The sequence below is a fragment of the Lewinella sp. W8 genome (assembly GCF_004375085.3).
Classification (GTDB): domain Bacteria; phylum Bacteroidota; class Bacteroidia; order Chitinophagales; family Saprospiraceae; genus Neolewinella.
In genome coordinates, this window is record NZ_SNAQ03000025.1 from 1 (window position 1) to 88,436 (window position 88,436).

Below are 88,436 nucleotides of genomic sequence, written 5' to 3' on the forward strand. Positions count from 1 at the left end.
CCTTCAACGTACTACCCGACACCGAGTCACCCGTACTCGAAGAGCCCGCGCCCATCGCCGACATCGACTGCGATGATCCCCTGCCCACTCAGGAAACCCTGACGGCAACCGACGACTGCAGCTCCGTCACCGTGACGCCCTCCGTAGATCCCTACCAGGTTGACGTCTGTAACGGATACAGCATCACCTACCGCTGGGTAGCCCGCGATGCCTGCGGCAACCAGGACGTGGAAACGGTGACCTTCAACGTACTACCCGACACCGAGTCACCCGTACTCGAAGAGCCCGCGCCCATCGCCGACATCGACTGCGATGATCCCCTGCCCACTCAGGAAACCCTGACGGCAACCGACGACTGCAGCTCCGTAACCGTGACGCCTTCCGTAGACCCCTACCAGGTTGACGTCTGTAACGGATACAGCATCACCTACCGCTGGGTGGCCCGCGATGCCTGCGGCAACGAGGACGTGGAAACGGCAACCTTCAACGTACGCCCCGACACCCAGTCGCCCGTACTCGAAGAGCCCGCACCCATCGCCGACATCGACTGCAACGATCCCCTGCCCACGCAGGAAACCCTGACGGCAACCGACGACTGCAGCTCCGTAACCGTGACGCCCTCCGTAGACCCCTACCAGGTCGACGTCTGTAACGGATACAGCATCACCTACCGCTGGGTAGCCCGCGATGCCTGCGGCAACGAGGACGTGGAAACGGCAACCTTCAATGTACGCCCCGACACCGAGTCCCCCGTGCTCGAAGAGCCCGGTGACCTTGCCGACATCAACTGTGACGATCCCTTCCCCACCCAGGAAACCCTGACGGCAACCGATGACTGCAGCCAGGTGACCGTGACGCCCACCATCGATGACTATACCGTAGACATCTGTAACGGCTATACCGTCACTTATCGCTGGACGGCCGTGGATGCCTGCGGCAACGAGGACGTGGAAACGACCTCCTTCAATGTCCTGCCCGATACCGAAGCCCCAGTAATCACTCCGTTGTTCAGTACGCCTGCTCCCGGAGGAACTATGGTAGTTGAGTGTAATAACGCGGATCCGAACTGGAACCCCTTCACCATGGGCGTAGAGGACGTGCTCGTTGAGGACGATTGCTCCAACGTGGAGGTAACCTTTGAGGACGTGCTGATTGAAGAAGGTAACTGCGGCGACTGTGATTTCCTCAGCCTGTGGTCTTGCACCTGGACGGCGACGGATGATTGCGGCAATGAGAGCAGCCTCACGATCTTCATGAAGATCGTCGACACGACCCCACCGGTTCCCGACCCCAACTTCCCCACGGAACTTACCGCGGAATGTAACAACATTCCTCCCGCAGTAACTCCGGACGCCTTTGATGCCTGTAGTTCCGTAACGACCACCATGACCGAAAGTATCGTTGGCGACCCCGCCACCGGTGCCTACGACATCGTACGGACCTACACCTTCACGGATGCCAGTGGAAAGTCGTCCACGCTCGAGCAGGTGGTTCACGTAGTGGACAACACCGCACCACGGGTATTCCCCTACGGCCCGATGCTGCAGGGAATGACGGATGGAGACCGGATGCAACTCAACTGTGGAGAGCTGAATCAACTCTTCGGGGAAATCAATGACGTCAGAGTCATTGACAATTGTGATCCTCAGCCTACCGTAACGGTCAGCAGTCGGGAAGGGAACTTCCTGGACTGTGAATTCGAAGGGTATTCCTACCTCATGACGGTTACCTACACGGCCGTAGATGCTCAGGGCAACGTATCGACCACCGAGCTATTCTTCGAAATGATCGACGACACCCCACCCGAACTCCGGGGCGTGCCGGAAGATGCCTGTGTGGACGTACTACCGGAGGCCCCGCAGGTCTTCGCGGTGGATGCCTGCAGCTCTCCCATTGTAACGATGGAAGAATCTGACCCAGCACCCTGTGGTGACGGTGGTATGGTAGTCATCCGGACCTGGACGGCCACCGACCGTTGTGGCAATGCCGCCAGCGAGAGCCAGGAAATCATCATTTCCCCTCCCGGCACCGCTTCCATCGCCGTGTTTGACCTGGATGGTAACAGCGTTGCCTCCGGAGGAGTAATCACGATGGAATCGGACTGCAAACGCGCCGACTTCGACGTGGAGGAATTCCTGCTGGCCAACATCGATGACTCCGGTAGTTGTGGATTAACGGATCTCGCCGTGGAAGTAATGGAAGCTACCGAAGGCGACTGCCTCACTGACGGTTACCTCCTTAAAGCGAACGTCAGCATTACGGCCACCGACATTTGCGGCAACCCCGTGAACTACGAAGGTATCGTCGAGGTTGTCGACCGTACGGGACCAAGCTTCGGTAACCTGGAGGCCACCGACATGCTCTGCGGAGGAATGCTGGAAATGCCCGCGCCCTACGATCTCTGTAGTGGAGTGGATACCCTCTTTGGAGAGTGGATTGACGACCCCCGGGTAAGTTGTGAAGACGAAGTGTCTACCTACACCTACCTGTGGACGGCCGTCGATGGCTGCGGCAACGTTAGTACCGCCGAGCAGGAAGTTACCATCCGCGACTTCGTGGGACCAGTGTTCAACAACCTCCCGGACGATGAATGCGCCGATGAGGTAGTACCCGGTGAGGTGACCGCCTTTGACGAGTGTAACGGAGTGGAGGTCGCGGCCGTGCTTTCGGTGAGCACCACCACCCTCGCCGGCTGTGGGGAGTTAGTCACTTACACCTGGACGGCAACCGATGCCTGTGGAAACACCAGCACCGCCCAACGCTACCAGCAGCGGGATGACGTGGTCGCCCCCACCGTGGTCGCTACCCACCCCCGTCTCGACAAGACCGAAAGTGGCGACGAAGTTACCCTTGACTGCCCCTGGAGACTGGACGAAAACGGATTCCCCGACTTCGGTGATGAAGCCGTTGCGGCAACGGACAACTGTCCGGCTGACGTAGACATTAGTCTCAACGTGAGCAAGCTATCCGACATCGACTGTGGCCCGGATTACCTCGGCCGCTACCAGTACGACTGGACGGCAACCGACCCCTGCGGCAACAGCAGCACCTACACGCTGTTCATCACCTTCGTAGACCGGGTTGCTCCCTACTTCTACGATACGCCACCCGCGATGATCACCTTCTACTGCGACGACGAAATGCCCGAGCTGGTTAAACCGGGAATTTCCGATAACTGTGGTGAAGTAGCGGTTGATTTTGTCCGTAGCCGCCGGAACACCGCCGATGGCTTCCTGGAAATCCGTCGCTGGATGGCCACTGATGCCTGTGGTAATTTCAACACCTTCGAACAGATGGTACGCTACGTTGACCGTGAGATCACCGCCGAGTTTGACCTAGCGGGCGATGAGCTTTACTGCGGCACTTCCGGCAACGCCCTGACGGTGATTCCCGACGGTGGCCAGGCACCCTACACCTACGCCTGGAGCATGGTCGACTGCGATGGCTTCATCACCAGCGGAGCCGACGAAGCGACGGTGATCTTCACCGGGGGATACAAGACCCAGAACTTCGAGGTTGTCGTTACCGATGCCAATGGATGCCAGGAAGTATTCACGATTTCCATCGGCTGCACGAAGCTCACCGACGAGGGCCCCGGAACCATTGAAGACACCAACACCGGATTTAGGCTAAATGGCCCCGACAACGGACTCAATGCCTACCCGAACCCCACTACGGGTGCCGTCCAACTCTCTCTTCCCTCCTGGGAAAGCGAGCGCGTTGACGTTTCGGTACTTGATCCGTTCGGACGGGAGGTGATGTCCCGCGAAGTGGAATACTGGCCCGCCGGACCGGTGGACCTCGACCTGAGCAAGTTACCCCAAAGTACATACGTAATACGGGTACGTAGCGCTTCCGGATTGACGGAAGCACGGCAGGTAGTGTTACTACGGCCGTAGATTTTTGATCGCCTTTATGATGGGCCCGTCTCCTGCTTGGAGGCGGGCCTTTTTTCTGCCCATAAGTTATCCGGCTAGAGGGCCATTTCGCGGGCACGGAGTGCAGGTGCCACGCTTTTCGGTACAGCAAAGGGCCTGGTTGCGAAATTTTTACCAAGTACCCTAAAGGATATATGAACTATTCACACTTAACAGTGCCCAGTATTCGTTTTCTTTGTCACACCCATTATCTGACCTCGTTTATCCCTCTCTAAGTAAGTCTAAACGAGACACTTATTCCACCACTAACCCATGAACGAATTTCAGCAACGCCTCCTGGCGCAGGCTGGTCACGTTGGGGACCAGTTGTTTCGGCATCAGCTGCTGCTGCTATCCGAGCAACAGACCACCGGCGAAGACGCCAGGTCCGATGCCCTGAACATCCTGTGGAGCCTCGTAAAGATGCGAGACCTAGTCCCCTTCCCCCCCGAATCCTCCCTCGACCTTACGCCACTCGATAAACTCCGAACGGAACTTGAGGAAGAAGACTGTGACGTGCTGCAGTGCCTCGCGGACTTTAACAACTGGATCGGGGCCGTCGATCCGGCCCTCACGGCCGGAGAAAATGACCGCCCGGAAAATGTCGAGACTTCCATCCTGAACGGGAGAATGCGGGAAAACCTGAACGGTCTCCGGGCGGCTACGGACAGCACCCGCACCCGCTTACTGGTTTCGGGGGAAAACTTCGACCGGTCCGCTTTCACCGCCGCCAGGAATGCCCTCACCTTCACCAGCGCGGTGTACGATGAAAAACTCCGGCTCGACCTCGTCCAGGCCAGGAATGAAGAATGTCGGCAGGTGGAAGCACACATCGAAGACATCAAGAACGCATCCGGAGCCAACTTCCCTTCCCGGATACAGGCGGCCGCCACTTATTTAGAGAAACGCGTGGTGCTCCCGGTTTGAGCACTCTTTTGCCTTAACAACACGGTATGAAAAAGCTTACACTATTCTGCGCCTTTGTTCTGATGGCCACCCTCGTTGCGGGGCAAAACGTCAGCTACGATATTCAGCGCATTCTTCAACTCACTCCCGAAGCCCGCAAAACCGGCAGCGTCATCAACAACCCCGCGCTGGACTCCATCGTCCTGACGCTGGCCTACTACGGCGGGATGCCCGACGTCAACGAGGTCAATCGCCTCCTGGAGGGAGCGGCCCTGCTGGAACACTACCAGGGGAACCAGGCCATCCGGGAGTACCTGATCAACGAAAAAATTGACGTCCTCCTCGAAGCCTACCTTCCCCCGGACACCCTGAGACTAGCTGCAGAAGCCGCCGCCTCTCCCCGTGGCAGCTTCCTGAAGGAATTGTCGGGTGCCGATCTGTTTTCCCGGCAGGGAAAGGTTGACCTGGGCAAAATCCGCAAAACCTTTGCCGAAGGATCCACCGCCAACTTCAGCCTGGAAGCCGCCGCGGCGGCGGCCAATGACCAGCCCGCGGCCCTTTCTTCCAGCAACCTGGTCGGCAACGCCATTGCGGGGCTTTCCGACTGGATCAGCCGACGGGCACAGGAAGAACTCACCTACAGCTTCCTCACCAAGCTCCGGGAGGACATCAACCGTAATGACCTCCAGTACCTCTTCCCCAATACTTCCAATTTTCTGCCCCAGCTGGACTTACTAAACTACAAAGCCATCCTACCCAGCATCCGCAAGGCCTTCGTGGAAGACCTCAACGCCGTTGCTTACAACCTCGGCAATTTTTTGGACGCTAAGAATGCGGCCACCTTCCGCGATCCAGCCATCTACAATGTCTTTCTGCTCTACCGCATTCTCGACCTTGAAATGCGGGACGTCCCCCCCCAGGACATTCTGGCCTTCACCTACGGAGAACTGGACAAAACCCGAATTGACACCCGCAGGAAAATCGACCTTCGCCTGGGGCAGGCCGACACCACGGCGGCCACCTACCAGGGCATCAAAATGGCCTTTGATGACTATACGGCAGCCATCGAGAACCTGAACGAACAGTTCGCTCTAGCCAATAATCAGTTGAGCAGCCAGTTGTTCAATCCCCTCATGACGCGCATCGACACGGGCATGGCCAGCCAGCCGGAGTTACAAACGGAGTATTTTCGGCGCGCCGGGGACCTCTTTCTCCCCCTCGATACGCGGCAATTACCCCTAAAGGATAATTACTGGGAAACCGGCAGCAATCCGCCCGCCACCGGCATCATTGCCTCCTGGCTGCGCGGACAGGAAGCTTACGAATATTATGAGGCCTACCCCAGCGTGGCGCGCTTCGACCAGCTATTTGGCCCCAACGCCACCCAACTCCGGCCGGAAGAACTGCGGGCCGCCGGCCTGACCGCCGTACGGGAAATTATTGCCAGTCGTCAAAAACTCAACGCCTACCGGGAACAGCTGCGGTCCCTGCTCGACGCCCGCCAGGGCCTGATGGACCTCAACAAGGAGGTGACCCAGCAACGGCGGGCTGACGAGCTCAAACGACAAAGCGCGGATACCGCAAAGGCCCGCCTTCTGGCGGACATCGAAGCCGAGATCGCCTACCAGCCCTACCCCGCCCTGCGGATGCTCCGCAACCTGACCGAAGAGGTTCTGCCCGGGCAAAAAAACGCCAAAAGCCAGCTAGCCGCCATCCGGACGCGCCTCGCCGACTGGGTGGAGGAACGGGGAGACAAGTCCTCTCCCTTCGCCAAAAGCAGTAGGGTGCCGGAGGCCGCCATGGCCAGCCTTCCTCCCCTGCAACCCGCCATCGAAACGGCTTCGGTCGCCTACGACCGCCTCTTCAGTGCCATGGAAGCCTACAGCTCCAGTCAGGCCGACACCCTCATCCGGGCGTACAAAAACCTGAGTAATTTCGAGACCCTCTTCGGGCTGGCCCAACAGGCCTTCTTCCTCCTCTCCGACGACGAAGGCAGCGAAGGGCTCTTCCTGAAAAACAACAAGCTGGCCGTCTTCCTGACGACGCCCGAAGCCCAACAGCTCATGGGGGGTATCGGACAGGAACGCCTCCAACGGGTTTCCTCCTTCGGCGACCTCGACGCCCGGGGCATTACGGATTTTCTCCTCGACTTTGGTCTACAACTCGATCAGCTCTCCGATCCGTATGCCTTCCCCGATCTGGCCGGACTTCCCGAAGCCGCCCAGCGTCGGATTCTGGCGGTAGACTTCATCAGCCAAACGGTTTCCAGCCTCCTCAACGCCAAAATTTTCACCGACCCCAACCGGGCGCGGCTGATTGATCGTTTCCCCGCCTTTGCCGACGTACCGGTAGTGAGTCAGGAAATCAATGAACTCTTCCGACTCAGTCAGACCGGCGAATACCGCTACGCCGTAGACAACCTCCTCAACCTGATGAAGGTCTTCAACGTTGCGCCGACGGCCAGCCAGAAGCAGCAACGGCTCACCGAGAAGCGGGATGAGTTGCGGCGGCTATTGCTGGACTACGAGTTTGAGGGTGACCGCGAACTGCGGGCCATCGCACTGGGACGTCCCTCCGCCGACGACCTTCCCCTCCTGGGCGATCGGCGGGACGAGGAAACCCTCCGGAAATACAGCACCGAGCTCCGGATGTCCGTAGACCCCTACGCCAAGGAAGAGCTGACGAACAGTATCCGGGACCTGAAGATTCAGCGCATCCGCGAAGAACTCACCCGGGTGGAAAAGCGGTTGTCGAAAATCAATCCCGCCCGCGTGAATGCCTTCCGGGAAAACCTCTTTCGCTACGGCACCTTCATGGCCGACGTGGCGGCAGCCGATTCCCCGGCGGCCTTCGAGGCGGCGCTGAACACCATCGCCCTGCCAGTTGGCAGCTCCCAGATCAAACGCAACCGCCCCAGCAGTCTCGAGCTAGGGGCCTACTTCGGGCTCGCCCTGAGCCGGGAACGGCTCAGCCTTCCCGCGGGCATCAACACCAGCGGGATCGAGGAGGAGGCCTGGGGTGCCGCCCTGTTCGTCCCCGTAGGCTTCACCTACAGCAAACGACTCGGCAACAGCAAGTCCTCGGTGACCTTCTTTGGTTCCCTGCTGGACCTGGGGGCCATCACGGCCTTCCGGCTGGATAAGCAATCCGACGACCCCAACGCCGCTTCGGTGGACCGCTTGCCGGAGTTCCGGCCGGCCAACGTGATTGCTCCCGGCGCTCACCTGATGTACAATTTCCCCAAGTCACCCTTCACCCTGGGCATCGGGATCCAGGACGGCCCCAGTGTGCGGAAATTCACGACCGAAGGCTCCAACAAGGAACGTGACGCCCGGGCCATCCGGGGGATGCTGACCTTCAGCGTGGACGTGCCAATCTTCCGGTTTTTCAACAAGTAGCCCTGGCCGCACGGGGGTGCCCGGCACCCGCGCGCCTGCGCCCTAATCCAGCGCCACAATACCGGGGAAACACCCGCCGAAAGAATTACCGGAAATTAATCTATTCCGGCCAACCCCGTCGTGGTCGAAGCCGTTATCCTGACGAACCTAATAACAATTGTCCCCTTGCACATTCTCGTTCTCAACGCCGGCAGTTCTTCCATTAAAGCAGCCGTCATTCACCCCGTGACCGGGCAGCGCGCCCTGGAAATGCAGGCCGATCGCCTGCTCGACGAGCCCAGGATCACCTTCAGCGACGGGACGGAAATCGAATTGACTAAAACCGGTCACGAACACGCCCTCTCCACGGGTCTGGTGGCCCTGCGGGACAAACTGAACGGCACGGAACTGGTCGCCATCGGTCACCGCGTCGTCCACGGCGGCGACCAGTTTGACCGCCCCGTACGCATTACGGAAGAGGTCATCAGCGCCATCGAATCCCTGGGGGAGCTGGCCCCGCTGCACAACCCCGTTAACCTGTCCGGCATCCGGATCGCCCAGGATTTTTTCCCCGACCTGTTCCACTACGCCGACTTTGACACGGCCTTCCACCAGAGCCTGCCCAGCCGCGCCAAAACCTACGCTCTGCCCAAAGAGCTGGCCAAGAAATACGGTATCCGCCGCTATGGCTTTCACGGGATGAGTCACCACTTCGTGGCCCGCCGGACGGCAGAGTTTCTGAAGCAGGATTACCGCAGCATGCGCATCATCACCTGCCACCTGGGCAACGGATGCAGCGTGGCGGCCGTCGAATACGGCCGGTCCGTGGAAACCAGCATGGGGATGACGCCCCTCGAAGGCCTCGTGATGGGCACCCGGAGCGGAGATATCGACCCCGGTATTATCCCCTTCATCCAGGAAAAAACGGGTAAATCCGCCAGCGAAATCAACGATCTTCTGAACCGCGAAAGCGGCCTGGCCGGACTTTCGGGGGTCGGGAACGACATGCGCACCATCCTCGAGCGCTCCACTCAGGGGGACGCCGACGCCCAGCTCGCCCTACAGGTATTCAGCCACCGGCTGCGCAAATACATCGGTGCCTACGCGGCGGTAATGGGCGGCGTGGACGCCATCGCCTTTACGGGTGGTATCGGGGAAAATTCCGCCATCGTCCGCCACCGGGCCGCCCAGCGGCTCGACTTCCTCGGGGCGATCATCAATGAAGACAAAAACAATACCCTGCGGCTCACCGACGAGGAACCCATCAGGGCCTTCAGTATGGACCACAGTCGGGTAGCCCTGCTGGCCATCCATACCGATGAACAATTGGCCATTGCCCGGGCCGGGGCCAAACTGCTGGAGCAGGCCGATCTGGTCAACACCCAGCCCACCATCCCCATTGCCGTATCCGCCCGCCACATTCACCTGCGGCAGGAGACGGTGGATGTGCTCTTCGGCAAGGGGCACCAACTGACGGTGAAAAAGTGGCTTTCACAGCCCGGGCAGTTCGCCGCCGAAGAAACGGTGACCGTGGTGGGGCCCCGCAACACCATTGAACGGGTACGGGTACTGGGACCGGTGCGGCCCAAGGACCAGCTGGAAATATCCCGTACCGATGAATTCTTCCTCGGTATCGACGCCCCGATTCGGGAATCCGGAAAGGTGGAAAACACCCCGGGTTGTAAGCTTATCGGTCCGGCCGGAGAGTACGATCTGGAAGATGGCGTCATCTGCGCCTGGCGCCACATCCACATGACCCCCGAAGACGCCGAACGCTTCGGCGTGGACGATCGGGACATCGTCGAGGTTGAAGTCGGTAACGGGGATCGGGCCCTCACCTTTGGCAACGTACTGGTACGGGTTTCCCCGAACTACCGCCTGGAGATGCACATCGATACCGACGAGGGCAACGCAGCCGAAATTAGTCCCGGAGACGAAGGCGTACTCTTCGAAACCGGCCAGCGCGGCCAGCTGCGCAAGCGGCGGTTACGGCACGAGGTGTAGACGCTATCGCGCCGGTCGGAACGGTTCCCTTTTTTCGCGCAGCATCCGTGCGTGGAAAGCCTCCGCCAAGGCCTCCAGCTCCGCTACTTTTTGCGGAAACTCCTCGGCCACGTTATACCGCTCTCCCGGATCGCCGTATAGATCGTAAAGCTCGAGCTCCGAATCCCGGTAGGCGTAACTCCCGCGATTTCCGTCGTTGGCCACCCGATCTACGTAGCGGAAATTGTGGGGAAGGTGCAGTTTCCACCGACCGAGGCGCACCGCGTCCAGGTTACCGGAGCGATAGTAATAAAAGGGCGTGACCGCAGGTGCCTGGTTCTCCCGGAGGAGCAGGCTGAGGTCACGGCCGTCGATGGCCCGTTCGGGGAGGGGCGCACCGGTGAGGGCGGCCAGGGTGGGCAGGACGTCCGTCAGCGAAGCTGGGGCGTGGTTAACGCTTCCGGCGGGGATGCCCGTCGGCCAACGGGCCAGGAAGGGAACGCGCATTCCGCCTTCGTAGGTAGTGCCTTTGCCTTCCCGGAAGGGACCGGCCGAGCCGGCGTGGTTGCCGTAGGTGAGCCAGGGGCCGTTGTCGGAGGTGTAAATAATGATGGTGTTTTCGTCCAGCTCCAAGCGATCAAGGGTGGCGAGGAGTTCCCCGACCGAGGCGTCGATCTCTTCGATGACGTCCGCGTAGGTACCGAAGCCACTCCGATCCCGAAATCCATCGGAGGTGAAGAGGGGCACGTGCGGCATGCTGTGGGCGAGGTAGAGGAAGAAACTCGTATCCTGATGCTCCTCCAGGAATTGGATGGCCCGCTGGGTATAGCGGCTGGTGAGTTCCCGCTGATCGGGGTTGAGGGCGACGACTTCATCGCCGTCCAGCAGGGGCAGATCGGGCCAGAGCGGATCATTACCGGGATGCATATCGTTGCTGTATGGCAGGCCGAAGAACTCGTCGAATCCGTGCCGGAGGGGCATCGTTTCGGGGAAATGGCCCAGGTGCCACTTGCCAACCATGCCGGTGGCGTAGCCCGCCTGCTTGAGCATTTCGGGGAGGGTGGTTTCGGTGGCGTTGATGCCGTACTGTTTGTTGGCCGTCCAGTTCGGGCCTTCGGGCCCGATGACGTCGGGGATGCCCACCCGGGGCGGATAGGCTCCCGTCAGGAGCGCCGCCCGGGAGGGAGAACAGGAGGGGAAGGCGTAGAAATTGGTCAGTTTAAGTCCTTCGGCGGCCATGCGATCGAGGTGGGGTGTACGAATCCGGGTGGACCCATAGACGCCCACGTCACCGTAGCCCTGGTCGTCGGCGAAGACGATGATGATGTTGGGCGGACCGACGGGCGTCTCGGCCTCCGCCGGCGGCGGCGGGGTGGAGCAGGACAGCAGGCTGGCCAGCAGGAGGCTGGCCAAAATTTTTGGGACGTGCATAGGAGTGCGTAGAGAGAAACGAAGCAGTAAAGAGGAGGACGCCCCCGGGGAGGGCTCACCATGAATGATCCGTGATTCCCCGAGCACTACACTCCGATGGGCAAGGTATTGCTACGCTCCCGATTACGGATCCCACCCGGACGGCCGCCGGGAAATTCACGGCACCCGCACCTGGTGATTCAAGTATTCCGTTACGCTTCACGCGCCGTCGTAGCTCGGAGCGGAGCTCCTCGGCCGTGTATTTTCCGTACGTGGTTCCACTCGGAGCGGGGCTCCTCGACCGATTTCCCCGCCCGGCGTCCCAGCTCGGAGCGGAGCCCCTCGACCGATTTTTTCCGCACACCTCGCAGCTCGGAGCGGAGCTCCTCGACCGTGTATTTTCCGTACGTGCCTCACTCGGAGCGGGGCTCCTCGACCAGCATCTTTTTCGCATGCTGCCCCGCAAACTGAACGCCCGTGACGACTTCTTCTTCGAGGAGGAATTCGTAGTAGGTTCCTGACTGTTTATTGAAGAAGGTGTGGTCCGATTCGGGGAGGAGGTAGACGGATCCGGTGGAAAAGAAGTCGGAGGAGAACGTCAGCCCGTCATCTTTGACGACTATACTTCCATCACCACCGTCTCCCAGGCGATATTGGCCAGCAAAGCGGGCCAGCGCCTCGGGCGTTTGCGCGGCGAACGTTCTGGTTCTTGGGTTGATGCCGGGCAGATCGTATTCTTCCGCGATGCTCAGGAGCATTTCCCAGATGATGGTGCTGCCCGCATCAGAATTGGACATGACCGCCACGGCGATCGGCATATCTTTCCAGATCATGAGTTCGGCCCGAAAGCCTTCGTCGGCCCCGCCGTGGCCGAAGTAGTCCTCCACCACGTAGGGTCCCAGTCCCATGTCGTTGTCGTCCGGGCGGAGCATTTCCGTGACGGTACCGACCTTCAGGAAGCCATCTTCCTGACTTTGCTGCACTTCCTGAATGGCGTTGGCCCACAGGAGGAGTTCCGACGGGGTTGTCCACAGTCCTGCGGCCGCCATTTCGGGGTAGACGTGCCAGTTGCCCGCCACTACACTGCCGTCCGTATAGTAGCCCGCCGCCGCGCGGGCGTGGTACCGCTGCGGCAGTGGGTTTTCGAAGGTACTTGAGCTCATCCCCAGGGGACTAAGTACCCGATCCTCCATGACCGTAGCGAAGGGCCGCTGCTCAAGATCGGCGACCAGCTGTTGCATGATGGTGTAGCCCCCACCGCTGTATTTGTATCCGGCGCCGGGCTCCCGGAAGACCCTCACCGGATCGGTATTACCCCTGCCGTCCAGGATGTCGGGAACGCTGGGCAGGACCGCCCCCCGCGGGTAGCCCGGGAAGCCGTGGACGGTGAGTCCGGCCGTGTGGGTAAGTAGTCTGCGGGTGGTGACTTTCTCCCGGGTGGTGAATTCGTTGTCGGGCACCCGCCAGCTGCTCAGGTAGTCGTTGACGTTGGCGTCCAGGTCCAGCACACCCCGCTCGAACAGCTGCATCGCGCTGGTGGCCGCCACGGGCTTGCTGATGGAGCCGGCCTGGAATAAGGTCTCGGGGGTAACCGGTCGATTGTCTGTGCTATCCGCCATCCCGTAGCCACGGGCCCATTCCACCTCCCCATTCCGCAACACCGCCACGCTGAGTCCGGGGATGCCCAGCTCTTGCAAACGCTCGTCGACATTGTACTTGGGGACGTCAAATCCGATGATTTGCAGTCGGGGCTGTAGTCCGTTCTCGATGCGGGTGATTTTATCCCGGAGCGCCGGGTCGTCGGCTTCGCCACCCTCAGGTGGCGGGGTGCAGGTGGTGCAGGAAAGACAAAACAGGAGGAAGACCAGGATACGCATGGGGCTGGGTTGGGTACTCAAGGAGGGAAGGCGGAACGGCCTTCCCCGGGAGAGTACTGCGCCTTGCGGGAATGGTTACACGGGATGGAGAGATTTTGGGGAGGGAAGGCTTTCCGGCGGCTGATGCAACCGGCCACTAATTAAATTTTGGGGCTAAAATTTAATTAGCAGGCTCCTTAATTAAGATTTAGGCCGAATTTTTAATTAAGATGGGTGATTGTTAAAGATTTCTCCCATTTTTTTAATTAAGACCCCCGCCTAGTAAAGCCACCTTAACCAAGGCGTACACCCCACACATCCAAAACATGAGTCGCAGATATACAGCTGAATAGGCATACAAAATGAAGTTTTTTATCTCAGTTGCCCCAATAGGCATAAAAATTTAGATTTTTTATACCTATTTTTGATTTAAGTTAAATTTTTATGTCTAATATTGTTTGATGGAGCCCACTTATGATATTCCTTCGTTGCCCTTGACTTACAACTTTGACACGATCCCGGTTTTAAGGGCGCTCAATGCCGCTTCCCGGGCACTCGCAGAGTTAAAAGGAACCGCTAGAACCATTCCAAACGAGCAGGTCCTGATCAATACGCTCACGATCCGAGAGGCCCAGGACAGCTCTGCCGTGGAGAATATCATCACCACCCAGGATGAGCTTTTCCGGGCAGAAATTGACATATCGGAACGCCACTCACCCGCTACCAAGGAAGTACAACGCTATGCCATCGCTCTACGACAAGGATTTAACGACGTAAAAGCTACGGGGCTCATTACCCGCCCGCACATAATCAACATTCAACAGGCGCTGGAACAAAACCGGGCGGGTATTCGCTCTACCCCCGGAACGCAATTAGAAAATAACCGGACCAGAAAAGTAGTCTACATTCCGCCACAACACTGGGATGACATCAACCACCACTTTGACAACTTAATCCGGTACTTGAATGACGATACCCTTTGCCCGCTGGACCCCCTGGTTAAAATGACCATCATACACCACCAATTTGAAAGCATTCACCCATTCTACGACGGCAATGGCAGGACGGGGAGGATCATTAATATTCTATACCTGGTGCAGCAGGGCTTATTGGAGTTACCCATCCTTTACCTCAGCCAGTACATCATAGCCAATAAGGAAGACTACTATCGGCTACTACAGACAGTTCGTGACCAGGGAGACTGGGAGGCCTGGGTAGTATATATGCTTCGTGGCGTGGAAGTCACCGCTAAGCAGAGTATCGCTTTGATTTCAGCCATCCGCTCCACCATGCGGGAAGTGAAACGACAACTGCGGGAGGAACACCCCAAAATTTACAGCCAGGATTTACTGAACAACATTTTTCGCCATCCCTACACCAAAATACAGATCGTAGCCGATGACCTGGATGTTCATCCGCTCACCGCTCGTAAGTACCTCGGCATCCTCACGGAAGCGGGCATCCTCACGGAACATAAACTCGGTCGGGATAAGTATTTCGTCAATGGTCGCCTGATAAATTTACTCGCCACAGGCTAAGGGTGCCAAACTAAGTCCTCAGATGCACGGACCAATTCTCACATGCCACCCCCCCAAAAACCAAAAAAGGCCCTCCGCCGAAGCGAAGGACCTTTTTCTTGGGTAGACCCACTAGGACTCGAACCTAGAATGACAGAACCAAAATCTGCAGTGTTGCCAATTACACCATGGGTCTGTGACCAGCCGGGGAGCTAACTCCCTTAGCGGCCGCAAATATACAACCACCCGGAAATTCCCACAAGCAGTCGGTACTTTTTTTAGTACATTTTGAGATTTTGTCTTTCGGCCAGAAGCAGCCAATCGTCAACGTCTCCCAATGCGATTAACCCCCTTCTATCGGGAAAGGTTGCGGGCCATTGCCCGCAATTGCGGTCTTAGAACAGGGCCAGGTCGATGGCCGCCTCCACGACGTCCATTACCTGGGGCTTGCTGGCGTAGTCGCCCTCGTCGGCGTAGCCGGGGCGGTGCGCCGCCCCCGTCAGCGTTTTGACCGGAGCGTCCAGGTACTGGTAGCCGCCGTGTACCTCCAGAATCTGCTGACTCAGGAAGGCCGAGGTACCACCAGGGGCATCCTCGTCCACGATGAGCAGACGGTTGGTGTTCTTGAGGTGCTGGTTGACGATGCGCTGCTCCAGGTCGAAGGGCAGCAGCGTCTGTACGTCAATGACTTCGGCTTCAATGCCCTGCTCCTCGAGCAGCTCGGCGGCCTCCAGGCAGACCCGCACGCAGGCGCCGTAGGTGAGGATGGTCAGGTCCGTACCCTCGCGGAGGCACTCGGGTACCCCAAGGGGGACGGTGAAGTCGGCGTAGTTCGTGGGTTGCTGCTCGCGCAGGCGGTAGCCGTTGAGGACTTCCACCACCAGAGCCGGATCGTCGCCCTGCAGCAGGGTGTTGTACATGCCGGTGGCCTGGACCATGTTGCGGGGAACGCAGATGTGCATGCCCCGACAGGTGCTCACCAGGCTGGCCAGGTAACTGCCGCTATGCCAGATGCCCTCGAGGCGGTGGCCACGGGTGCGGATGATGGCCGGTGCCGACTGGGTGCCGGCGCTGCGCCAGCGCAGCGTAGCAATGTCGTCGGCCAGGACGGACATGGCGTAAAAGATGTAGTCCAGGTACTGGATCTCGGCGATGGGCCGCATGCCGCGCATGGCCATGCCCATGGCCTGGCCGAGGATGGTCCATTCCCGGATACCGGTGTCGAAGACCCGGTGCTTACCGAATTCCTCCTGAAGACCGGCAAAGCCCTGGTTCACGTCGCCGATCTGGCCGACGTCTTCCCCAAAGGCAAACATGTTCGGATACTGCTTCAGTTTGGCCCGGAAGAAATCCTGCAGGACCTGGTAACCCGGAACGGGTTTAGCGTCCTCATCAATCACGGCGGGAACGGTAGGCACCCGCAGGGGCGATTGCTCGGTGTCGCTGTACAGGTCGCTGCCCACCTGCTCGCTCAAGCGGCGCTGCGCGTCGCGCAGCCACTGGGTGATGGGCTGGGGTAGATTGTCCGCACCGATGGCCAGGCGTAACCGCCGACAAGCGTCCACCACCTCGCTGAGTAGGGGCACTTCCAGTCCCATCAGGTCTTCCCGGCAACGCTCGTAGGCAGCGTTGCTCTGTCCGTTGGTGGGCAGAAGTTTCAGTAGGGCGTCGCGTTCGGCGCTCAGGCGACCAACGAAGGTATCCCAGGCGTTCTTCCGCGATTCCTTTACCGCCTTCTTGGCGGCCTTATCCAGTTCGGCCAGCTGCCCGGCGTCGGCAACTTCCGTGGCGATGAGCCAGTGACGGAACTGCTCCAGGCAATCCCATTCCTTTTCCCAGGTCAGCCGCTCCTTACTCTTGTAGCGCTCGTGGCTGCCGCTGGTACTGTGTCCGTTGGGCTGGGTGAGTTCACTCACGTGCACGAGTGCCGCGCGGTGGGTCTCCCGGGCGCGCTCGGCCACCTTCGGGTAGAGGTCCATGAGGGCGGGATAGTCCCAACCCTTAACCTTATATATATCGATACCGCTGCCGGTACCGTCGACCTTGAGGCCGGCCATGGCCTCACTGATGCTGCCCTTGGTCGTTTGTAGTTCTTTGGGGACGGAGATGCCGTAGCCATCGTCCACCACGGTGACCACCAGGGGAACGTTCATCACGCCGGCGGCATTCATCGTCTCCCAGAATACACCTTCAGAGGTGGAGGCATCACCGATTTCTGACCAGACGATCTCGTCGCCGTCGCGGCTGAAGCCCTCGGAGGGGATGCTGCTGTCGGTCCGGTAAAGTTTGGAGGCCAGGGCGAGGCCGAGGCCGCGCGCCATTTGACCGGCGGTGGGGGAAGTACCGCTGCTGACGTTCAGGCTATCGAGTTGATTGACCCACGCTCCCGTTTCGTCGATGGTGGGGGTGGAGTGGTGCCCGACCATCTGCCGTCCGCGGCTGAAACCGTCGGCGGCGGCGTCGGCGTAGAGTTGGGCGAGGACGTCCTCCACCTTGATGAGGCCGAGGGCCAGCAGGAGGGTGTGGCCCCGATAGTAGTCGGCCCGCCAGTCGCCGCGAGCGATGGCCCGCGCCATGGCCACCTGGTAAAGTTCTTTTCCATCGTCACTGATCCCAAACTTCGCCCGACCGGTAAGTACATCCCGTCGGATGAAGTTGCTCAGCTCGCGGCTGACCCGGCAGATGTAGTAGTCCCGAAGGGCCGGATGGGTATTGACACCAGCCGGTTCCTCAAGCTCAATTAGCGGTAGTTCAGGATCGTTCTGTGACAAGGCTTTTCGTTTTGTCCGTGGCCGAAACCACGGGAATTTGGCGCGGTGGTTAGTCGCTGAAATTTGGTGGGCAAAATGTCAAGATAGGCGGGGATAATACAAAACAGACGGCGCATTCGCCGCACAAAACTTACCACAAAATTAACGCTTTTGTACCATTGAGGGTTGATTTGCCCCCTCACGGCAGCGTAAAATCAACAGGGTGTTACCGGCACTTTGCCGCCGGGCCAACACGCGTTCTTGCTCCTTTTTTTGCGACGAAAGTTTATTCGCCCAAGAGGGGCTTTTTCCAAAATAAAAATTTTTTACCCCGGAGATCCATTTTTTTCTTCTGATCCTCCTTTGGGCGAGGCCGCAGGTGCAAAAAATATCCGTACGGCCAGGTTGGAGATAGGAGGTTTTTTGTCTGGAGGGGAGGGTGATTGGGGGTCGGAACTACCCGCGGAGGCCCTGGTCCGTTCCGAGAACGGACTGCAGACCTCGCTGCGGAAAGGAGGACCCTTCCAGGGCCCCTTCCAATAAACTTGGCGGGCGTGGTCACCTTTCGGCGAAAGGTGACACCAAAATACATTGCACCCGCGCTCCGTCGCCCAAATTAATCTACGACTCCATAAAATCTACCTGGACCATGTCCTCGATCTGGACGCCCAGCAGGGAAGCGGCGCGGTCCAGGTTGATGGCGACCTCCAGCAGTCCGTCGGAATTGAAGCGGCACAGTTTTTCGCCCTCCGGCACGTCGTGGTAGCGGAAGCTGAGGCCGTCGATGGGGTCCATGCGCTTGATGAGCAGCTGGAAGCCGCGGCCGCGGCCCACTTCCTCGAAAAGGTCCCGGCTGATGTTGGTGGTGATGTTAGCGTAGCGGTCGATGAAGACCACCGCTCCCCGGATGTAGTTGGGCCCGATGACCGGCTGGAAGGCCAGCCGCTCGGTGAAGCGGGTTGCCGGCAGGCCGATCTCCTGAAAGGGCTTCCCCTGTGCGATGTGGGCCACCGCCCGGGCGTAGATGGCGGAGAGCGAATCCTTGCGGGTGTAGCCGTCCAGCACGAAGGTATCCCGCGGCATCTGGCCGAAAATCAGGCTGAAGATGCCGTTGTCGGGGCCGATGAAGAAGTGACGATCGTGGCGAATGGCCAGGAAACGTCCGCGGGGCTGATAGAAATCATTGACGCTGATCAGGTGGATCGTCCCCTGGGGGAAGTGAGTCCAGCAACGGTTAAAGATGAAGGCAGCCCGGACGATGTCGTAGGGAGGCACTTCGTGGCTGACGTCGACGAACTGCAGGGCCCGGTGAGCGGCCAGCAGGTGGGCCTTCAACCGGGGAAGGTGGAAGTCCTCACGGCCAAAATCCGTCGTCAGGGTAAGCAGGGAAGTGTTTGGAGTAGCCAAATTGGTGGGTTAGTAAGTTAGACTGTTGGTCGGTGAGTTCGCTGGTCGGTTAGTCGGCTGACGGCAATAATATAGAAGTAAAGATAAGGGGACGAAACTTTCACAGCTTTTCCTTAGTTTTGGAAGACAGTGCCACGTACCACTGAAGGTGCGGGTCCAAAAGTATTCGTTTGAGCGAAATCGTATTATCCATTCAGGGTGTCGACCCCCTGGAACTTCTCGGAGAAAACAACCGCAAACTCAACCTCCTGCGGGAGGCCTACCCAGACGCGACCGTTACGCAGCGGGGTACCAACATCAAAATCAAGGGGGATAAAAAAGATACCCAGCGCCTCAAGCAGCATCTGGAGATGATGATGCGCTTGCTGCAGGACAACCGGGAGCTGAGCAAGCAGACCGTGGAAGACCTACTGGCGGGGGAAAATCCCTTCCAGACGCGACTGGGCAACGGCGCCTCCAACAAGACGATCGTCTACGGCCGAAACGGCAAGCCCATCAAGGCGCGCACGAAGAACCAGGCCGCCATGGTGGAGGCCGCGGCGAAAAACGACATCGTTTTTGCCATTGGTCCGGCGGGTACCGGTAAGACGTATACGGCCGTAGCGCTGGCCGTGCGTGCACTCAAGAACAAGGCCGTCAAGAAGATCATCCTGACCCGCCCGGCCGTTGAGGCGGGAGAGAGCCTGGGTTTCCTGCCCGGCGATCTGCAGGACAAAATCGACCCCTACCTGCGCCCCCTCTACGATGCGCTGGACGACATGATTCCGGCCGATAAGCTCGCCAAATTCCGGGAAGACCGCACCATCGAAATCGCTCCCCTGGCCTACATGCGGGGACGGACGCTGGACAACTGCTTCGTGATTATGGACGAGGCGCAGAATACGACGACCAGCCAGATCAAGATGTTCCTGACCCGCCTGGGCCCCTCGGCCAAGTGCATCATCACCGGTGACCTGAGCCAGGTCGACCTACCCCGCAACCAGGTCTCCGGACTGCGCCGGGCCATCAAGCTGTTGCAGCCGATCAAGGGCATCGGGACCGTCCGCCTGACGGCGGAGGACGTCGTGCGTCACCGCCTGGTGAAGGCCATCATCAAGGCCTACGATGCGGCCGACGAGGCCGAAGGCCGCGGCCGTTTCGGCGACCGGAGCAGCAGCAAGCCCGAGACGAGCACCTTTGAGCGGCTCGGCCCTCCGGGCCGCAGTCGGCGACCGCGGGCGGATGAAGAGAACTTCTTCGAGTAGCCAGGTAACCTTTACTTATCGACCAATTGGGCCATGAAGCCCCAATTCATCGCCTGGGCCCTGCCCAGGTAGAGCGGATTGGCTTGTTGCCAGAGGTCATCCGAGCGTACCCAGAGCACCAACTTATTTTCACCCGCCTTGAGCGGAAGGGTGATGCGGTGCTCACCGGGGCTGATGCGACCGAAGTTTTCGGTGTCCAGTTCGTAGCCGTAGGAAATGATTTGGTCGTTGAGGACGATCATCATAACCTGGCTGAAGTCATAGAGCAGGTCGACTTCTTTGTCTTCTTCTGCCTGGATCATGGTCTTGGCGAAGACAGCCTCTTTGGGATGGTCAAAGTAGCGGGCTAAGTTGACCAGTCCGTCGCGGTCCGCCTTGACGGCCGTCCACGTGTCGTTTTCTTCCGCATTCTTGAGCCGATTATAGTATTGAACTTGCCGCACGATTTGGCCTTCCGTTTGCGGGGAGATCATCCAGTCGGTGAGGTAGCCATCATCCGGGATGGTGGACTTCACCCGAAAAGGGGTGCTTTCCGTGAGCTCAATGTTGGAGTAATACCCGTTGGCAAAGGAGGTCTTCAAAAAAAGTTGGCCGGCATCCGCATAGCCGCCAAGTAATTTTATGGAGAGGTTAGGCTTGACCTGATCGCCTACGAATACCCGCAGGTTATCCTCAAATACTTCCACCTTTATATGTACCCATTCCTCTGGCGATACGTCGGCGGTGACTTCATACATCGGGTAATTGTACAGCTGCCACCCCAGCGCGCCATTAAAAACGGGGGCATACTGAAGGGCTTCTTTACTCCCTCCGGCGAATACCCGCAGGTAGAGGAATTCGTAATTGAACAGGTCTTCCGCCCGGAAACCTATTCCGGGCATCGCTCCTCCGGCGACATCCATTTCGAGGGTGAAATTTTTCGGTGCCCGTTCCTTCAGCAGGACAATTTGATGGGCTTCTAATTTCAAGGCATGTGTTCCTTTATGCGCTGCTACCTGGTGGGGTAATTCATCCCCCGTGCCATTATCGATGCGCTGCCAGTGTGCATCGGTTAGGGGAATGGGCTGTGCGGATAGACAATTGACGGCAAGGAAGAGGAGAACGGCAAGCGTTTTAAGCTGCGAGGACATTTGATGGGTCTTTTGGGTAAATAATTGGTGCGCTTTCCTTCATGGGGCATCACCCCTCCATAAGGAAGCTCCCTCAAGATTGGGGTGTTGCCGCCGACCACTCAAATAATCCGCTGTTCAAGTTGAAGTCAAGTTTGTTCAAGCCTCCTGATGGCCCATTAGGCGGTCCGTTTGGCCGCCCGCATCCGCCGTTTGTTGTCGAGCGTACCGAGGAGGATTTCCCACAGATCTTCGTAGGGGATCCATTCGATGTCGCTGATCTCCCGGTGCTCCAGTTCCGGGGAGTTGATCATTTTCTCCAGGATGGGTTTCCCCAGGCGTTCGGCCGCCACGCGGTTGAAGTTGGCGTCGACGACCTTGAGTATCAAGCGGTAGAAGCAGTTGTTGCGGAATTCCTGCTTCCCCTTCAGGTAGCGTCGGCGGAAGCGGTCAAACCCTTCTACCCGATCGACCACCTTATCGTATTCCCCACGGGCCATCAAAAACATCATCTGCAGGATAAGTACCTGCACGTAGAGTCCGTGCTTGTTTTTCTCGTAATTCGGGATACTGTTCAAAAAGCGATTCAGCCGAAATGGCCGCAGCTTCGGCAGGTCCTCCACCGGTTCCACCTGTCCGGTGGCGACGAGGAGATGGACGAAGGCTTCGAGGATGCGCCAGTATTGAATGAAATGACTGCCAATAGCAGTTTGAATTTTTCCAAAGTCACATTCAGAAAATTCTACAAAGGCGTACTCATAATTTTTAGTTCCTAGTCCAAGTCGGATAGATAACTCAGAAACCTTAATTAAATTAACTTCCGTACTTGATATAGATTCTTTAGCCTCAACAACCTTTTGTATGCCCCTATCGAACTTCCTCTGATACACCTCGCATTCAAGACTAAGTAAATGCAACAACTCTAAATTTACCTTAGTAGTTCCTCTGCACAACTTAATTTGAGCTTCCCCCTTCCTTAATTCATCAATAGCTAGGCTATACTTCCTTTTCCACATCAAGCTATACACCTTCATCAAGTAGAAACATATCTGAATTTTAGGAATTTCTGGGTGCTTTTCTGCTATCTCTAATGACTCCTTAGAGTACATCTCCGCCAATTTTGCCAGCTCTACAACTGGTTGATTATCGTAAAACTGGCACTTTAACTTTTTATACCTATTTACTACTAGCGCTTGATCGAATTGAGCCTGCAGATAGTATTCAGTTAATTCCATATACTTTTCAAACTCCTTTTTATTATAATCCACACTCATGCTTAGTGTTGATAATACGTCAGATAGCTCAAAATTCAAATTTACGATCTCATAGTGTCTAACCTTCTTGAAGGTATAATTGGCAATTTTCTTTCCTAAAAGAAATTCTTTTCTAGAAACAAGGTACATTACGATTCCCAGCAACTTAAACCCATTTTCGTATGCTAAATTATAATTCGAGAACAAAAATTTGGGCTCAGTAGACAAACTGAAAGACTCAACTAATACCTTCCATAGTCGCTCTTTTAAACGTTTATATGCTGGGTAAGTATGATCCTTTTCTTTCCCATACAGAAGGGAGACTATCTCTGCCTCATCATCAACTCGACCCAGCGTTCTTTTTAACAGAATGTATAAGCGTTCCAGCTTAGACGGTAAAGACATCACCCCCTGGTTCTTCTTTATAAGCGACAACACAGTAGCTCCATCAGAAATTTCGATCAATTCCTTAAGTTCTTTCATAGTTTTAATTGCATCTATAGTTTCATCATAAGCTATAAACTATTCTTTGGCAAATTGAAATGCCAAGAATCAGAATATCCAAAATTATCGAGAAAATTTCTCATAGAGCGTCTTACAAGGACATAAGGTGATGGCCCTTGATAAAATACGCATTTTCAAATTATTCAACTAGGCAGTTGAATTAAATAAAGGCACTTTGTGTTGAATTCTCATCAAAATTTTGAGCGAGAATTAGCTTTAAATCAGCTTTAGGAATAGACGAGCTCTTAGCAATAGAATAGCAGAAACAATGGCTTAAGAGGATAAGAAAGTAAAAAAATGAGCTCTATCAAGCAGGTCAACTCCAGGGAAAAATTAAAATCCAGCCTCAGACCTTTCTACCCTTAACCACTGACATTCAATTACTTATGCCGGAACATGCCCTAGGGCGTAAACTTTAACAATCTAATCGAGCTGCAAATTCTGCCTGCGATTCAAGGAGAAACCATCATCAAATTTGCACCAGACAAATACAAATCTCGAAAACTCAAATAAATATAATTCATATGGAACTAATTATCAATTCCCTCACTCCAGATCAAATCATGGCCATCAACGCTGCCTTCGGAACCATCGCTGAATGGGTCGCTGCTGGATGCATCGTCGTCGAAGACGTAGCCATTTAATCACCCCTCCTTTCACCTTAAAATTCAACAGTCATGACCGAAGATATCCTAATCTGAATCCATCCTCTTCATAATTCAAAATCATCAAAAAATAAAACATGGAACTAATTATCAATTCCCTCACTCCAGATCAAATCATGGCCATTAACGCTGCCTTCGGAACCATCGCTGAATGGGTCGCTGCTGGATGCATCGTCGTCGAAGACGTAGCCATTTAATCACCCTCCTTTCACCTTAAAAATTCAACAGTCATGACCGAAGATATCCTAATCTGAATCACCCTTTTCATAATTCAAAATCATCAAAAACTAAAACATGGAACTAATTATCAATTCCCTCACTCCAGATCAAATCATGGCCATCAATGCTGCCTTCGGAACCATCGCTGAATGGGTCGCTGCTGGGTGCATTGTCGTCGAAGACGTAGCCATTTAATCACCCCTCCTTTCACCTTAAAATTCAACAGTCATGACCGAAGATATCCTAATCTGAATCCACCCTTTTATAATTCAAAATCATCAAAAAATAAAACATGGAACTAATTATCAATTCCCTCACTCCAGATCAAATCATGGCCATTAACGCTGCCTTCGGAACCATCGCTGAATGGGTCGCTGCTGGATGCATCGTCGTCGAAGACGTAGCCATTTAATCACCCCTCCTTTCACCTTAAAATTCAACAGTCATGACCGAAGATATCTTAATCTGAATCCACCCTTTTATAATTCAAAATCATCAAAAAATAAAACATGGAAATAATTATCAATTCCCTCACTCCAGATCAAATCATGGCCATTAACGCTGCCTTCGGAACCATCGCTGAATGGGTCGCTGCTGGATGCATCGTCGTCGAAGACGTAGCCATTTAATCACCCCTCCTTTCACCTTAAAATTCAACAGTCATGACCGAAGATATCTTAATCTGAATCCACTCTTTTCATAATTCAAAACCATCAAAAAATAAAACATATGCTTCCTTCCCAAATCAGCCCTTCTTGATGCTTTGGAATTAATCAAAAAAAAACACCCTAATGCATTTAATTCATATTGGCACTACTTATGATCGGCCCTTAGGCTACTGACATTTTCCTATCTTCGACCAAGCTGTCAAGTAGTATTTCCCAAAGTTTTTCGTATGGTATCCACTCTAGTACATTGTGTGATTTTAGTTCATCAGCAGATATCATTTTTTGATAAATTACCGCAGACTTTCTTTTCGTTGCTGTACGATTAAAATTTGCGTTGATTGCAGTTGTCAACAATTTGAAAAAGCAATTATTTCTAAAGTTTTCATCTTTCTTTAAATACCTACTACAATACCTTTCTAGAGATTCAACCCTATCAATTGCTAAACTATATTTCCTCTCGATAATTAAAAACATAGCCTGAATTATCAAAATTTGAATATTCATCCCCCTTTTATTCCTAGCATAAGTAGGCACATTGTTTAGAAATCGATTTAGCCTGAACTTAGGCAACTTAGGATCAGAATTATCAATCGGAATTTTACCCGCAGATATAAGTAAATGCACGTAGGCCTCAATGATTCTCCAGTACTCTATGTGTCGAGGTGTGAATACACGATTCAAAAATTTTCTATCTAGGCTAGTCAATTGTAAATAGGAGTACTTATACTCTCCAGTCAACAAACCTAGCCTAATTGAAAGCTCCAGTAATTTGATACCATTTATTGACTGGGCGGGAATCATTTCCTTAGCTTTAGAAATCTGCTCAAGACCAAGAGAGAAGTCTCCAATTCTCAATGTGCATTCAACGCTATTCAAAGCAAGGAAACCTAGATTATTTCTAGATACTCCATGGCATTTACTAAGCCTCGCACTTCCCCTTTCAGAGGCCGATATTGCTTCAATATATTCACCCCTTAGCATGCAGCCAGTTACTTCAAGATCAGCCAATAGTGATTGTATCAATGATACATTTGGGTACTTCTCTATCATGAAATAGCATTCCATGAAATATTTATTTGCTTGCTGCCCAATTTCATATGGAGAATCTCGATGTGCATAAATACCATTCCTAATTCTCCTCATATATCGCTGAAGCTTAGCCACAGCAAATTCCGCCTCAGTATAATATTCGCACAAAGCATCAAATTCGTTAAACTTTTCTTCGTTATATCCAACTCCTAAATACAAGCTTGACAGTAAATCTGTAACGTCCTTTAGGATTGAAACTATCTCAAATGGTTTAACTTGATTGTAAGTATATCGACCAATTTCCCTAGCAGAAGTGTATGCTCTTTGTGAGATTAATATTCTTGCAATTGCCAATTGTCTATAACCATGCTTGTAAGCATCATTGTATGTGCTAAATTTCGGCATTTCAACCTCATCCAATAATATTGCTTGGACCAATATATGCCTCAATCTCGTCTTCAAGGTCCGGTACGGTCCATAACTTGGGGTGCGGTTATTCCCATACAGCTTCTTTACAATCCCATCATCATCAAGGTCTCCCTTTCGGACGAGGTCATAGAGTTTATGGGTCAGGCTCTCCGTAGCCTTAACCTGACCATTGCCCTTCAGAATTTGGCGGACAGTGGCGCGGGACGGGACACCCGCCAGTTCCTGTAACTGTTTCATAGAGACGAGGGATATGTAGTTTCGAGAATCCTGCTAAAGCTCAAAATCAGACCCCGGGTGCAACCGGGGCTTCGCGCTGTTCACATCACTAAGATATGACCCCAAAATCAGCTAACAAAATCAACTCATTAAAATACTGAATAACAGTACATTATGGCCACAAAATGTTACTAATAAGATCAAAACCAAGCTAACAAAAGCGCGTTGGTTGTCCATGTTTATCCGAAAAACGCACTTATCTTTACACTGAATCTAGGGAAAATGCCCTAAACACGCTTTTGTGGGGTGGTCCCCATGCGACACCACCCACTTGAAAATTTTGTGTTGTTCATAGCATTTTTAGCCGTGCCATGGCCGTTGATTTACTCTGAGGGATAATATAGTATAGAATCAAAATCGGCCATGGCACCTTTTTCCCTCTCCATCACCAACTTATTCTTACTCTCCTCCCCGATTGTCCGCCAGCCCCCTGGAGGACAGCCGCTCTTCCAGCCATTGCGGCCAGGTATAGTAGCTCGTGATCCTGCCACGGTTGGTTACCCCCACCCAGTACGGTAAATACGGATGGCAATTCATCCGCAAACAGGTTTTGGCCACCGACCGGTACACCGGTAGCCTGATGTCATTCTCTTCCACAAACTCCCGTAAGGATGCTATGGTATTGTTGTGGTTGATCAGGGCAACATCCAGCTTATCCTGCTCCTCTGCGGGAAGCTGGCGATAGAGGCTGTCCAGGCGAAGAATATCTTTCCCTCCCGTTGGGCCAAAGCCCCAAAAGTACAGCGCCAACCCCTTACCCTTTGCCCGTTTAACGGTGGTCGGTTCTCCGTCCAGTCCCAGCACGGGCACCTGCTTGTAGTAAACGTCCAACTCCGCCGTCACCGGAACGTCGCGCGGAGAAGCGATGGGCTCAATCACCAGTTCCCGACGCGACTCATCCACCGACTTCAACACGTAATGCTTCCTCCCCACCCGGAAGACGGTTTTGCGGGAAATCGGTCCCAGATTATCCTGGTCCATCACCAGGGGCACCGTTGGGTTTCCGTACGTTGAAAGCAACAGGTAATCAGGATATTCCACCGGGAAGTCTTCCCAGGAGAAGGCACGGTCCTTAATGTGCAGTAACCCAATGCGGAGCGAATCTCCATTCAGCACGACATCCGCCGCCGGAAGATCGATCAACACCCGATTGTTGTCCAGCAGTCGCAGAGCATTCGTAGAGCGAGAGATGGTGTCAAAAGCACGGTCCCAGCCGAGGATGCGTTGCTGGCTACGGAAACCGTCTTCGGTCTTGTATACTTCGTAGGCTCCCTCGGGGAAGTGCACCGACCAGCGATTGCCCTCCACGTGGATACTATCGGCCCGCGTCAGGGCTTCCTCCCATGCCAGGGAATCCCCCGGTCGCCAGTAGACGTTCGCCCGGTTAACCCCCGTGTTAAAAATGCTATCGTTCAGGACGATACGGTATTCGTTATCCTGACCGCCGCCACCACATCCCAGCAGCCCGGAAAGAAGGATCAGCGCCAGCACCCCGTACGTCACACTTTTCATCATCCCGCAATTTCGAACTTAGCCGCCGATTGATCTACCAATAGATTGTCAATGATTGGTTAAACTGCCCTTTGCCCGGCTGGTCGCCGGCCGGAACGCGAGGGACGAGGGGGGTAGTCCGCCGACCGGTGGAACTCATTCCAAGCCTAAGTCGTTCGACGTGGAACGTCTCCACCAGGGGCGGTGCAGGCAAAAAATCTACGACAAGCGTGCCAAGCAGACCCTTTCCTTAACCTTCCTTCTTCTGTCTTCCTACTTCTGTCTCCTAAGCCTTAGCCTTTTCCCCTTGAGCCCTCATTCCCAGCCTAAGCCATTCGACGTGGAACGTCTCAACCAGGAGACGCTGTACCAGATATAGGGTTATTTTATCCGACAGGTCGCCGGCCGAAACGCGAAGGACGAGGGGGGTAGTCCGCCGACCGGTGTAAGCCTCAACCTTAGTCCACAATTTACGACCGGCCTGCACTTGCCCGACCAACCTCCTATTGGGCGGGGAGTAGACTTTCTCCGTAGCCTTCCTGATCCTCAGCCTTACGACCGGCCTGCGGAGCAGACCTTTTCCGTAGCTTTTTCACCTCCGCCAAGGACCGGCCTGCGGAGCAGACGTGTTCCGTAGCCTTCCTTCTTATGTCTTTCTTCTTCTGTCTCCTCCACCTAAGCCTTTCTCACCTCGTCCAGATATTCCCGCACCCCGTGATGGCTCACGGTTTTCCCGACAAAGTGTTCTTCGGTGAGCCGGCGCTCCTCCGGGGTGGCGTCAAAGGAAGAAAGGATGTTCTGAAGGTGCATCTTCATGTGCCCCTTCTGAATTCCCGTGGTGACGAGGCTGCGGAGGGCCGCAAAGTTTTGGGCCAGGCCAGCGGCCGCCATCACGCACATCAGCTCTTCGGCGCCGGGGCGCCCCAGTACGTCCAGGGCCGCGCTGGCCATGGGGTGGAGTTTGGTCAGGCCACCCACCGTACCCAGCGCCAGGGGCAGGCTTAACTCAAAGTGGAAGGTATCATCCACGAGGCGACAACGGGAGAGCCCACGGTACTGTCCGTCGGCGGCAGCGTAGGCGTGGCAGGCGGCCTCGATGGCCCGAAAATCGTTACCGGTGGCCAGCACCACCGCGTCCACGCCATTCATGATGCCCTTGTTGTGGGTAACCGCCCGGTAGGGATCCTGGCGGGCAATATCGACGGCCAGCTTGAAGCGCCGGGCGAAATCCGCCGCGTCCACCTGCACCCCCGGCACGTTCATGGCCGAGATCGGGGAGCTTACCCAGGCCCGCACCACACAGTTGGGGGTGTGGTTGCTCAGGATGGCCATGATGACCTCCAGTTCCCGTTCTTCTTCCGTCAGGTCCGGACAATCTTCCGCCCAACGTTCCAGCTCACGCCCGTAGGCTTCCAGAACAGTGTTGATGAAGTTGGCGCCCATGCTGTCGGCCGTGCCGAAGCGCACGAGAAGCTGGTAACAATCTTCGGCCACTTCCGGCAGATGCCGCCAGCTCATGCCGCGTACACCACCGCCCCGACTTTCCATGCGGGCGGTAAGTTCTTTCGTTTGGGCGCGGACGCGGGTGCAAAGGTCATCCAGCAGGGCCGCGCGGCGTTCGGGCTTACCGCCCCAGCGAAAGTGCAGCTGTCCCAGCTTCTCGGCGGCCACCACCTCGGCGTGGAAGCCCCCGCGGGAGAGCCAGTACTTGGCCGCGCTGCTGGCGGCGGCCACCACACTGCTTTCCTCGATCACCATCGGAATCGCGTAGGTCTTGCCATTCACGAGGAAATTCGGGGCCACCCCGAAGGGCATGGGGAAATTGGCGACGGTATTCTCACTAAAATTATCCAGTACTTCCTGGCGGACATCATCGGGAGCATCGAAGTAGCCAAGGGCCTCCGCCTGATCGGCGGGGAGATAGTGTTCGCCCAGCCAGTGGCGCCGTTGGTGCTTGTCCATCCGGCTGAAGCCGTTTACCCGGCGCAGGAGGTCGTTATTGTCCGCAGGATTGGTCTTTTCTGCCAAAATGAGGGGAGTTTTCGTCATGGTCGCAGGCGAAGATAAGCCCGGGCCAGCTCGAGGCCCCGGATTTGGGTGAGTACGTAGCGTTTCAGGGTCGCATAATCTTCCCTGGCGTAGCGCAGAAAAGCGGAAGCCTGCCCATAAATGGCGGGCAGTGCCGCCCGCTCGGTGAGGTAGTAGCCGTCCAGGAAATTCTGCAGTCCACCGCTAATGATCAGATTAGCGCATTGCACCTGCGCTCCGTCGCCCTCCGCCGCAATGTCGTTCACGGTATTGACCATCTCGAGGGCGGCGTGCCCCAGCAGGGTGACCGGCTCGAAGGCGCGCCGGGAAAGCTCATCGCTCCGGTAGAGTTCCAGTTTACTGAAGTTGGTTCCGCCATTGGCCGCCGTATCCAGGGCCAGTAGAGGCAGTTGAAGCAGGGCCCGCAGACTGTCCGGGCCCATCCCCTGCCCCACTTCCTTAACGATCACGGGCAAGCCCGGTAGTCCGGAAAGTACGGCACGAATCACTTCGATGGGCGCCATGCGGAAGCGGTCGCCCTCCGGCTGCAGCCATTCCTGGAGCGGATTGACGTGAATGATCAGTCCATCCGCCCGCAGCAGGTCCACCATCTGGCGGATTTCCGGCAGGCGGTCGGCATCGATCAGGTCTTCAATCTGGGCCACCCCGAGGTTGGCGAACAGGGGCACCTCGTCTCCCGTCACCGGACGAATGTCAAAATCCCGCAGCCGGTCCTGCCCGTAGAGCAGTGGTCGACAGGACCCCAGCCCCATGCCGAGACCAAATTCGGCGCAGGCCTGGGCCAGGTTCTGGTTAATGACGTAGGCTTTTTCCGTCCCGCCGGTCATGCTACTCACCCACAGGGGCGCACGCATGTTTTTGTCCCCAAATTTGATGGGCGGCAGACTGCCCGGGAGCGGGTGAGGAGCAAGCAGCGGTTCGTAAAAAAAGCGATGATCCAGCCGCATCCCGTCCACCTGGGAGCGGAAGGCCAACTCGATGTGATCTTCCTTACGGCTGGCGGCGGTGGGGTCCGCAATTTCTTCTGCGGACAGCTTGGTATTCGTGGGCCTTTCAGACATAGTATCCGCAACGTTACTCACGGGGAATGGTTTACCGACGCCAGCATCCATTGGTCCGATTCAGGGAAAAGGAAGGGAAGGCTGAAGCCAACGCAACGGAAAAGGTTTGCTCCGCAAGCCGGTCGTCAAAGCTCCAGCAAAGGCCACCGCAACGGAAAAACCACCGGAAAAGGCTTCCTCCGCAGGCCGGTCGAAAAAAATGACACCCAAGGCGAAGGCTTGGGTCAAGCGGGCACCGGAAAAGGTCTGCCCCCGCCAAATGGGAGCTTGGTCGGCCAAGCACCGGCCGATGGTAATTTTTTACCCAAGGCGGAGGGGAAGACTAAGGCTTGGGTCAGGAAAGTTCTGCGGATGGCCCGCTTTCCGGGCGCTGACCGCGCCCTCATTCGTAACTCCCTCCCGCTACTGACCGTAGACCTTTCCCTCAGAAATTTGGGGCTCAGGGGGACAAAAAATGAAGGCGCCCGAAGGCGCCTTCCCAAAACGGTCTTTCCAAAAAGCAAACACTTGACAAATTCTTTGGGTACATTTAGGCGGCTAGCGGAGGACGTTTCCGTCATTTCCTCAGATGCACGCGCGTACCGGACGGGAACGAAAGCGTTGAATCATCCTCCACTATTGTACGACAAGACCCTAAAGTTGGGATTTTAACATATCGCGTCATGAAAAACACGTCAATCCTTATTCCAATCATCCTCATTGTGTGCCTGGGTGCACTGATTTATCTCTTCATTGCCGCGATGAATGCCGCCGACAATCCTTCCGGACAGGGGGGCAACGATCGCATCGTCCTGAACCCGGCCGACTACAGCGACGATCCGCTACCCCAGGACCTGGGCGAGGACGCCGACCTGGAGCCCTACTTCCAGGAAGTTCCCGAAGACGAAATCGAAGGAGAAAGAAAGGACCTCAGCGGCGGCAACACCCCCACGACCGGAGAACGTTTCCCGGAGATTTCCGAAACTCCGGAGGATACTTACGACCGGGAAGAGACTGCCCCGGCACTTCCGGAAATTGCGGTAGATACGGATGGACGCTACCTAGTCATCGCCGGCAGCTTCCGGCAACTGGCCAACGCCGAGGCGCGCGTGAGCGCACTTCGCCGGTCCGGCTTTGCGGAGACTACCCTGGAAAAGTTCAATCGGGGCACCTACGCCGTTGCTCTGGCCGGGCGCTCTGATCGCTACAGTGAGGCCGCCAGAATCGCCGAGCGGGTGCGGGCGGCCGGATTTGAGGCCAAGGTGATGAAACGCCGCTAGGCGCTCCCCTAGCCTTCCTGCCAGGCCAGCATGCCGCCCGTCAGGTTGCGGGGGTTGCTGAAGCCTGATTGCCGCAACAATTCTACGGCCATAGCGGAGCGCTTGCCGCTGCGGCAGTAGACCACCAGTTCCTGGTCCTTGTAGGGGGCAAGTTTATCGAAAGACATGGTCAACTGTCCCAGCGGAATGTGGATTCCGCCGATGTTGAATTCGGCACGCTCGTAATCTTCGCGAACGTCCAGTAATACGTAATCCTTCTTTCCTTCAGCTTCCCGCTGCTTGATTTCCTGAATGCTTGCGTCCATGAATTCGATTTGTTTGGGGGGTACAACGCCTGAGCAGGCAAAATGGTTAATCCGCCCGGAATACCCTACTGGCGAACAATCTTGTGACGACTTACGCGGCGGCCGTCACTTACTTCGAGCAGGTAGAGTCCGGCGGGGAACTGATCAAGGGCGAGTGTTTCTACGCCGTTCGTGCGCAGCAGCTCGACGCCGGCAAGGTTGAATAACCGTACCGTCAGCGCCGGCAGCAGCAGTCCGGGGCGAGGACGCAGGTGCAAAGTGCCCTCGGTGGGATTGGGATATACGTCCAGGAGTGGCACCTCCGATTCCGGAGTGGACACGCTGGTCGGATTGATGTCCGCCCCAGCCATGAGCGGACGGATCATCAGGGCACCACGGATGCTTCCCCGCAGGGGCTCCCAGCCGTTGCCAAAGTCGAAGAATTGCACTTCTCCGGGCTGATTGTTCAGGTCGAGTCCGATCCCGACCGAGCGGTTGGCCCGCAGCTGTTCCCAGCCGACGAAGAAGTTCCCTTCAGGCAGTTCCAGGATCTCGGGCAGCTCGTAGCTCGTGAAACCCTGCAGGCTGTCGCGGTAAAAGTCTTCGGCAAACAGAATGGGAACGTCAAAGCTCAGGACCGGATCTCCTTCGGGTAAGGTGTCGCCCCGGTAGATGACGATCCTCAGGTCCTGGTCTCCCAGGCTCCCCAATCCACGGGGAATGCGGAGTCGGACGCCCGTCAGCTTATCGGGCACGTAGTTGGTGTAGCGTTGCACGACCACCGTGCCCTCCTGGGCCTCCAGCATCACTTCCGCCGAGCCGTCATCGTAGGCGAAGTACTCGTCGAATACCGTGACCGTGGTGGCGGTGTCGTTGCGGAGGATGAGGGGAGAAAATCCATCCTGGGTTTCATCGCGGTACTGGTAGGTCTCTGAAATGCCGAAAAGGTCATTCGGATTCGCGTCGTTAAGCAGGAAGTTTTGGATATCCTGGAAATAATCCGTCCCCGGGAAGAACGCCTTGCGGACCTCGACGCCCTGGTTGGAGAAGTCATTATCCCCAAACGTTTGCGGAGCAAACAAGGTGGTTGAACTTACCGCGGAATTACCCGGCACGGCACGCACCACCGTATTCCCGATCCCGATCGTAGACGCATCATTTCGATGATTGAAGGCGATCAACTCCATGGTATCGCGGAATAGTTCGATGCCGCCTCCCCGCAGATGCCGGAGGGGCATACTCGTGTAGGGTTCGATCAAAACTTTAGGGGGGGCCACCAGGGCGATATCCTGAGTGACCACCGTCGAAGAGTCTCCAGTTAGCTTCACGTAATCCAGGTGCCACATATCTACCGCGCCCTGTTCGGAGCTCTTCGCTCCGAAGCGGAACTGGAAGCCGTCGTAGAGGTAGTTGTTCGGCACGCTCAGCGTTACCGGCTCAAAGGGCACTTCCGTATTGACGCCTACCGTATTGAGCAGGCCGGCCCGAGAAAACACGGTATTCCAATTTCCATTTTGATCGAGGAATTGCAGCAGAAAACTGTCCTGCGTTTCCGGTCGGTTGCCCAGCCCCCGGGGCTGGAGGTAAAAGTTAAGGGTCGCCACGGTGTTCCCCGTCATATCCAGCGGCGTGGACGTTAGGAAGTCCCGGATTTGGCTGGTGCCGGCGTTGGTGGGGGCGTAGGGCTGACCGTCGAAGTTTACGGCGTCGAAGGTGGCCACCCCGATGGAGGGGGGCAGGACCGCATAGGTGCGGTTGATCAGGACATCTTCGTTTTGCCAGAGTTCCGGGTCGGGGCGGAAATCGTCGTAGCTGAAGTCGTCGAAGAAGGGCAATGAACGCGTGGGGCGCTCAATCCGGAAGGCCGACCGGTAGGTATCACAAAGTCCGAAGGCGTTGCAGAGTTGTACGCAGACGCTGTCGACGCCGGCGTAGCGGGCGGCCACGTAAGTGTAATCATTTCCGTCCTGAATGCCCGTAATGAAGGAGGCGCGCTGTTCGCGGCCGAGGTAGTCTGGTGCACAGGTTTCCACGGTGCGGCAAACGGCTCCACTGGGCAAATCGGGGGTAGGCACGATGACTTCCGTGACGCCCTGCGGCGCAACGGGAAGTTCACCCAGTTCGATCAGTCGGCCCCGGCGCTGCACCAGGGCGATGGTCGATACCGTATCCGCACATACTCCATCTTCATTACAAACCGTCACCCGCAGGGTGTCGAGCCCCTGGCCAACGTTGGTATTGGCCACGTAAGTCAACGTATCGGACACCAGGGTGGCGGTACCGAAGGACGCTCCGGCACAGTCCAGGCAGCGGAAATCGTCAAATCCTCCGCCCAGGCCCAGGGTGTCCAGGGGCACCTTAATTTCCTGGGTGTTTCCCTCCAGAATTCGCACCATGTTTTCGGGCAGGGTGACCGTACAGTCATTTTTCTGAAAATCCGTCGGGGCGGCTGACTTGAGGGAGGACTTGATCACCCGGTGCCCCGCCAGGGGAACCAGGCGCTGCGCCATCGTTTGGTGCGCAGACAGAATAAACAGCAAAGACAGCAGCAGTAATCTTATGTTCATGTGGTGGGGATGTAAAAACGGGGAAGATATATTCTAACGCCGGGTTGCGCACTTTGGTGTACGATAAGGTAAGGTGGGAGTCTACTTCCCTGGCGGCACGACAAATCAGCGGCAGATCAGGGACAATCGGTCGGTCGCTGATCGGAAAGGAACACCGTCAGGCGGGTACCCAGAGCAACGCTCTGCCCCGCTGCGGGTTCGGTGCGCACGATGAAGGCATCATCGCGGCTGGCGACCGTTCCCCGGACACTGCCAATTTCCAGGCCACTTCCCCCCAGGACGAACTCCGCTTCACTAAAGCGGCGGCACTTCAGCTGGGGCACGTTTACGTTGCCCGTCTGACGGATGGTCACGACAAATTCGAGGGTACTGCCCTGGGGCACCTTTACGCCTCCCCGAAGGTCTTCATCGGTGATTTTCTGATCGTCGTAAAAGAAGTGAAGAATGGTATTTTCCTCCTGTTTCGGGTCGTATTCCCGGGAGCGGACTTTCGCCCGGATGCCCAGGGACCGTAGGGCCCGGACGTATTGGTCATAATCATAATTCCCCACCAGGCTGGGCAGGGTGATCATGGGGGCCTCATCGCTGAGGATGGTCAGGTAGATCGTTCGGTTTTTCTTAACCCGGCTGTTGGGACGGGGGTGCTGCTGCACCACTAGGCCGGCCGGCCGATCGGGATCAAAGGCTCCCTTATCCACGTCAATTCGCAGGCCAAGGTCTTCCGCCATCCGGCGGGCCTCCTCAATCTGAGTCCCCTCGAAGGTGGGGAGTTCCAGGCTCTTGCCGTGGTTGGTGTACCAGCTCATGCCCACCCGCAGCATGACGAACAGCAGGAGGAAAAAGAGCAGGGCACCACCGATATTCTTCCAAACGTAGGGGGCCCGGAAAAAATCCAGCACCTTTCCTCCGGTCGCCTTCAGCTTGGCGACCAGGGGATGAACGTCTTCGTCTTCCTCTTCTTCCACTGCCGGAGCGGCGAAAACGGGCGTAGGCTCGGGCACCGGGGTGACGGGAGGTGTCACTTCCACGGCGGATGGGGGTGGAGTGACGGACTCCGGAATGTCCGGGGTGTCTTCGGATCGTGGCTGATCGGTTTCTTCCGTGGAGGTCAAAGCGAGGTTCGTTTCTTGGCGTGAGGGTAATTCTTCGGAGACCGGGCCAGCGGCGGCAGTGACGGGTGCTGGCGGAGCCGCGGCGCGATCACGACGGGCCTTCCCGTAACTGAGAATGGCGTCAATAAATTGCGCGGGTTGGTAGCCGGCAAGGGCGGCCTGGTGGAAAATGGCCGTAGCGGGGGTCATTCCCGGGAGGCTGTTCACCTCGATGGGGATGGTGTCCACCCGCCCGTCCGCAAACACCCGCACGAAGGCATCGATGCGGCAATAGCCTTCCACCGCCAATTGCCGGGCGATCTGCTCCAGATCGGCGCGTACCTGCCCGGCTACGTAGTCGTAGCTGTAGGCCTCGGTGGCTAAGCGGGCGGGCGTAAGGTTTTGCCCCTCGCCGGCCAGGAATTTTTCTTCCAGACTGAGGACTTCCCCTCCGGCCAGGGTTTCGCTGGGCTCGAAGACTTCGTAGCGCAGCGCACCGTCCACTCCCTGGTGGGTAAGCATGCCGCCGGTGATCTCGAGAAATTTATCCGCCCCTTCGGCGGCGATGAGCTTTTCGAATAGGATCGTCGATTTACCGGCCGGCCACTCGTCTTTGGCGGACAGCTTCATTTCCCGGCGGGCGTTAGCTTCGTCCAGGGCATCCGGGCGGAAGGTGAGGTGCACGTAGGCGTGCAGCTCATCCCGCTGCTTGATGAGCTTGACGGCGGAGCTACAGCCGTCATCGACGGGTTTGGCGATGAGGGGATACCCGAAGCGGGCCTCTACTTCGTCGTAAAAAGCCGCTTCTCCTTTCCGGAAATCGTCGATGGAGGCCAGCCACTGATCGGTGGTGTCAATGCCGGCGTCGCGCAACAGCTGGAGGCTGTTGTGCTTATCGATGGTCAGGGAAGAGCTCTCGACTCCCGAGCCGTTGTAGTAGATGCCCAGCTGTTCCAGCGCTTCCTGCACCCGACCATCTTCTCCGGGGCGGCCGTGCAGGGCGATGAAGGTGCCATCGACGGTAGCGGGAAGGTTCGACCAGGCGATTTGTTGGGGGTGAAAGACCACTTCCGGGTCCGCGTAGCGGGCCGTGATGCTCGCGCAGGCTTCCCGGATTTCTCCGATCACGGGGTGCTCTTCCGACTTGATGAGTTTATCGCGGATGTCGTCCGCGTTGTCCTTCAGCAAAAGATTGATCGGCAGCTGATAGAGGACGTAGTCCGTGGCGGGCGTCTGCACCGGCGGCGGAGCCGCCGGGCTATCCAGTGGTGTGGTGAGGAAAATCGGCAGCGGCCGATACGCTTCACTGGAGCTTAATTTCTCGTAGACATTACGCCCACTTTCCACGCTGATGTGGCGCTCGAAGCTTACCCCACCCAACAGCACGCCAATGCGCTCTTTGGCGCTGGCCGCGGCGCGTTGGGCGTCCAGGGCCGCGTCCAGCTGAGACCCCAGCTCGTTGGCAATATCTGCCAGTTCACTTTGCATCCCGCGCTCGCGCAAAGACGTTCGAATGATGAAGGTGAGGAACTGGCTGGGGTTCAGGCCGATTTCTGCCGCCTGGTGGAAGAAGAAACTGGACGGCATCATGCCCGAGGTGGTATTCGGATCGTTGAGGAAGATGCCTCCTCCGGGGGTGTGGAAGCCGTCGATGCGGGCGTAGACGTGGAAGCCGAGCTCAACGAACAAGCGCTCACATTCTTCGCGGATGGCCTGGATGCGATCCGACGGCAGGTCGATTGGAGTTACTTTCCGACTGCGTCCGGGCATGTATTTGCTGCGGTAGTCGAAGAGTTCGCTACCGGATTTGACGATTTCCGTCGGGGGCAGGGCAACGGCCTCCCCTTCGGGAGTACGCACCACGATACAGCTGAATTCCTTGCCCGTGATAAAGCTCTCGACGATGACCCGCTCCTCGCTTTGGTGGGCGGAGAACAGGATGATTTCCTCGCTTCCCTCCGCCGCCGCTGCTTCGAGGTAGTCGAACAGGTCGTCGGGGGTGTAGAGGGTGATTTCGTGCTCGCCGCGGCGCGCATCGAGCGGGAAGGCCAGGCCATCGCGCAGGTCACTCAGTTGGCGCACGTACTCCAGCCGCTCGTAGGGCGACCGATCGCGGTATTCGTTCAGCGGAAGTTCTTCCCGGAAAAAGGCCGCGTTGACGGCGCGGGTAAAGCCCTCTGCTCCGGCTTCCTCCTCCAGAATGGCCACGCCGATGGAACTCCCCTGGCGCGCGGGCCGGATGACCATGGGCCAGCCAATTTCTTTCTCGGCGGCCGCGAAATATTCAGCGGCGGTAGCCGCGCTGAAATCTCCGCGGTTGATGACCTGAATGGCCGGAGCAGCGAAACCCCGGGCGGCCATCAGCTCCTTCTGGAGGGCCTTATCCATGCCAATTTCACTGGCTTTCACCCCGCTACCGGTGTAGGGAATCCCGGCGTATTCCAGTTCGCGCTGCAGTTGGCCGTCCTCCCCGTATTCCCCGTGCAGGGCCAGAAACGCCACGTCGATGAGCGTGGGTAGCTCCTCTCGGCGGATGCGACGCCCTACGTGTCGTCCCATCTCTTCCAGGGCCAGCTCGTCCAGCGGACCGAGGCTTTCCTGGTAGACCTGAAAGCCGTGTTTTGATTCCGGGGCCAGGGCTACCGGGGGAAAGAAGTCCCGGATACTGCCACGGTAGAGGTATTGCCAGTCCAGCAAGTACCAACGCCGAAAGCTGTCCACGAAAATGGGAACCGGCTCGAAGAGTTCTTTGTCCAGATTGTCGTAAACGGTACGACCGCCAGCAAAAGAGATTTCGCGTTCCCGGCTGGGGCCGCCAAAGAAGATGCCTACTTTGATGCTCATACGTTGGTTTATAACGCCAGACCTGCGGCGAATGAGGTAGAAAGCCCTCCTCGGCGGGGGTCCGTAGTGCTTGGCGAAGGTAGCCAGAATCGCCGAAATACCTGACGTGGAATGAGTAAACGCCGGGGCTCAACGAGTATTTGTGGAGGAAATGTTTATCCCCCTAGGCTGGAAGGGGTTTTCTTTTTTGCGATCAATGTCGCAAGGCCCTGGTCGATGCCGAGCATCGACTGCAGACCTTGCTCGTTGAGGAAGTCCCCCGTCTGCACTTATCGACGGACAAGCCTCCGGGGCCAAGGGGATGTAACACGCTAGTTTCGGGAATGGCTATCTTCGGACCATGATTCCGCCAAACGTCCGCCAACACTTGCTGCAGGAGCCCCGCATTGCTCCCTTACTCGATGAGCTCACCGTTCCCGAACGGCCGGATTTCGGGGGCGACGTCTATTTCGGGCTACAACGCTCCATTGCCTACCAGCAACTGAGCGGGAAGGCCGCCGGCACCATCTTCGGGCGGTTTCTCCAGCTTTTCCCCGATGAGTACCCCCATCCCGAGCAACTGCTGGCCATGGACGACGATCTGGTGCGTAGCGCCGGCATGAGCCGGTCCAAGACCGCCTACGTGAAAAACGTGGCTCAGTACTGGATTGACCACCGGCTCCTCAACGTAAACTGGGACGATTACGCAGACGAGCAGATCCTGGACATGCTGACCTCCATCAAGGGCGTTGGGCAGTGGACGGTGGAGATGGTGCTGATGTTCATCCTCAAGCGTCCGGACCTCCTGCCCCTGGACGATCTCATCGTCAAGCGAAACATCATCAAATTATTTGACGTGGACGCCGAACGCCTCCGCGGCAAAAAGCTGAACGCCGAATTGCTGCGGGTGACCGAGCCCTGGCGCCCGTACCGGAGTTACGCCAGTCGGGTGATGTGGGCGCTGTACAATACGGAGATTTGATTTAGGCAATGGTACAACCGTTTTCCACGTTGGCGGACCAGGCCCCACGATAGGAATCGTTTTTCCGCATGGTTTTCACCCTGGAGTCGCAGCTTCCCGGCACGGGAGATTCCAGTAGGAAGTAGAGTCTTAAATATCCATTGGCCACCAGTGGAACCCAGGGCAGGATGCGATGGGCGGCCAGAATACTCCGGTGACGGCGGAGTTTCCAGAGCAGTCGGGCCCAGTCCAACAAAAGCAAAAGGGCCGAAGGGAGCAGTAGTTTTTTGAGCACCATTTAATGACGGGTTTCCCATAAATTAAGGAGTACACCCGCCGGAAAGAATATTTTTCGATTAACCCTGGCAATAGCCTGATGAGCAGAAAACAGCAGATTACAAAACAAGATAGTTCCCCGTCACTCGCCTGGACAAAACGGAAGAATTCTCCTCCGACGCAACTTTTGGGCGATTGCAGAGCTTTCCCCTGCAAAATGTCATAAATTTGCGGCCTTTGTTGCCCAAGTAATCTCTTCAAGATGTCCCAGGAACTGACCATCTACAACAGCATGACCCGCCAGAAGGAAGTATTTGCCCCCCTAGTGGAGGGGCACGTCGGCCTTTACGTTTGTGGTCCTACCGTTTACAGTGACGTACACCTGGGCAACTGTCGCACCTTCACCAGCTTCGACATCATCTACCGCTACCTGATGCACAAGGGCTACAAAGTTCGTTACGTGCGCAACATCACGGACGTGGGTCACCTGACCGATAGCGGAGAGGACAAGCTGAGCAAGGGCGCCCGACTGGAGAAACTGGAGCCCATGGAAGTGGCCCAGAAATACACCAACGGCTTTCACGACATGATGCGGCGGTTCAACAACCTTCCGCCCAACATCGAGCCGCGGGCCACGGGACACATCATCGAACAGATTGAGATGGTGCAGGCCATCATGGACAACGGATTGGCTTACGAAGTCAATGGCTCCGTTTACTTTGACGTGGAGGCCTACAACCGTAAAACGGAGGGTGATTACGGCAAGCTCTCCGGCCGAAAACTGGACGAATTGCTGGCCGAAAGTCGCGAGCTGAAAAGTCAGGACGAGAAGCGGAACCCCTCCGATTTTGCCATCTGGATGAACGCCCACGAGGGGCACATCCTGCGCTGGAACAGTCCGTGGGGAGAAGGATTCCCGGGCTGGCACCTGGAGTGCTCGGCCATGAGCACGAAGTATCTCGGGCAGGAATTCGACATTCACGGTGGTGGCAACGACCTGAAGTTCCCCCATCACGAAAACGAGATTGCCCAGAACGCCGGCTCCTGCGGCTGCGGGGGTGCCCGCTACTGGCTCCACACGAATATGCTGCTGATGAACGGCCGGAAGATGTCTAAGTCTGACGGCAACACCATCACTCCCCAGCAGCTCTTCACCGGAGACAGCGAGCACGTTTCGGACAGCTACTCCCCCATGGTGCTGCGGTTTTTCATGCTGCAGACGCACTATCGTTCCACGATGGACCTCACGGATACCGCCCTCCAGGCCGCTAAAAAAGGCTACGGCCGGCTGATGGAGGCCTGGAAGAACCTCCAGTCGCTGGAGGGCAAGGGAGGAGCCCAAAACGGCACTGTCGGTCGGGAGCTGGAAGAACTGATCGAGGGCGCCTACGCCGAAATGGACGACGACTTCAACACCCCCAAGGCACTGGCCAAAGTGTTTGAACTCGTCTCCCGGATCAACGCGCTGAAGGGCGGCCAGCTGAGTCTGGAGGAGGTGAGTCCCAAGACCCTCGAAGCATTGAAGGAAACCCTCGGAACCCTGTTGTTTGACGTGTTCGGTCTACAGGATGAGGGCGTGGCCGCAGGTGCAGACAATGATGCGTTGAGCAAAGTAATGGATCTGGTCCTTGATCTCCGCGCTCAGGCCCGGGCCGACAAAAACTGGACGCTCTCCGACCAATTACGGGATGCGCTGAAGGAAGCCGGCATCACGGTTAAGGACGGTAAAGACGGCGCAACCTGGACGGTTGGGTAGAAGCGGGTAGCGGGTAGTACGGTAATTACCCCGGAAGTATTAACTACTTCTGATGGCGCGAGCTTCCTACGAATTTTATCTTGACTGGCTTGGCGATGTAGAATTCGTTGCGCAGTACTTGGTGCACGTCGGACGGTCGAAAAGAGAAATCGGAAGTAGACACTCTTGGTTTTCTACACAGGCGGGCAACAAGTGTCTGTATACGTATAAAACGTAAGTAAACGCTTAATTGACGCTTAGTAAAGATTCTCTGGTCGATTTTAGCCGTAAAAATGTCTACTTCACATTTTACGAAGTGGTTCGCTTTTCAGAAAGGGGAGCTACTGGCACAAGCGATATTCGATACCACGTTGACGTTTCCCAGGGAAGAACATTACAGTCTGACGGACCAAATTCGCAGGAGTTCAAGGTCGGTCTGTGCGAATCTGGCGGAAGCCTTTGGTAAACGGTATTATCCCAAGCACTTTCGGTCTAAATTATCTGACTCCATTGCGGAGAACTATGAAACGCAGGTTTGGATAAGGTTCGCAAAATTGAGTGGATATCTGACTAGCCCAACCTACTTGGCCAGGCAGAGGAGGTTGGAAAATTGCTCACCTACATGCGCCAAAACCCACACAAATTCACCGGAAAGGCCCACTAATCTACCCGCTACTTGCCACCTACTAAACGTACAGTTCCCCCATTGGCCAACAACTCAAAAGAGGACTTCCTGGCCTAGAAGGTGCTTTCGAGCTGCTCGTGCTTTTCGTAGGCGTACAGTGCCGCGCCCACGGTGCCGGCGGCGTTCATCATTTCGGCGGGCTTTACTTCGGCGTTGATGCTGAGGTACTCGCTGAACTCCCGGAATGACTTGGAGGCGCCTCCTCCCAGGATGATGACGTCGGGATTAAAGACCTTATCTACCTGCTTCAGAAATTTGTTGAACTTCTTGCCGAAGGTCGGCCAGTCCATATTCTTTTCTTTTCGCACCCGGTTGGAGATGAATTTCTCTACGATCACCTTCTGGTTCTTAAGGAAGAGCTGTCCGATTTCGAGGTTGTGGCTCAGGCGGCCGTCTACGAACAGGGCGCCCCCCAGTCCGGTGCCGATGGTTACCATCAGGACGGTCCCTTCCTTGGCGTAGGGCCGACCGGTACCGAATCGCATACTGGCCATTCCGGCCGCGTCCGCGTCGTTGAGCGCGTGGACTTCCAGGCCGGTGGCGTTGCCGAACACGCGGGAGATGGAGGTTCCGACCCAGCCCTTATCGATGTTCGCGGCCGACTGCGCGACATTTTTTTTCACTACTGCGGGAAAACCAACCCCTACCGGGCCCTTATAGTCATCGAATTTGCTTACCAACTCCTTGAAGGTACGCGCCACGGCTTTGGGGGTAGCGGGATGGGGAGTCAGAATTCGGTGGCGGGGAGTTACCAGCTCACCGGTTTTTACGTCTACTAATCCGCCCTTGATCCCGGTTGCGCCGACGTCGACGCCTAAAATAATGTGGTCATTCATGATCTACAGTAGTGTATAAAAAGCCGTGCAAAGGTAAGCCAAGTGGTGGAGATCAGCGGATGAGGCTGATCTTCATCCAGACGTCCTCCCGCGGGCGATCTCCGGGATTGGTGGCCACACCGGCAATTTTATCGATCACGTCCAGGCCCTCAATAACCTGCCCGAAGACGGTGTAGTTCTGGTCCAAAAACGGGATGCCCCCTTTTTCCAGATATTCCTGACGGACGTCACTCGGGTAACGCACACCGGTGCTTCCTTCCTGCTTGTTTAGCTCCGCTTCCGTCACCGGCCGGCCGTGCGCAATGTAGAATTGCGACCCGCTGCTCGCCTTGGCGGGATTATTGGTTCGGGCCGCGGCCAGCGCTCCCTTTACGTGCGCCAGGCTATCGACGAACTCGGCAGGAATCTGGTAACCCGGGCCGCCGGTACCCAGGCGGGCACTGGGGCCGGCGCCACGGCTGTTCGGGTCCCCACCCTGGATCATGAATCCGTTAATTACCCGGTGAAACAGCAGATCATCATAGTAATTCTCCTCCACCAGCTTCACGAAATTATCCTGGTGTTGGGGGGTAGCGTCGGAGAGGCGGGCGATCATGTCCCCCATGGGGGTTTCGATGCGCACGAGGCATTCTTTTGGTGGCGTCACGGTAATGGTTTGTTGGCTGGTTTTTGATTTTCCCTTTTCGTTGGCGGCCGTCAGGATCACGGTATAATCTCCGGACTGGAAATACCGATGCGTCGGATTGGCCTCCTGGCTGGTGGTTCCATCCCCAAAGTCCCAGGAATAACTCGTGGCCTTTTCGGATTGATTGGTAAAGCTGACGCGTTCAACGGCGGCAACGGTTTTCGTGGCCGGGGTGAAAGCCGCTTTGGGAGCCGCGCAGTGACTTAGCAGTACGGCCAGGAACAGGAGGGGAAACAGATAACGCAAGGGACGGACAATTTTCTTTTCTGACAAATTCGGGGCTGAGGGTGCGGCCGGATCGCTTAGCGCACCATGGTGACCCGCTCAATTACCACGTCATCGTTAGGACGGTTGGCAGGGTTGGTGGCTACCGCGGAGATAGCGTCTACGATCTCCATACCGGATACCACTCTGCCGAAGACGGTGTATTCCATGTCCAGATCCGGACGGCCGCCCTCCTGCAGGTATATCTGCCGGTGCGTATCATTATACTTGATGCCCTTCATGGTTTCGTATTGCTTCAGAGTAGCTTCACTCTGGGGCTGACCGGTAACGATGTAAAACTGAGAACCACTACTTTTCTTCTCGGGATTCATGGATCCACCGGTACGGGCCGCTGCGAGGGCACCGCGCAGGTGGGGGGCACCGATCTCGGCGTCAATGAGATATCCCGGACCACCGGAGCCCAGGGGAGTACCGGGGGCAGCGCCCTTACTCATGGGGTCTCCCCCCTGGATCATGAAGTTTTGCATCACGCGGTGGAACAAGGTTCCGTCGTAGAAACCTTCGTTGACCAGTTTGACGAAGTTTTCTTTGTGCTTCGGCGTCGAGTCATACAGTTCGACCTTGATGTCTCCGACGTTGGTTTCGATGAGGGCGAAGTTTTCTCCGCCACAACTGGTGAGGAGGAGACAGAGGCACAGACCGAAGAATAAATGGACTAGTTGGCGCATTGGATTTGGGTAATTCTAGGTTCGGGGAGCGAAGTTAGGGTACCTGAGGGCGAAATACTAATGATTAGTGACCGGAAGGCTTGGCCGTGGTAGCGAGGAGCTCTTCGGGAAGGGGGCATTGAGTTTTTTGCTAAAAAATCAGCATTTTTTCGACAGAGTCTACATGTAGACTTTGTCGATTTTTTACACGTCCAAATACCCCTCTTCCTCCTCCAATTCATTGAAGTAGCGAACGATGCGGGCCCGCAGCAGCTTCTCCTGCCCCCGCAGATCCTGGGGCGGGATTTTGCTGACCAGTTCATAGTGCGGCCAACCGTCGTCGTCGCGGCCCACGAATTCATAGTGTCCGTCGTAGGCCATCAGGCGACAGACGGCAATGTGCATCAGGTCCTGCTTTTCCTCCTTCGTGAAATCATTCCTCCAGCGACCCAGCTCCTGGACGCCGATGAGAAAGAGCATGGCGTTCAGGTCCGGCAATCCGGGACGGTTAAATCGTTTCTGGACGTAGTTGCGAATACGATTGTAGGCGAAGTCTTCTTCCCAGGCTTCCAAAGGCATTGATGATTTAGGGCAAAAAACGCCGGAGCGATGGTTTATGTTTTGACCGGCACCGCTCGCTTTCCTTTTCGTAGTTGAGTCTGACGATGCGGACAAGCAGGCTATTCGGCAGTTGGCTTCTACCTAAAAAGCTCCGGTTCGTTACATTTGGTGATGCGCAACTCCATTCTACTCTTGCTCCTGGCCGGACTTCTCTGCACCTGCGACCGCGCCACCGAAACAACCGCTCCCGAGTTACCCCCTCCTCCGCGACACGAGTTCCCCGACGACAAACCCATCAAGTTTATTCTTGACACTGACTCGGCCAACGAAATTGACGACCTCTACGCCCTGGCCTTTCTGCTGCCCGAACTGGACGAAAAAATCGACCTGCTCGGGGTAAACAGCGCCCAGTGGTTTCACGTCCTGTCCGGTGACAGCACCTGCTACCGCAGTCAGCAACTAAACGAAGAAATCCTGACGCTCGCCGGCAAAATGGACCTCCCCCACCCGATGGGCGCCGACATGATCATGGGCTATCCCTGGGGGGAGTACATACCCCGTCAAAGTCCCGCCTCCGACTTCATCATCGAGCAGGCCATGGCCCTGCCCGAGGGTGAGCGCCTGGTGGTGATGGGCATCGGGGCCAGCACCAACATCGCCTCGGCCCTGGCCCTGGAGCCCGCCATTGCGGATAAAATAGTGGTCTACGTCCTCGGTTTCAACTACTTCTTTGACAAGGAAGCCTGGGAAAAGGGCGAATTCAATATCCGACGGGATCTGAACGCGGCCAACTACCTGCTCAACCACCAGGACCTCGAGCTTCACGTGATGCCGACCACGGTGGCCATCCAGTACACCTGGGACCGGGAAGATACCTTCGATAAACTGGATCAAAGTGGCGCCATGGGGGCTTATCTAAAGAATAAATGGCTGGAACGCTTCCCGGACAACGACAGCTGGGTGATGTGGGACGTAGCCCTGCTGCAGGCCTTCATCAAACCAGAGCAGGGGGAAGAAATCGTGGTGCGTACGCCCCCGGAAAACGAGGCCCGTAACGTCTGGTTGTATCGGGACATTGACGAGGAGGCCATGCTGGATGACTTTTGGACGCGCATGGAATTTTGGCAATAAAAATGCCATAGTTCCATCAAATCGCAATCTTTGCCCATCCTTTCCCCCCGGTGGGTGTTGAGCAAAAAAATTAATCGTTCCTTCCGTATGTCCATCGACCCACAAGCTGCTTTTCCTGACTTCGTCTACCAACGTCCTGACCTGAAGAAAAGCGAAACCGCTTTCCGGGAAGCCCTGGCCCGCTTTGAGGCCGCTCCGGACCCCGCCGCGGCGGCGGCGGCCATGGAAGACATTGACGCCATCCGGGCGCACGTAGCTACCCAGTACAACATTTGTTATATCCGCTTCAGCGTAGACACCCGGGATGAATTTTACCGGGAGGAAAAGGACTGGTTCGACCAGCAGCTTCCGGCCACCGAGGCCTGGCGCGCTGATTACTACCGGGCACTGATTGCCTCTCCCCACCGCCAGGCCCTGGAGGAGCAGTATGGGGAGCAACTCTTCCTGGGGGCAGAGCTGAGCATCAAGACCTTCCGGCCCGAGATCATTGAAGACCTTCAGGCGGAGAATGCCGGGACCAGTGAATACACCCAGCTGCGGGGTGGCGCGCAGATTGAGGTGAACGGGGAAACTTATAATCTGAGCAGCATTACCCCCAAGGAGCAGGTGGCCGACCGGGAAGCACGCCATCAGGCCAGCAAAGCCAAGTGGGACTGGTATTTGGAGCACCAGGAAAAGATCGAGGGCATTTACGATCGCCTCGTTAAGCTCCGCCACAAAATGGCCCAAACCCTTGGATACGACAATTTCGTAGCCCTGGGCTACGCCCGGATGAACCGCACGGACTACGGTCCGGAGGCCGTGGCCAATTTCCGCCGACAGGTAAAGGAATTCATCGTTCCCATCGCGGCGCGACTGGCCGAAGCGCAACGGCAACGGATCGGAGTGGAAAAAATCCGCTACTACGACACGGCCTTCCGCTTTCCCGACGGCAACCCCACGCCGGTGGGAGGACGGGACGTACTCGTCGATGCGGCCCGTAAGCTCTACGACGGGTTGAGTGAAGAGACCGGAGAATTTTTCCGACTACTGGAAAACCGCCAGTTGATGGACCTGGAAGCCAAAGACGGCAAGGCTCCCGGAGGATACTGCACCTACGTCAACGACTACGGCGCGCCCTACATCTTTTCCAACTTCAATGGCACCAGTCATGACGTGGACGTGCTCACCCACGAGTTCGGGCACGCCTTCCAGGTGTACAGCAGCCGGAAGCTCAAACCGATGGAATACGCCTGGCCCACCTACGATGCGGCGGAGATTCACTCCATGTCGATGGAGTTTTTTGCCTATCCCGGGGTACCGGACTTCTTTGGCGATGACGCCAAAAAGTATTTTTACTCCCACCTGGAAAGTGCGATGCGGTTCCTGCCCTACGGCTGTGCCATTGATGAATTCCAGCACCGGGTGTACGAACGTCCGGAGATGACGCCGGCGGAAAGGAACGCCACCTGGTTGAATATCGCGGCCGAATACATGCCTCACGTGGACTACACCGACCACCCCTTCCTGGCCCAGGGCGGCATGTGGCAGAGTCAGCTCCACCTGTTCGGCATGCCTTTCTATTACATCGACTACTGCCTGGCCCAGATTTGTGCCTTCCAGTTTTGGCTGAAAAACGAAGAGGACCACGCGGCTGCCTGGTCCGACTACGTCCGGCTCTGTGAAGCCGGAGGCTCCATGGGATTCCTGAAGCTCGTCGAGTTGGCGGGCCTGGAAAACCCCTTTGAGGACGGGGTGATGGAAAAGATCGCCGCCAGGGTGACCGAACGGCTGGACGAGTTGGGGTAGATAAAGGGACGTCCCTATTTTGGCAGGCATGAAACCTTCTGCGCTGGTTACGCTCTGCTTATTGTTGGTGACGATGATGTTTTCGGGAGAGGCGGTGGGGCAGCGGCAGACCGTCCACCATTATTCTGCCGTGCAACAACCCTGCCTCAAAAACCTGGTCATTCGGCTGTACGAGCATTTACCGGCCGTAACCGAGCAGTCGCTGGCTCTTTTTCTTCATTTCCGAGTGACGGCCCCGGAGCGGATATCCCTTGACGCCTATGCCGCGTTCTCGGCAAGTGCCGGGAACATCCCAACGGAGCAGCTTGACGGACTGTTCCAGCGCATTCTTCGAGATGTTCCTTTGAATGAATGCCGTCGGGAGATCGGTGAGAAATTTATTCTGCCCGTAGCCATGGCGGATACGGTACTCTGGAACTATGCGCCCATTGACCGGCCAGACTTTCGCAAAGTAACCGCTGCGAAACGACTATTTCAGACTTATCAGAAAACTCGGGCAGATGATGTTCTGCCCATCTTTTATTGTGAAAGACCGTGGTATTGGAGTAGCCATAAGGCGCTGATGCAACGTGGGCGGATGAAGTCTATTTCCATAGACTGCACGGTTCCTAATTGCCCGATCCATCACTAACAAACGGCCTGGTCGGAACACTCGTTTTCGCCGGCATTGCCAAGAAAATGGTGGTCCGAGCAGTCGTCCGACAACTCAAGACTTTTGGTAACCACTCCACTGATCAGACCAACAGCCGTTTGGCCAGGGCCAGCACGATAGACTGTTTTGATCAGGGTGTCTCTAGTGACACAACCTTGGATAAGTTCACTGCACGCCGTCGACTTCGGCAAGCCGCATAAACGCTCGATGCATTTGATGAGTGCCACCTCTGTCTTCCTTCTCTCTTTGGGCTTTCATTCCCAGTGTGAGCCGCTCGACGTGAAATGTCTCAACCATAGGTGCGGGGTTTTAAAAGCCACTTCTTTCTTCCTTCTTCCTACTTCCTACTTCCGTCTTCCTTCTCTCTACCACCTTACGCCTAAATCCTTAGTCCTCCAACCTCCCTCCCCAGCTGCCGTGCCGTCCCGAAAACGGCCATACCCCCGGTAAAAACCGGATAGAAGGCAAGATACCTTAGCGTCCATTTTACACAATCCCCAAAGTATCCTTACTTTTGCGGCGAATTTCGGGTCAACGACCTTTTGAAGCGTAGGGGCCTCACCCATTAAAACTACTCCGCCCCTGCGGCCATCTAGATCGCTTGTCATCGAAGACTGGAGCGCGATGCACTGCGCTAGCAAAACTTTCTTCAAAACAAGTAAATCTCTTTTCATTTATGGTTTCTACAATTCTTATGGCGGTACCCGCTTTGGGTATTCTCGCTTTGGTTTTCATGGCCATCAAGTCCGCTGGCGTCAGCAAGCAGGACCCCGGTAACGAAAAAATGGTACGGATTGGCAACAATATTGCCGACGGAGCCATGGCCTTCCTGAAGGCGGAATACCGCATTCTGGCCATCTTCGTAGCCGTCGTTGCTGCACTCCTGGCCTTCACCGCCGACCCCGCCACCTCCAGCTGGATGATCGCCGTTAGCTTCGTGCTGGGTGCCATCTGTTCCGGCCTGGCTGGTTTCATCGGTATGCGGGTCGCTACGAAAGCGAACGTTCGCACCACCAACGCTGCCCGGGAAAGCCTCGGCAAGGCGCTGGGAGTTGCCTTTGACGGCGGTGCCGTAATGGGTCTTGGTGTGGTTGGTCTTGGTCTGCTTGGCCTTGGCCTCCTGTTTTTCATCTTCCAGGGCCAGTTTGGTGTGGATACGACGGAAAACGTACTACAGACGATTACCGTACTCACCGGCTTTAGCTTCGGTGCTTCTTCGATTGCCCTCTTCGCCCGGGTTGGTGGTGGTATTTACACCAAGGCCGCCGACGTTGGTGCTGACCTCGTGGGTAAGGTAGAAGCCGGTATCCCCGAAGACCACCCCCTCAACCCCGCCACCATCGCCGATAACGTTGGTGACAACGTAGGTGACGTTGCCGGTATGGGTGCTGACCTCTTTGAATCTTACGTAGGCTCCATCATCGGTACGATGGTAATTGGTGCGGCCTTCATGGCACTGCCCCAATTCATGGATAGTGAGCTGAATGGCCTGAATGCCGTCCTGCTGCCGCTCGTAGTGGCCGGCATCGGTATCGTTGCCTCCATCGTCGGTACGTTCTTTGTCCGCGTGAAGGAAGGTGGTGACCCCCAGAAGGCCCTGAATACTGGCGAACTGATCGCCGCGGCCATCATGCTGATCGCTACTTATTTTGCCGTGACCACCCTGCTGCCCGCAGAATGGACCTTTAACGAGGTATCCTACAACAGCATGGGCGTATTTTACGCCATCCTGTTCGGCCTTGTCGCCGGCCTGGGTATCGGCTACATCACCGAATACTACACCGGAACGGGTACCAAGCCCGTTCAGGGAATTGTGGACCAGTCACTGACCGGTTCCGCCACCAACATCATCGCCGGTCTGGCGGTAGGCATGCGCTCTACGGCACTGCCCATCATCGTGCTGGCCGCCGCCATTATTGGTGCTTACTACTTCGCTGGCCTCTACGGTATCGCCATCGCCGCCGTTGGTATGCTTTCCAACACCGGCATCCAGCTGGCCGTTGACGCTTACGGTCCGATCTCCGACAATGCCGGTGGTATCGCCGAAATGGCGGGCCTCGAGCCCGAGGTTCGGGAGCGCACCGACAAGCTCGACGCCGTGGGTAACACCACTGCCGCCATCGGTAAAGGTTTCGCCATTGGTTCTGCCGCCCTGACGGCCCTGGCGCTGTTCGCCGCCTTCATGCAAACCGCCGGCATTGATGCGATCAATATTGCCAACCCCTACGTAATGGCCGGCCTGTTTTTGGGCGCCATGCTTCCCTTCCTCTTCTCTGCCTTCTCCATGGAGGCCGTAGGACGGGCCGCTAACGACATGATCCAGGAAGTACGCCGTCAGTTCAACGAAATTCCCGAGCTGAAGGCCGCCCTGGAGGTGATGCGCAAGCACGACTCCGACGAAAGCAAGTTCTCCAAGGAAGACCAGGCAATTTTTGACGCCGCTGACGGTAAGGCTGACTACGCCAAGTGTGTAGAAATCTCTACGGCCGCCTCCATCCGTGAGATGGTGATGCCCGGTCTGATTGCCGTAATCACGCCCGTAGTCGTCGGTTTCGGCGGTGGTGCCGAGATGCTCGGTGGTCTGCTCGCCGGAGTAACCAGTGCCGGTGTGATGATGGCCATCTTCCAGTCTAACGCCGGTGGTGCCTGGGACAACGCCAAGAAAATGTTCGAAGAAGGTGCCAGCGTACAGGGTACCATCTTCCACAAAGGATCCGATCCCCACAAGGCGGCCGTCGTTGGTGACACCGTCGGTGACCCCTTCAAGGATACCTCCGGCCCCAGCCTGAACATCCTGCTGAAGCTGATGAGCGTTGTGGCGCTGGTCATTGCTCCGCTGCTCTAGGAAAACATTGCCTTTTGGTACTGCATGGCACCTGCGCTATGCGCCCAAAAGCAATCGAAGCCCCACGGTCTGTCGCAGATCGTGGGGCTTTTTCTTTGGCTCAAGGCTGGAATTGGGCCCGGAGGGCAGGTGCAGTGTATATCCTTAGTGCAACCTTTTGGTGGCTTTGTGAATCTAATGAATATCCGGACACGTCAAATTGACTCTTCCGGAGCATTTAACCTTAAAACCCTGCCTTCATTATGTTACCCGCCCGAAGCCCCTACCTCCGCCTGAGCCTTTTCCTCAGTCTATTTTGCAGCACCTTCGCGGTGGGCTATTACGCAAGCACTCCCACGGTGGTGGAGTCTCCTCCTTACGCCTGTAAGCTCTACCTCAACCGGCCCGTGGAAGTGCCCGGAAGAGAAATTCATCAGTTGGTGGACCAAATGCCCGTGTTTCCCGGAGCCGGCTGCCGCTCCCTTTCCTTCTACGACGACCGCAAAGAATGTGGCGAACAAGCCCTGATGGAATACGTGTATAGTCACCTGGAATACCCCAAAACTGCCCGGCAAAACGCCGTTACGGGCGTAGCCGTAGTCAGCTTTGTCGTCGAGCCCGACGGGACTTTATCTACCATCAGGGTTTTAAGGGACCCCGGAGCGGGAACCGGCGAGGCCGCCGCCGAAGTCATTCGCCGGATGCAAAAAGATAATCTGCGGTGGGAGCCGGGACTGCTGGACGGACGCGACGTAAGGGTGCGGTTTAATCTCCCCGTCAGATTTGACCTGAGATAAAGCGTAACCGGCGGAATTTTGGCGTTTTCCGCCTACTAAGTCTACATGTAGACTTAGTAGGTGAAAGCTGAAAAAAATGAAAATTTATCACCCCCGCCCACCAAAACCCCTCCCTTTGGCATCCCCCCAGTAAAAACACCCAAATCTTGTCAAACCTCAACCCTTACCTACGCCTCAGTATGGCCCTGGGCACTTTCTTACTCGCCTTTAGTCTGGCCTATTACGCGAACACCTCCCCCGGCACCGATAGCTCCCGAGAAATCTTCAAGGTCGTCGACCAGATGCCGCTCTTTCCCGGAAAGGATTGCGGTGATGTCTGGCAGTACGCCAAAAGGAAGCAGTGCGCCGACCGGGCCATGCTGGATTATGTATACCAACATATCCGCTACCCCAAAAAGGCCCGGGATCTGGGGATAGAAGGCATGGCCGTCATCCGCTTTGTCGTGGAACCCCACGGTGCCATCACCAACGTCAGCATTGTGCGCGACCCCGGAGCGGGAACCGGCGAGGCCGCCGCCAAGGTTATCCGGGACATGCAAAACACCAGCATGCGCTGGGAACCGGGTTTGCATAAGGGAAAGCCCGTCCGGGTATCCTTTCATTTACCCGTGAAGTTTAAGCTCAAGTAACCGCCACTCCTTAGCTAAGGCGCATCTGACGGGAAACAATCCCTTTCATGCGCTCATTTCTTCTGACGGCCCTCGCCGCCGCCCTGTATTCCTGTGCTCCCGCCCCAACCACCGCCGATGCCCTGCTGGGTCGGTGGAATATGATCGGTGTAAAAATTTACGAGGAGGACGTCGCCCCCCAACTCAATCCCGCGGGTGACCGTTGGCTCGACTTTGCCGCCGATGGCACCTTCAGTAGCGGCAGTGGGGAACTGCGGGAAAACGGTGGCACCTATACCTACCGACCCGAAACCGGTGCCGTCAGCCTCGACAGCGACGCCGGAGTCGGTGACGACAGCAACTGGACCGTCACCTTCCGGGGCGACACCCTCCTAATGCGGGGCGTGGGGACCGAGCGGCAAGAAAATTCCGAGGTGATTTTGGTGCGGTAAAAATGTAGCTACTGGACGATGAGGTCTTCAACCGAAAAATTTTCTGGTGGATGCTAGCGTAAGCGTACGGGGGCAAAGCCTAAAGGCCAGAAGCGAAAATTCGCTAACTTTGCTTTGCCTACGCCACTAATCATGCCTGATTTCATCTACGCGGACAACCCCATCGCCATTCACTATGCGATTCCGGCCTTCCTATTCCTGTTGTTGGTCGAGATCGGCGTTGCGGTGTATGACCAAAAGGATTGGTACGAGACTAAAGACACCCTGAGCTCCCTTTCCATGGGGATCGGAAACGCCATCATCCGGCTTTTCACTAAGGTGCTTACCGTGGGGGTGTACTTCTGGCTTTATCAGTTTCGTTTGTTTGACCTCGGTGCCGCCTGGTGGGTCTGGGTGCTATGCTTTTTCGCCGAAGACTTTATGTATTACGTCTTTCACCGGACCAGCCACTCCGTGCGGTACTTCTGGGCGAGCCACGTGGTGCACCACAGCAGTCAGAAGTATAACCTGGCCACGGCCCTGCGCCAAACCTGGACGGGTACCATATCCGGCGCGTTCATCTTCGCGGCGGTTTTACCCCTCATCGGTTTTCATCCCATTATGGTGGCCATCTTCGGCAGCGTGAGCCTCATTTACCAATTCTGGATCCATACCGAAGCCATTGACAAAATGTGGCGGCCCATTGAGTGGTTCTTCAATACGCCCAGTCATCACCGGGTTCATCACGCCAGCGACGTAAAGTACCTGGACCGTAACCACGGAGGGGTGCTGATCATCTGGGATCGTCTGTTCGGAACCTTCCAGGAAGAAGAGGAAAGGCCCATCTATGGTCTGACCACCAACATCAATACCTTTAACCCCCTCATCATCGCTACCCACGAGTGGTCGGCTATGATCCGGGACGTTTGGCGTGCTCCGGACTGGCGTAGTCGGTTCGGCTACCTGTTCGGTCCTCCGGGCTGGAGTCATGACGGAAGCCGGAAAACCAGTGAGCAATTACGGGCAGAGTTACGGCAACAAATCAGCGAAAAACGGGCACAACAAACCGCCTTACCCGAAGTGAATGCCGTCCAATGATGATCGCCTCCGGGTACGTCCGCTGATTTAATCCCTCACTTCGGCTCGGCGACTTGCGTACTAATTTAAAAGGCTTTACTTTTGTGCCGCTTTAGCGCAATCATGCGCTACAAGTCAATCCCCACGCGGGTGTGGTGGAATTGGTAGACACGCTAGATTTAGGATCTAGTGCCGCAAGGCGTGAAGGTTCGAGTCCTTTCACCCGCACCTATATTTCCCGGTTACCGGGACCCAAGGCCTGCCTCCGGGCAGGCTTTTTTTATCCCGCCCGACTGGGCGCAAAGCAGCGACGAAGTATGCCTAACGTAAATTTTGAGCAGACCAGCAAGGTTACCGGACAAATCGAAGTAACCATTTCCAAGGAAGAACTGAACGAAAAGCTGAACGCCGAGCTGAAAAAGCAGCGGCAAAAGGTCAGCATGAAGGGCTTCCGCAAGGGTAAAACTCCGCTGAGCACCCTTCGTAAAATGATGGGTAACCAGGTGCTGGGCCAAATCCTGGACGATCAGATCCGGGAATCCCTGTTTGGCTACATTGAGGAGAACGACATCAAGCTGATCTTCAGCCCGATGCCCAACGAAGACAAGCCCGCCCCCGCCATTACGGCCCAAACGCTGCAGGACATTACCCTGGCATACGATCTTGCCCTGGAACCGGAATTTGATCTGGAGCTTCCCACCAAGACCTACGAAAAGTACGTGCTGGACACCAACGACGAGTTCCTCGACGAACAGGTCGCTCGACTGCTCAAGCAGCAGGGTGAAAACCAGGAAGTGGAAGACGGCACCGTGGAAGGCGAGGACATTCTTGACGTTACCTTCACGGAAGCTGGTCCCATGGAGGATCCCATCACCAACGCCGCCAAGCTTTACATGGATAACCTGACCGAGGAGGCTCAGGAAATGCTGATGGGTAAAAAGGTTGGGTTCTCCACCACCATCAACGACCTCAATACCCTGGAGAAGAACAGTACCGACGCCTACGTCAAAAAGTACCTGCTGGAACTGGAGGACGCAGAAACCGACATCTCCGGCAAATCATTTGAACTGACCATCGACAAGATCAGCCGGATTGTCCCCGCTGAGCTCGACGAAGAGTTCTTCACCAAATTTGACGGATCCGGAGCGGTGAAAACCGAAGAGGACCTGCGTAAGCGAATTGCCGAAGACAATGCCTCCGGCTTTGATCGCCAGGGAGAGGCCATGGTGAATTTTGCCATTCAGCGCGATCTGGTGGAAGACACCACCATTGAGCTTCCCCTCGAACTGATGGAGAAAATCCACCGGGAAGACCCCAACGGAACCTTTGAGATGTTCCAGCGCGGCGTACGGTGGATGCTGATCCGCAACAAGTTTGCCGCCGAAAACGAGGTCAAGCTCGAATACGAAGACGTACGGGCCGAGGCCCTGGAAAGCCTGATGGGCATGCTCGGCGGCCAGCGCCCCGACTTCCTCACCGACGAGTTCATCGACAACTACGTCGGGCAAATGCTCCAGGACGAGAAGCAACGGGAGCAACTGTCCAGCAACGCCATCGAAAAGAAAATCATGGCCGCGGTACGGGAAAAAGTAACCATTGAGGACAAGCCCGTCGACGCAGATACTTTCAACGAAGTGATCAAGACCTTCAACGAAGAAAATACGCCGGCTACGGAGGAAGAGTAACTGCCTTGACCTCCTACCAGGCTGATCTACTTGTCCTTAACGCGCCCCCCGTGGAATCTCCGCGGGGGGCGCGGCATTTTGTCCAACCCATTGGGGTGAATCGGATTGTTCGCCATAGTCAACCCAAGGGGAGATAATGCGTTTACGGGGAGGAAGCTACTTAATAGCGACAACCCTTCAATCCAACGATATGATCCCACAGGATGAATTTATGAAGTTCGCCACCCGCCACATGGGTATGAGTTCGATGCACCTCGAACAGTATGCGAAGCACGTAGGCGGAATGGCCGCCCCCCAGATTAACAACCTCAGCCCCAATGTAATTGAAGAACGGCAACTGAACATCGCCGCCATTGATGTTTTCAGTCGCCTGATGATGGACCGGATCATCTTCATGGGGGTACCCGTGACGGATCAGGTAGCCAATATCGTCCAGGCACAATTGCTCTTCCTGGAATCCGTAGACCCGAAGCGGGACGTTCAGATGTTTATCAACAGCCCCGGCGGCAGCGTAATTGCCGGCATGGGCATGTACGACACCATGCAGTACGTCACCCCCGACGTGGCCACGATCTGTACGGGTCTGGCGGCGTCCATGGGCTCCGTCTTGCTGGCGGCCGGAGAAAAAGGAAAACGCTCCATTCTGCCCCACGCCCGGGTGATGATTCACCAGCCGAGCGGTGGTATGCAGGGTCAGTTTTCTGACATGGAGATCAACTATCGTCTGATCTCTCAGCTGCGGGACGAATTGTACACTATCTTAGCGAACCATACCGGCCAGTCTTTTGAGACCATCGAGAAGGACAGCGACCGGGACAACTGGATGACGGCGCCCGAAGCCGTTGCGTACGGTTTGGTTGATGAAGTCCTCAAAAGGGAAAAATCATAACTGATCCCAATACCGGCCCTTAGCCGGCCAACGGGCGGGCCGTCGTGGAGCATTACGTCCACGGTGGCCCGCTTTATTTACTGACTGTAGTCAAAAAACAACTTCCTATCCGCCATGATGCGAGGAAAACGACAGGAAATATCATGCTCCTTCTGCGGGCGTAGCAACAGCGAAGCACTCGTGCTGGTCGCCGGACTGAACGCGCACATCTGCGAAGTCTGCGTCGAACAGGCCCAGGAGATCGTCGCCGAAGAGCTGTACGGAGGCGCGATGCCCGCCCAGGACAAGCCCGGCGCAGCCGCCGCCCGCCACGAATTCAAGCTGCCCCGGAACATCACGCCACGGCAGATCAAAGAACACCTGGATAAGTACGTCATTGGCCAGAATGCGGCCAAAAAAGTGTTGTCCGTAGCCGTTTATAATCACTACAAACGCCTCAACCATCCCCCTACCTCCGAGGATGAAGTCCAGATCGAAAAGAGCAACATCATGCTCGTGGGCCGGACGGGAACGGGTAAAACCCTGCTGGCGAAAACCATCGCCAAATTCCTGGACGTCCCCTTCGCGATTGTGGACGCCACGGTATTTACCGAGGCCGGTTACGTGGGCGAAGACGTGGAAAGCATCCTTTCCCGCCTGCTCCAGGTCTGCGACTTTGACGTCGCCGCCGCGGAACGCGGCATCGTCTACATTGACGAGATGGACAAGGTGGCCCGCAAGTCCGACAACCCCAGTATTACCCGGGACGTTAGCGGAGAGGGCGTACAGCAGGCGATGCTCAAGATGCTGGAGGGTACCGAAGTTATGGTCCCCCCTCAGGGTGGGCGTAAGCACCCCGAGCAGAAACTGGTGAAGGTCAACACCCAGAATATCCTCTTTATCTGCGGGGGGGCCTTTGACGGCATTGAAAAAATTATTGCCCGCCGGATGAATACCAAGGTAATTGGCTTCAATAACGGTGAACAGGAAAAGATCGACGAAGAAAACCTGCTGCAGTACGTCACGCACAAGGACATTCGTCGCTACGGGATGATTCCCGAACTGATCGGTCGACTCCCCGTGGTGTCCTACCTGCGTCCTCTGGACCTAGAGGCCATGAAGCGCATTCTGGTGGAGCCCCACAACAGCCTGTTGAAGCAGTATCAGCACCTGTTCCGCCTGGAGGGCATCAACCTGATTTTCGAGGACGACGTGATCGATTACATCGCCCAGACGGCCCTCGATTACGAACTGGGGGCCCGGGGCCTCCGGTCCATCTGTGAGGCCATCATGACGGACGCGATGTTCGATTTGCCCGGCAAGAAGGAAGTCAAGCACTTTACCGTCGACGCCGAGTACGCCAAATCTAAACTGGGAGGAGGAATGCTGGATCGGCTGAAAGCGGCCGCCTAACCCCCTCACCAAAAGGCAAGCCCTAAACCAGGATTTATTATGTCCATTGACGCCACCAACCTGAGGGTGGATTATCAGGCCGACGAATTGCTGGAAAGCAAGGCCGATCCCAACCCCATGCTGCAGTTCAAACAGTGGTTTGAAGCCGCCCTGGAGAACAAGATTCCCGAGCCAAACGCCATGGTCATTGCGACCATCGACGAAAAGGGCCGGCCAGCCGCACGGGTGGTCCTGCTGAAGGAAACCACCGAACGGGGCTTCATTTTTTACACCAACTACGACAGTCGGAAGGGACGGGAACTCAACCATAACCCTCAGATCGCCGTGGTTTTTAACTGGCTGGAACACCAGCAGCAGGTGCGCATCGAGGGACGGGTGGAAAAACTTCCCGTGGCCCACTCCGATCGCTACTTCCAGAGCCGCCCGAAGGGCAGTCAGATTGGCGCCTGGGTCAGTCCGCAGAGTCAGGAGATTCCCGGTCGGGAATTTCTGGAACGGCGGCAGCAGGAGGTAGAATCCACCTACGCCGATGCCGACCATTTACCGCGGCCGGAGCACTGGGGTGGATACCTCATCGTGCCCGACGCCATCGAGTTCTGGCAGGGGCGCAGTAGTCGATTGCACGATCGGCTCGTGTACCGCCGGCCGGCCGAGGGACAGCCCTGGGAGATTGTCCGACTGGCCCCCTAAAACGATTGCACACCATGGCAGAGCAAAACCTTCACTGGGTCCAACTCCAGGACGACATCCTCCCCTACCGCGGCGGCCTGGCGCAGGCGGCGGACACCGTCGTGGACGAGAACGTCAGCAACTACCCCATCTTCTTTGCGTATCCGGGGGAAAACAACGACCATGCTCCCGGCATCTTCGTGCTGGAGATCCCCACCAACCGGGGCATCACCTGGCGGGTCAACGTGTCCACGCTGGAGGAATTGGTGGCCAAGAAGATCGTTACCCAGGACAAAATTGACCCCTTCCGCAAGGTGTACAAGAACAGTCCGGACACCCTCTGCTTTCTCATCGCCGATGCAGGCGGCGCCCGCTTCGGGTTCGTGCCCCGGGCAACGGCCTGAGTACCTGGCCATACCCGGAGCCCCGGCACCTGCGGCAGCCAAAAAATCTATTCGTTTCCCCACCAAATCTACCCCGTCGATGATCACCGAATCCACCATTGAACGCGTCCTGGCCCGGCTGGAAAGTGGGCGGGATGACTTTGCGGTAGAAATCCAGGATTTTGCCGAGGCGCAGCCCTTCCTGATGAGCTACCTGACCAACGAAGAGACCGAGGCCTTCACCGAGGAAGAGCGCGAATTTCTCCTCTTTGGCGCCCTGGTGATTTACCAATCCGTGACCGATCAGCTGGTGGAACCCGGCGTGGCCGACGTGGCCCAAATCTCCGCCGCCGAGGAGGCCAACTACGTCATCCTGCAGGGAACCAAGGGTAACTTCCGGGACCGGCTCACCCCCTTTTTCGAGCAAAGCCCCCAGGAGGACCTACTGGCCTTCGTGGAGGATATGCTGGTGGCCGACGAGGAAGACGCGATCACCAAGGAAGGCCGGGAACCCCTCTTCGTTACCCTGAAGACGGTAGTGGACGTCCTGACCTGAGGTTGACTTTTTCCCGCAGGCCATCCACCCTGGTCAGCAGCAACCAGCCGAGCAGCGCCACTCCGCTACAGACGTAGAAGGCGGCTTCGTAGCCGTAGTGCTCCGCCACCCCAAAACCGATGAAGGGACCGAGGACAAAGGCCGCCGAATAGCTGGCGGAAAGGACGCCCTGGTACTCCCCCAGTCGGGCCCGGGGGGCATGGTGGGATACGTAACTACTCGTAAAGGGCATGTACAGAATTTCCCCAAGGGTGAGAATGGCAATCATGAAGGCCAGGGGTAACCACGCCACGGCGGTAGTGGGTAAGATCAGGTAGGCCAGAATGATCAGGGCCGTGCCCAGCAGCATCACCGTCACGGGGCGGAAACGGGGCTCCGTCAGATAGAGCAGGGGCATTTCCACCAGCACGATGATGAGGCCGCTGAGGGTAATCAGGTAGCCCACCTGCTGTTCGGAATACCCGACTTCCTTCAGGTACACCGGCACGGTACTGAAGAACTGGAAGAAGCACAGAATGATGGCCATGTTGGCGATGCCGAAGAGGATCATCCACGATTGCTTCAGGGCGGGGGTGGTGGGCGTTGCCGCAGGTGCCGCGTCCAGCAGTTCGGCCGTGTTGGCCGGAGTCCTACCGGGGCGGGCGACCAGCGGACGGGTCGTTTCGTCGGGCGGGAGCACGAGGTAAAAGACGGCGGCGGCCAGCAGGCAGGTGAGCCCGTCGCCCCAGAACAAGAGCTCGTAGCCGTAGTTACCGATCAGAAATCCGCCCAGGGCCGGGCCGACAGAAAACCCCAGGTTAACGGCCATCCGCTGCAGGCCGAAGGCCTGCGTCAATTTCTCCCGGGGTGCATAGTAGGTGATGGCCGCCCGGCTGGCGGGCCGGAAGGCATCCGCCACCACCGAGATCATAAAGGCCAGCAGGCAGAGTAACCAGAAATCGGTGGTTTGCCCCAGCAGAATATACAGGATGCCGGAACCAATCATGCTGAAAAACATCAGGTGCCATGAGCCGAAACGGTCGTTAAGAATTCCGCCAACGTAGTTTCCCACGATGCCACCCGCCCCGAAAAACATCATGACGTATCCGGCCTTAATGGGATTAAATCCCTGGGCGTTGATCAGGTATACCGAGAGGAAAGCCACCACCATAGCCCCGCTACGGTTCACCAGTAAAACCAGGGCGATCATCCACACCTTGAACGGCAGGCCATTGTAGGATTTGAAGTATAACTGAATGAGTCGGCGAAGGGATTGACGGATCAGTCTACTCATGGGTGGGGTTTTTCAGTGTGTAGATAACCACATGATTTTCCCTTAAGTTCCCGAGACTCGTCTTAAGTTTGTAGTGCATACTTGCTTAAGCTGAGGACAAGGATTGCCAGGTTGACATGCAAAGGATTATCGTAAAGGAACCATGGTTCCTCCCGATAAACACTACGAGGACAACCCAATTGACGCCCTGCGTCTTCAAAGGGTCCGACAAATCAAAGATTTTGAGGTCCTTTGGGGGACGCCGGGGAAAAGTACAGGACAATCCACGTGCTCAGCCGGGACCAAACGTTGCTCTACACCAATGGCCAATACTAAAGAAAAGCTCGTGATTGGCGGCCTACGCCGCCTGTTGAACGGCACGGCACGTATGTCCCGGCGTCAGGCCGGGAAGATTGGTTACTATCTGCTGACCAAGCCGCGCCGGTTTCCCGAAGACCCCAGTAACGAACAGTTTCTGAGCGAAGCCGATCAGTCTACGGTACACTTCAACGGGACCAACATTCATTGCTACCACTGGCCGGGCAAGGGGCCTTCCGTATTTCTCCTCCACGGCTGGGAAAGCTACACGGGACGTTGGTACGAACTCTTCGGACCACTGGCCAAGGCCGGTTACGACATTTACGCCATTGACGCCCCCGCCCACGGACGTAGCGGTGGCAAGCGGTTCAACGTCTTTGTTTACTGCCAGGCCATTGACCAGTACCTGGAGGAACTGGGTTTCGTGCCCGATTACTGGATTGGGCATTCCGGCGGCGGCATGGCCGCCATTTACTACGCCAGCCAGGCCGACTTTGCCCATGAGCCCAAACACATCATCAGCATGGCCGTTCCCGGTGAACTGGAAAATTTCGTGGATAAGTTTTGCGAAATCGTGGGGGCTAACGATCGGGTGAAGTACGGAATCGACTATCAGTTTCAGCGTAAGCTGGACCGGTCCTTCGCCGACATCAACTTCAAGGAGTTTGTGAAGGGGCTCAAGGTTCCCGGCCTGATCATTCACGACGAAGAGGATGACGTGGCCCCCATTGCCGGAGCACGCTGCATGCACGAAAACTGGGAAAACTCTCGCCTGGCCACCACCAGGGGCTGTGGCCACAGTCTTACCGGCCCCCTGGTCCCAGCCATCGTAACGGAGTACATCCGCAGTACCCAGACTGCTTCGGTAGAGCTTGAGAAATAGTTGCCGGCGGCGTCTCCTTACGTTCCGTTGCCATCGGAATTCCCCGGAATAGTTGGTCCGGAAACCCGCCGCCCCCTAAACCAGAATCGGACCTATCCGTTTGCCAACTATTCTCATTATTCACTCCTCTTCCCTTATGACTACTTCTACCGTAGGCATTGATGACCTGGCCGTTTACATTCCCCAGATTTATTTACCCATTGAGCAACTGGCCCAGGCCCGGGACCTCAATTACGGTAAGCTCAGCAAGGGACTGGGACTGCTCGAAATGGCCCTGGCCGACGCCGACGAAGACGCCGCCACCATGGCCGCCAACGCCGTGCTGGACCTCATGCACAAAAATGATCTGGAGCCCGCACAAATCGGCCGCATCTACCTGGGAACGGAAAGTGCCCTGGACGGCGCGAAGCCCACGGCCACTTACGTGCTGGACATGCTCAAGGATCACTTTGCGGACGCCTACGGCCCCAACTGCTTCCTGCACTGCGACGTAGTGGACCTCACCTTCGCCTGCATTGGTGGCGTGGATGCCCTGCAGAATTCCCTGGAGTGGGCGGCCGCCAAACCCGACCGGATTGGTATCGTGGTGGCCAGCGACGAGGCGAAGTACGAGATGAACAGTCCCGGAGAATACACCCAGGGCGCCGGTGCCGTAGCCATGCTGGTAAAACAGTCTCCGCGCTTGCTGGCCATCGATCCGGATTTCGGCGTGGCGACCCGCCCGGCACATGACTTTTTCAAGCCCCAGCGCAAGGTGAGCAAGCGGGAAATCATCGAGGAGGTCATCGCTCTCCTGCCGGATGTTTCCGCCGAGGATTTCAACCTGGACCAGCTGGAAGCCAAACTCGGGGAGGGCCTCGAAGTTAAGGGGGTACTGGATTGCAACGAGACTTCCCTCAGCCTGCACAAAATCACCCCCGTATTCGACGGCCCCTACAGCAACCAGGCCTACCAGGCCCGGATTCGGGAGGCCCTGATCGACTACCGCCGCCGCACCGGGAAAGAAGCCGGAACGCTACTGGAGGATTTCTCCTTCCTCGTCTTCCACCTGCCCTATGCCTTCCAGGCCCGCAGAATGTTCTCCGAAATTTACATGGAAGAACTCCGGGCAAACGGCACCTGGGGGGAATTCGTGATGCGCAACCGACTCAGCGTCCCCTGCGCGGATGACTACGAGGACCGGGAAGAATACATTACCAAGTGTGCCGAGTTCCTCCGCATGGTCACCAAAACGGAGGATTACCGACAGTTCGTGCAGGATCGCATCGCTCCGGGCGAATGGGCCAGCTCCCGGGTGGGTAACCTCTACGCCGGAAGTGTGTTCCTGAGCCTCATGAGCAGCCTGGAGGCCGCCCTGGATCTGGACCGGGATATTGCCGGCGAGTCCTACTGTTTCTTTGCCTACGGCAGCGGCTCCAAGTCCAAGGTATTTGCCGCCGAAGTGCAAGCTGGCTGGCGGGAAGTCGTGGAGGCCTTCGGCCTGCGCAACCGACTGGACCACCGGGAAAGCATTGACTACGCGACCTACGAAGCCCTGCACCGGGGCAACCTCACCAAAAACGTCGCCACCCACGACCAGGGAGGCTTCTTCCTGGCCCACGTACACGAAGACCGCGACGAGACCGAAGGTGCCCGCCACTACGGCTACGCCGCCAGCGGCGTCCTCGCCTGAGGCTTTCCCTGACTTCGCCGGATTTCCCCTGCCCCTGCCGAAGTGTGCTTCCGGCGGAGAGCATCCCCAATAAAAAAGCCGAAGCGGGTGCTTCGGCTTGAATTAATAGAGGTTGCAAAAACGATCAAATAAGGAATCTCAGGTGATTATTACCGGGAACTACTCTCTCTGTTTCCGATGTTACAAATATAGTTACGGGCGCTCTTTTCGACAACTTTTTGAATATAAAAAGGCAAAAAATAATCAAAATACGCAAATAGGTTACAATTTGGCTTTCGTGGCTGTGCCGCGGAATAACTACCTTCACGCCGAAACCACTGCACACCGTTATGGCCACCGATACCTCCCCCCGTCCGGAGCGTAAGAAGACTTCCACCCTGAGATTGCTGATCTATATTTTACTGGGCTTTCTCCTCCTTACGCTGATCCTGGAGCTGACCGGCACGGCTGACGTTGCCGGCAAGCGGGAGACCGAAGAAATTATCGATCGCCCCCACCAACAGGAGTAAAGCATTCTCCGATTATTCGGTCGGTCGATGATAGACCGAATAAAAGCAGCGGGCTTCCAGCTCCGCGCTTTCCCCAATTTCGCGGCGAATCCGGTCCGTAAAGGCGTCAAATGCTTTGGGGGCCAATAACTCGCGCCATTCCTCTACGGAGCATAGGAGGTGGGCCAGTTCCTGGGCGGTACAGCTGAACCGCTGTGTGAATTCCTTCAGTCCCGACTGACCAAAGGCACCAAGGTCCTGGTCATCAAAATTGCGGCGGTGGTCGTAATCGCCAGCCGGCGGCCTAACGCCGAGCTGATGAAAAATTTGCGATAGGTCTACGTCAAAGTCGTACACGCAAATGTGCACTTGACTTGCCGCCAGTTTTTGCAACTGGCGCCAAACTTCCGTGGAATCCTGGTAGAAGAGCGATCCGGCGAAGGTAACGAGGTCGAAGGTTCCCTGATGTATGCTGGCGATCTCCGCCAGCGATTGGCCGGTAAAACGAAGGTTTGCCCTGACGTGCCGCTCCGCCTGGCGGAGCATGTCCTGGCTGACCTCCTGCCCCAGCACCTGTACGGCGCGGGAAGCCAGGGCCAGGGACGAGTGCCCTACCCCACAGCCAATATCCAGGGCAGCAGTATACTGCTGCCCTGCGGGCAATGCCCGCTCAAGAATCAGTTGGTGCAGCGGAGGGCGGTAGGCTGCGTAGTGCTGGGCGGTACTGGATCCGTAGGCCATATCATGCGTGGTTCAACCTTAGGCTGGGGGGGGTGATGGTTGACACTCGAAACGTCCGAAAAATCACAGATTTTGAGGTCCTTTGAATGTCGCCAGGAGCCAACCTCACGTTAGTTTACCATTTGATTTCAACCCCAAAATCCCCGGCTTAAACTAGCCGCGACAGTCCCATCGAATTAGAACCAGCCGGCGTCAAAACCCACCCGGAAGGGCCAGGGAATGGAGAGCAGAATCAGTAAGAGGCCGAAGAAATACCAGCGCCCGATGGTTTTCCAGCCAACGTTTAGCTCTACTTGTCGCTTGGCCTTCGAGTAGCCAATGGTGATGAACGCAATACCAATCAGCATCCCGAGAATGTGCTCCACGGTGTAGAACCGGACGATTTCCTGCCCCATGATGTCTCCCTGCCACTGCACGTAGGGGCTCAGCCACAGGTAGAGGATCAACCCTAGTAGTAGTTGCACGTGTACGGAGATCATGGCAAACAGGGCGAGTTTATCCTTTCCGGGGTATACGCTTCCTCCACGTCGCTTATTCGTCGCCTTGAGGATGGCGGCAACCAGAAGAACGAGGACCACCCAACGAAGACCGGAGTGGGCGTGCTGTAGTGCAGTGTACATGAAGGAGGAGTTTAGTTTGGCCGAAGGTACGACGCCCGTAAAGATGATAAAAGAGGGCGACTACTCCTCTTGCCCCAGCAGAAAGGCATAATCCTCCAACCCCTCTACGTGGAGGAAGATTATTCTCAGGATGGCAAACAGGGGTATGGCGATGATGGCGCCCACCGGCCCCCACAAAATGGTCATGCCCACCACGCAGAGTACCGTCGTCAGTGAGTTAATCTCCACCTCATCCCCTACAATCAGGGGCGTCAGTATGTAACTTTCCAGCATCTGGGCGACGGACATCGTGATCAAAATGCCAATGATCGCCTGGCTACCACCTCCACCGGCAAACGCCAGGGCCACGGCAATGACGCCGCCAATGATGTTTCCGAGGTAGGGGATAATGCTGAGGATCGCCGCCAGAACGGCGATCAAAATGGCGTAATCCAGGCCCGCCACGGAAAACCCGATGGCGTAAAGCACCGAAAGGATACCGATGAGAATCAACCGACCCCGGAGGTAATGCTGCACGATGTCCAGGCTTTCTTCGATCGTTTCCCCGACTTCCTCCCGCTTCTCCGGAGGTGCCCGGCGGATGGCAAACCCACGCAGGCGTTCCTTTTGGGAAAGGAGTAACACCACGTAAACCATAATCAGTAAGAAATCACCAAAAACGCCGAGCGTACTGCCAACGAAACTCAGCACGCCACTACTCCCCCCGGGGATGGCCCCCACGAGTTCCCCCGTCGTACTGGCTTCGCCCGTACTTTGTTGTCCCAGCGTGGTGATCAGCGAACCACCCCCTGAGGTACCTTCCTCAGCGGTGAGGTCTTTTGTCTTCAGCCCCAGTTCTCCCTTGAGGGTGTTTACCTGCTCGGCGATTCGCCGCTCAATCTCGGGCCAGTTTTCCGCAAACTGATTGGCCTGTTGCCCCACCGCAATAAAGAGCCCCGCAAAAAAGAGCACCAGGACCAACATGGCCCCGGCGATGGACAGGTTCCTGCCCATACCCCAACTGCGCAGCTTTTCGTCGAGCGGATTCAGCACCATCGCTAGCAAGCCCGCCACGGAGAGAGACAGCAAGACGGACCTACCGTAGTAAAGAATGGCAACGATGCCGATCAGGAGGAAAATGCGCAGTACCAGGCGGGAAAGTGTGTCGGTGGAGGTGGCCATGTAACGGGTATTATTCGCTGTAACCCCGTGGCTGCCCCCGATTGTTCGCTACCGTAGTTCCCGGCGCCAGCTGAGGTAACCGTAGAGGGCCATCACCGTGTATATTCCCATGAGTACCGCGAACAGCACCGCCCCCTGAGAAAGATAAATCCAGACGTAGGCCAGGTCAATGACGACCCAGTACAACCAGTTCTCCAGCCTTCTCCCGATCAGGAGGAAGGTAGCCAGTACGCTGCTTACGGTGGTAATGGCGTCCGGATAGGTAGCCGCGGCGGTCATGATCTGGCTGAAGCCGTAGCCCAGGGCCAGTCCGCCCAGCAGACTCCCCGCTACCGTCAGCAGGTGTTCCCGGAGGGGCATGCTGATGATGGGAGCCGACGCTCCGGGCGTTTCCGCCCTCCGCCAGCGCCACAGCCCCACCCCCGCCATGATGAAGTAAAACACCTGCAGCAGGGCATCCGAGACCAGGGCGTAAACGAAGAACGACTGGTAGGCCCAGGCCGCCGTGCTGATGGCCGCAAAGAGCCAGCACCAGTTGTTGTCGCGGGCGGCCAGCCAGACGTACAGCAGGCCGGTCGCCACGGCGATCCAGTCCAGGGGCGTCTGGGCGATGAGTTGCTCAAGCAGGGTGTCCAAGGCGGAGCGGACTTATACGTCTACCTTCATGAGGTCCACGAACTGCTGGACGCGGCCGCGGATTTGCGCGGCGTCGAGGTTTTGCATTCTGCGGGTTCCGAAGTCTTCCACCACAAAACTGGCCATGGCCGAGCCGTGGATGACCGCGCGCTTGAGGTTATCGAAGCTCGTATCGTCGGTGCCGGCCAGGAAGGCCATCAGTCCTCCGGCAAAGGTGTCTCCGGCGCCGGTGGGATCCACTACTTTGGGGAGCAGCAGGGCCGGGGCCGAGAATACCCGGTCGCCCTTAAACAGCAGTGCGCCGTGTTCGCCCTTTTTGATGACCAGAATCTCGGGGCCCATTTCCACGATCTTCGCGGCGGCCTTCAGCAGGCTCAACTCGCCGCTCAGCTGACGGGCTTCTTCGTCGTTGATGATGAGCATATCGATGCGCTTGAGCACCTGCTTCAGCTCGTCCATGGCGATGTCCATCCAGAAATTCATGGTGTCCAGGGCCAGCAGCTTGGGACGGGTTTCCATCTGCTCGATGACCGTCATCTGCACCTGGGGAGACAGGTTACCGAGCATCACGTAATCCGTGTTGCGGTAGCTCTGGGGGAGCTTGGGGTTAAAGTCCGCCAGCACGTTCAGCTGGGTTTCCAGGGTGTCGCGGCCCATCATATTATCGTGGTAGCGGCCGGCCCAGAAGAAGGATTTTCCGTCGGGGACTACCTCCACGCCTTCCAGGTCCGCTCCGCGCTCCTGAAGGTCATCGAGAAATTCCTGGTTGTAATCTCCTCCAATCACGGACACCAGCTGCACGGGCTGAACAAAGTAGGTGGCGGCCATGGCGATGTAGGTACAGCTACCCGCTTCGATCATCCGGGCCTCCCCGTAGGGAGTGAAAACATCGTCGTAGGCAATGGTACCGATGGAAAGGAGACTCATATTTTTTCTTTTTTTCGCCGCAAAGGTATTGCAAAATAAATTTAGGTGTCGTAGTTTTGCGTCCGCTTAAACGCACTGCCTCAGTAGCTCAGTTGGTTAGAGCGGCGGACTGTTAATCCGTAGGTCGAAGGTTCGAGCCCTTCCTGAGGCGCAAAGCCGGTTTCTCCCCGAGAAGCCGGCTTTTCTTTTTGCGGCACGGGGGGGCAACGGCGTGCAGGTGCCGGGTTGGTTGGGGTATCAGCCGCGTTAGCTGGTAATATTTGCTTTCGGTGCAGCTACCGCACCGGCAAAACCAACAGCTTTTGCCCCTTCCAAACCTGCTTTGCACCTGCACCGGCTGAGCCGAGTATTCCGTTTCACTGCACGCTCCGCGCCCTCTTGCTCAGAAGACTTGGTCACCCCTGAAAAGATCAGCGAACTTGGCGACATCCGGTCTTTGGAGATGGCGGTTGGTGAAGTATCATAGTCCTTCGCCCCCCCTAAAGTGGTCGGACGCCGCTTCCCGCGGCCAGGCCTTCGGGAAACCGGCTTCCGACCACCAACCCTCCTTAATGGGAACAAATCCTGGTGCGCCCGATAGCCATTGACTTCAGTAGGCCATGGCAGACGCAAGCAGTAGGCTACCATTTCCATGGTTCGGTGGTTCGGGGAGGAAATATGGATGGTGTACCATTTCGTCGTAGATATGTAGAAGTACGACAAATCCCACAAAATCCGCCACTTCGTCGTAGATATGTAGAAGTACGACAAAATGCCTAAAATCCGCCAAACCAACCCGGATCCGTAGAAGTACTTCACCTTGACAATCCCAACGATCCCTACCAACCACCAGCAACAAGCCCCCGACCAATAGCGTTACCCTAAGGTATGTTCAAACGCTACCCCATGTCTACGCGAAAAAAAGTTACTGCGGGCCTGCTCTCCGGCCTCGCTTTCGTCCTGCTCACGGCCGCCACGGTGAGCCCCCTCAACGATAAGTACTTCGAGATCATGAAGGCGATCGAGATCTACACCAACGTCTACAAGGAGGTCAACACCTACTACGTCGACGACATCGCCCCGAATAAGCTCATGCGCACCGGCATCGAAGCCATGGTGGGCTCGCTGGACCCCTACACCAACTACATCAGCGAAACGGACGTGGAAAAGGCCCGCCTGACCCGTAGCAGTAAGTACCAGGGTATCGGTGCCGACATTGAATACATCGACGGCCTGCCCACCATCCTTACCCTCTACAAGGACCAACCTGCCGACGCGGCCGGGCTGAAGACCGGCGACCGCCTTCTGGAGATCGACGGCCGGGAAACGGTGGGGTACACCCGCGACCAGCTCGAAGAAATCATGCGGGGCTTCCCCGGTACGACCATGGACCTGACCATCGAGCGGCCGGGACAGGGGCAAAAGAAAATCTCCCTGCTGCGGGGCGACGTCAACATCCCCAACGTCCCCTACTTCGGGATGCTGGACCAAAACGTGGGCTACGTGGCCCTCACGACCTTCACCCAACAGGCGGGCAAAAACGTCCGTGACGCCGTCGCTAAGCTACGGGCCGACAACCCCGATATGGTGGGCGTAGTCCTGGACCTGCGCAGCAACGGCGGTGGTCTGCTGAACGAGGCGGTCGACATCGTCAACATCTGGGTGCCCAAGGACGAAGTCATCGTCACCACCCGGGGCAAAGTGAAGGACTGGGACCGTAGCTACAAAACGCGCAATAACCCCCTCGATCCGGAAATGCCCGTGGCGGTGCTCATTAACGGCCGCTCGGCTTCCGCCTCGGAAATCGTCAGTGGCTCCCTGCAGGATCTAGACCGTGCCGTCCTCATCGGGCAACGGAGCTTCGGCAAAGGCCTCGTGCAGAACTTCATGGAAACGGGTTACGGCAGTCGGGTAAAAATCACCACGGCCAAGTACTACATTCCCAGTAGCCGGTGTATCCAGGCACTGGAGTACCGTGACGGAAAGCCCTACGACATTCCCGACGCGGAGCGCGCGGTGTTCAAGACCCGCGCCGGCCGGGAAGTCCTGGACGGCGGTGGCGTAGCCCCCGACATCGAGCTGCCCCTACTGGGCGGTAAGGCCGTTACTCAGGGACTCATTGACGAATACGTCATCTTCGATTACGTCAATAAGTGGGTGGCCGATCGGCCAGGCATTGACTCGGTAGCCGATTTCCGCTTCACCGACTGGGCCGACTTCGAAGCCTACCTCCAACGGGCCGATTTTGACTACACCTCCAAGGCAGAAAAAGCCCTGGAAAAAGCCGTGGCCGCCGCCGAAGAAGAAGGCTACGACATCAGCGACCAGCTGGCCGCCATTCAGGAGCGGGTGGACCAGGAGCAACTGGCCGCCATCCAGCAATACAAGGATGAGATCATCAGCATCATCGAAAAAGAAATTGCCGGGCGCTACTACTACCAGCGCGGGCAAGTCCAGATGGGCCTCCGGAATGACCGCGAGGTGCAGGAAGCCATTGCAGTGCTCAATGACCCCGCGCGCTACCAATCCCTGTTGAAGCCCTAAGCGGCCAATGAAATTAATCGAACTGGATGGACTCGTCTCGAGGGCAGGGTCCGTCCAGTTCGATAAACTCATCATTGCGAACCATCCAACTGTCTCCAAGTAGCGAGGAGTAGCAAATTTCCATGGTTAAGTCCCGGGTAGCGGCTTCGTAGGCCCGGGTTACGGGCGTCCATTCGACGAAGAAAAGGGTGACCTCCTCGTTGGGGGTGACAATTTCCTCATTGAGTTGGCTGGTGCGGTACATATCGTAGCCGAAGACCAGGCTGTCCGGCAGGTGCGCCTCAATCACCTCCGACCAGTCATTAAAATAACGGTCTCCGTCGGTCAGCGTGACCGAGTTGATTCTGGCGAGGCCAATACCGCTGTTCTTCACGACCACCCCAAAACCTTCGGCGTTGTAGGTTCGCCCGAGGGTCAGGTAGGGAAACATGGTCATTTCCTGCTGGCGGCGCATGATGCGCATCTCCTGCACCGATACCATAAGGGCCAGCAAGCTGATGAAAACGGCCGAGAAGGCGACGATCCGGTTCGAGTCGATTTTGGCGAAGGCTTTCCACAATTTCTTCATGGGGCTGCGGTGTATGCATCCCGAAGGTAGGGGAAAGGCGGGAGGGCCGGCGGCTGAACCTGGCCGAAAACCCGCAGGAGGACGATTACGCCTTGCGGACGTCAAAACGGGCTGCTTCCAGGCTGGTGCGGCAGGTCCAGGAAGCCGAAAACCGCAGTACCTCCCCCCTTCGTCCGCGCACCCCTGGCAGGGGGACGATGGTCTGCGGCATCAGGCTATCGGTGGAGTAGAAGGATACCGAGGGCGTCAACTCCACGATGCTCGACAGCCGGGCACAATTCACCACGCCACCCGCCAGTAACGGCAGGTCAAGGCGGACCTGATGATTCATCGGGACGGCCCGACGAAAATCGTAGCGGACCGCCACCGCGGAGGTGGTCTTGATGCGCGGGGCCGTCACCCCGGAAAACTGGGGAATGATCCCGGGGCAGCGCACCCCGTGCAGATCGTAGTCGTATTCTCCGAGTTCGACCAGGTTAGTGATACCCTCAGGGATCACCCGACCATCCGGCTTCAGGATGTGGTCCCGGGCGTGATTGACGATGGGAACCTGGGGCTCATTGATTCCCCAGACGGACATCATCTCCACCAGGAGACTATCCGTTTTCTCGGGAGGATGCCAGGTCAGGGCATCGGCCAGAACCAGCTCGATTTTACCCCGCACGCCGCTTGCCGCAATATTCTGCTTAGCCCACTCGAATACCGCCGGGTCTTTCTCCACGGCGTAAACCTTAGCACAGCGGGTGGCGGCGTAGATGGCAAACAGCCCGGTGCCCACCCCCAACTCGCAGTGCACACTATCGGGCTGCAGAACCTCATCCAGGGCCCGGAAAATCTGCCCCACCCGTTCCTGGTCGCGAATCATCTCCAGGTGATAGGCCAACGGAAACTTTCCGGAATCATCCTGATAATCGGGGGTATGGTGGTGAATGCGGGAAGAAGGCATAGGGAAAAGGGTATGGAGGGGGGGGGCAAGATACCGGTTTTGGGCAGACCTCCGCCTTCGCCACGGGTCTGGTGGAAGTACGTCGGCGGGACTATCTTAGCCATCCCCCGATCATCCACCAAAGAATTTAGCGACATGCCCCCAAAAACCACCCTTTTGTCCACCATTCCCGTGCTGCCCACCGAAGACATGGCCCGGGACGTGGCCTGGTACGCAGAAAAAACCGGATTCACTAAAGTCGGAGGCGACGATATGTACGCGATCCTGCAACGGGAGAACCTGGAGCTTCACCTCCAGTGGCACGCCAATACCGAAGACGATCCGCTGCTGGGTGGTTCCGTCGTCAGGATTCACGTAGAAAATATCCTCCCAATTTTCGAAGAGTTCGTGCAGCGGGGCACCGTTAGCCCGCAAAAGCTGCGCATGGGAACCGACTGGGGGACCAACGAATTTGGATTCTACGACCCGAATAAAAATGCCATCTTCATCATGGAGGATGTCTAGGATTCTCTTTCCGATACGCCACCAACTATGCCCACAATTCCTTCCCTCCGTACGCCCGAAGACCGGTTTTCCGGTTTACGTGACTATCCCTTCTCCCCCAATTACTGTACGGTCTCCGGGGAGCTGCGTCTCCACTACCTGGACGAAAACCCCGCCGCCGACCGGGTGGTCGTGTGCCTGCACGGGGAGCCTTCCTGGAGTTATCTCTACCGAAAAATGATTCCCCTGCTCACGGGAGCCGGCTACCGGGTGGTAGCTCCGGACCTCATCGGCTTTGGTCGTTCCGATAAACCGCTGCGGGAAACGGACTACACCTACGCCCGGCACGTGGACTGGGTGCGGGAGGTTTTGTTTGACCACCTTGACCTGCGGGACGTCCATCTCTTCGCCCAGGACTGGGGCGGCCTGATCGGCCTCCGCCTGCTGGCGGAGCATCCGGAGCGGTTTTCCCGCGTGGCCATTGCGAATACTTTTCTGCCCACCGGCGATCAGGACCTGGGCAAGGCTTTCCTCCGCTGGCGGGAAATGGCCCGGCAGATGGATCCCTTTCCCGCGGGCGACATCCTGCAGATGGCCTCGCTCACTACCCTGACGGCCGAGGAAATTTCGGCCTACGACGCCCCCTTCCCCGACGAACGCTATAAGGCGGGAGCGCGTATTTTCCCGGCGCTGGTTCCCGCGGGCCCGCAGGATCCGGCTACGCCCGCCAACCGGCGGGCCTGGGAAAAACTACGGCAACTGGAGCTTCCCTTCCTCACCCTCTTCAGTGACGGTGACCCGATCACGGCCGGAGCGGAAAAATTCTTTCATCAGCAGGTTCCCGGAGCCCGGGGGCAGGAGCACCATACGATCAGCGGGGGCGGACACTTCCTACAGGAAGACCAACCGGACCAAATTGTCGAACACCTGGTAAGCTTTTTCGGCGATCGTTGAGCGGGTGGTGCGAGGCAACTTGGTGGCAGAAGGGGAAAACCGGGGAACCGCAAGTCCGCTCTGCTCTATCGGAAAAAGCCTGCACCTGCCCTCCGGGCAATCGCAACGCAAAAGTTACGGATCTCCTTCCCCCGAAGGTTAAAATGCACCATTTCCCCGGACCCGAAACCGGCTTTTTTTGGTCATTACTTGGGCAATGCCCGGGGCAACGTATATTAAGACCCCCAATTGATGATTTATTCGTCGTTCATATCCAACTAAAACAAGGCGCCAACCAGCTCTGAGTTCTTTCCCCCCTCATGCTCGACGTCCGGGCACGAAAACAAGAGAAAATGTTTGCAAGCTTAAGAAATGACATTCCCGCAAGTATCGTAGTATTCTTCGTGGCCATTCCCCTGTGTCTGGGGATTGCCCTGGCCAGTGGAGCTCCCTTATTTTCCGGCCTCATCGCCGGCATCGTGGGCGGCATCGTCGTGGGTGCCCTGAGTGGTTCCCAAATTGGCGTAAGTGGTCCGGCGGCCGGACTAGCGGCCATCGTACTAGTCGCCATTAGCACCCTGGGTGGTTACGAGAACTTCCTGGTGGCCGTGGTCCTGGGTGGGGTCATCCAGATTCTTTTCGGCGTGCTCAGAGCGGGCGTGATCGGATACTACTTCCCCTCCAGCGTGATCAAGGGAATGCTGACCGGTATCGGTATCATCATCATCCTGAAGCAAATCCCCCACTTTTTCGGGTACGACGTAGATCCGGAAGGGGACTTTGCCTTTTTTCAGGTCGACGGTGAAAACACCTTCTCCACCATCCTGAATACGATTAATTACATCAGTCCGGGAGCGACTCTGGTGGCGATCATCAGTCTGGCGATCCTCATTCTGTGGGAGCGGGTCCTGTCCAAGAAGGCTAAAATCTTTCAGCTGGTTCAGGGTCCCCTGGTCGCCGTCGTCTTCAGCATCATTTTCTACCTGGTAACCAGGAACAACGAGCTACTGGCCATTTCCCCCGAGCACCTCGTCAGCGTTCCCGTACCGGAAGGGCTGGACTCCTTCCTCGGGCAGTTTGCCTTCCCGAATTTTGCCGTCATCACCCAGGGTCAAATCTGGATAACGGCCTTTACCATTGCCCTGGTGGCTAGTCTGGAAACGCTGCTGTGTGTGGAGGCGACTGACAAGATTGACCCCGAAAAACGCGTTACGCCGACCAACCGCGAATTGCTGGCCCAGGGAACGGGGAACATCGTTTCCGGAATGATTGGCGGCCTGCCCATTACGCAGGTAATCGTGCGCAGTTCGGCCAACATCCAATCCGGGGGAAAGACGAAGATGTCGGCCATCATTCACGGCTTCCTGCTGCTCATCTCGATCCTGCTGATCCCGACCTTGCTGAACATGATTCCGCTCTCCACGCTGGCGGCCATCCTCTTCATCGTAGGTTTCAAGCTGGCAAAACCCACCGTGTTCAAAAAGATTTACGGCCTGGGGTGGAAGCAGTTCCTTCCCTTTATCGTCACGGTACTGGGCATTATTTTCACGGATCTCCTCATCGGAATCAGTTTAGGGCTGGTGGTGAGTGTCGTGACGATTCTGATCAAGAGTTACCAGAACTCTCACTTCCTGCACATCGAGGACAATGAGCCGAACCACCGGAAGGTAAGAATGACCCTCGCGGAGGAAGTAACCTTCTTCAATAAGGGAGCCATCCTAAAGGAACTGGACAGCCTTCAGGAAAACTCTTCGCTGGAAATTGACGTCCGTAACACCCAGTACCTCGATCACGACATCATTGAGATTCTGGACGACTTCTCCGAAAGAGCCAGAAACCGCAACATTGACATTACGATTGTCTCCCAGAAAGGGAAGGCAAAGAACCCAGAGAGTTATTCTGACTTCTTTAATAAAGATATCCCGATGGAAATAGAATAGTGAGACTTTTCCTCTCCGGGGACCAGCGCTATTTACTCCTTCCGTTCATAAAATAAATTGACGGGCACCCGGTGTTAAAAACACCAAAAAAGCCCCTAATTTTGTTCGTCACCCCCCAGCAAAATTACCTGATGGTACGCCACCGGGTGAGTGAACGATTTTGTTTCTCTCCATCATTGAAACGGTCGATAAACTGAAAGCACACATGACAAAAAACTATCGTCGCGAACCACTCTGGTATAAAGATGCCATCATTTACGAGCTGAACATCAAGGGCTACTTTGACAGTAACGGTGATGGCATTGGAGATTTTGCCGGTCTGGAGCAGAAACTGGACTACCTTGAAGAACTCGGCGTAACGGCCATCTGGCTGCTCCCCTTTTACCCCAGCCCTCTCCGCGACGATGGATACGACATTCAGGATTACTATACCGTTAGTGAGGCCTACGGAAACGTGGATGATTTCAAACGCTTCCTGAACGCCGCTCACGCCCGCGGGTTGCAGGTAATCACGGAGCTGGTCATCAACCACACCTCCGACCAGCACCCCTGGTTCCAGCGCGCGCGGCGCGCGCCCAAGGGAAGCCCGGAGCGGGACTACTACGTATGGAGCGATACCGACGATAAGTACCCCGACGTCCGCATCATCTTCACCGATACGGAAACCAGCAACTGGACCTGGGACCCCGTGGCCCAACAGTACTACTGGCACCGGTTCTTCCACCACCAGCCGGACCTCAACTACGACAACCCCAAGGTGCAGGAGGAAATCTTCCAGATTCTGGACTACTGGATGGACATGGGCATTGACGGTTTCCGCCTTGACGCCATTCCCTATCTGTTTGAACGCGAAGGCACCAACGGAGAGAACCTGCCGGAAACCCACGCATTCCTCAAGAAACTGCGTAAACACGTTGACGACAACTACGACAACGTGCTCTTTTTGGCCGAAGCCAATATGTGGCCCGAAGAAAGTGCCAGCTACTTTGGCGACGGAGACGAATGCCACATGAACTACCACTTCCCGCTCATGCCCCGCATGTACATGAGCGTCAAGATGGAAGACCGGCACCCCATCACGGACATCTTTGACCAGACGCCCGACATTCCGGAGAACTGCCAGTGGGCCACCTTCCTGCGGAACCACGACGAGCTCACCCTCGAAATGGTGACCGACGAAGAGAGGGACTTCATGTACAACGTCTACGCCAGCGACCGGACTGCGCGCATCAACCTCGGCATCCGGCGCCGCCTGGCGCCGCTGATGGACAACGATCGCCAAAAAATCGAGCTGCTGAACGTATTGCTGATGAGTCTGCCCGGCACCCCGGTGCTGTACTACGGAGACGAGATCGGCATGGGGGACAACTACTATCTCGGTGACCGGGACGGCGTGCGAACGCCCATGCAGTGGAACAATAACGAAAACGCCGGCTTCAGCGAAGCCAATCCCCACAGCCTTTACCTCCCCGTGATCCGGGACACCGAATACAGCTACCGCTGGGTAAACGTCAGGCGGCAGCAGCAGAACCCCAACAGCTTGCTCAACTGGACCAAACGTCTTTTGGGTAAACGGAAAAACTACCGGGTTTTTGGCCGGGGAAAAATCTCCTGGCTGAAGCCGGATAACGGTCGCATTCTGGCCTTCATCCGGGAGTACGAAGATGAACGGATCGTGGTGATCGTCAACCTCAGTCGCCACCCGCAATCGGTAGAGCTCGACCTGAGCGAATTTGCGGGCAGCACCGTACAGGAGGTCTTCGGACGCACCTACTTCCACGACGTGGGCCGTGAACCCTACCAGATTACGGTGAGCTCCCACGGCTACTACTGGCTGGAGTTGAGGTCGACCCCCTCCGGAGCGGAGGATATGCGGGACTTCACCAGTCCTCAACTCCTCTGTGATCATCTGGATCACTTCTTCAGCAAGTCTAATTTGCGGACCCTGGCCGCAACGGTGCTGCCAAAGTACCTCAGCTCCATCCCCTGGATGGGCGCCCGTGCCGAGCAACTGGAAAAAGTAAGCATTCTGGAACATCGTCTCCATTCAACCGGCCAGCGACATTACGCATGGTTGCTGATGAAGGTGGAATTCCTGGAAGGGCTCCCTGAACTGATTCAACTGCCCATCGCCTTCCACAATTTCCGTGACGAAATCAACTACCACGATCGGGAGGAGGCCATTGGCCTGATGGACCTTGACGAAAAGCCCGTCGTCCTCGTCGACGCACTTTACGACGAGGGCTTTCAGCAGAGTCTATCCTTCGGACTTAATGGCTTCAGTAACGCCAAGGGACTATCCTTCGAAGGCAGTGAGGCCCTGAACGAAGCCAGTGGACAGGAAACGGGTGTTCTTCACTCCGGCACGGAATACATGCTGCTGCAGAGCCGGGACCTGGTCATTAAATTCTACCGCCGCGTTGACCAGGAACCCGCTCCCGATCTCCAGGTGAAGCAATTGCTCACCAAGGAAAACTACGGAGCCTCTCCGCAGGTATTGGGTACCCTGAACTTCCAGGCAAACAGTAAATCAAAGTCCACGCTGGCCATCTTCGAGCAGCGGATTGCCCACGAAGGCAGCGCATGGGACTACGTCATGAATAACGTTCAGCGCTTTGCCGAGGAAGTAATCAACCTGGAGCAATCCGGCGATACTCCTCTGCCGGAAGCCCAACCCGACGACGTATCCGTAACGGATGAGATCCGCTACCAGGACATGCCCGAAACCATTCAGGACATCCTCGGATCTCCCTTCGTAAAAAAGCTGGCGGACCTGGGACGGACCACGGCGGCCTACCACACCCTGCTCAGTAAATCTCAGGAAAAGGGATTCTCCACGGAGGCCATGTCGCTCCACTACCAGCGAAGCGTCTACGCCGGCCTGAAGGGCGACATCCGCCTGACCATCGAGCTGCTCAAAAAATCCATGCCCGACATGGATGAGGTCATGACCGGCCTGACCATGGCGGCCATTGAACAGGAACCCATTATCCACCAAAAGCTCAAGCGACTGTATCGCCACAAAATCGAGGCAGACAAAATCCGTATCCACGGTGACTTTACCCTAATGCAGTTGGCCGTTACGGACGAAGGGTTTCTGATCCAGAACTTTGACGGCGATCCGGACCGGACCTTCAGCCAGCGGCGCCTGCGTCGCAGTCCGGCCAAGGACCTGGCTAACCTGATGCGCAGCATCAACTACGCCTGCGGTCTGGCCTTCGCCGACCTTTCTAAGGGTGTCCGGCAGGAAACCGCCGACCACCTGGAAGACTGGCTGCGAACCGCCAGTCGCTACCTGTGCGCCGAATACCTGACGGCCTACCGGAAAGCTACCGACGGCACCCGTTTGCTCCCGGCATCGGAAGAAGACCTCGAAGTGCTGCTGGATACCTTCCGCATCGAAAAAGCCCTGCAGGAGTTGCGCTATGACCTGAATTACCGTCCGGACCTGGCCATCGTGCCCCTTCGCGGCTTGCTGGAATTGCTGGATGACTAAGAAAAAGGCCCCGCAGGAATCCTGCGGGGCCTTTCCATTTCCTTCACCCTCCTCAAATAATCCAGCCCTTCGCCCGGGCGTGCGCACTGGCTTCCGCGTAATCTGCGACCAGGTGAACCTCTACCCCACTGGCTTCGTCGATCAGTTTCCTGATTCGTGCTGCCCGGCGCTCATGCTGTACGTCCCGGATGTATATGGCCAGAATCCGGCCCGGAAAATCTTGGGCGATGCGGAGGTAGATGTCCGTGTCGTGCTCTCCGCTGTCGCCCACCAAAATGAAGGGGAGTTCCGGATACACCTTCAGGATGCGACGCGCCATGGCGTCCTTGTGATTACGAAATTCCATGACCACGTTCTCGGTGGGTAGTCCGAAATCCCGAAGCAGAATGGGCCCTCGCGGCAGGTGGTTCAGGTGTAAGAAGTCACGCAGCAAGTCGTAGAGATTCCACGGGCTGTTGGACACGTAGAAGAAGGGATTGAAACCCTCTCCGTCCTGCCCCAGCTGCAGTTGGCGGTAGAAATCCGCCACGCCGTTGAAGGCAAAGCGGTTGCCGGCATTCTTCAGGAGGGTGTGCAACATCATTTTCAGCTTGAGCCGGCTGGTGACGTCGGTCTGCAGTATCGTATCGTCAATATCACTGATCACCCCGAATTCGGCCTCCGTGGGCACCACCACGTCGGCGTGAAAGGTGGCGTTGATGGTTCCGTTCTGTGGCGTACTGACGACCTCGATTTCCGCCTCCTGCCAGAGGGCGTGCGTACTGGCTACCTCCGCGTCGGGCGGACAGTGATGCTCCACCTGAAAGTAGCCTTCGTCGTCGGTGGTGCGGGAAAAGACGTGGTCTCCCCAGCGAATTTCCACCTCCGCACCCCGGATTTCCCGGGAATTGAAGCGTTTGAAATTATTGACCAGATTGTCCAGCAGGTCATCGCGTTCGGTGCGGCGGATGCCACGATCCCGCAATACCCTTCCGGTGAGGAAGAGGTAGTCTTCCCGTCCGAAGCCAACGTAATTGGCCGTCGTAACGGGCTTGTCTGCCCCCCAGTTGAGGCGGTCCACCAGATCGTCCCACTCGCGGTGGGCCAGTTTACCAATTGATTTCAGGGTCTCTCTAATCGCCATACCCCCATAACTTCGTCCGGAGGGTGGGTGTTCTATTCCTCCAGGGAAAAGCGCATCTCGGACAGGTAGGGCGTGAAGCCCGCCTTTTCGTAGGCCCGGATCGCCGGTTCGTTGTCGGGGTAGACGGTCAGCCGCACCTCGTGCAGCTCATTCGCCCGGGCCCAGGCGAGTAAATCCGCCAGGACGAGTTGGTTCACTCCCCGTCCGCGGTACTCCGGCCGTACGAACATGAAGCCCAGAAAGGCGTGAAATTCGTGCCGTAAATAATGCCGGGAAGCCTTCTTTTTTGCGTAGCCCGAACCGATGAGTCGGCCGTCTGCTTCGGCCACGATGACCGTGGCCTCGGGGGAATCGATCAGCTCCCCGATGTCATAATAGCTGATGGGGTCGGGTTTCAGGGTGGGGTCGTAGGGGCGTTCGGCGAGGATGATGCCCTGCTCAAATTGCCGCAAAACGGGCAGATCCTCCCGCGTAGCTTCGCGCGTAGTGATGGTCATGATGATTGCTTCTTCCGGGTAAAGGTTCACGATTTATGTTGGGCAACGGAGTGCGGGTGCAAAGTACTTCCCGTAAAGCGCCGGGGTGTCGGCGTCCCGGGATGCACCCGGCACCTGCGTTTCGCCATAATGATAAGATCACCACGGCAAAGTCCCCTCCATTTTGCAGCGTGGGCCTCCCACTAAAACCCCTTCCTCCGAACACACAAGTTCGCCCTCCGGTTACAGGGGAAAGCATTAGTAAAAAGAAAATCTTTTATGAATCTCCCCCAAGAAACCCTCAACCAAGCCCTCGAACAACTTACCTACGGATATTACCTCGTAGCCACCCGCGCCGACGGCGATGACCTGAAGACCCGCAACGAAGACTGGGTGAGCGCCGGAACCGTAAGCTGGGCCATGCAGTCCAGCTTCACGCCGCCGCTGATCACCATCGCCATCCAAAAGGACAGCAACCTGAACGAGACCATCCAGAAGAGCCAGGTCTTCTCCCTGACCATCCTCGGAAAACGGGAGCAGGACCTGATCGAACGCTTCGCCGAACGTACCGACGTCGACTACAGCAACAATGCCGTCAACGGCATCAGCTACCGGGAAGGCGCCACCGGAGCCCCCGTCCTCGACTGCGGCGTAATGACCCTGGAATGCCGCCTGGCGGATGCCCTCACTACGAAGGGCGACCACCTGCTTTTTGTGGGTCGCGTGGAAGCGGTACACGCCAATAACGAGACCGACGAGCCCATCACGGACCGGGAAGCCCGCCTTTCCTACGCCGGTGTCCCCTCGCGCAGCTAAAGAATTCCCTTACTGACCAAATGACAACAGCCCCGCTCCTCCCGGAGTAGGGCTTTTTTATTTCAGGGCGTCCATGGCCTCCAGGATGATGGAACAGGCCCTGCGGATGTCCGCCTCGGAGATGATCAGCGGCGGAGCGATGCGCAGGCTCCGCTCGTTCCAGAGGAACCAGTCCGTGATGAGGCCCCGTTCCAGGCAGCCCGCGATGACGGCCTTTACCTCGTCAAAATCGGCCAGTTCCACGGCCATCCACAGGCCGGCCGAACGGACGTCCCGGATGCGCTCGTGCACCAGCAGCGATTTAAACAAGGCTTCCTTGGCGGCCACCGACCCGATGAGGTCGGGTTCGGCCAGCAGGGTGCGCAGGGTCGCCAGGCCGGCCGCGCAGCTGACGGGATGGCCGCCAAAGGTGGTAATGTGCCCCAGCACGGGATCCACCGTGAATTGCTCCGTAAATTCCCGGCGGGCGACGAAGGCGCCCAGCGGCATGCCCCCACCGAAGCCCTTGGCCAGGAGTAAAATATCGGGGACGACTCCGTACTGCTCGAAGGCGAACAGGGTCCCCGTGCGGCCGTATCCGGCCTGGATTTCGTCGAAGATCAGCAGGGCGCCCACCTCGTCGCAACGCTCGCGCACGGCCCGCAGCCAGGCGGCCTGCGGCCGCCGGATGCCCCACTCGGCCTGCACCGTTTCCAGAATGACGGCCGCCGTGCGTTCGGTAATGCGCTGCAGGCACCAGTGGCAGTTGAAATCGAGGTGCTGGATGCCGGGGAGCAGGGGGTGAAAGGCCTGGGTGAAGTCTTTGGGCCATTGCAGGCTCGCCGCCCCCTGGGTGGAGCCGTGGTAGGATCGTTTGGCGGCGATGATCTCCGACCGTCCCGTCACGCGCTTGGCCAGCTTCATGGCCCCCTCGGTGGCTTCCGCTCCAGAATTGACGAAGTAGACGCTGTTCAGGGTCTCGGGGAGCTGCTGGCACAACAGCGTGGCCAGTTCCACCTGGGGCCCCAGGACAAACTCTCCGTAAACCAGCGTATGCATGTAGGTTGCGGCCTGTTCCTGAACGGCCGTCACGATGGCCGGGTGGTTGTGCCCCAGGACGCTCACGCCGATGCCCGCAATCAGGTCCAGGTACTCTTTGCCGGCCGTATCCCGAAGGTAGACGCCGGCACCGCCGGCGATTTCCAGGCCCATCGGAGCCGGACTGGTTTGAGCAACGTGACGAAGAAAATTAGCGCGTGATGACATGGGGACGGAAATGGGGTGCAAAGTTCGGGAATATAAACGATGTTGTGGCGAATCCCGAATCCCACTTACTACCAAATGTTTTCTTCTCCCACACCGATTAAATTTTTTAGTGCCCTCCTCCTGCTTGCAGCTGCCCTCTTTCGCTGCTCCGGGCAGGAACCCGCCGCCCAAACGCCCCCTCCCGCCGAACGCCCGCCGAACATCCTGCTCATCGTGGCCGATGACCTGGGGTGGGCCGACCTGAACTGCTACGGCAATCCCCTCATTGAGAGCCCGCACCTGGACCGACTGGCCCGAGGGGGTGTCCAGTTCATGCAGGCCTACGCCGCCGCGCCCGCGGGCGCGGGTACCCGGGCGAGTATCCTGACGGGACGGCACCCCGCCCGGCTCGGACTTACCCAGCCGGAAGCCCCCGTGGAGGGGGGACAACTGCGTAGCCCGGCCACTGCCCCGGGGCTGCCGCTCGATCAGCTTACCCTGGCGGAAGTGGCCGTCCGGGCGGGTATGCGCACCGCCCACCTCGGACAGTGGCAGCTGGGAGACCGTTCCTTTCACCCCAGCCTGCAGGGCTTTGGGGAAGTGTTTGGCGGCGGAGAAGAGAACGATCCCGCCTCCCATTACTACCCCTTCTTCTCCGGCAATCCCTACCCGGAGCTGCTGGATGAGACCAGGGAAGAAGACTACCTCACGGACGCCCTGACCAACCACACCCTCCACCTCCTCGAAGAATGGCGGGATACGAGTTGGTTCATCAGCCTGAACTATTACGCTCCGGGATTGCCCATCGAGGGGCGGAAAGACTGGATCAGCTACTACGAGCAGCTGGTGGAAGACACCCACCCCCGGGAATTCCCCTCCATCGAATACGCCGCGATGGTGTCGGCCATGGACGAAAACATTGGCCGCCTGCTGGAGTACCTGGAGCAAAGCGAACAACTCGACCGCACCCTCATCATTTTCACCTCCGACAATGGCGGGCTTCACCGCGGCGGGACCAACTTTCGGGCACCCACCGACAACGGCATCCTGCGGGAAGGTAAGGAGACCCTTTACGAAGGAGGAATCCGGGTCCCTTTGCTCATCCACTACAAAAAAGAAGCCACTACCGACGCTGCGATAATGACTCCCGTAATAACTACCGATATTTTTCACACCATCACCGACCTGCTGGGCGTGCCGCCCGCGGGAGAAAGTGATGGCCAAAGTCTTTTGCCCCTTTTGCGGGGTCATTCATTGCCGCAGCGTACGCTCTACTGGCATTTTCCGCACTACGGTGCTTCGGGCGGAAAACCAGCGGCCAGCCTACGCCGGGAGGACCTGAAAATGATCCTTGATTACGAAACGGATTCCGTGGTCTACTACCACCTGGGCTACCGCCCCGACGAAGCCATTCCATTGGCGACCCCACCCGAAGAAGATTTCCGGGCCCTGCTGCTGGAATGGCAGCAATCGGTCAACGCCCGGTTGCCGGAACGCTAGCGATCGCCCCTAATTGGAGGCCATCAGCTCGTTGAGCACTTCGCCCAGCTCTTCGGCGGTCAGGTCCGTTTTCGAGTGAGCGAAGTAGGTTTTCATTTCATCCGGATCCGAGATGAAGACCACCAGTTCCCGGATTTCTTTCCCGTCGTAAAGCACGGAGAGTTGGACTTCTTCCCCTTCGGGACCCCGGACCATCGCCCAGCGTTCGTAGCCGTAGCCTCCCTCCAGCTCCCGGAGTAGTTTTTTGATGTCCCGTGAGGTATCGAAGGCGTCCGTGTCGAACATCAGGAAGCGGGTGGTGCCGAATTCCTGGGCCAGTTCAAAGATCAGCCTTTCCTCTTCCTCCTCGGAGGCCAGGATGCCAATCTCTCCGGCCAGGCCGATCATCCAACCGGGAACCTTGACGGCGAAGTTTTCTTCGCCCTTGCGGTGTTTCTTAATGAAGTCTTTGACGACGGATTTCTGAGCGGATACCGTAACGCCGGCAAAGAAGCACAGAAAGAACAGGAGGATTAAACGTTGCATCGGTAACTGATTTATGGGTTTTGGTAAGGGAGGAGATTTGGTTCGTTAGGCTGTTGGTAGTTTAGTCTGTTAGTACGTTAGACTGTTAGTCTTTTGGTCTGTTAGTCTGTTGGTCCGTTAGTTTGGGGTGGGGGCCAAATCTCCTCCCGGTTGGGGTGATGGGGTTTATTCGAGGGCTTTTTGGAGTTCGGAAAGCTTCGTCAGGTCGATGTTGCCGATAAAGCTGAGCATGGCGAAGTCATCGTCGGCGCCGACGAGGAGGAAGAGCTCACTGATGACGGCATTTTCGTCCTGAATGAAGGCTTCCACGTTATCGCCGTCTTTGGTGCGGACTTTGAAGAGCAACTCGTAGGAGTCCGTGGGGATTCGGCGCTTGGCTTCGGCGTAGAGCTGTTTGGCGTTTTCGTCGGTGTGGAGGACGCGAATGCCCTGAATGTCCTTCACTACCTTCAGGACGGCTTCCAGTTCTTCGTCGTCCAGGTCATCGATGTCGAGGTCGGCGTCTTTGAAGAGCTGGAAGATTTTGCCGCTGACGTAAACCGCCGTAAAGCGTTCATCATCGACGTATTCGGCAAAGTAGGAAGAGATGGCGTCCTGCGGAATTTTTTGCGCGGACGCAGGTGCCAGGAAGAGCAGGCACAGGAGCAGGGTGAAAAAGTATTTCATCGTTAATTTTCTTTTGGGGTGATGGGAGGATGATTAGTCCAGGATCGCGTCAAGCTCTTTGAGTTCCTTGAGCGTGATCCGTGGCCCTTCATTCAGGTTGGTGCTGGCCGTCTTGAGGGCGGCCCGAAGCACCAGGTAGGCTTCCCGTTCGTTGGTCACCTCGTAGCGGCTCCAATCTACGGTGGTAGTGGTTTGCTGCTCGGCGATGGGGAAGTCCGAAAGGGAAGGATTATCGTTAAACCATAGGTTACCGGCCAGGAGGAGCAGGGCCGCGGCGGCCGCCGCGGTCATCCAGCGCAGCACCGGTTGGCGCCGACGGGGCTTACTCCGCGTCGGAACCACCAGGCGGGGCGTCGGGGGCTGCACCTGAGCGGCTACCGTCCAGTAGGCGAACAAGTCCCGGTAGGGCTCGTGGTCCGGATGGAGGTCGCCGGCCCGGAAGTAAGCCCGGAGGGAGCGCTCTTCTTCCAGGGTAGTTTCCCCGGCGAAGTAACGTTCCAGCAGCAGTTCAGCGGTTTGTTGGTTCATGGTTCAACGATTCTTTCCTGTAGTAAAAGGCTTCTGATCTTGGTCCGGGCCCGGTGGAGGTAAACCTTCACCTGTTCCATGGTCAGATCCGTCGCCGCGGCGATTTCCCGGTATTCCATCCCCTCCACTTCCCGCAGCTGCAGCACGGTGCGCTGGTTAGGCGGCAGCTGTTGGATGATGCGGTGGACGTGCGCCAGGGTATCACCACTCGCCGTGAGGCGATAGGGGGTGGCTTCATCCCGGTCGGGGGGCGCCGCTTCGGTTTCCCGCAGCAGACGTACCTTCCCGGAACGGAGCCGATCGATGGCCTGATGACGCGTCATTTTGAGCATCCAGGCCGGCGGATTGTCCAGCAGGGCGATCTCTTCCCGCTTCCGCCAACTCTTGATCAAGACCTCCTGGACCACATCCTCGGCCTCATCTGCATCGTTCACGACGCGCAACGCCAGCCGATAAAGCCGGCCGCGAACGGAAGAAACGAGTGAGGTAAATTGGTCCAAAACGAAGGGCGTTTGCTCAGTACACGGTGCTAAGGGACGATATGTTACAGCCCGGTTAAATTTTTTTCGACGAAAACTTCCCTGGCCTGGAATCATGGGGCCAATTGGGGGCCTCCGTTCGGAAAAACGGCGGGTAGGTGGCGGGGTTGCATCAACCAGCGGCCCTGTCCCGTAAGTTATCCCGATGCCTGGGAGACTTTGGCCGGCGGTAACCCACCAAGCTGGCCCCGTTCTGGCTGATCCAAAATTCTCATTGCACCCGTACCGGCTGAGCCGAGTATTTCACTGCACCCGCGCGCCGTCGCCCAAGTGCCATCACCCGCGCCCCAACGTCCCCGCACCTTCCCGCCGCTCGGCCAACCGGTAATCGTCAGTCAAAAGTGCACCATCTAAGGGTTCATTTCCCCGATGGCACACTCAAAGGAACCGGCCGCCTGTGGCTAACTTCGCGACACCTCAGGAGCAGCTCACTTCGTTCGACGGCTCCGAGGAGCGCTCTAGTTTAAAATAATGTAGCCGGTCCTCCTAGCAGTCTTTACTGGGCCACAGGCCCGGATTGCTGCTCGGAGGTCTCGGTATACGGATCCGACCAGTCAGCTCGTACCTCTCGCCAGGGCGGACGAGCAGGGTATTCTCCCGGCCCTCAGAGGGAATGGAAAACCGGTTGACTTCGCGACACCTCCTTTAAGTTTGGCTCTGTCTCCTTTTGACTCACATTCAAATTGGATAGATGCGTAAATGACGATGGCAGCCCTCATCGTCTGTGGAGCTGCCATCGTTACTTACGTATCGTT

General features: G+C 56.9%; 66 protein-coding genes, 3 tRNA genes and 1 pseudogene. 36 read left to right on the forward strand and 34 right to left on the reverse strand.

Annotated features, from left to right (window positions below; genetic code table 11):
- The 4 genes and pseudogenes from E1J53_RS24020 to E1J53_RS21550 all read left to right on the forward strand — a co-directional run.
- Nucleotides 1–3,899, forward strand: a pseudogene (locus tag E1J53_RS24020) (T9SS type A sorting domain-containing protein); the annotation flags it as partial.
- 291 nt (nucleotides 3,900–4,190) lie between these two features.
- Complete coding sequence (locus E1J53_RS21540; RefSeq protein ID WP_134274446.1) at nucleotides 4,191–4,844, forward strand: hypothetical protein; 654 nt, start codon at nucleotides 4,191–4,193, stop codon at nucleotides 4,842–4,844.
- Between the two features lie 26 nt (nucleotides 4,845–4,870).
- Nucleotides 4,871–8,221, forward strand: a complete 3,351-nt coding sequence (locus tag E1J53_RS21545) for a hypothetical protein (RefSeq protein WP_134274447.1) — start codon at nucleotides 4,871–4,873, stop codon at nucleotides 8,219–8,221.
- Between the two features lie 165 nt (nucleotides 8,222–8,386).
- Complete coding sequence (locus E1J53_RS21550) at nucleotides 8,387–10,204, forward strand: acetate/propionate family kinase (protein WP_134274448.1); 1,818 nt, start codon at nucleotides 8,387–8,389, stop codon at nucleotides 10,202–10,204.
- 3 nt (nucleotides 10,205–10,207) lie between these two features.
- Here E1J53_RS21550 and E1J53_RS21555 read toward each other — a convergent pair whose 3' ends face one another.
- Both E1J53_RS21555 and E1J53_RS21560 read right to left on the reverse strand, forming a co-directional pair.
- Complete coding sequence (locus E1J53_RS21555; protein WP_134274449.1) at nucleotides 10,208–11,614, reverse strand: sulfatase; 1,407 nt, start codon at nucleotides 11,612–11,614, stop codon at nucleotides 10,208–10,210.
- 392 nt (nucleotides 11,615–12,006) lie between these two features.
- Nucleotides 12,007–13,470, reverse strand: a complete 1,464-nt coding sequence (locus E1J53_RS21560) for a serine hydrolase (RefSeq protein ID WP_134274450.1) — start codon at nucleotides 13,468–13,470, stop codon at nucleotides 12,007–12,009.
- A 440-nt stretch (nucleotides 13,471–13,910) separates the two neighbouring features.
- Between E1J53_RS21560 and E1J53_RS21565 the strand changes: the two genes are divergently transcribed.
- Complete coding sequence (locus E1J53_RS21565; RefSeq protein ID WP_134274451.1) at nucleotides 13,911–14,987, forward strand: Fic family protein; 1,077 nt, start codon at nucleotides 13,911–13,913, stop codon at nucleotides 14,985–14,987.
- 103 nt (nucleotides 14,988–15,090) lie between these two features.
- On the opposite strand, the gene E1J53_RS21570 is transcribed toward E1J53_RS21565, so the two are convergent.
- From E1J53_RS21570 to E1J53_RS21580, 3 genes are all read right to left on the reverse strand, one after another.
- A tRNA-Gln gene (locus E1J53_RS21570) sits at nucleotides 15,091–15,162 on the reverse strand.
- A 199-nt stretch (nucleotides 15,163–15,361) separates the two neighbouring features.
- Nucleotides 15,362–17,737 (reverse strand): thiamine pyrophosphate-dependent enzyme, encoded by a 2,376-nt coding sequence (locus tag E1J53_RS21575; RefSeq protein ID WP_154640271.1) that lies wholly within the window; start codon nucleotides 17,735–17,737, stop codon nucleotides 15,362–15,364.
- Between the two features lie 600 nt (nucleotides 17,738–18,337).
- A complete protein-coding gene (locus E1J53_RS21580; RefSeq protein WP_253932241.1) occupies nucleotides 18,338–19,123 on the reverse strand; it encodes an S-adenosyl-l-methionine hydroxide adenosyltransferase family protein in 786 nt (261 codons plus the stop codon).
- Between the two features lie 170 nt (nucleotides 19,124–19,293).
- On the opposite strand from E1J53_RS21580, the gene E1J53_RS21585 reads away from it, so the two are divergent.
- Nucleotides 19,294–20,367: a PhoH family protein gene (locus tag E1J53_RS21585; RefSeq protein ID WP_154640272.1), complete on the forward strand. Its 1,074-nt coding sequence runs from the start codon at nucleotides 19,294–19,296 to the stop codon at nucleotides 20,365–20,367.
- A gap of 11 nt (nucleotides 20,368–20,378) precedes the next feature.
- Here E1J53_RS21585 and E1J53_RS21590 read toward each other — a convergent pair whose 3' ends face one another.
- From E1J53_RS21590 to E1J53_RS21615, 6 genes are all read right to left on the reverse strand, one after another.
- The gene (locus tag E1J53_RS21590; RefSeq protein ID WP_134274453.1) at nucleotides 20,379–21,497 is read right to left on the reverse strand and encodes a hypothetical protein; all 1,119 of its coding nucleotides are present in this window, start codon (nucleotides 21,495–21,497) and stop codon (nucleotides 20,379–20,381) included.
- Between the two features lie 158 nt (nucleotides 21,498–21,655).
- Complete coding sequence (locus E1J53_RS21595; protein WP_134274454.1) at nucleotides 21,656–23,212, reverse strand: hypothetical protein; 1,557 nt, start codon at nucleotides 23,210–23,212, stop codon at nucleotides 21,656–21,658.
- Between the two features lie 1,735 nt (nucleotides 23,213–24,947).
- Entirely contained in the window at nucleotides 24,948–26,480 is a 1,533-nt protein-coding gene (locus tag E1J53_RS21600; protein WP_134274455.1) for a hypothetical protein, read from the reverse strand.
- Between the two features lie 438 nt (nucleotides 26,481–26,918).
- Nucleotides 26,919–28,034 (reverse strand): hypothetical protein, encoded by a 1,116-nt coding sequence (locus E1J53_RS21605; RefSeq protein WP_134274456.1) that lies wholly within the window; start codon nucleotides 28,032–28,034, stop codon nucleotides 26,919–26,921.
- A 651-nt stretch (nucleotides 28,035–28,685) separates the two neighbouring features.
- Nucleotides 28,686–30,059, reverse strand: coding sequence for a hydroxymethylglutaryl-CoA reductase (locus tag E1J53_RS21610; RefSeq protein WP_134274457.1), 1,374 nt, complete (start codon nucleotides 30,057–30,059; stop codon nucleotides 28,686–28,688).
- A complete protein-coding gene (locus E1J53_RS21615) occupies nucleotides 30,056–31,120 on the reverse strand; it encodes an isopentenyl-diphosphate delta-isomerase (protein ID WP_134274458.1) in 1,065 nt (354 codons plus the stop codon). The genes E1J53_RS21610 and E1J53_RS21615 overlap by 4 nt, the downstream gene beginning before the upstream one ends.
- 662 nt (nucleotides 31,121–31,782) lie before the next feature.
- On the opposite strand from E1J53_RS21615, the gene E1J53_RS21620 reads away from it, so the two are divergent.
- The gene (locus E1J53_RS21620; RefSeq protein ID WP_134274459.1) at nucleotides 31,783–32,379 is read left to right on the forward strand and encodes an SPOR domain-containing protein; all 597 of its coding nucleotides are present in this window, start codon (nucleotides 31,783–31,785) and stop codon (nucleotides 32,377–32,379) included.
- A gap of 8 nt (nucleotides 32,380–32,387) precedes the next feature.
- On the opposite strand, the gene E1J53_RS21625 is transcribed toward E1J53_RS21620, so the two are convergent.
- The 3 genes from E1J53_RS21625 to E1J53_RS21635 all read right to left on the reverse strand — a co-directional run bounded on the left by E1J53_RS21625 (nucleotide 32,388) and on the right by E1J53_RS21635 (nucleotide 39,165).
- On the reverse strand, nucleotides 32,388–32,684 hold the full coding sequence (locus tag E1J53_RS21625; RefSeq protein ID WP_134274460.1) for a rhodanese-like domain-containing protein: 297 nt from the start codon (nucleotides 32,682–32,684) through the stop codon (nucleotides 32,388–32,390).
- Between the two features lie 65 nt (nucleotides 32,685–32,749).
- Nucleotides 32,750–35,230, reverse strand: a complete 2,481-nt coding sequence (locus E1J53_RS21630) for a T9SS type A sorting domain-containing protein (protein ID WP_134274461.1) — start codon at nucleotides 35,228–35,230, stop codon at nucleotides 32,750–32,752.
- A gap of 116 nt (nucleotides 35,231–35,346) precedes the next feature.
- Complete coding sequence (locus E1J53_RS21635) at nucleotides 35,347–39,165, reverse strand: PASTA domain-containing protein (protein WP_134274462.1); 3,819 nt, start codon at nucleotides 39,163–39,165, stop codon at nucleotides 35,347–35,349.
- 340 nt (nucleotides 39,166–39,505) lie between these two features.
- Between E1J53_RS21635 and E1J53_RS21640 the strand changes: the two genes are divergently transcribed.
- Nucleotides 39,506–40,126 (forward strand): DNA-3-methyladenine glycosylase, encoded by a 621-nt coding sequence (locus E1J53_RS21640; RefSeq protein WP_134274463.1) that lies wholly within the window; start codon nucleotides 39,506–39,508, stop codon nucleotides 40,124–40,126.
- A gap of 1 nt (nucleotide 40,127) precedes the next feature.
- Here E1J53_RS21640 and E1J53_RS21645 read toward each other — a convergent pair whose 3' ends face one another.
- Nucleotides 40,128–40,403 (reverse strand): hypothetical protein, encoded by a 276-nt coding sequence (locus tag E1J53_RS21645; protein WP_134274464.1) that lies wholly within the window; start codon nucleotides 40,401–40,403, stop codon nucleotides 40,128–40,130.
- Nucleotides 40,404–40,643: 240 nt separating this feature from the next.
- On the opposite strand from E1J53_RS21645, the gene cysS reads away from it, so the two are divergent.
- The gene (gene cysS / locus E1J53_RS21650) at nucleotides 40,644–42,137 is read left to right on the forward strand and encodes a cysteine--tRNA ligase (RefSeq protein WP_134274465.1); all 1,494 of its coding nucleotides are present in this window, start codon (nucleotides 40,644–40,646) and stop codon (nucleotides 42,135–42,137) included.
- Between the two features lie 272 nt (nucleotides 42,138–42,409).
- Nucleotides 42,410–42,958, forward strand: a complete 549-nt coding sequence (locus E1J53_RS21655) for a four helix bundle protein (protein WP_253932242.1) — start codon at nucleotides 42,410–42,412, stop codon at nucleotides 42,956–42,958.
- On the opposite strand, the gene ppgK is transcribed toward E1J53_RS21655, so the two are convergent.
- The 4 genes from ppgK to E1J53_RS21675 form a co-directional block, all read right to left on the reverse strand.
- Complete coding sequence (gene ppgK, locus E1J53_RS21660; protein ID WP_134274466.1) at nucleotides 42,855–43,637, reverse strand: polyphosphate--glucose phosphotransferase; 783 nt, start codon at nucleotides 43,635–43,637, stop codon at nucleotides 42,855–42,857. The genes E1J53_RS21655 and ppgK overlap by 104 nt on opposite strands.
- 52 nt (nucleotides 43,638–43,689) lie before the next feature.
- Nucleotides 43,690–44,568, reverse strand: a complete 879-nt coding sequence (locus E1J53_RS21665) for a peptidylprolyl isomerase (protein ID WP_253932243.1) — start codon at nucleotides 44,566–44,568, stop codon at nucleotides 43,690–43,692.
- A 56-nt stretch (nucleotides 44,569–44,624) separates the two neighbouring features.
- Nucleotides 44,625–45,275, reverse strand: coding sequence for a peptidylprolyl isomerase (locus E1J53_RS21670; protein WP_134274467.1), 651 nt, complete (start codon nucleotides 45,273–45,275; stop codon nucleotides 44,625–44,627).
- Between the two features lie 183 nt (nucleotides 45,276–45,458).
- Nucleotides 45,459–45,833, reverse strand: coding sequence for a hypothetical protein (locus E1J53_RS21675; RefSeq protein WP_253932244.1), 375 nt, complete (start codon nucleotides 45,831–45,833; stop codon nucleotides 45,459–45,461).
- Nucleotides 45,834–45,986: 153 nt separating this feature from the next.
- Between E1J53_RS21675 and E1J53_RS21680 the strand changes: the two genes are divergently transcribed.
- The 15 genes from E1J53_RS21680 to E1J53_RS21750 all read left to right on the forward strand — a co-directional run bounded on the left by E1J53_RS21680 (nucleotide 45,987) and on the right by E1J53_RS21750 (nucleotide 60,697).
- Nucleotides 45,987–46,946, forward strand: a complete 960-nt coding sequence (locus E1J53_RS21680; RefSeq protein WP_134274468.1) for a nucleoside hydrolase — start codon at nucleotides 45,987–45,989, stop codon at nucleotides 46,944–46,946.
- Nucleotides 46,947–47,033: 87 nt separating this feature from the next.
- On the forward strand, nucleotides 47,034–48,734 hold the full coding sequence (locus tag E1J53_RS21685; RefSeq protein WP_134274469.1) for a M3 family oligoendopeptidase: 1,701 nt from the start codon (nucleotides 47,034–47,036) through the stop codon (nucleotides 48,732–48,734).
- 28 nt (nucleotides 48,735–48,762) lie between these two features.
- Nucleotides 48,763–49,365 carry a hypothetical protein gene (locus E1J53_RS21690; RefSeq protein ID WP_134274470.1) on the forward strand — a complete coding sequence of 201 codons (603 nt, stop codon included), beginning with the start codon at nucleotides 48,763–48,765 and terminating at the stop codon, nucleotides 49,363–49,365.
- A gap of 697 nt (nucleotides 49,366–50,062) precedes the next feature.
- Nucleotides 50,063–52,231, forward strand: a complete 2,169-nt coding sequence (locus E1J53_RS21695; RefSeq protein ID WP_134274471.1) for a sodium-translocating pyrophosphatase — start codon at nucleotides 50,063–50,065, stop codon at nucleotides 52,229–52,231.
- A 242-nt stretch (nucleotides 52,232–52,473) separates the two neighbouring features.
- Complete coding sequence (locus E1J53_RS21700; RefSeq protein WP_134274472.1) at nucleotides 52,474–53,007, forward strand: energy transducer TonB; 534 nt, start codon at nucleotides 52,474–52,476, stop codon at nucleotides 53,005–53,007.
- A gap of 146 nt (nucleotides 53,008–53,153) precedes the next feature.
- Nucleotides 53,154–53,636, forward strand: a complete 483-nt coding sequence (locus E1J53_RS21705; protein WP_134274473.1) for an energy transducer TonB — start codon at nucleotides 53,154–53,156, stop codon at nucleotides 53,634–53,636.
- A 47-nt stretch (nucleotides 53,637–53,683) separates the two neighbouring features.
- Nucleotides 53,684–54,067 (forward strand): hypothetical protein, encoded by a 384-nt coding sequence (locus E1J53_RS21710; protein WP_134274474.1) that lies wholly within the window; start codon nucleotides 53,684–53,686, stop codon nucleotides 54,065–54,067.
- A 132-nt stretch (nucleotides 54,068–54,199) separates the two neighbouring features.
- Nucleotides 54,200–55,144, forward strand: coding sequence for a sterol desaturase family protein (locus tag E1J53_RS21715; protein ID WP_134274475.1), 945 nt, complete (start codon nucleotides 54,200–54,202; stop codon nucleotides 55,142–55,144).
- Nucleotides 55,145–55,269: 125 nt separating this feature from the next.
- Nucleotides 55,270–55,351, forward strand: a tRNA-Leu gene (locus E1J53_RS21720).
- A gap of 89 nt (nucleotides 55,352–55,440) precedes the next feature.
- Nucleotides 55,441–56,808, forward strand: coding sequence for a trigger factor (locus E1J53_RS21725; RefSeq protein ID WP_134274476.1), 1,368 nt, complete (start codon nucleotides 55,441–55,443; stop codon nucleotides 56,806–56,808).
- A gap of 190 nt (nucleotides 56,809–56,998) precedes the next feature.
- Complete coding sequence (locus tag E1J53_RS21730) at nucleotides 56,999–57,697, forward strand: ClpP family protease (protein ID WP_134274477.1); 699 nt, start codon at nucleotides 56,999–57,001, stop codon at nucleotides 57,695–57,697.
- A gap of 117 nt (nucleotides 57,698–57,814) precedes the next feature.
- A complete protein-coding gene (gene clpX / locus E1J53_RS21735) occupies nucleotides 57,815–59,089 on the forward strand; it encodes an ATP-dependent Clp protease ATP-binding subunit ClpX (protein WP_134274510.1) in 1,275 nt (424 codons plus the stop codon).
- A gap of 39 nt (nucleotides 59,090–59,128) precedes the next feature.
- Complete coding sequence (gene pdxH, locus E1J53_RS21740) at nucleotides 59,129–59,779, forward strand: pyridoxamine 5'-phosphate oxidase (protein WP_134274478.1); 651 nt, start codon at nucleotides 59,129–59,131, stop codon at nucleotides 59,777–59,779.
- A gap of 14 nt (nucleotides 59,780–59,793) precedes the next feature.
- Complete coding sequence (locus E1J53_RS21745) at nucleotides 59,794–60,162, forward strand: hypothetical protein (RefSeq protein ID WP_134274479.1); 369 nt, start codon at nucleotides 59,794–59,796, stop codon at nucleotides 60,160–60,162.
- A 79-nt stretch (nucleotides 60,163–60,241) separates the two neighbouring features.
- On the forward strand, nucleotides 60,242–60,697 hold the full coding sequence (locus tag E1J53_RS21750) for a hypothetical protein (RefSeq protein WP_134274480.1): 456 nt from the start codon (nucleotides 60,242–60,244) through the stop codon (nucleotides 60,695–60,697).
- Here the strand turns inward: E1J53_RS21750 and E1J53_RS21755 are convergent.
- The gene (locus E1J53_RS21755) at nucleotides 60,663–61,970 is read right to left on the reverse strand and encodes an MFS transporter (RefSeq protein WP_134274481.1); all 1,308 of its coding nucleotides are present in this window, start codon (nucleotides 61,968–61,970) and stop codon (nucleotides 60,663–60,665) included. The two genes, E1J53_RS21750 and E1J53_RS21755, sit on opposite strands and share 35 nt — an antisense overlap.
- Nucleotides 61,971–62,271: 301 nt before the next feature.
- Here E1J53_RS21755 and E1J53_RS21760 point away from each other — a divergent pair, with 301 nt between their 5' ends.
- From E1J53_RS21760 to E1J53_RS21770, 3 genes are all read left to right on the forward strand, one after another.
- A complete protein-coding gene (locus E1J53_RS21760; RefSeq protein ID WP_173021598.1) occupies nucleotides 62,272–63,150 on the forward strand; it encodes an alpha/beta fold hydrolase in 879 nt (292 codons plus the stop codon).
- Between the two features lie 136 nt (nucleotides 63,151–63,286).
- The gene (locus E1J53_RS21765; protein WP_134274483.1) at nucleotides 63,287–64,822 is read left to right on the forward strand and encodes a hydroxymethylglutaryl-CoA synthase family protein; all 1,536 of its coding nucleotides are present in this window, start codon (nucleotides 63,287–63,289) and stop codon (nucleotides 64,820–64,822) included.
- A 329-nt stretch (nucleotides 64,823–65,151) separates the two neighbouring features.
- On the forward strand, nucleotides 65,152–65,331 hold the full coding sequence (locus E1J53_RS21770; protein WP_134274484.1) for a hypothetical protein: 180 nt from the start codon (nucleotides 65,152–65,154) through the stop codon (nucleotides 65,329–65,331).
- Nucleotides 65,332–65,343: 12 nt separating this feature from the next.
- On the opposite strand, the gene E1J53_RS21775 is transcribed toward E1J53_RS21770, so the two are convergent.
- From E1J53_RS21775 to E1J53_RS21795, 5 genes are all read right to left on the reverse strand, one after another.
- Nucleotides 65,344–66,051 (reverse strand): bifunctional 2-polyprenyl-6-hydroxyphenol methylase/3-demethylubiquinol 3-O-methyltransferase UbiG, encoded by a 708-nt coding sequence (locus tag E1J53_RS21775; RefSeq protein ID WP_134274485.1) that lies wholly within the window; start codon nucleotides 66,049–66,051, stop codon nucleotides 65,344–65,346.
- Nucleotides 66,052–66,227: 176 nt separating this feature from the next.
- Entirely contained in the window at nucleotides 66,228–66,671 is a 444-nt protein-coding gene (locus E1J53_RS21780; RefSeq protein ID WP_134274486.1) for a cytochrome B, read from the reverse strand.
- A 60-nt stretch (nucleotides 66,672–66,731) separates the two neighbouring features.
- Nucleotides 66,732–67,832, reverse strand: a complete 1,101-nt coding sequence (locus E1J53_RS21785; RefSeq protein ID WP_134274487.1) for an AI-2E family transporter — start codon at nucleotides 67,830–67,832, stop codon at nucleotides 66,732–66,734.
- A 48-nt stretch (nucleotides 67,833–67,880) separates the two neighbouring features.
- Complete coding sequence (pnuC, locus tag E1J53_RS21790; protein ID WP_134274488.1) at nucleotides 67,881–68,468, reverse strand: nicotinamide riboside transporter PnuC; 588 nt, start codon at nucleotides 68,466–68,468, stop codon at nucleotides 67,881–67,883.
- A gap of 12 nt (nucleotides 68,469–68,480) precedes the next feature.
- Nucleotides 68,481–69,395 carry a PfkB family carbohydrate kinase gene (locus tag E1J53_RS21795; protein ID WP_134274489.1) on the reverse strand — a complete coding sequence of 305 codons (915 nt, stop codon included), beginning with the start codon at nucleotides 69,393–69,395 and terminating at the stop codon, nucleotides 68,481–68,483.
- A gap of 77 nt (nucleotides 69,396–69,472) precedes the next feature.
- On the opposite strand from E1J53_RS21795, the gene E1J53_RS21800 reads away from it, so the two are divergent.
- Nucleotides 69,473–69,546: transfer RNA gene (locus E1J53_RS21800), tRNA-Asn, on the forward strand.
- A 734-nt stretch (nucleotides 69,547–70,280) separates the two neighbouring features.
- On the forward strand, nucleotides 70,281–71,918 hold the full coding sequence (locus E1J53_RS21805) for a S41 family peptidase (RefSeq protein ID WP_134274490.1): 1,638 nt from the start codon (nucleotides 70,281–70,283) through the stop codon (nucleotides 71,916–71,918).
- 13 nt (nucleotides 71,919–71,931) lie between these two features.
- Here the strand turns inward: E1J53_RS21805 and E1J53_RS21810 are convergent, their stop codons facing one another.
- Nucleotides 71,932–72,486, reverse strand: a complete 555-nt coding sequence (locus E1J53_RS21810) for a hypothetical protein (protein ID WP_134274491.1) — start codon at nucleotides 72,484–72,486, stop codon at nucleotides 71,932–71,934.
- An 85-nt stretch (nucleotides 72,487–72,571) separates the two neighbouring features.
- Nucleotides 72,572–73,432, reverse strand: coding sequence for a methyltransferase domain-containing protein (locus tag E1J53_RS21815; RefSeq protein ID WP_134274492.1), 861 nt, complete (start codon nucleotides 73,430–73,432; stop codon nucleotides 72,572–72,574).
- Between the two features lie 135 nt (nucleotides 73,433–73,567).
- Between E1J53_RS21815 and E1J53_RS21820 the strand changes: the two genes are divergently transcribed.
- From E1J53_RS21820 to treS, 4 genes are all read left to right on the forward strand, one after another.
- Complete coding sequence (locus tag E1J53_RS21820) at nucleotides 73,568–73,936, forward strand: glyoxalase/bleomycin resistance/extradiol dioxygenase family protein (RefSeq protein WP_134274493.1); 369 nt, start codon at nucleotides 73,568–73,570, stop codon at nucleotides 73,934–73,936.
- A 36-nt stretch (nucleotides 73,937–73,972) separates the two neighbouring features.
- A complete protein-coding gene (locus E1J53_RS21825) occupies nucleotides 73,973–74,869 on the forward strand; it encodes a haloalkane dehalogenase (protein WP_134274511.1) in 897 nt (298 codons plus the stop codon).
- 332 nt (nucleotides 74,870–75,201) lie between these two features.
- Entirely contained in the window at nucleotides 75,202–76,788 is a 1,587-nt protein-coding gene (locus E1J53_RS21830; RefSeq protein ID WP_134274494.1) for a SulP family inorganic anion transporter, read from the forward strand.
- Between the two features lie 205 nt (nucleotides 76,789–76,993).
- Entirely contained in the window at nucleotides 76,994–80,284 is a 3,291-nt protein-coding gene (treS, locus tag E1J53_RS21835; protein ID WP_134274495.1) for a maltose alpha-D-glucosyltransferase, read from the forward strand.
- A gap of 52 nt (nucleotides 80,285–80,336) precedes the next feature.
- Here treS and E1J53_RS21840 read toward each other — a convergent pair whose 3' ends face one another.
- Nucleotides 80,337–81,407 carry an App1 family protein gene (locus tag E1J53_RS21840; protein ID WP_134274496.1) on the reverse strand — a complete coding sequence of 357 codons (1,071 nt, stop codon included), beginning with the start codon at nucleotides 81,405–81,407 and terminating at the stop codon, nucleotides 80,337–80,339.
- A 32-nt stretch (nucleotides 81,408–81,439) separates the two neighbouring features.
- A complete protein-coding gene (locus E1J53_RS21845) occupies nucleotides 81,440–81,904 on the reverse strand; it encodes a GNAT family N-acetyltransferase (RefSeq protein ID WP_134274497.1) in 465 nt (154 codons plus the stop codon).
- Nucleotides 81,905–82,162: 258 nt separating this feature from the next.
- Here E1J53_RS21845 and E1J53_RS21850 point away from each other — a divergent pair, with 258 nt between their 5' ends.
- Nucleotides 82,163–82,699, forward strand: a complete 537-nt coding sequence (locus E1J53_RS21850; protein ID WP_134274498.1) for a flavin reductase family protein — start codon at nucleotides 82,163–82,165, stop codon at nucleotides 82,697–82,699.
- 57 nt (nucleotides 82,700–82,756) lie between these two features.
- Here the strand turns inward: E1J53_RS21850 and E1J53_RS24165 are convergent, their stop codons facing one another.
- Nucleotides 82,757–83,944 (reverse strand): aspartate aminotransferase family protein, encoded by a 1,188-nt coding sequence (locus tag E1J53_RS24165; protein WP_253932252.1) that lies wholly within the window; start codon nucleotides 83,942–83,944, stop codon nucleotides 82,757–82,759.
- A gap of 75 nt (nucleotides 83,945–84,019) precedes the next feature.
- On the opposite strand from E1J53_RS24165, the gene E1J53_RS21865 reads away from it, so the two are divergent.
- Nucleotides 84,020–85,423, forward strand: a complete 1,404-nt coding sequence (locus E1J53_RS21865) for a sulfatase-like hydrolase/transferase (protein ID WP_173021599.1) — start codon at nucleotides 84,020–84,022, stop codon at nucleotides 85,421–85,423.
- A gap of 9 nt (nucleotides 85,424–85,432) precedes the next feature.
- On the opposite strand, the gene E1J53_RS21870 is transcribed toward E1J53_RS21865, so the two are convergent.
- The 4 genes from E1J53_RS21870 to E1J53_RS21885 form a co-directional block, all read right to left on the reverse strand.
- A complete protein-coding gene (locus E1J53_RS21870) occupies nucleotides 85,433–85,948 on the reverse strand; it encodes a DUF4252 domain-containing protein (RefSeq protein WP_134274502.1) in 516 nt (171 codons plus the stop codon).
- Nucleotides 85,949–86,113: 165 nt separating this feature from the next.
- The gene (locus E1J53_RS21875; RefSeq protein WP_134274503.1) at nucleotides 86,114–86,614 is read right to left on the reverse strand and encodes a DUF4252 domain-containing protein; all 501 of its coding nucleotides are present in this window, start codon (nucleotides 86,612–86,614) and stop codon (nucleotides 86,114–86,116) included.
- A gap of 33 nt (nucleotides 86,615–86,647) precedes the next feature.
- Complete coding sequence (locus E1J53_RS21880) at nucleotides 86,648–87,142, reverse strand: hypothetical protein (RefSeq protein WP_134274504.1); 495 nt, start codon at nucleotides 87,140–87,142, stop codon at nucleotides 86,648–86,650.
- Nucleotides 87,139–87,642, reverse strand: a complete 504-nt coding sequence (locus E1J53_RS21885) for an RNA polymerase sigma factor (protein WP_173021600.1) — start codon at nucleotides 87,640–87,642, stop codon at nucleotides 87,139–87,141. The genes E1J53_RS21880 and E1J53_RS21885 overlap by 4 nt, the downstream gene beginning before the upstream one ends.
- Nucleotides 87,643–88,436 lie beyond the last annotated feature (794 nt).

Coding starts and splice junctions, on each gene's coding strand:
- E1J53_RS21540 (WP_134274446.1), top strand. CDS start 4,191: ATGAACGAATTTCAGCAACGCCTCCTGGCGCAGGCTGGTCACGTTGGG.
- E1J53_RS21545 (WP_134274447.1), top strand. CDS start 4,871: ATGAAAAAGCTTACACTATTCTGCGCCTTTGTTCTGATGGCCACCCTC.
- E1J53_RS21555 (WP_134274449.1), bottom strand. CDS start 11,614: ATGCACGTCCCAAAAATTTTGGCCAGCCTCCTGCTGGCCAGCCTGCTG.
- E1J53_RS21560 (WP_134274450.1), bottom strand. CDS start 13,470: ATGCGTATCCTGGTCTTCCTCCTGTTTTGTCTTTCCTGCACCACCTGC.
- E1J53_RS21565 (WP_134274451.1), top strand. CDS start 13,911: ATGGAGCCCACTTATGATATTCCTTCGTTGCCCTTGACTTACAACTTT.
- E1J53_RS21590 (WP_134274453.1), bottom strand. CDS start 21,497: ATGTCCTCGCAGCTTAAAACGCTTGCCGTTCTCCTCTTCCTTGCCGTC.
- E1J53_RS21595 (WP_134274454.1), bottom strand. CDS start 23,212: ATGAAAGAACTTAAGGAATTGATCGAAATTTCTGATGGAGCTACTGTG.
- E1J53_RS21600 (WP_134274455.1), bottom strand. CDS start 26,480: ATGAAACAGTTACAGGAACTGGCGGGTGTCCCGTCCCGCGCCACTGTC.
- E1J53_RS21605 (WP_134274456.1), bottom strand. CDS start 28,034: ATGATGAAAAGTGTGACGTACGGGGTGCTGGCGCTGATCCTTCTTTCC.
- E1J53_RS21610 (WP_134274457.1), bottom strand. CDS start 30,059: ATGACGAAAACTCCCCTCATTTTGGCAGAAAAGACCAATCCTGCGGAC.
- E1J53_RS21615 (WP_134274458.1), bottom strand. CDS start 31,120: ATGTCTGAAAGGCCCACGAATACCAAGCTGTCCGCAGAAGAAATTGCG.
- E1J53_RS21620 (WP_134274459.1), top strand. CDS start 31,783: ATGAAAAACACGTCAATCCTTATTCCAATCATCCTCATTGTGTGCCTG.
- E1J53_RS21625 (WP_134274460.1), bottom strand. CDS start 32,684: ATGGACGCAAGCATTCAGGAAATCAAGCAGCGGGAAGCTGAAGGAAAG.
- E1J53_RS21630 (WP_134274461.1), bottom strand. CDS start 35,230: ATGAACATAAGATTACTGCTGCTGTCTTTGCTGTTTATTCTGTCTGCG.
- E1J53_RS21635 (WP_134274462.1), bottom strand. CDS start 39,165: ATGAGCATCAAAGTAGGCATCTTCTTTGGCGGCCCCAGCCGGGAACGC.
- E1J53_RS21640 (WP_134274463.1), top strand. CDS start 39,506: ATGATTCCGCCAAACGTCCGCCAACACTTGCTGCAGGAGCCCCGCATT.
- E1J53_RS21645 (WP_134274464.1), bottom strand. CDS start 40,403: ATGGTGCTCAAAAAACTACTGCTCCCTTCGGCCCTTTTGCTTTTGTTG.
- cysS (WP_134274465.1), top strand. CDS start 40,644: ATGTCCCAGGAACTGACCATCTACAACAGCATGACCCGCCAGAAGGAA.
- E1J53_RS21655 (WP_253932242.1), top strand. CDS start 42,410: ATGTCTACTTCACATTTTACGAAGTGGTTCGCTTTTCAGAAAGGGGAG.
- ppgK (WP_134274466.1), bottom strand. CDS start 43,637: ATGAATGACCACATTATTTTAGGCGTCGACGTCGGCGCAACCGGGATC.
- E1J53_RS21670 (WP_134274467.1), bottom strand. CDS start 45,275: ATGCGCCAACTAGTCCATTTATTCTTCGGTCTGTGCCTCTGTCTCCTC.
- E1J53_RS21675 (WP_253932244.1), bottom strand. CDS start 45,833: ATGCCTTTGGAAGCCTGGGAAGAAGACTTCGCCTACAATCGTATTCGC.
- E1J53_RS21680 (WP_134274468.1), top strand. CDS start 45,987: ATGCGCAACTCCATTCTACTCTTGCTCCTGGCCGGACTTCTCTGCACC.
- E1J53_RS21685 (WP_134274469.1), top strand. CDS start 47,034: ATGTCCATCGACCCACAAGCTGCTTTTCCTGACTTCGTCTACCAACGT.
- E1J53_RS21690 (WP_134274470.1), top strand. CDS start 48,763: ATGAAACCTTCTGCGCTGGTTACGCTCTGCTTATTGTTGGTGACGATG.
- E1J53_RS21695 (WP_134274471.1), top strand. CDS start 50,063: ATGGTTTCTACAATTCTTATGGCGGTACCCGCTTTGGGTATTCTCGCT.
- E1J53_RS21700 (WP_134274472.1), top strand. CDS start 52,474: ATGTTACCCGCCCGAAGCCCCTACCTCCGCCTGAGCCTTTTCCTCAGT.
- E1J53_RS21710 (WP_134274474.1), top strand. CDS start 53,684: ATGCGCTCATTTCTTCTGACGGCCCTCGCCGCCGCCCTGTATTCCTGT.
- E1J53_RS21715 (WP_134274475.1), top strand. CDS start 54,200: ATGCCTGATTTCATCTACGCGGACAACCCCATCGCCATTCACTATGCG.
- E1J53_RS21725 (WP_134274476.1), top strand. CDS start 55,441: ATGCCTAACGTAAATTTTGAGCAGACCAGCAAGGTTACCGGACAAATC.
- E1J53_RS21730 (WP_134274477.1), top strand. CDS start 56,999: ATGATCCCACAGGATGAATTTATGAAGTTCGCCACCCGCCACATGGGT.
- clpX (WP_134274510.1), top strand. CDS start 57,815: ATGCGAGGAAAACGACAGGAAATATCATGCTCCTTCTGCGGGCGTAGC.
- pdxH (WP_134274478.1), top strand. CDS start 59,129: ATGTCCATTGACGCCACCAACCTGAGGGTGGATTATCAGGCCGACGAA.
- E1J53_RS21745 (WP_134274479.1), top strand. CDS start 59,794: ATGGCAGAGCAAAACCTTCACTGGGTCCAACTCCAGGACGACATCCTC.
- E1J53_RS21750 (WP_134274480.1), top strand. CDS start 60,242: ATGATCACCGAATCCACCATTGAACGCGTCCTGGCCCGGCTGGAAAGT.
- E1J53_RS21755 (WP_134274481.1), bottom strand. CDS start 61,970: ATGAGTAGACTGATCCGTCAATCCCTTCGCCGACTCATTCAGTTATAC.
- E1J53_RS21760 (WP_173021598.1), top strand. CDS start 62,272: ATGGCCAATACTAAAGAAAAGCTCGTGATTGGCGGCCTACGCCGCCTG.
- E1J53_RS21765 (WP_134274483.1), top strand. CDS start 63,287: ATGACTACTTCTACCGTAGGCATTGATGACCTGGCCGTTTACATTCCC.
- E1J53_RS21770 (WP_134274484.1), top strand. CDS start 65,152: ATGGCCACCGATACCTCCCCCCGTCCGGAGCGTAAGAAGACTTCCACC.
- E1J53_RS21775 (WP_134274485.1), bottom strand. CDS start 66,051: ATGGCCTACGGATCCAGTACCGCCCAGCACTACGCAGCCTACCGCCCT.
- E1J53_RS21780 (WP_134274486.1), bottom strand. CDS start 66,671: ATGTACACTGCACTACAGCACGCCCACTCCGGTCTTCGTTGGGTGGTC.
- E1J53_RS21785 (WP_134274487.1), bottom strand. CDS start 67,832: ATGGCCACCTCCACCGACACACTTTCCCGCCTGGTACTGCGCATTTTC.
- E1J53_RS21795 (WP_134274489.1), bottom strand. CDS start 69,395: ATGAGTCTCCTTTCCATCGGTACCATTGCCTACGACGATGTTTTCACT.
- E1J53_RS21805 (WP_134274490.1), top strand. CDS start 70,281: ATGTCTACGCGAAAAAAAGTTACTGCGGGCCTGCTCTCCGGCCTCGCT.
- E1J53_RS21810 (WP_134274491.1), bottom strand. CDS start 72,486: ATGAAGAAATTGTGGAAAGCCTTCGCCAAAATCGACTCGAACCGGATC.
- E1J53_RS21815 (WP_134274492.1), bottom strand. CDS start 73,432: ATGCCTTCTTCCCGCATTCACCACCATACCCCCGATTATCAGGATGAT.
- E1J53_RS21820 (WP_134274493.1), top strand. CDS start 73,568: ATGCCCCCAAAAACCACCCTTTTGTCCACCATTCCCGTGCTGCCCACC.
- E1J53_RS21830 (WP_134274494.1), top strand. CDS start 75,202: ATGTTTGCAAGCTTAAGAAATGACATTCCCGCAAGTATCGTAGTATTC.
- treS (WP_134274495.1), top strand. CDS start 76,994: ATGACAAAAAACTATCGTCGCGAACCACTCTGGTATAAAGATGCCATC.
- E1J53_RS21840 (WP_134274496.1), bottom strand. CDS start 81,407: ATGGCGATTAGAGAGACCCTGAAATCAATTGGTAAACTGGCCCACCGC.
- E1J53_RS21845 (WP_134274497.1), bottom strand. CDS start 81,904: ATGACCATCACTACGCGCGAAGCTACGCGGGAGGATCTGCCCGTTTTG.
- E1J53_RS21850 (WP_134274498.1), top strand. CDS start 82,163: ATGAATCTCCCCCAAGAAACCCTCAACCAAGCCCTCGAACAACTTACC.
- E1J53_RS24165 (WP_253932252.1), bottom strand. CDS start 83,944: ATGTCATCACGCGCTAATTTTCTTCGTCACGTTGCTCAAACCAGTCCG.
- E1J53_RS21865 (WP_173021599.1), top strand. CDS start 84,020: ATGTTTTCTTCTCCCACACCGATTAAATTTTTTAGTGCCCTCCTCCTG.
- E1J53_RS21870 (WP_134274502.1), bottom strand. CDS start 85,948: ATGCAACGTTTAATCCTCCTGTTCTTTCTGTGCTTCTTTGCCGGCGTT.
- E1J53_RS21875 (WP_134274503.1), bottom strand. CDS start 86,614: ATGAAATACTTTTTCACCCTGCTCCTGTGCCTGCTCTTCCTGGCACCT.
- E1J53_RS21880 (WP_134274504.1), bottom strand. CDS start 87,142: ATGAACCAACAAACCGCTGAACTGCTGCTGGAACGTTACTTCGCCGGG.